General features: G+C 55.4%; 85 protein-coding genes, 2 tRNA genes and 19 pseudogenes (1 of these 106 running past the window's edge). 36 read left to right on the top strand and 70 right to left on the bottom strand.

All coding sequences use genetic code 11. From position 1 onward, the window contains the following. A pseudogene (gene mutS, locus GM30_RS23175) lies at positions 1-1,150 on the top strand (DNA mismatch repair protein MutS) (it extends 1,378 nt beyond the left edge of the window). Positions 1,151-1,218: 68 nt separating this feature from the next. Here the strand turns inward: mutS and rpoS are convergent. The 12 genes from rpoS to cysD all read right to left on the bottom strand — a co-directional run bounded on the left by rpoS (position 1,219) and on the right by cysD (position 10,921). Next, a complete protein-coding gene (gene rpoS / locus GM30_RS23170) occupies positions 1,219-2,211 on the bottom strand; it encodes an RNA polymerase sigma factor RpoS (RefSeq protein WP_038157575.1) in 993 nt (330 codons plus the stop codon). Positions 2,212-2,272: 61 nt separating this feature from the next. After that, positions 2,273-3,403: a murein hydrolase activator NlpD gene (gene nlpD / locus GM30_RS23165; RefSeq protein ID WP_049850507.1), complete on the bottom strand. Its 1,131-nt coding sequence runs from the start codon at positions 3,401-3,403 to the stop codon at positions 2,273-2,275. 125 nt (positions 3,404-3,528) lie between these two features. Continuing rightward, a complete protein-coding gene (locus tag GM30_RS23160) occupies positions 3,529-4,155 on the bottom strand; it encodes a protein-L-isoaspartate(D-aspartate) O-methyltransferase (protein WP_049850506.1) in 627 nt (208 codons plus the stop codon). After that, positions 4,149-4,910: a 5'/3'-nucleotidase SurE gene (surE, locus tag GM30_RS23155; protein ID WP_049850505.1), complete on the bottom strand. Its 762-nt coding sequence runs from the start codon at positions 4,908-4,910 to the stop codon at positions 4,149-4,151. Before surE ends, GM30_RS23160 begins: the two co-directional genes overlap by 7 nt. Continuing rightward, positions 4,891-5,922, bottom strand: a complete 1,032-nt coding sequence (truD, locus tag GM30_RS23150) for a tRNA pseudouridine(13) synthase TruD (protein ID WP_072094220.1) — start codon at positions 5,920-5,922, stop codon at positions 4,891-4,893. Before truD ends, surE begins: the two co-directional genes overlap by 20 nt. Positions 5,923-5,937: 15 nt before the next feature. Further along, complete coding sequence (gene ispF / locus GM30_RS23145) at positions 5,938-6,417, bottom strand: 2-C-methyl-D-erythritol 2,4-cyclodiphosphate synthase (protein ID WP_049850504.1); 480 nt, start codon at positions 6,415-6,417, stop codon at positions 5,938-5,940. Then, positions 6,417-7,127: a 2-C-methyl-D-erythritol 4-phosphate cytidylyltransferase gene (gene ispD / locus GM30_RS23140; RefSeq protein WP_049850503.1), complete on the bottom strand. Its 711-nt coding sequence runs from the start codon at positions 7,125-7,127 to the stop codon at positions 6,417-6,419. The genes ispF and ispD overlap by 1 nt, the downstream gene beginning before the upstream one ends. Before the next feature lie 19 nt (positions 7,128-7,146). After that, entirely contained in the window at positions 7,147-7,458 is a 312-nt protein-coding gene (ftsB, locus tag GM30_RS23135) for a cell division protein FtsB (protein ID WP_038157594.1), read from the bottom strand. 140 nt (positions 7,459-7,598) lie between these two features. Further along, complete coding sequence (locus GM30_RS23130) at positions 7,599-7,922, bottom strand: DUF3561 family protein (protein ID WP_049850502.1); 324 nt, start codon at positions 7,920-7,922, stop codon at positions 7,599-7,601. A 51-nt stretch (positions 7,923-7,973) separates the two neighbouring features. Next, entirely contained in the window at positions 7,974-8,576 is a 603-nt protein-coding gene (cysC, locus tag GM30_RS23125) for an adenylyl-sulfate kinase (RefSeq protein WP_049850501.1), read from the bottom strand. After that, a complete protein-coding gene (gene cysN / locus GM30_RS23120) occupies positions 8,576-10,003 on the bottom strand; it encodes a sulfate adenylyltransferase subunit CysN (protein ID WP_049850500.1) in 1,428 nt (475 codons plus the stop codon). Before cysN ends, cysC begins: the two co-directional genes overlap by 1 nt. 9 nt (positions 10,004-10,012) lie before the next feature. Continuing rightward, positions 10,013-10,921, bottom strand: a complete 909-nt coding sequence (cysD, locus tag GM30_RS23115; protein WP_049850499.1) for a sulfate adenylyltransferase subunit CysD — start codon at positions 10,919-10,921, stop codon at positions 10,013-10,015. Between the two features lie 245 nt (positions 10,922-11,166). Here cysD and GM30_RS23110 point away from each other — a divergent pair, with 245 nt between their 5' ends. Beyond that, entirely contained in the window at positions 11,167-12,201 is a 1,035-nt protein-coding gene (locus GM30_RS23110; RefSeq protein ID WP_049850498.1) for an aminopeptidase, read from the top strand. A gap of 35 nt (positions 12,202-12,236) precedes the next feature. Here GM30_RS23110 and cysH read toward each other — a convergent pair whose 3' ends face one another. Genes cysH through cysJ form a run of 3 tightly spaced genes read right to left on the bottom strand, consistent with a single transcriptional unit; the run spans position 12,237 to position 16,498 of the window. Next, positions 12,237-12,971, bottom strand: a complete 735-nt coding sequence (cysH, locus tag GM30_RS23105) for a phosphoadenosine phosphosulfate reductase (protein ID WP_049850497.1) — start codon at positions 12,969-12,971, stop codon at positions 12,237-12,239. A gap of 12 nt (positions 12,972-12,983) precedes the next feature. After that, positions 12,984-14,696, bottom strand: coding sequence for an assimilatory sulfite reductase (NADPH) hemoprotein subunit (cysI, locus tag GM30_RS23100; protein WP_049850496.1), 1,713 nt, complete (start codon positions 14,694-14,696; stop codon positions 12,984-12,986). Continuing rightward, entirely contained in the window at positions 14,696-16,498 is a 1,803-nt protein-coding gene (gene cysJ, locus GM30_RS23095) for an NADPH-dependent assimilatory sulfite reductase flavoprotein subunit (RefSeq protein ID WP_049850495.1), read from the bottom strand. Before cysJ ends, cysI begins: the two co-directional genes overlap by 1 nt. Positions 16,499-16,805: 307 nt before the next feature. On the opposite strand from cysJ, the gene queD reads away from it, so the two are divergent. Continuing rightward, entirely contained in the window at positions 16,806-17,168 is a 363-nt protein-coding gene (gene queD / locus GM30_RS23090; RefSeq protein WP_049850494.1) for a 6-carboxytetrahydropterin synthase QueD, read from the top strand. 43 nt (positions 17,169-17,211) lie between these two features. On the opposite strand, the pseudogene queE reads toward queD, so the two are convergent. After that, a pseudogene (queE, locus tag GM30_RS23085) lies at positions 17,212-17,836 on the bottom strand (7-carboxy-7-deazaguanine synthase QueE). 7 nt (positions 17,837-17,843) lie between these two features. Continuing rightward, positions 17,844-18,443: an N-acetylmannosamine-6-phosphate 2-epimerase gene (locus GM30_RS23080; RefSeq protein WP_080993489.1), complete on the bottom strand. Its 600-nt coding sequence runs from the start codon at positions 18,441-18,443 to the stop codon at positions 17,844-17,846. Between the two features lie 178 nt (positions 18,444-18,621). Between GM30_RS23080 and GM30_RS23075 the strand changes: the two genes are divergently transcribed. Beyond that, positions 18,622-19,446: a MurR/RpiR family transcriptional regulator gene (locus GM30_RS23075; protein WP_049850493.1), complete on the top strand. Its 825-nt coding sequence runs from the start codon at positions 18,622-18,624 to the stop codon at positions 19,444-19,446. A gap of 28 nt (positions 19,447-19,474) precedes the next feature. Here GM30_RS23075 and GM30_RS23070 read toward each other — a convergent pair whose 3' ends face one another. From GM30_RS23070 to rlmD, 8 genes and pseudogenes are all read right to left on the bottom strand, one after another. Further along, positions 19,475-19,831: a hypothetical protein gene (locus GM30_RS23070; RefSeq protein ID WP_155484039.1), complete on the bottom strand. Its 357-nt coding sequence runs from the start codon at positions 19,829-19,831 to the stop codon at positions 19,475-19,477. Next, complete coding sequence (locus GM30_RS23065; RefSeq protein ID WP_049850491.1) at positions 19,810-20,595, bottom strand: DUF4225 domain-containing protein; 786 nt, start codon at positions 20,593-20,595, stop codon at positions 19,810-19,812. Before GM30_RS23065 ends, GM30_RS23070 begins: the two co-directional genes overlap by 22 nt. A 205-nt stretch (positions 20,596-20,800) precedes the next feature. Next, the gene (gene eno, locus GM30_RS23060) at positions 20,801-22,099 is read right to left on the bottom strand and encodes a phosphopyruvate hydratase (protein WP_049850490.1); all 1,299 of its coding nucleotides are present in this window, start codon (positions 22,097-22,099) and stop codon (positions 20,801-20,803) included. Positions 22,100-22,180: 81 nt separating this feature from the next. Beyond that, positions 22,181-23,818: a glutamine hydrolyzing CTP synthase gene (gene pyrG / locus GM30_RS23055; RefSeq protein WP_049850489.1), complete on the bottom strand. Its 1,638-nt coding sequence runs from the start codon at positions 23,816-23,818 to the stop codon at positions 22,181-22,183. Positions 23,819-24,041: 223 nt separating this feature from the next. Beyond that, positions 24,042-24,845, bottom strand: coding sequence for a nucleoside triphosphate pyrophosphohydrolase (gene mazG, locus GM30_RS23050; RefSeq protein ID WP_049850488.1), 804 nt, complete (start codon positions 24,843-24,845; stop codon positions 24,042-24,044). A 391-nt stretch (positions 24,846-25,236) separates the two neighbouring features. After that, positions 25,237-25,482: a hypothetical protein gene (locus tag GM30_RS28115; RefSeq protein ID WP_420802286.1), complete on the bottom strand. Its 246-nt coding sequence runs from the start codon at positions 25,480-25,482 to the stop codon at positions 25,237-25,239. A gap of 597 nt (positions 25,483-26,079) precedes the next feature. Continuing rightward, positions 26,080-28,312, bottom strand: a pseudogene (gene relA, locus GM30_RS23040) (GTP diphosphokinase). A gap of 59 nt (positions 28,313-28,371) precedes the next feature. Continuing rightward, positions 28,372-29,670 carry a 23S rRNA (uracil(1939)-C(5))-methyltransferase RlmD gene (gene rlmD / locus GM30_RS23035; protein ID WP_049850486.1) on the bottom strand — a complete coding sequence of 433 codons (1,299 nt, stop codon included), beginning with the start codon at positions 29,668-29,670 and terminating at the stop codon, positions 28,372-28,374. Between the two features lie 57 nt (positions 29,671-29,727). Between rlmD and barA the strand changes: the two are divergent. Further along, positions 29,728-32,368, top strand: a pseudogene (gene barA / locus GM30_RS23030) (two-component sensor histidine kinase BarA). Between the two features lie 35 nt (positions 32,369-32,403). Here the strand turns inward: barA and GM30_RS23025 are convergent. The 8 genes and pseudogenes from GM30_RS23025 to syd all read right to left on the bottom strand — a co-directional run bounded on the left by GM30_RS23025 (position 32,404) and on the right by syd (position 40,548). Beyond that, a pseudogene (locus tag GM30_RS23025) lies at positions 32,404-33,386 on the bottom strand (glycerate kinase). A 61-nt stretch (positions 33,387-33,447) separates the two neighbouring features. Then, positions 33,448-34,789: pseudogene (gene gudD / locus GM30_RS23020) on the bottom strand (glucarate dehydratase). A gap of 16 nt (positions 34,790-34,805) precedes the next feature. Beyond that, positions 34,806-36,146, bottom strand: coding sequence for an enolase C-terminal domain-like protein (locus GM30_RS23015; RefSeq protein ID WP_049850485.1), 1,341 nt, complete (start codon positions 36,144-36,146; stop codon positions 34,806-34,808). Further along, entirely contained in the window at positions 36,146-37,501 is a 1,356-nt protein-coding gene (locus GM30_RS23010) for an MFS transporter (RefSeq protein WP_049850484.1), read from the bottom strand. The genes GM30_RS23015 and GM30_RS23010 overlap by 1 nt, the downstream gene beginning before the upstream one ends. Before the next feature lie 294 nt (positions 37,502-37,795). Next, the gene (locus GM30_RS23005) at positions 37,796-38,239 is read right to left on the bottom strand and encodes a flavodoxin (RefSeq protein ID WP_049850483.1); all 444 of its coding nucleotides are present in this window, start codon (positions 38,237-38,239) and stop codon (positions 37,796-37,798) included. A 2-nt stretch (positions 38,240-38,241) separates the two neighbouring features. Continuing rightward, positions 38,242-39,036, bottom strand: a complete 795-nt coding sequence (truC, locus tag GM30_RS23000) for a tRNA pseudouridine(65) synthase TruC (protein WP_049850482.1) — start codon at positions 39,034-39,036, stop codon at positions 38,242-38,244. Beyond that, positions 39,036-39,365, bottom strand: coding sequence for a YqcC family protein (locus tag GM30_RS22995; protein ID WP_049850481.1), 330 nt, complete (start codon positions 39,363-39,365; stop codon positions 39,036-39,038). Before GM30_RS22995 ends, truC begins: the two co-directional genes overlap by 1 nt. A 637-nt stretch (positions 39,366-40,002) precedes the next feature. Then, positions 40,003-40,548, bottom strand: coding sequence for a SecY-interacting protein (gene syd / locus GM30_RS22985; RefSeq protein WP_049850480.1), 546 nt, complete (start codon positions 40,546-40,548; stop codon positions 40,003-40,005). A 68-nt stretch (positions 40,549-40,616) separates the two neighbouring features. Here syd and queF point away from each other — a divergent pair, with 68 nt between their 5' ends. The 5 genes and pseudogenes from queF to GM30_RS22960 all read left to right on the top strand — a co-directional run. Further along, a complete protein-coding gene (gene queF / locus GM30_RS22980; protein WP_049850479.1) occupies positions 40,617-41,462 on the top strand; it encodes an NADPH-dependent 7-cyano-7-deazaguanine reductase QueF in 846 nt (281 codons plus the stop codon). A gap of 114 nt (positions 41,463-41,576) precedes the next feature. Continuing rightward, positions 41,577-42,941 carry a nucleotide 5'-monophosphate nucleosidase PpnN gene (gene ppnN / locus GM30_RS22975; protein WP_049850478.1) on the top strand — a complete coding sequence of 455 codons (1,365 nt, stop codon included), beginning with the start codon at positions 41,577-41,579 and terminating at the stop codon, positions 42,939-42,941. A gap of 442 nt (positions 42,942-43,383) precedes the next feature. Continuing rightward, complete coding sequence (locus tag GM30_RS22970; protein WP_049850477.1) at positions 43,384-44,673, top strand: HAAAP family serine/threonine permease; 1,290 nt, start codon at positions 43,384-43,386, stop codon at positions 44,671-44,673. Positions 44,674-44,728: 55 nt separating this feature from the next. Further along, entirely contained in the window at positions 44,729-46,069 is a 1,341-nt protein-coding gene (locus GM30_RS22965; protein ID WP_049850476.1) for an L-serine ammonia-lyase, read from the top strand. A gap of 147 nt (positions 46,070-46,216) precedes the next feature. Then, positions 46,217-46,614 (top strand): annotated as a pseudogene (locus GM30_RS22960) (5'-3' exonuclease H3TH domain-containing protein); the annotation flags it as partial. Positions 46,615-46,620: 6 nt separating this feature from the next. Here the strand turns inward: GM30_RS22960 and rlmM are convergent. The 4 genes and pseudogenes from rlmM to GM30_RS22940 form a co-directional block, all read right to left on the bottom strand. After that, positions 46,621-47,687 (bottom strand): annotated as a pseudogene (gene rlmM / locus GM30_RS22955) (23S rRNA (cytidine(2498)-2'-O)-methyltransferase RlmM). Further along, positions 47,680-48,075 (bottom strand): DUF423 domain-containing protein, encoded by a 396-nt coding sequence (locus GM30_RS22950; RefSeq protein WP_049850475.1) that lies wholly within the window; start codon positions 48,073-48,075, stop codon positions 47,680-47,682. The pseudogene rlmM and the gene GM30_RS22950 overlap by 8 nt, the downstream one beginning before the upstream one ends. A 73-nt stretch (positions 48,076-48,148) precedes the next feature. Then, positions 48,149-49,063, bottom strand: coding sequence for a glycine cleavage system transcriptional regulator GcvA (gene gcvA, locus GM30_RS22945; RefSeq protein ID WP_038157671.1), 915 nt, complete (start codon positions 49,061-49,063; stop codon positions 48,149-48,151). Between the two features lie 349 nt (positions 49,064-49,412). Further along, positions 49,413-49,640 carry a YgdI/YgdR family lipoprotein gene (locus GM30_RS22940; protein WP_049850474.1) on the bottom strand — a complete coding sequence of 76 codons (228 nt, stop codon included), beginning with the start codon at positions 49,638-49,640 and terminating at the stop codon, positions 49,413-49,415. Positions 49,641-49,833: 193 nt separating this feature from the next. Here GM30_RS22940 and csdA point away from each other — a divergent pair. Together csdA and csdE are read left to right on the top strand one after the other, a co-directional pair. Continuing rightward, a pseudogene (gene csdA / locus GM30_RS22935) lies at positions 49,834-51,017 on the top strand (cysteine desulfurase CsdA). Beyond that, the gene (csdE, locus tag GM30_RS22930; protein ID WP_049850473.1) at positions 51,017-51,466 is read left to right on the top strand and encodes a cysteine desulfurase sulfur acceptor subunit CsdE; all 450 of its coding nucleotides are present in this window, start codon (positions 51,017-51,019) and stop codon (positions 51,464-51,466) included. Before csdA ends, csdE begins: the two are co-directional and overlap by 1 nt. Here the strand turns inward: csdE and tcdA are convergent. Both tcdA and mltA read right to left on the bottom strand, forming a co-directional pair. Continuing rightward, positions 51,457-52,118: pseudogene (gene tcdA / locus GM30_RS22925) on the bottom strand (tRNA cyclic N6-threonylcarbamoyladenosine(37) synthase TcdA). The gene csdE and the pseudogene tcdA sit on opposite strands and share 10 nt — an antisense overlap. Positions 52,119-52,233: 115 nt before the next feature. Then, positions 52,234-53,306, bottom strand: a pseudogene (mltA, locus tag GM30_RS22920) (murein transglycosylase A). Between the two features lie 207 nt (positions 53,307-53,513). On the opposite strand from mltA, the gene GM30_RS22915 reads away from it, so the two are divergent. Both GM30_RS22915 and GM30_RS22910 read left to right on the top strand, forming a co-directional pair. Then, positions 53,514-53,590 (top strand) — tRNA-Met (locus tag GM30_RS22915). A gap of 68 nt (positions 53,591-53,658) precedes the next feature. Next, positions 53,659-53,735 (top strand) — tRNA-Met (locus GM30_RS22910). Positions 53,736-53,834: 99 nt separating this feature from the next. On the opposite strand, the gene amiC is transcribed toward GM30_RS22910, so the two are convergent. Continuing rightward, positions 53,835-55,055 (bottom strand): N-acetylmuramoyl-L-alanine amidase AmiC, encoded by a 1,221-nt coding sequence (gene amiC / locus GM30_RS22905; protein WP_049850472.1) that lies wholly within the window; start codon positions 55,053-55,055, stop codon positions 53,835-53,837. Positions 55,056-55,283: 228 nt separating this feature from the next. Between amiC and argA the strand changes: the two genes are divergently transcribed. Continuing rightward, positions 55,284-56,615: an amino-acid N-acetyltransferase gene (gene argA / locus GM30_RS22900; RefSeq protein ID WP_049850471.1), complete on the top strand. Its 1,332-nt coding sequence runs from the start codon at positions 55,284-55,286 to the stop codon at positions 56,613-56,615. Between the two features lie 24 nt (positions 56,616-56,639). Here argA and recD read toward each other — a convergent pair. The 12 genes and pseudogenes from recD to rppH all read right to left on the bottom strand — a co-directional run bounded on the left by recD (position 56,640) and on the right by rppH (position 74,574). Beyond that, positions 56,640-58,314, bottom strand: a pseudogene (gene recD / locus GM30_RS22895) (exodeoxyribonuclease V subunit alpha). After that, a pseudogene (gene recB / locus GM30_RS22890) lies at positions 58,311-61,712 on the bottom strand (exodeoxyribonuclease V subunit beta). Before recB ends, recD begins: the two co-directional pseudogenes overlap by 4 nt. Beyond that, positions 61,709-64,594, bottom strand: a complete 2,886-nt coding sequence (gene ptrA / locus GM30_RS22885; protein WP_049850470.1) for a pitrilysin — start codon at positions 64,592-64,594, stop codon at positions 61,709-61,711. Before ptrA ends, recB begins: the two are co-directional and overlap by 4 nt. A gap of 122 nt (positions 64,595-64,716) precedes the next feature. Beyond that, positions 64,717-68,004, bottom strand: coding sequence for an exodeoxyribonuclease V subunit gamma (gene recC / locus GM30_RS22880; protein ID WP_049850469.1), 3,288 nt, complete (start codon positions 68,002-68,004; stop codon positions 64,717-64,719). Positions 68,005-68,016: 12 nt separating this feature from the next. Then, positions 68,017-68,340: a prepilin-type N-terminal cleavage/methylation domain-containing protein gene (locus GM30_RS22875; protein WP_049850468.1), complete on the bottom strand. Its 324-nt coding sequence runs from the start codon at positions 68,338-68,340 to the stop codon at positions 68,017-68,019. Further along, complete coding sequence (locus GM30_RS22870) at positions 68,325-68,732, bottom strand: DUF2509 family protein (RefSeq protein ID WP_049850467.1); 408 nt, start codon at positions 68,730-68,732, stop codon at positions 68,325-68,327. Before GM30_RS22870 ends, GM30_RS22875 begins: the two co-directional genes overlap by 16 nt. Beyond that, a complete protein-coding gene (locus tag GM30_RS22865) occupies positions 68,729-69,292 on the bottom strand; it encodes a prepilin peptidase-dependent protein (RefSeq protein WP_049850466.1) in 564 nt (187 codons plus the stop codon). Before GM30_RS22865 ends, GM30_RS22870 begins: the two co-directional genes overlap by 4 nt. Then, a complete protein-coding gene (locus tag GM30_RS22860; RefSeq protein WP_049850465.1) occupies positions 69,283-69,753 on the bottom strand; it encodes a prepilin peptidase-dependent protein in 471 nt (156 codons plus the stop codon). Before GM30_RS22860 ends, GM30_RS22865 begins: the two co-directional genes overlap by 10 nt. Before the next feature lie 170 nt (positions 69,754-69,923). Next, entirely contained in the window at positions 69,924-70,718 is a 795-nt protein-coding gene (gene thyA / locus GM30_RS22855; protein WP_049850464.1) for a thymidylate synthase, read from the bottom strand. Between the two features lie 7 nt (positions 70,719-70,725). Then, on the bottom strand, positions 70,726-71,601 hold the full coding sequence (gene lgt / locus GM30_RS22850; protein ID WP_049850463.1) for a prolipoprotein diacylglyceryl transferase: 876 nt from the start codon (positions 71,599-71,601) through the stop codon (positions 70,726-70,728). A gap of 183 nt (positions 71,602-71,784) precedes the next feature. Beyond that, on the bottom strand, positions 71,785-74,031 hold the full coding sequence (ptsP, locus tag GM30_RS22845; protein WP_049850462.1) for a phosphoenolpyruvate--protein phosphotransferase: 2,247 nt from the start codon (positions 74,029-74,031) through the stop codon (positions 71,785-71,787). Between the two features lie 12 nt (positions 74,032-74,043). Continuing rightward, a complete protein-coding gene (gene rppH / locus GM30_RS22840; RefSeq protein WP_038157812.1) occupies positions 74,044-74,574 on the bottom strand; it encodes an RNA pyrophosphohydrolase in 531 nt (176 codons plus the stop codon). 441 nt (positions 74,575-75,015) lie between these two features. On the opposite strand from rppH, the gene GM30_RS28110 reads away from it, so the two are divergent. The 5 genes from GM30_RS28110 (at position 75,016) to GM30_RS22820 (ending at position 78,156) form a co-directional block, all read left to right on the top strand. Then, the gene (locus tag GM30_RS28110) at positions 75,016-75,201 is read left to right on the top strand and encodes a hypothetical protein (RefSeq protein WP_420802285.1); all 186 of its coding nucleotides are present in this window, start codon (positions 75,016-75,018) and stop codon (positions 75,199-75,201) included. 57 nt (positions 75,202-75,258) lie between these two features. Further along, entirely contained in the window at positions 75,259-75,948 is a 690-nt protein-coding gene (gene mutH / locus GM30_RS22835) for a DNA mismatch repair endonuclease MutH (protein ID WP_049850461.1), read from the top strand. Positions 75,949-76,007: 59 nt separating this feature from the next. Further along, positions 76,008-76,721, top strand: a complete 714-nt coding sequence (locus tag GM30_RS22830; RefSeq protein ID WP_049850460.1) for a TerC family protein — start codon at positions 76,008-76,010, stop codon at positions 76,719-76,721. A gap of 122 nt (positions 76,722-76,843) precedes the next feature. Continuing rightward, positions 76,844-77,062 (top strand): YgdI/YgdR family lipoprotein, encoded by a 219-nt coding sequence (locus GM30_RS22825; protein WP_049850459.1) that lies wholly within the window; start codon positions 76,844-76,846, stop codon positions 77,060-77,062. Between the two features lie 110 nt (positions 77,063-77,172). After that, the gene (locus GM30_RS22820; protein WP_049850458.1) at positions 77,173-78,156 is read left to right on the top strand and encodes an NADP(H)-dependent aldo-keto reductase; all 984 of its coding nucleotides are present in this window, start codon (positions 77,173-77,175) and stop codon (positions 78,154-78,156) included. A 38-nt stretch (positions 78,157-78,194) separates the two neighbouring features. Here GM30_RS22820 and lplT read toward each other — a convergent pair whose 3' ends face one another. Further along, a complete protein-coding gene (lplT, locus tag GM30_RS22815) occupies positions 78,195-79,388 on the bottom strand; it encodes a lysophospholipid transporter LplT (protein ID WP_049850457.1) in 1,194 nt (397 codons plus the stop codon). Further along, positions 79,381-81,483: pseudogene (locus GM30_RS22810) on the bottom strand (bifunctional acyl-ACP--phospholipid O-acyltransferase/long-chain-fatty-acid--ACP ligase). Before GM30_RS22810 ends, lplT begins: the two are co-directional and overlap by 8 nt. 423 nt (positions 81,484-81,906) lie before the next feature. Here GM30_RS22810 and galR point away from each other — a divergent pair. Beyond that, on the top strand, positions 81,907-82,899 hold the full coding sequence (gene galR, locus GM30_RS22805; protein WP_049850456.1) for an HTH-type transcriptional regulator GalR: 993 nt from the start codon (positions 81,907-81,909) through the stop codon (positions 82,897-82,899). Here the strand turns inward: galR and GM30_RS22800 are convergent. After that, positions 82,860-83,336 (bottom strand): GNAT family N-acetyltransferase, encoded by a 477-nt coding sequence (locus GM30_RS22800; protein ID WP_049850455.1) that lies wholly within the window; start codon positions 83,334-83,336, stop codon positions 82,860-82,862. The two genes, galR and GM30_RS22800, sit on opposite strands and share 40 nt — an antisense overlap. A 212-nt stretch (positions 83,337-83,548) precedes the next feature. On the opposite strand from GM30_RS22800, the gene GM30_RS22795 reads away from it, so the two are divergent. Continuing rightward, positions 83,549-84,568, top strand: a complete 1,020-nt coding sequence (locus tag GM30_RS22795; RefSeq protein ID WP_162213009.1) for a LacI family DNA-binding transcriptional regulator — start codon at positions 83,549-83,551, stop codon at positions 84,566-84,568. On the opposite strand, the pseudogene lysA reads toward GM30_RS22795, so the two are convergent. Beyond that, a pseudogene (gene lysA, locus GM30_RS22790) lies at positions 84,538-85,768 on the bottom strand (diaminopimelate decarboxylase). The gene GM30_RS22795 and the pseudogene lysA sit on opposite strands and share 31 nt — an antisense overlap. A 129-nt stretch (positions 85,769-85,897) precedes the next feature. On the opposite strand from lysA, the gene GM30_RS22785 reads away from it, so the two are divergent. Next, positions 85,898-86,833 (top strand): LysR family transcriptional regulator, encoded by a 936-nt coding sequence (locus GM30_RS22785; protein ID WP_049850453.1) that lies wholly within the window; start codon positions 85,898-85,900, stop codon positions 86,831-86,833. On the opposite strand, the gene GM30_RS22780 is transcribed toward GM30_RS22785, so the two are convergent. The 6 genes and pseudogenes from GM30_RS22780 to GM30_RS22755 all read right to left on the bottom strand — a co-directional run bounded on the left by GM30_RS22780 (position 86,820) and on the right by GM30_RS22755 (position 93,188). After that, the gene (locus GM30_RS22780) at positions 86,820-87,512 is read right to left on the bottom strand and encodes an aspartate/glutamate racemase (RefSeq protein WP_049850452.1); all 693 of its coding nucleotides are present in this window, start codon (positions 87,510-87,512) and stop codon (positions 86,820-86,822) included. The genes GM30_RS22785 and GM30_RS22780 overlap by 14 nt on opposite strands. A 165-nt stretch (positions 87,513-87,677) precedes the next feature. After that, the gene (gene wzz(fepE), locus GM30_RS22775; protein ID WP_049850451.1) at positions 87,678-88,796 is read right to left on the bottom strand and encodes an LPS O-antigen length regulator Wzz(fepE); all 1,119 of its coding nucleotides are present in this window, start codon (positions 88,794-88,796) and stop codon (positions 87,678-87,680) included. Positions 88,797-89,242: 446 nt separating this feature from the next. Further along, positions 89,243-90,004, bottom strand: coding sequence for a 2-dehydro-3-deoxy-D-gluconate 5-dehydrogenase KduD (kduD, locus tag GM30_RS22770; protein ID WP_049850450.1), 762 nt, complete (start codon positions 90,002-90,004; stop codon positions 89,243-89,245). Between the two features lie 59 nt (positions 90,005-90,063). Beyond that, on the bottom strand, positions 90,064-90,900 hold the full coding sequence (kduI, locus tag GM30_RS22765; RefSeq protein ID WP_049850449.1) for a 5-dehydro-4-deoxy-D-glucuronate isomerase: 837 nt from the start codon (positions 90,898-90,900) through the stop codon (positions 90,064-90,066). A 501-nt stretch (positions 90,901-91,401) separates the two neighbouring features. Beyond that, a pseudogene (locus GM30_RS22760) lies at positions 91,402-92,221 on the bottom strand (thiolase family protein); the annotation flags it as partial. 84 nt (positions 92,222-92,305) lie between these two features. Next, positions 92,306-93,188: pseudogene (locus tag GM30_RS22755) on the bottom strand (LysR family transcriptional regulator). Positions 93,189-93,295: 107 nt separating this feature from the next. Between GM30_RS22755 and GM30_RS22750 the strand changes: the two are divergent. The 3 genes and pseudogenes from GM30_RS22750 to GM30_RS22740 all read left to right on the top strand — a co-directional run. After that, positions 93,296-93,757 (top strand): multidrug/biocide efflux PACE transporter, encoded by a 462-nt coding sequence (locus tag GM30_RS22750; RefSeq protein WP_049850448.1) that lies wholly within the window; start codon positions 93,296-93,298, stop codon positions 93,755-93,757. A 143-nt stretch (positions 93,758-93,900) separates the two neighbouring features. Further along, positions 93,901-95,121, top strand: coding sequence for an amino acid permease (locus tag GM30_RS22745; RefSeq protein WP_049850447.1), 1,221 nt, complete (start codon positions 93,901-93,903; stop codon positions 95,119-95,121). A 73-nt stretch (positions 95,122-95,194) separates the two neighbouring features. Beyond that, positions 95,195-95,975, top strand: a pseudogene (locus tag GM30_RS22740) (oxidoreductase); the annotation flags it as partial. A gap of 78 nt (positions 95,976-96,053) precedes the next feature. Here the strand turns inward: GM30_RS22740 and GM30_RS22735 are convergent. Beyond that, positions 96,054-96,686, bottom strand: coding sequence for a helix-turn-helix transcriptional regulator (locus tag GM30_RS22735; RefSeq protein ID WP_049850446.1), 633 nt, complete (start codon positions 96,684-96,686; stop codon positions 96,054-96,056). Next, the gene (locus tag GM30_RS22730; protein ID WP_049850445.1) at positions 96,686-97,387 is read right to left on the bottom strand and encodes a flagellar brake protein; all 702 of its coding nucleotides are present in this window, start codon (positions 97,385-97,387) and stop codon (positions 96,686-96,688) included. The genes GM30_RS22735 and GM30_RS22730 overlap by 1 nt, the downstream gene beginning before the upstream one ends. Before the next feature lie 571 nt (positions 97,388-97,958). Between GM30_RS22730 and GM30_RS22725 the strand changes: the two genes are divergently transcribed. The 5 genes from GM30_RS22725 to GM30_RS22705 all read left to right on the top strand — a co-directional run bounded on the left by GM30_RS22725 (position 97,959) and on the right by GM30_RS22705 (position 103,593). Further along, complete coding sequence (locus tag GM30_RS22725) at positions 97,959-98,492, top strand: fimbrial protein (RefSeq protein ID WP_049850444.1); 534 nt, start codon at positions 97,959-97,961, stop codon at positions 98,490-98,492. Between the two features lie 57 nt (positions 98,493-98,549). Continuing rightward, the gene (locus tag GM30_RS22720; protein WP_049850443.1) at positions 98,550-99,200 is read left to right on the top strand and encodes a fimbrial biogenesis chaperone; all 651 of its coding nucleotides are present in this window, start codon (positions 98,550-98,552) and stop codon (positions 99,198-99,200) included. Between the two features lie 21 nt (positions 99,201-99,221). Then, complete coding sequence (locus GM30_RS22715) at positions 99,222-101,825, top strand: fimbria/pilus outer membrane usher protein (protein WP_049850515.1); 2,604 nt, start codon at positions 99,222-99,224, stop codon at positions 101,823-101,825. Between the two features lie 13 nt (positions 101,826-101,838). Further along, positions 101,839-102,840, top strand: a complete 1,002-nt coding sequence (locus GM30_RS22710; RefSeq protein ID WP_049850442.1) for a fimbrial protein — start codon at positions 101,839-101,841, stop codon at positions 102,838-102,840. A gap of 24 nt (positions 102,841-102,864) precedes the next feature. Next, complete coding sequence (locus GM30_RS22705; protein ID WP_049850441.1) at positions 102,865-103,593, top strand: EAL domain-containing protein; 729 nt, start codon at positions 102,865-102,867, stop codon at positions 103,591-103,593. Positions 103,594-103,664: 71 nt separating this feature from the next. Here GM30_RS22705 and GM30_RS27505 read toward each other — a convergent pair whose 3' ends face one another. From GM30_RS27505 to GM30_RS22670, 5 genes are all read right to left on the bottom strand, one after another. Beyond that, positions 103,665-104,480: a heparinase II/III domain-containing protein gene (locus GM30_RS27505; protein ID WP_238582697.1), complete on the bottom strand. Its 816-nt coding sequence runs from the start codon at positions 104,478-104,480 to the stop codon at positions 103,665-103,667. Positions 104,481-105,315: 835 nt separating this feature from the next. Continuing rightward, positions 105,316-106,512, bottom strand: coding sequence for an alginate lyase family protein (locus GM30_RS22685; RefSeq protein ID WP_049850437.1), 1,197 nt, complete (start codon positions 106,510-106,512; stop codon positions 105,316-105,318). A gap of 13 nt (positions 106,513-106,525) precedes the next feature. Further along, positions 106,526-107,101 (bottom strand): oligogalacturonate-specific porin KdgM family protein, encoded by a 576-nt coding sequence (locus tag GM30_RS22680; protein WP_080993487.1) that lies wholly within the window; start codon positions 107,099-107,101, stop codon positions 106,526-106,528. A 204-nt stretch (positions 107,102-107,305) separates the two neighbouring features. Continuing rightward, positions 107,306-108,166 carry an MFS transporter gene (locus GM30_RS22675; RefSeq protein ID WP_476691233.1) on the bottom strand — a complete coding sequence of 287 codons (861 nt, stop codon included), beginning with the start codon at positions 108,164-108,166 and terminating at the stop codon, positions 107,306-107,308. Positions 108,167-108,420: 254 nt separating this feature from the next. Continuing rightward, positions 108,421-108,741: a cupin domain-containing protein gene (locus GM30_RS22670; protein WP_049850435.1), complete on the bottom strand. Its 321-nt coding sequence runs from the start codon at positions 108,739-108,741 to the stop codon at positions 108,421-108,423. A gap of 473 nt (positions 108,742-109,214) precedes the next feature. Between GM30_RS22670 and GM30_RS22665 the strand changes: the two genes are divergently transcribed. The 5 genes from GM30_RS22665 (at position 109,215) to GM30_RS22645 (ending at position 113,833) form a co-directional block, all read left to right on the top strand. Then, positions 109,215-110,072, top strand: a complete 858-nt coding sequence (locus GM30_RS22665; RefSeq protein ID WP_049850434.1) for a thymidylate synthase — start codon at positions 109,215-109,217, stop codon at positions 110,070-110,072. After that, the gene (locus GM30_RS22660; RefSeq protein WP_049850433.1) at positions 110,062-110,619 is read left to right on the top strand and encodes a DUF84 family protein; all 558 of its coding nucleotides are present in this window, start codon (positions 110,062-110,064) and stop codon (positions 110,617-110,619) included. Before GM30_RS22665 ends, GM30_RS22660 begins: the two co-directional genes overlap by 11 nt. A 115-nt stretch (positions 110,620-110,734) precedes the next feature. Continuing rightward, positions 110,735-112,024, top strand: coding sequence for an amidohydrolase family protein (locus GM30_RS22655; protein ID WP_049850432.1), 1,290 nt, complete (start codon positions 110,735-110,737; stop codon positions 112,022-112,024). Beyond that, entirely contained in the window at positions 112,021-112,638 is a 618-nt protein-coding gene (gene purN / locus GM30_RS22650) for a phosphoribosylglycinamide formyltransferase (RefSeq protein WP_049850431.1), read from the top strand. Before GM30_RS22655 ends, purN begins: the two co-directional genes overlap by 4 nt. After that, positions 112,631-113,833 carry an MFS transporter gene (locus GM30_RS22645; protein ID WP_049850430.1) on the top strand — a complete coding sequence of 401 codons (1,203 nt, stop codon included), beginning with the start codon at positions 112,631-112,633 and terminating at the stop codon, positions 113,831-113,833. Before purN ends, GM30_RS22645 begins: the two co-directional genes overlap by 8 nt. A 75-nt stretch (positions 113,834-113,908) precedes the next feature. On the opposite strand, the pseudogene GM30_RS22640 reads toward GM30_RS22645, so the two are convergent. Beyond that, positions 113,909-115,251: pseudogene (locus GM30_RS22640) on the bottom strand (POT-type proton-dependent oligopeptide transporter). Positions 115,252-115,343 lie beyond the last annotated feature (92 nt).

The raw sequence follows: 115,343 nt of genomic DNA, 5'->3' as shown, positions 1-115,343 counted from the left end.
CGGCTATTACATTCAGATCAGCCGCGGGCAGAGCCACCTCGCGCCGATCCACTACGTGCGTCGCCAGACGCTGAAAAACGCCGAACGCTACATCATCCCGGAGCTGAAAGAGTACGAAGACAAAGTACTCACCTCGAAAGGCAAAGCGCTGGCGCTGGAAAAACAGCTGTATGACGAGCTGTTCGATCTGCTGTTGCCGCACCTCGCCGATTTGCAACTGAGTGCCTCTGCGCTGGCGGAACTGGACGTGCTGGTCAATCTGGCCGAACGCGCTTACACGCTCAATTACAGTTGCCCGGTGTTCAGCGACAAACCTGGCATTCGCATTGAAGAGGGGCGTCATCCTGTGGTCGAACAGGTGCTGAACGAACCGTTTATCGCTAACCCGCTGAACCTGTCGCCGCAACGGCGAATGCTGATCATCACCGGCCCGAACATGGGCGGTAAAAGTACCTATATGCGCCAGACAGCACTGATTGCTCTGCTGGCTTATATCGGCAGCTACGTCCCGGCGCAAAAAGTGGAAATCGGCCCCATCGATCGCATTTTCACCCGCGTTGGCGCCGCCGACGATCTGGCCAGCGGCCGCTCCACCTTTATGGTGGAAATGACCGAGACCGCCAACATTCTGCATAACGCCACCGAGTACAGTCTGGTATTGATGGACGAAATCGGTCGCGGCACGTCAACCTACGACGGATTATCGCTGGCCTGGGCCTGCGCGGAAAACCTGGCGAATCGCATCAAAGCGTTAACGCTGTTCGCAACCCACTATTTCGAACTGACGCAGCTACCGGAAAAAATGGAGGGTGTGGCGAATGTCCACCTCGACGCGCTGGAGCATGGCGACACTATCGCCTTCATGCACAGCGTGCAGGACGGCGCAGCCAGCAAGAGCTACGGTCTGGCCGTTGCCGCGCTGGCTGGGGTGCCGAAAGAGGTGATTAAACGTGCCCGTCAGAAGCTGCGCGAACTGGAAAGTATCACGCCAAACGCCGCCGCCACACAGGTTGACGGCACGCAGATGTCGCTGCTGTCCGTACCGGAAGAGACCTCACCGGCGGTTGAAGCGCTGGAGAATCTCGACCCGGATACGCTGACGCCGCGTCAGGCGCTGGAGTGGATTTACCGCCTGAAGAATCTGCTGTAACCGCTGTTACCGCAACACCAAAGAAAAAGGCCAGTCGCAATGACCGGCCTTTTTTGATGAAAACTCGCTTACTCGCGGAACAGCGCTTCGATGTTCAGCCCTTGCCCCTGCAGGATTTCACGCAGGCGACGCAAACCTTCGACCTGAATCTGGCGAACGCGCTCACGCGTCAGACCAATTTCACGACCCACATCTTCAAGCGTTGCGGCTTCATACCCCAGCAGACCGAAGCGACGCGCCAGTACCTCACGCTGTTTGGCGTTCAGTTCGAACAGCCATTTGACGATGCTTTGTTTCATGTCATCGTCCTGCGTGGTGTCTTCCGGACCGTTCTCTTTTTCATCGGCCAGGATATCCAGCAGCGCTTTTTCGGAATCACCACCCAGCGGGGTGTCGACCGAGGTGATGCGCTCGTTGAGACGCAGCATACGACTGACGTCATCAACCGGTTTATCTAGCTGCTCGGCAATCTCTTCCGCACTCGGTTCGTGATCCAGCTTATGGGACAACTCACGCGCGGTACGCAGATAAACGTTCAGCTCTTTAACGATGTGAATCGGTAAACGAATGGTACGGGTTTGATTCATGATAGCCCGTTCAATCGTCTGGCGGATCCACCAGGTTGCGTAGGTCGAGAAGCGGAACCCGCGCTCCGGGTCAAACTTCTCCACAGCACGAATCAGCCCCAGATTCCCCTCTTCAATCAGATCCAGCAAAGCCAGACCACGATTGCTGTAACGACGGGCAATCTTCACCACCAGACGCAGGTTACTTTCAATCATCCGACGGCGGGAAGCGACATCTCCGCGCAGTGCACGACGTGCAAAATAGACTTCTTCTTCGGCTGTTAACAGTGGAGAGTATCCAATCTCTCCAAGGTAAAGCTGAGTCGCGTCCAGTACACGCTGTGTGGCACCCTGCGATAACAGCTCTTCCTCAGCCAGGTCGTTATCACTGGGTTCCTCTTCATTTAAGGTTTTCTCGTCGAAAACCTCCATTCCGTTCTCATCAAATTCCGCGTCTTCATTTAAATCATGAACTTTCAGCGTATTCTGACTCATAAGGTGGCTCCTACCCGTGATCCCTTGACGGAACATGCAAGCAAAGCCATATTCCGTCGAATTATCGCTGCGGCAAATACTGCAGCGGGTTTACGGATTTCCCCTTGTAACGAATTTCAAAATGCAAGCGTGTTGAACTGGTTCCGGTGCTACCCATGGTAGCGATTTTCTGCCCCGCCTTAACTTCTTGTTGTTCCCGGACCAGCATTGTGTCGTTATGGGCGTAGGCGCTCAGGTAATCATCGTTATGTTTGATGATGATAAGATTACCGTAACCGCGCAGTGCGTTACCGGCATAGACAACGCGCCCATCTGCGGTCGCGGTGATAGCCTGTCCTTTACTGCCTGCGATATCGATACCTTTATTCCCGTTGTCTGAGAATTTCTCGATAATGTTGCCGTCAGTCGGCCAGCGCCATGAAGAAATCGGCGAACTGGTAGACATACTGCTTGCAGTTGGTTCGGTAGTGCTTGCAACTGGTGCCGTAACAGGCGCTGTGACCGGGGTCGCAGGCTTATTGTTAGGCAACATTTTGTTAGCACTTTGTTCACCTGAATCCTCAGAATACGTAATTGTCGGTTTAGAAGCAACCACCGCGCCGGAATTTTGTGCAGGTTTTGAGGTTAAGCCCTGAGAACCGCTACTGGCCTGTACACTTGCTTGCGCAACAGGATTGTTACCCGTGATGGGCTGTCCAGCTGCGTTTCCGATCTGTAACGTTTGCCCTACGTTCAAACCGTAAGGTGCAGAAATGTTGTTACGTTGTGCAAGATCGCGGAAATCGTTGCCGGTTATCCAGGCGATGTAAAACAGCGTATCACCGCGCTTGACGGTGTAGGTGCTGCCACCCGCATAGCTGCCTTTAGGAATATCGCCGTATTTACGGTTGTAAACGATGTGGCCATCCGCGGTAGTCTGTACCGGCTGTGACATCGGCTGCGTCTGCACCGGCTGTGTCTGTACGGGTTGTACCGACTGAATTTGCGGCTGTGACGGCTGCGGCGTTGAACTTCCCATCTTCGGCGGTGGAGTGATCAACATGCCGGAATTAGTGCCGGAAGCGCTGCTTGCGCCCACCGAGCTCACTGGGGCTGGTGCGTTATCAGAACTCGTGCAGCCTGCAAGCCAGACGGATACCAGCGATAGCGCCGCAATACGGCTTAAGGTAAATTTTGGGCTTCCCGCGCTCATTTATCCCCCAGGAATGTGTTAACTGCCAGTGATTTGATTACCGCGCAACGCGCTGGCTCAGGCACTGGAAACGTGCCTACCCTACGCCCGAACACGCGCCGAATGAACCAGGAAAACTCCTGTTATTACGCCAGTTCCCCTTTGACCAACGGCACAAAGCGGACGGCTTCCACGGTATCGATAATAAATTCGCTTCCCCGCCGACGAACCCGTTTTAACCACTGGTGTTCGTCGCCCACGGGCAAAACGAGGATCCCGCCTTCATCCAGCTGCGACATCAGCGCGGCCGGAATTTCTGGCGGTGCGGCCGTGACAATGATGGCATCAAACGGCGCACGCGCCTGCCACCCCTGCCAGCCATCGCCGTGGCGGGTAGAAACATTGTGTAAATCCAGTTGCTTGAGACGACGGCGCGCCTGCCATTGCAGGCCTTTTATACGTTCCACCGAACAAACATGATGAACTAAATGTGCCAGAATTGCCGTCTGATAGCCGGATCCGGTGCCGATCTCCAGCACCCGCGACGCTTCTGTGAGTTCAAGCAGCTCCGTCATTCGCGCGACCATATACGGCTGCGAAATGGTTTGCCCCTGACCTATTGGCAATGCGACGTTTTCCCACGCTTTGTGTTCAAACGCCTCATCAATGAATTTTTCACGCGGTACCTGAGCTATCGCTTCAAGCACGTGCTCATCCTGAATACCCTGAGTACGTAGTTGATCAAGAAGGCTTTGTACGCGTTTGCTTACCATTGCGCATCGACTCCCACGCGATCTAACCAGCCGGACACCACCTCATGCGCGTTATGTGCCGTTAAATCGACATGCAGCGGCGTGACCGATACATAGCCTTCGTCCACTGCGGCGAAATCGGTGTCTGGCCCCGCATCGTATTTTTCCCCCGGCGGGCCAATCCAGTACAGCGTATTGCCGCGCGGATCCTGCTGCGGAATAACTTTGTCCGCCGGGTGGCGGCTGCCGCAGCGCGTCACGCGGATCCCCTTTATTTGTTCGAGCGGGAGATCCGGGACGTTGATATTAAGAATGCGCCCGGTGCGCAGCGGCTCACGCGCCAGCGCGCGCAGGATCGAGCAGGTTACCGCGGCGGCGGTGTCATAATGCTGATGGCCATCCAGTGAAACCGCAAGCGCCGGATAACCGAGATGACGCCCTTCCATTGCCGCCGCGACGGTGCCGGAATAGATAACGTCGTCGCCGAGATTTGGCCCGGCGTTAATGCCCGACACCACCACGTCCGGTTGCGGACGCATCAGCGCGTTAACGCCAAGGTAGACGCAGTCCGTCGGCGTGCCCATTTGCACGGCAATATCGCCGTTCTCAAACGTAAACGTACGAAGTGAGGATTCCAGCGTCAGGGAATTTGACGCCCCGCTGCGGTTACGATCGGGAGCGACCACCTGCACCACGGCGAATTCCCGCAGGGCTTTCGCCAGCGTCTGAATGCCTGGAGCATGGATCCCGTCATCGTTACTCAGCAATATTCGCATAATCACCTGTTGTCTTGATCAGTTCCCTCACCACACTGGTGGCGAAACTGCCCGCAGGCAGCCAGAAACGTAGCTCAACGGTTACATCATCCCACCAGTTCCAGTTCAGCTGTTGCGGATAAAGGAGCACCGCGCGACGCGCCGCCTCGACGTTTTCCCGCACCAGTAGCGACTGCAACAGGGTTTCCTGCGCCAGCGTATTTTCTTCGAAGGCCAGTGCCGCGCGTTGGGTTCCCCAGTCGCCGCTGCCGGGCAAGGCGGCGGTGATCATCAGTTCCCGGTTATCGACACGCGCCTGCAATTCGGCGAGCTCGTCTTCAGTCGCCACAAACCAGCTGCCACGCCCCGCTAATTGTAGCGCATCGCCGTCAACAACTTGATTAAAGTCCGGTTTTTTTAATTTATCGCTGACAATCTGATTAAACAAGGCACTCCGCGCCGCAGAGAGCCAAAAACTGCGTTTGTTGCGATCGCGTACCGGTCCGCCATTTTCTGCCCAGCGCAGCGAGCCGTGCAGGTTGCTGCCGCCGATACCAAAGCGCTGCGCGCCAAAATAGTTCGGTACGCCGCGCGCTGCAATAGCCTGCAAACGGGCTTCAACGTCATCACGGTGCGAAACCTCACGCAGAATAAGCGTGAAATAATTTCCTTTCAGCGCGCCCGGTCGCAGCTTGCGCTTATGGCGGGCATATTCCAGCACTTTACAGCCTTCCAGCAAAAACTTGCTGAGATCCGGCATCTCTTTGCCGGGAACGCGCGCACAGAGCCATTGTTCGGTGACGGCGTGCTTATCCTTTTGCCCGGCAAAGCTCACTTCGCGGGCATGAATTTTAAGGAATTTCGCCAGCGCGTCGGCGACGAAACGGGTATTGCAGCCGTTTTTGAGGATCCGCACGAGGATATGCTCGCCTTCGCCGTCCGGCTCAAACCCCAAATCTTCCACCACCAGAAAATCTTCCGGACTGGCTTTCAGCACGCCCTGCCCCTGGGGTTGACCGTGCAGATAAGTCAGATCATCGAACGCGANTCATGGTTTCGCCTTGTGCAGCAACGCTACCGCTTCACAGGCAATCCCTTCGCCACGGCCGGTGAAACCCAGTTTTTCCGTGGTGGTCGCCTTCACATTGACGTCATCCATATGACAGCCGAGATCTTCGGCAATAAACACCCGCATTTGCGGAATGTGCGGCAGCATTTTTGGCGCCTGGGCGATGATGGTGACATCGACGTTGCCGAGCGTATAACCTTTGGCCTGAATGCGGCGCCAGGCTTCGCGCAGCAACGCACGGCTGTCAGCGCCTTTAAACGCCGGGTCGGTATCCGGGAAAAGCTTGCCGATATCACCCAGGGCCGCAGCACCCAGCAGCGCGTCGGTCAGTGCATGCAGCGCGACATCGCCATCAGAATGGGCCAGCAGCCCCTTTTCGTAAGGGATACGTACGCCGCCGATGATAATGGGGCCTTCGCCGCCAAAGGCATGCACGTCAAAACCGTGTCCAATTCGCATTACGCCTTCTCCTGGTTGTCAGATCGGGTAAGGTAAAATTCAGCCAGCGCCAGGTCTTCCGGCCGCGTGACTTTAATATTATCAGCGCGCCCCGCCACCAGCTCAGGGTGGAAGCCACAATATTCCAGCGCGGACGCTTCATCGGTAATGGTCGCACCGTCGTTAAGCGCGCGGGTCAGGCAATCCATCAACAATTCGCGGGGGAAAAACTGCGGAGTCAGCGCGTGCCAGAGATCGTTTCTGTCGACGGTATGGGCAATGGCGGTAGCACCAGGCTCGGCGCGCTTCATGGTGTCGCGCACCGGCGCGGCCAGAATGCCGCCCACGCGACTGGTGTTGCTGAGATTCAGCAGGCGTTCGAGATCGTCCTGATGCAGACAGGGACGCGCCGCATCGTGCACCAGCACCCATTCGGTGTCCGTAGCGGCTTTCAGCCCGGCAAGGACGGAATCGGCGCGTTCAGCACCGCCTTCGACCACGGTAATCTGGGGGTGTGAGGCCAGTGGTAATGCCGCGAAACGGTCATCACCCGCGCTGACGGCAATGATCACACGCCGGACGCGGGCATTCGCCAGCAGCGCGTCCACCGCGTGTTCGAGAATCGTTTTGTTACCGATTGAGAGATATTGTTTTGGGCATTCCGTTTGCATGCGGCGGCCAAATCCGGCTGCCGGGACCACGGCGCAAACGCCCGGAGTAGTTGCTGCCATGTTGTAATCCTGGGAGTGTCTATCGATTATTCTGCCCTGAAGCCTGATTGCGTTTTGACGCATCCGGAACCAGACGATAGAACGTTTCGCCCGGGCGGGTCATGCTAAGTTCGTTGCGTGCGCGTTCCTCGATCGCTTCCTGACCGCCATTGAGATCGTCAATTTCGGCGAAAAGCTGATCGTTTCGCGCTTTGAGTTTGGCGTTTGTTGCCTGCTGTGCCGCGACATCTTCGCTGACCCGGCTGTAGTCATGAATACCGTTCTTGCCGAACCACAACGAATACTGTAGCCAGACCAGCAAAGCCAGCAATAGCAGCGTTAGTTTACCCATCCTGCCCCCTGAAAAACGGCATCATCATCCCATAACTTGACCGGGTACTCCACCCCGGCGCGGACGATGCCGCGTCATCGCGGGAAATGTACCACATTTTCCCCGCAAATACGTACGTCTCGTTGCCGCTACGCCGCGGATCACCCCATCAACCACAGGAAGAGCAGGCCGAAAAGCGCCATCACCGTGAGCACGGTAACAGGAAGACTATAGAGCAGTTTGCTGTCGAGCAGTGAGTGCAGCGCCACACCGATTAAAACGGCGACAGGCAGTAGCGCCAGAAAGAAGGGCCAGGTGTAGAGCAGAAAAAACAGCGTATTGCTGCCGTAGATCAGAAACGGGATACCCAGCGCCAGCAGCCATGCGATGAAACCCACCACGGCGCCTTGTAACGACCATGTGGTTTCCTCACTATCAGCAAGCGATTTGGTGGAAGTGAGGCTCATGTTCTGGGTATCGCGCATATCAAATCCTGTAACCTGACTGGCCGGAAGATGCCTACTTCCGGCGCTGTCTTAGGATCTGATGATATCGTCCCGCCTGAGGAGATCTAATAATTGGTTAACCAAATTTGTTACCAATTGTTCGCCCTTAAGGTGAATCTCAGGCGCTTCGGGAGATTCGTACGCTGAATCAATACCGGTGAAATTGCGCAGTTCACCGGCACGGGCCTTTTTATACAGTCCTTTCGGATCCCGGGCTTCGCAAATCGCCAGCGGCGTGTCGACATGCACTTCATAGAAGCGCCCGTCGCCGATCAGATCGCGCGCCATCTGCCGTTCGGCACGATGCGGAGAGATAAACGCCGTCAATACCACCAGCCCGGCATCCACCATCAGTTTCGCCACTTCACCAACGCGACGAATGTTCTCTTTGCGGTCGGTATCGCTGAAGCCTAAATCGCGGCATAAGCCGTGACGTACGTTGTCACCATCCAGCAGATAGGTGCTGACGCCTAATTCATGCAGTGCCTCTTCCAGCGCCCCGGCCACCGTGGATTTGCCGGAGCCTGACAGTCCGGTAAACCACAGCACAACGCCACGGTGACCGTGACGTTGTTCGCGCTGCNNGGTCACCGGATGTGGATGCCAGACGACGTTATCGTCATGCTGCGCCATTAGCGGCCTCCCAGCAGATCGCGCGCGCCCCAGTGCGGGAAATGTTTACGCACCAGCGCGTTCAGCTCCAGCTCAAAGGCGCTGAATTCCGACGTCTGCGCCGTGGCTTCGGTGTGTGGCTGATTAACCATCCCTGCGCCCACGGTAACGTTCGACAGTCGGTCGATAAAAATCAGCCCACCGGTCACCGGGTTATCCTGATATTTGTCGAGCACCAGCGGCTCGTCGAAAGTCAGATCCACCAGCCCGATGCCGTTCAACGGAAGCGATTCCACTTCGTTGTGGGTCAGGTTGTTGATATCAACCTGATACTGAATCGCGTCGACGCGCGCCCGGGTTTTCTTGCCGGCAATTTTGATGTCGTAGCTCTGGCCCGGCAGCAGCGCCTGTTCGGCCATCCACACCACGTCCACACTGGCGTGCTGTACAGCAGGCAGCGATGCGCTCGCTTCCACCAGCAGATCGCCACGGCTGATGTCGATTTCATCTTTCAGCACCAGGGTAATCGCTTCGCCCGCCTGCGCCTGCGGCAGATCGCCGTCAAAGGTCACGATGCGCGCAACCGTCGATTCCACGCCAGACGGCAGCACTTTGACCCGCTGCCCGACGCTCACGGCGCCGGACGCCAGCGTCCCGGCATAACCGCGAAAATCGAGGTTCGGACGGTTCACATACTGCACCGGGAAACGCATCGGCTGGTTTTCCACCACGCGCTGGATCTCCACCGTTTCCAGCACTTCCAGCAGCGTCGGGCCGCTGTACCACGGCATGCTGGCACTCTGGCTGGCGACGTTATCGCCTTCCAGCGCCGACAGCGGCACAAAGCGGATATCCAGATTCCCCGGCAGTTCCCCGGCGAAGGTCAGATAAGCTTCACGGATCTCATTGAAGCGTTCTTCGCTGAAATCCACCAAATCCATTTTATTCACCGCCACCACCAGGTGTTTAATGCCCAGCAGCGTGGAGATAAAGCTGTGGCGACGGGTCTGGTCGAGCACGCCTTTTCGCGCGTCTATCAGCAGGATCGCCAGATCGCAGGTGGACGCGCCGGTCGCCATATTACGGGTGTACTGCTCATGGCCCGGGGTATCGGCGATGATAAATTTGCGTTTTTCGGTAGAGAAATAACGGTACGCCACGTCAATGGTAATGCCCTGTTCGCGCTCCGCCTGCAGGCCATCCACCAGCAGCGCCAGATCCAGTTTCTCGCCCTGAGTGCCGTGGCGTTTGCTGTCATTGTGCAGCGACGAGAGCTGATCTTCATAAATCTGTCGGGTATCGTGCAGCAGACGACCAATCAGCGTGCTTTTACCGTCGTCAACGCTGCCGCAGGTCAGAAAACGCAGCAGGCTCTTGTGCTGCTGGGAATGCAGGTAAGCTTCAACGCCGCCTTCATCAGCAATTTGTTGTGCAATGGTGGTATTCATGGCGGCTCCTTAGAAATAACCCTGGCGTTTCTTCAGCTCCATCGAGCCTGCCTGATCGCGATCGATAACGCGCCCCTGCCGTTCACTGGTCGTTGACACCAGCATCTCTTCGATGATTTCCGGCAGCGTCTGTGCCTCAGATTCCACCGCGCCGGTCAGCGGCCAGCAGCCCAGCGTGCGGAAACGCACCATGCGTTTTTTGATAACTTCGCCAGGCTGCAGATCGATACGGTTGTCGTCGATCATCATCAGCATGCCGTCACGCTCGAGCACCGGGCGCTCCGCCGCCAGATACAACGGAACAATGTCGATATTTTCCAGATAGATGTATTGCCAGATATCCAGCTCGGTCCAGTTGGAGAGCGGGAACACGCGGATGCTTTCGCCTTTGTTGATCTGGCCGTTGTAGTTGTGCCACAGCTCCGGACGCTGATTTTTCGGGTCCCAGCGGTGGAAGCGGTCACGGAAGGAGTAAATGCGCTCTTTCGCGCGCGATTTCTCTTCATCGCGACGCGCGCCGCCGAACGCAGCATCAAAGCCGTATTTGTTCAGTGCCTGCTTCAGCCCTTCAGTTTTCATAATATCGGTGTGTTTGGCGCTGCCGTGGACAAACGGGTTGATACCCATCGCCACCCCTTCCGGGTTGCGGTGTACCAGCAGCTCACAGCCGTACGCTTTAGCGGTCCGGTCACGGAACTCATACATTTCGCGGAATTTCCAGCCGGTATCGACATGCAGCAGCGGGAACGGCAGCGTCCCCGGATAAAACGCCTTACGCGCCAGGTGCAGCATGACGCTGGAGTCTTTACCGATGGAATAGAGCATCACCGGATTCGAAAATTCGGCGGCGACTTCACGGATAATATGGATGCTTTCCGCCTCCAGTTGCCGCAAATGAGTGAGTCGTTTTTGATCCATTACCGTTCCTTAAGCCTGTCTTTACGTACTTTGCGTATAGAGAGGGACTATAGGGTGCGGCTTAGATCAAATGAAATTACGAAATGGAATGACTAGTTCCTCAAAGGAATAACCCAACGGAAAAGCAAATATCAAAAAGTGCTTAACACGAGCCTTTTCGGGGATTTAAGCGCAAATGAAATTGTGTAACGCGGGTCACAGTTTCATACTAGTGCGTCGTTTTTTTGCATGTGTAAGGACACGTTATGTTTTCCGCGTTGCGCCGCCGTTTGATTCCGCTGACGCTCGGTGCATGTTTTTCCCTTCCGGCGCTCGGTGCCGCGTTGCCCACTGGTGATATCGCGAACTCACAGGCACGCCATATCGCGACCTATTTCCCGGGGCGTATGACAGGAACTCCCGCCGAAATGCTGTCAGCGGATTATCTGCGCCAGCAGTTCGCGCAGATGGGCTACCAGAGCGACATCCGCACCTTTAACAGCCGCTATATCTATACCGCCAAAGATAACCGCCGGAACTGGCATAACGTGACCGGCAGTACGGTGATCGCCGCACATGACGGCAAATCCCGACAGCAGATTATCGTGATGGCGCACCTGGACACCTACGCGCCACACAGCGACGCAGACAGCGAAAATAACCTCGGCGGCCTGACGCTGCAGGGCATCGATGATAACGCGCTGGGTCTTGGCGTGATGCTGGAACTGGCAGAAAGGCTGAAAAATACCACCACGCAGTACGGCATTCGTTTTATCGCCACCAGCGGTGAAGAGGAAGGCAGGCTCGGCGCTGAAAACCTGCTCAAACGGATGAGCGCCGAAGAGCGGAAAAATACGCTGCTGGTGATAAACCTTGATAACCTCGTGGTCGGCGACAAACTCTATTTCAACAGCGGCAAACAAACCCCTGCCTCGGTGCGCAAATTAACCCGTGATCGGGCGCTGGCGATCGCCCGCCGCCACGGCATTAGCGCCACGATGAACCCCGGCCTGAATCCGGACTATCCAAAAGGAACGGGTTGCTGCAACGACGCAGAAGTGTTTGATAACGCCGGGATTCCGGTACTCTCCGTCGAGGCGACCAACTGGACGTTAGGCAAGAAAGATGGTTACCAGCAACGGGCGAAATCCCGCACCTTCCCGAACGGCGTGAGCTGGCATGATGTGCGTCTGGATAATCAGCAGTACATTGATAAGGCACTGCCGGGACGCATTGAACACCGCAGCCGCGACGTAATGCGGGTGCTGCTGCCGCTGATGAAAGAGCTGGCGAAAGCGTAAGTCATCCCACTCCTGGCCGGGAGTGGGATAAACCATTACCCTTCGTGTAGCCCGCACTCGCGCTTCAGGCCAAAGAAGCGCGTCTCTTCTTCCGCCATGCCCGGTTCCCATTTACGAGTGGTGTGAGTATCGCCTACTGACAAATAGCCCTGATCCCACAATGGATGGTATTTCAGGCCGTGCTTTTGCAGGTACTGGTACACCGTGCGGTTATCCCAGTCGATAATTGGCAATACTTTGAACACGCCGCGCTGAATGGCAAGCACCGGCAACGTCGCCCGGCTGCCGGACTGTTCGCGGCGCAGACCGGCAAACCAGGTTTGCGCGTTCAGTTCGCGCAGCGCCCGGTTCATCGGCTCGACTTTGTTAATGTCGTTGTACTTCTCAATCCCTTCAACGCCCTGCTCCCACAGTTTGCCGTAGCGCGCTTCCTGCCAGGCCGGGCTGGTTTCGGCGCGGTAAACCTTCAGATTCAGGCTGAGCTTGTCCGTCAGCTCATCAATGAACTGATAGGTTTCCGGGAACAGATAACCGGTATCGGTCAGGATCACCGGGATATCCGGGCGGATCTGATTCACCAGATGCAAGCTGACCGCCGCCTGAATACCAAAGCTTGAGGAGAGAACATAGTCGCCAGGCAGATTTTCCAGCGCCCAAGCGACGCGCTCTTCCGCGCTCAGTTTTTCCAGTTGCCCGTTAGTTTCCGCCAGCGCCAGTACGCGCTCGACTTTCGGTAATTCATTCAGCGCGTTTAGATCGAGAATCGCCATAGTTACCTCTCGTTATTCCCAGAAATCCCGGGCGGGGTCGAGCACCGGGCGAATGATGCCCGCACGCACCGTGAAGTCACCGAAGCCTTCCTCTGCTTCGCGCTCCTTCGCCCAGCGCCCTACCAGTTCGTCGATGTTGTCGAGAATTTCTGACTCGGTGATGTTTTCCCGGTACATGCGGGGAATACGCGTTCCCTCACGGTTACCACCAAGATGCAGGTTGTAGCGACCCGGCGCTTTACCCACCAGCCCAATCTCCGCCAGCATCGCGCGGCCGCAGCCATTCGGGCAGCCGGTCACGCGCAGGACGATATGATCCTCGCCGACGCCGTGCTTGCCCATGATCGCTTCTACCTTATCCACAAACGACGGCAGGAAGCGTTCAGCTTCGGCCATTGCCAGCGGACAGGTCGGGAACGACACGCAGGCCATTGAATTTTCGCGCTGCGGTGTGACCGCCGCCATCAGCCCATGCTCACGCGCCAGCTTTTCAATTTTCGCTTTCTGACTTTCCGGCACGCCCGCCACGATCAGGTTCTGGTTGGCGGTCAGGCGGAAATCGCCTTTATGGATCTTCGCGATCTCCAGCAGACCGGTTTTCAGCGGACGCCCCGGGTAATCCAGAATACGGCCGTTTTCGATAAACAGCGTCAGATGCCATTTGTCATCGATGCCTTTAACCCAGCCGATGCGATCACCGCGTCCGGTAAATTCATACGGACGGATCGGTTCAAATTTGATCCCCGCGCGACGCTCCACTTCCGCTTTGAAGGTCTCTACGCCAACGCGTTCCAGGGTATATTTGGTTTTCGCGTTTTTACGGTCGGTACGGTTACCCCAGTCGCGCTGAGTGGTGACCACAGCTTCCACCACCGCCAGCGTATGCTCCAGCGGCAGATAGCCAAACTCGCTCGCGGTGCGGGCGTAGGTTTTCTTGTTACCGTGCTCAATGGACAGACCGCCCCCCACCAGCAGGTTAAAGCCCACCAGTTTGCCGTTTTCGGCAATTGCCACGAAGTTCATGTCGTTGGCGTGCAGGTCGATATCATTCTGCGGCGGGATCACCACCGTGGTTTTGAATTTACGCGGCAAATAGGTTTTGCCGAGGATCGGCTCCTCGTCGGTGGTCGCGACTTTTTCCTGATCAAGCCAGATCTCTGCATAGGCACGGGTGCGCGGCAGCAGGTGCTCAGAGATTTTCTTCGCCCACTCATACGCTTGTGCATGCAACTGCGACTCAACCGGGTTAGAGGTGCAGAGCACGTTACGGTTCATGTCGTTGGCGGTCGCCAGCGCGTCCAGCCCCACTTCGTGCAGCATCTGATGGGCCGGCTTGATGTTTTTCTTCAGCAGGCCGTGATACTGAAACGTCTGACGGTTGGTCAGGCGGATGCTGCCATAAATCGTATTCTCGCCGGCAAACTTGTCGATCGCCTTCCACTGTTTGGTGGTGATTACCCCGCCCGGCAGACGGCAGCGCAGCATCATCGCAATGCGCGGCTCCAGTTTTTGCTCGGCGCGTTCAGCACGAATATCGCGATCGTCCTGCTGGTACATGCCGTGAAAGCGGATCAGCAAAAAGTTGTCGCCGTTAAACCCGCCAGTCAGACCGTCATTTAAATCTTCCGCAATCGTCCCACGCAGATAGTTGCTCTCGGCTTTCATGCGCTCGGCGTCGGCCAGTTTGCCTTCGACCACTAAAGGGCCCGGGTGTTTTTCGCTCATTAGTAGACATCTCGCTGATAACGGCGCTCTACGCGCAGCTCACTTAAATATTCATCCGCCGCTTCGGCATCCATCGCGCCAAAGTCGGCAATCACGTCCAGTAAAGCCTGTTCGACATCTTTCGCCATGCGATTGGCGTCGCCACAGACGTAAATGTGGGCACCGTCGTTGATCCAGCGCCACAGCTCTGCGCCCTGTTCGCGCAGTTTGTCTTGTACGTAGATTTTTTCTTTCTGGTCTCTCGACCAGGCAAGATCGATACGGCTCAGTACGCCTTCTTTGACGTAGCGCTGCCATTCCACCTGATAGAGGAAATCATCAACAAAGTGCGGGTTGCCAAAGAACAACCAGTTTTTGCCTTCCGCGCCATCGGCGGCACGCTGCTGCATAAAGGCGCGGAACGGCGCGATGCCGGTGCCGGGGCCAATCATGATCACCGGCGTCTGCGGGTTCGTCGGCAGACGGAAGTTATCGTTATGCTCAATGAACACACGCACCTCGCCTTCTTCTTCCACGCGATCGGCAAGGAAGCTGGAAGCGCCGCCGCTGCGGGCGCGACCTTCGACGTCGTAACGCACAACACCGACAGTAATATGTACTTCGCTGTCCACTTCCGCTTGCGCAGAGGCAATGGAGTAAAGGCGCGGCGTCAGCGGACGCAACAGGCCGATCAGCGCGTCGGCATCCAGCTGTGCAGGGGAGAAACGCACCATATCAACAATCGGCGTGGTGGCGGCGTAATGCTGGAGCTGGGCTTTATCACCCACCAGCGGCAACAGGGTTTCGCTGCGGGTCAGCGTCGCGTAGTTTTCGACGATGTTGCCGGTGTTGACCGTCAGCTCAAAATGCCACTGCAGGGCGTCGGCCAGCGGCAGCGTTTTACCGTCAACCATCACCGGCTCATCGCCTTTCAGCCACAGCAGTTCGACCAGCTCTTTGACCAGCGCCGGATCGTTTTGGTACCAGACACCCAGCGCGTCGCCAGGCTGGTAGCGCAGGCCAGAGTCGCCGAGATCAATTTCGATATGGCGGACATCTTTTTCCGAATCGCGGCTGGTGATTTTCTGATTGACCGACAGCGTCGCGGTCAGCGGCGCTTCTTTGGTGTACGGGCTGGTGTGGACTTCATTGAATACGCCACTGGCTGTAACGGCAGTCTGCGCCGCAGGAACAGCAGGCGCACGGGCTTTCAGCACGTCCACCACCCGCGCGCGCCACTGGGCGGCGGCGGTCTGGTATTCCACATCAGAATCCACGCGGTCGAGCAGACGCTCGCCGCCGAGTTCCGCCAGTTTGCTGTCGAAATCTTTACCTGACTGGCAGAAAAATTCATAAGACGTATCGCCGAGGCCAAAGACCGCAAAGGCGGTGTCGTTCAGCTTCGGTGCTTTTTTCGAGAACAGGAACTTATGCAGCGCGACGGCCTCTTCCGGCGGCTCGCCCTCTCCCTGCGTTGAGGTCACCACCACGAGCAGTTTTTCAGCGGCGATTTGCTTGAATTTATAATCCCCGGCGTTCACCAGGTTAACGTTCAGTTTTTCCGCCAGCAGGTCATCACGAAGTTGCTCGGCCACACGGCGCGCGTTGCCGGTCTGCGAAGCGGAAATCAACGTGATGGCCGGTGTTTCTGCCGCAACGGGTGTGGTCGCAACGGCGCCAGGTTGCTGATTCAGCATTCCCCAGAAATAGCCAGAAACCCAGGCCAACTGGGTCGGAGAAAAATCGGTGGTTGCCGCCTGCAGGCGGGCCAGCTGTTCCGGATTCAGCGGAAGCAGGCTGGAAGGTGGGGCCTGTGTCGTCATGCGTTGTTATGTTCCAGTATTAAAGCTGTCATTTTGCGGAAAAACCCAAACTGAAGGTAAGGTTAACGGCGAGGATAATAACAATTAAAGAAGGGATGGAAATAATAAATAACCAAATCGACTAACCTGTTTTACTCATACCTGTTAACAGGAAAATCGATTAATTAACCATTTGAATCTTATAGCAAAAAATATCTCATCCGCATTGTCATTAACGCGTCACGGGGAATGGCTGTTTTAGTTAATGAGAAAAAAGGTACATTCCGGTATGATTTTCCGGTTTTTTCGTCTTATTTGAGAGTTCACCATGTCCACCACGTTGTTTAAAGATTTCACCTTCGAAGCCGCTCACCACCTGCCGCACGTGCCGGAAGGTCATAAGTGCGGGCGCCTTCACGGTCACTCCTTCATGGTTCGTCTGGAGATAACCGGTGACGTCGATCCGCATACCGGCTGGATTATGGATTTTGCCGATCTGAAAGCGGCGTTTAAACCGACTTACGATCGTCTCGACCACTACTATCTGAACGAGATCCCTGGCCTGGAAAACCCGACCAGTGAAGTGCTGGCAAAATGGATTTGGGATCAGATTAAGCCTGTTGTCCCGCTGCTGAGCGCCGTGATGGTAAAAGAAACCTGTACAGCGGGCTGCGTCTATCGCGGCGAGTAAAGCGTGCTGCCGGGCAGTATTTTCGCCCGGCATTATCACTGTATCAGGCAATATTCAAATACTTGTGTGTCTGCATCGACAGGCGCCAGTTTCGCGCAATGCAGGTTTCAATGCACAGACGCGTCGCGTCGTCTTTCTGGCTGATCGGCTGCAGCGCTATCACTCGCTGCTTATCGTCGGTCAGCGTTTCCAGCAGTTCGTCCAGCGCTTCGATGTCGCGCACGCGGCCCACCGGGTGTTTGATCTCATCTGCCCGCTGCAGCGCCTGCGTCAGCACACCATAACCGCCGCGCATATTCACTTTCGGCGATACCGTCACCCAGGTGGCGTGCGAACAGCGCACTTCATGCGTGCCGCTGGTTTCGATCTGGCAGCTAAANCGGTTCCCCGCCGGTAATGACGACATGGCGCGCCGTCCAGCCCTGTCGACCGATGATCGCCAGTAAATCCTCAGCGCTCGCCGCCCCCCATTTATCGCTCTCTTTGGTTTTCGCCAGGATGCTGAACAGCGACACTTCCCGATCGGCGAGCTTATCCCAGGTATGTTTGGTGTCACACCACGCACACCCGACCGGGCATCCCTGTAAGCGAATAAAAATAGCGGGAACGCCGGTAAAATAACCCTCGCCTTGCAGGGTCTGGAACATCTCATTAATCGGGTACTGCATAGTCATCTCAGTCAAAGGGGTAAACGATAAGTATCGCAGATCCCGCCCGGAGGATCATGCGCCATCGGTGCTTTGCGCGTGAATAGNNCAGCAGACGGCAATCCTCTTCCGGCAGTCGGTGCCCCGCCGTTGCGGGCGTGTAGCCGAAGAGTGTTGTGCCCACACAGTCAAAACCGAGCGCCTGCGCGGTTTTCGCTTCGGCGACGCCAGAGACATCCGCCATCAGCACGACTGAGGGATAACGGGCGCGGATTTGTTCAACCAGCTCACTCAGCGTCAGCCCGCCTGGGCGCATTCTGTCTGTTGCATCAAGGGCGATAATCTCCGGCGCGACATGCATTAGCTCATCCACTTCACGCAGCGTGGGCGTGATATACACCTCGCTGTCCGGGTAATCGCGCTTGATGATGCCAATCACCGGCAACGCGACCTGCTGTTTTATTGCCTCGATATCCACCACGCTGTTGGCGCGGATCCCGGACGCGCCGCCCTGCGCCGCCGCGACAGCCATTCGCGACATGATAAACGCGCTATGCAGCGGTTCATCTTCCAGCGCCTGGCACGACACCACCAGCTTACCTTTCAGTTCGTTCAATATTGTTTGCATCTGCGTCGCCTTCCTCTTTTTCGGTTTCACCCATCCGCTTTATTTGAAAATATTTATCATAAATAAGTCATAAGATGAAAATTATCACCAAAAAGGAAGATACCGATCATACTTTTTCAAAATGGCTGGTATTCTGTCTCCTGCTTTCGCGATTGCTATCACTCATAAAGGATCCTGCATGTCAGAAAAACAAAACCTGCTGCTCCGGCTGCGGCAGAATGTCTCCGGGTACAGCCCCACGCAGCAAAAACTGGGGGAGTTTGTTCTGCGCGATCCTGCTAATGTGCTTTATATGACCATCACCGAACTGGCGAGAGAGAGTGGTACCAGCGAAGCCAGCGTGACGCGGCTATGCCGTGCGCTGGGCTGCAAAGGTTACAATGAATTTAAAATGGCGCTGGCGCTGGACACGCAAAATACGTCTCCGATTCAGCCGGTGGCAGATGAGATTGACCATATTGTGAATGAATCGGTGCAGGCGCTACAGGACACGGCAAAACTACTGGACCGCACGTTACTCACTTCGGCAGTGGAAGCGCTGCATCAGGCACGATCGGTGCAAATTTACGGTGTCGCGGCCAGCGCGATCCTGGGGGAATATCTGCACTATAAGCTGTTGCGGCTCGGGAAACCGGCGCAACTGTTCAGCGACATGCACCGCGCGGCGATGAACGCCGCTACGCTGTCGCAGGAGGATCTGGTGGTGGCGATTTCCAGCTCCGGTTCTACTCGTGACCTGCTCCACGTCGTCAAACAGGCGCGCAAACGCGGTGTGAGCGTGCTGACGCTCAGCAATACCCCAAGCAGCCCGCTGGCTTCCCTCAGCGATATCCTGCTGGTGGCGGCGAAACCTGAAGGCCCGCTCAGCGCCGGGGCGCTCAATGCAAAAGTCGGCGTGATGCTGCTGATAGAGCTGCTGACCACGATGCTGGTCGCGCGCGACCCACTGTACGCCGAGACGAACCAGCAGACAGCGAGTGCGACACTGCCATTGTTGTTATAAATTTTTAGCAGCCCTGCCTTTCTGAGCCTTACATTCCTTTGAGCCTCAGGAAGGTAGTTATTTTCTTGAGATAATCTTTATGAAAGCGGCAGACGATTTCCATCATAATCATTAGCAAGCCAAAAATAAAAATGGCAGTCAATGCAGATTGCACTTCATGTACCGCCAGAAAACCGATAAAACTCCCCAATATAATAGCCATAATCATATCCAACTTGAGAATACGTCCCTCGGTAAGAAAATAAGTTTTCTGTATACTCCAGCGTTGCTCTCTGGCAATTTGCACAAGAGCCCGAGCTTCTTTTTCTGTCATCTCTAACGCTATAAGCCTGTCTATTAACCTTCGATCATCCATAGTGAATGTTACTCTTTCAGTTCTGACCATGAAGTCTCATTGCTATTAAGGAGACGATAAATTGAAAAACCGCTGGAAGCATTTCCCACAGCCTCAGCACCAAGACCCGCTGCGCCCATACTTCGCCAGCTTCGGAAAAAATCGTCCCGAATGCTATGAAATAACCTCCATGCATCAGGACGAGGGATGAGACTGCTCATAGATCCAAGTGAGAGGCCAATATCGACAGACGAAAAAGCAATGTCGCCCCATTTATCCTCACCACCAAGGAATTTTGCAATGCTGCGGTAAGCCTGACGTACCGGTATAAACCGGGGATCTTCATGATAAAGAAGGTAGTAACCATTCTCCCATGTGTTTTCTGCACCATTGACCATCAAAGGCACTCCGTACTTCTGACATGCCGCCTTAAGGCTGGAAAAGCAGGTGCCCATCCCACCGATAAACTGTAGGCTACCGCTAATAAACCCGATATTTTTGAGAGCAATAGTTGTGCCCGAGTGCCGCTCTCTTTCTCTCTCAGCAATAACGAAAAGCTTGATGCCTCCCATTTGCAAACTGGTATGTTGAGCTCTTAATAAATGGAACTGCTCATGTAGAGCGTCTAACGCCTGACCAAACGTTATTCCCCCCCTGATATAACTTTCGATATACGCATCTGCGACTATATTCTCTTCGTACATGAATGCTGAACAAATAATGGGATCGTTAATATACTGGAATCCAATATCAAAGATAAGACTTCTTATTTTTTCCTTTTCGGAATTCAAATTCATTAGACTATAACTGTCCATAATATTTCATTTCCTTTCCATTTATATAATGAATACTTATTGCCTTGAACCACGACATATCCAAAAAAAAACAATGATTACAAAAATACAATATTACGAAAGCAAAAAAGTGAGGAGAATTAAAAGTTCGTAACGTCTATTTATGTTGATTCCGGACACAAAAAAACCCGCCGAAGCGGGTTTTTTATCAGAACGAAGAGCAGGATTATGCCTGGCCTTTGATCTCTTTACGACCGTTGTACGGTGCTTTTTCGCCCAGCGCTTCTTCGATACGAATCAGCTGGTTGTATTTAGCAACGCGATCAGAACGGCTCATGGAACCGGTTTTGATCTGGCCTGCTGCAGTACCTACCGCCAGGTCAGCGATGGTTGCATCTTCAGTTTCGCCAGAACGGTGAGAGATAACGGCAGTGTAGCCAGCATCTTTCGCCATCTTGATAGCCGCCAGCGTTTCGGTCAGAGAACCGATCTGGTTGAATTTAATCAGGATGGAGTTAGCGATACCTTTTTCGATACCTTCTTTCAGGATCTTGGTGTTGGTTACGAACAGGTCATCACCAACCAGCTGGATTTTGTTGCCCAGCACTTTGGTCTGGTAAGCAAAACCGTCCCAGTCAGACTCGTCCAGACCATCTTCGATGGAGACGATCGGGTACTGTTTGGTCAGTTCTTCCAGGAAGTGAGTGAATTCTTCAGAGGTGAACGCTTTGTTGCCTTCGCCAGCCAGAACGTATTTGCCGTCTTTGTAGAATTCAGACGCTGCGCAGTCCATCGCCAGAGTGATGTCTTTGCCCAGTTCATAGCCTGCTGCTTTAACCGCTTCAGCGATAACAGCCAGCGCTTCGGCGTTGGAACCCAGGTTCGGCGCGTAGCCGCCTTCGTCACCCACTGCGGTGTTCATGCCTTTGGATTTCAGTACTTTTGCCAGGTGATGGAACACTTCAGAACCCATACGTACGGCTTCTTTCAGGGTTTTCGCGCCAACCGGCTGAATCATGAATTCCTGGATATCAACGTTGTTGTCTGCGTGCTCGCCACCGTTGATGATGTTCATCATCGGAACCGGCATGGAGTATTTGCCCGCGGTGCCGTTCAGTTCAGCGATGTGCTCATACAGCGGCTGGCCTTTAGAAGCCGCAGCAGCTTTGGCGTTAGCCAGAGAGACCGCCAGGATGGCGTTCGCACCGAAGTTAGATTTGTTTTCAGTACCGTCCAGGTCGATCATGATCTTGTCGATACCAGCCTGGTCTTTAGCATCTTTGCCCAGAACTGCCTGAGCGATCGGGCCGTTAACCGCAGCAACCGCTTTGGTTACGCCTTTACCCAGGAAGCGGGATTTGTCGCCATCGCGCAGTTCCAGCGCTTCGCGGGAACCGGTAGAAGCCCCTGACGGCGCTGCTGCCATACCGACGAAACCACCTTCCAGGTGTACTTCGGCTTCAACAGTCGGGTTACCACGGGAGTCGATGATTTCACGACCGATGACTTTAACGATTTTGGACATTAGGTTTTCCTCAGTACAAGTTAAACTAAAACTCCAGACAAACAATGCACCCCGTAGGGTGCACTGCTGTTCTAACTTTTCTTACTTCTCCTGACGCTTCTGGTACTCGCCAGCGGCTTTCACAAAGCCGGCAAATAGCGGGTGCCCGTCACGCGGCGTGGAAGTAAACTCCGGGTGGAACTGACAAGCCACGAACCACGGGTGGTTCGGCACTTCGATGATCTCGACCAACTGATCATCCCCGGAACGGCCCGCAACGCGCAGGCCCGCAGCTTCGATTTGTTTCAGCAGCATATTGTTAACTTCGTAACGATGACGATGGCGTTCGGTAATAACCGGCGTACCGTACAGCTTGCGAACCAGGCTGTCATCAACCAGTTGGCAAGCCTGCGCGCCAAGGCGCATCGTGCCGCCGAGATCGCTTTTCTCAGTACGTACTTCAACGTTACCGTCTTCGTCACGCCACTCGGTAATGAGCGCCACAACCGGGTACTTACAGTCTGGCACAAATTCCGTTGAGTTGGCGTTTTCCATACCTGCTACGTTGCGCGCAAACTCCATCAGCGCAACCTGCATACCCAGGCAAATGCCCAGATACGGAATGTTGTTTTCACGCGCATAGCGTGCGGTAGCCACTTTGCCTTCGACACCGCGGTAGCCAAAGCCACCCGGGATGAGAATCGCATCCAGACCTTTCAGGATATCGACACCACGGGTTTCTACATCCTGCGAATCGATAAGCTTAATATTGACGGTCAGACGGTTCTTCAGGCCACCGTGTTTCAGCGCTTCAATCACCGATTTATAGGCGTCCGGCAGTTCAATGTATTTGCCGACCATACCGATAGTGACTTCGCCTGCCGGATTAGCTTCTTCATAGATAACCTGTTCCCATTCGGCCAGGTTTGCTTCCGGGCAGCTCAAGCTGAATCGTTTACAAATATAATCGTCCAGACCCTGTGATTTCAACAGGCCCGGGATTTTATAAATAGAATCGACGTCTTTCAGAGAAATAACGGCTTTTTCAGGAACGTTGCAGAACAAAGCAATCTTGGCGCGTTCGTTAGCAGGAACGGCGCGGTCAGAACGGCAAATCAGAATATCAGGCTGAATACCGATGGAGAGCAGCTCTTTTACAGAGTGTTGCGTCGGTTTGGTTTTGACTTCACCCGCAGCGGCCATGTACGGCACCAGCGTCAGATGCATATACAGCGTGTGCTCGCGGCCCACTTCAACCGCCATCTGCCGAATCGCTTCAAGGAACGGCAATGATTCGATGTCGCCGACCGTACCGCCGATCTCCACCAGCACCACGTCGTGGCCTTCGCCACCGGCCAGGATGCGCTCTTTAATGGCATTAGTGATGTGCGGAATGACCTGAACGGTCGCGCCCAGATAGTCGCCACGGCGCTCTTTGCGCAGAACGTCTGAGTAGATACGACCCGTGGTAAAGTTGTTGCGGCGCGTCATTTTAGTACGGATGAAACGCTCGTAGTGACCCAGGTCCAGATCGGTTTCAGCGCCGTCTTCAGTAACGAACACTTCCCCGTGCTGGATTGGGCTCATGGTACCCGGATCGACGTTGATGTACGGATCGAGTTTCATGATGGTCACGTTGAGGCCACGGGCTTCGAGAATGGCTGCGAGGGAGGCTGCGGCAATGCCTTTACCCAGAGAGGAAACGACCCCGCCGGTCACAAAAATATAGTTCGTTGTCATGCTGAACCTGAGAAGTTAGGGTGAAACGATGGAATAACCAGGACGGGAAAGTAGTATACCCGAACATGGCAGGCGCCACAAACTTTCATTCTCCCTCCTTTTCCTCAGCTTCACATGACATGGGGAGGGAGAAAATAGCCGCTTTTGGCGAAATGTTTTTGACGCAAATCAAGCGCTTGTCATTTTAAAAATCACACAAATTGTGCTTGATAGCGAAAACTCGTTAGAGATCAGATTCCTGTCGTTTTACCTGCTGCCAGACGGCTTCCATGGTTTCAAGATCAACCCCGGTCATTTCCAGGCCGCGCTCAGCAACAATCCTTTCCACTTCGCGGAAACGACGCTCGAATTTCAGGTTCGCTTTCTGCAGCGCCGCTTCGGCTTTCACGCCAAGATGGCGGGAAAGATTCACGGTCGCAAACAGCAGATCGCCCACTTCTTCTTCCAGTTTTGCTTCATCAATGACGGCCTGCTGCGCTTCGTGCATCACTTCGTCAATTTCTTCATGCACTTTTTCCAGCACCGGGCCAAGCGTGGTCCAGTCAAAACCGACGGCTGAACAGCGGCGCTGAATTTTATGCGCGCGCATCAGCGCAGGCAGGCTGTGGGGAATGTCGTCGAGCGCGGAATGCTGAGCTTTTTCGGCACGCTCCTCGCTTTTGATCTGCTCCCAACGCGCCAGCACTTCCGTGCTGTTACCCGCAGTGGCGTCACCGAAAATATGCGGGTGGCGGCGCTCCAGCTTGTCGCTGATAGCAGCACAAATGTCATTGAAATCAAAGCGCCCTTCTTCCTGGGCCATCTGCGCGTAAAACACCACCTGAAACAGCAGGTCACCCAGTTCACCGCGCAGATCGTCAAAATCTTCCCGGTTAATCGCATCCAGCACTTCGTAAGTTTCTTCCAGCGTGTACGGCGCAATGGTGGTAAACGTCTGCTCTCTGTCCCACGGACAACCGCTTTCCGGGTCGCGCAGGCGCTGCATAATGCCGAGCAGGCGGTCTATATTTTTACCCTGGGAGGTCATTTGCAATATCTCCTGACAATGTATAACTACATGGGGAAGAGTCTGCTAACCCTCGGACTCATAAGCGCCAGACTAATGAACTTTGCAGAACGACGAATATAAGCACTCCATATTGTACGGAAATATAGCGAGCTAACCCCATAGATCTTATAAATTCTATACCATACCAATGGTAACCCGTCACATCATAAAAAACCACAGTGATTTGCATTACCGACAACATAACAATCAATAAAATGAATAAAAAGCTGAAAACATTGTTATTAAGAATAACAACACAGCGACGAATCTGATATAAACTCAAAAGAATTAAAAGAGAGATCCCAAAAAAGCACAAAACTGGAAACAAGGTATTTAGTGGAAACAAGAGGGGTTCAATCATATGGCGACCTTATTCGTCGGTCTGAATAACAGGCAATACGGACATAACCGTTGTGACATCACTTACTACTTCAAGTAATAACGCTGGCTTACTCATTTCCTGTATACCGCGAACGTAATCGGTTTGATGTAATTTGATGCCAAAGAGACTCCATGATTTTTCTCTGGGTGTGGGTATATGCCTGGCGAGTCCGTACCCGGAAAAAATGAGATCGGCTACCCCATAGGCTGCATCCGCATAGGGGGCTAATCCCATTTTATTAAAAGAATATTGATATGCCTCTCTTAACGGGCCTGACGCCTCTTCATAAGCCACCANCAAAGAAAACCGACAATTTTTGTAAATAATGTCTGAAGTTCTTTTTTCTTTTTATGCTTGTATGTACTCTCAGCAAGATATCTGGTATACACTTTGTTATTAACAACCATTGCTTTTTGATAACGCAAGACTTGAGCCTTATATTTCAGAACGCTAACTCCGCCAGTCCATGAGAAACAGTTGCGCTCAACATCTTCTTCAATAGAACGAATAACCTCTCTTACCTTCATCATTATATTTATTCGCTCAAATAAAAACGGATCACTTCCCCACAATTCCATCGATGCACGTAAATACTCTTTTTTCGCCTGCTCAAAATTTTCTTTCTTAACGTCCCACATCACGAACCACCTATTCACAGGAATAATAATTACGCAACATGCATTTCATTTAGCGATAATAAAAAGACCCGCCAAATGTATATATTGGTTTGTTATACACTTCGCGAAAGAAATTTCAAATATTCTTATTCTGCAACGAAAAATAAAAGGGAGACTCTGGTAATAATTTACCAGAGTTTCCTTTTTCTGATTATCAGCCGCCGTGCAAACGACGGGCGTCGATAACGTCTGACACCTGATTCAGCTTACCGAGCACGCGGCCCAGCACCTGCAGGTTGTAGATTTCGATGGTCATGTCGATGGTCGCCAGTTGCTGTTTGGTATCGCTGCGGCTGGCAACGCCCAGCACGTTGACCTTCTCATTGGCGAGAATGGTGGTGATGTCGCGCAACAGGCCGCTGCGGTCGTTCGCCACGACCCGCACCACCAGCGAATACCCGGCAGAGTAGCTCTCGCCCCACACCGCGTCGACGATGCGCTCCGGCGCATGGGATTGCAATTCCACTAACTGATCGCAGTCCGCACGGTGTACGGAAATGCCACGTCCCTGAGTGATAAAGCCGACAATCTCATCGCCGGGGATCGGCTGGCAGCAGCGGGCAATATGATGCATCAGATTGCCGACGCCCTCGACCACCACGCGGCCGTTGTCTTTACTGCGGGTCGGTGGCGTGTAGGTTTTCTGCTGCAACTGCTTCAGCGCCGCGGCATCCTGCTCCGCCGCGCTCGGTTTGTTGAACTGCGACTGCAGGAAATTGACCATCTGGTTAAGACGAATATCGCCGCCGCCGATGGCCGCCAGCAGCTCATCCACCTCGTTGAAGTTGTAGCGCGGCAGCAGATGCTTTTCCGCTTCTTTCAGACTGATGCCGAGGCGCTCCAGCTCTTCGTCAAGAATCTGACGACCGGCGAGAATGTTTTTGTCGCGGTCCTGCTTGCGGAACCAGGCATGAATTTTCGAACGCCCGCGGCTGGTGGTGACGTAGCCCAGATTCGGGTTCAGCCAGTCGCGACTCGGGTTCGGCTGTTTCTGGGTGATGATTTCGATCTGATCGCCCATCTGCAACTGATAGGTGAACGGCACGANNCCCCCCGCCAATTTTCGCGCCGATACAGCGATGGCCCACATCGCTGTGGATGTGGTAGGCGAAATCCAGCGGCGTGGAGCCTGCCGGGAGATCCACCACGTCGCCTTTTGGCGTAAAGACGTAAACCCGATCGTCAAAGACCTGGCTACGGACTTCGTCCAGCAGTTCGCCAGAGTCGGCCATCTCTTCCTGCCAGGCAATCAGCTTACGCAGCCACGCAATGCGATCCTCATGGCCCGTCCGCGCGCCCGCCGCTGCGCCCTCTTTGTACTTCCAGTGCGCCGCCACGCCCAGTTCGGCGTCTTCGTGCATCTGTTTGGTACGGATCTGAATTTCGACGGTTTTACCGCCAGGGCCAAGCACCACGGTATGGATAGACTGATAGCCGTTCGGCTTCGGGTTGGCGACGTAATCGTCGAATTCATCAGGCAGGTGGCGGAAGTGAGTATGCACTATCCCCAGGGCCGCGTAGCAGTCCTGCAGACGTTCCGCGACGATACGCACCGCGCGCACGTCAAACAGCTCGTCGAACGCGAGGTGCTTTTTCTGCATTTTGCGCCAGATACTGTAGATGTGCTTCGGCCGCCCGTAGACCTCGGCTTTCACTCCTTCTTCTTTGATCGAAGAGCGCAGCTGGCCGACGAAATCGTCAATGTAGTGTTCCCGGTCGATACGGCGTTCGTGCAGCAGTTTGGCAATGCGTTTGTATTCCGCCGGGTGGAGATAGCGGAAGCAGTAATCTTCCAGCTCCCATTTTAACTGACCGATGCCGAGGCGGTTCGCCAGCGGCGCATATATATTGGTACATTCTTTCGCCGCCAGCACGCGTTCGTCTTCTGGCGCGTCCTTCACTTCCCGCAGATGCGCGATACGCTCGGCGATCTTAATCACCACGCAGCGGAAATCATCGACCATTGCCAGCAGCATCCGGCGTACGTTGTCGACCTGCTCCGAAGAAACTGCATCGGTGTGGGTAGCTTTTAACTGGCGAATCGCGGCCATATCGCGGACGCCGTGGATCAGATCGACCACCGATTTACCGACACTCTCGGTCAACACTTCTTCGCTGACTACGCCGCTGTCGACCAGTGGGAAGAGCAGCGCCGCACGCAGGGTATCGATATCCATACTTAGCGTGGAGAGGATTTCCGCCATCTCAACGCCGCGCCACAGCAGCAGATCCGCATCCGTATGCCCATCGGTGTGTTCACGACAATATGTCCATGTCTCGGCTAAGCGCTCACATGACTGCTGGCTGGTAATACCCAGACTTGCAATCCACTTCTGTGGATCAAATTCCCCAGCTTTATTTAAATGCGCACTTCTTACCGCAACCATTGTCCTCTCCTTTTGGGACCCGGCCTGTCGAACTCGACAAGCCGTAAACTGTCTGTCAGTTATTCGCGCACAAACAGCACCATGGATTCCAGGTGCCCGGTGTGCGGGAACATATCGAGCATTGCCAGGCGCTGGATTTGATAGCCGGCCTGCAACAGTGCGTCGCTATCCCGCGCCAGCGTCGCAGGATTACATGAAACATAGACCACGCGCGTCGGCGCAAGTTTGATAATGTGCGTCATCACGCCTGGAGCCCCGGCGCGCGCCGGGTCGAGTAGCACTTTATCGAAGCCATGCTTCGCCCACGCCTGGCGAGTGACATCTTCCTCCAGATTTTCATGAAAGAAGGTCACATTGTGTAAATGATTAAATGCGGCGTTTTCACGCCCTTTTTCCACCAGCGCGGGAACGCCTTCCACACCGACGACCTCAGCGGCACACTGCGCCAGGGGCAACGTAAAATTGCCCATTCCGCAGAACAGGTCAAGCACGCGATCGTCCGGCTGAGCGTCCAGCCAGCTCAGCGCCGTCGCCACCATTTTCTGGTTTACGCCATCGTTCACCTGAATAAAATCGCGCGGGCTGAACGTTAAGCGTAGACCGTTTGAGGTGTACCAGGGCGCGTCGCCGCTGACGTGCTCGAGTATCTCGCTTTGCGGCGCCAGATAAAGCGCAACATTATGCGTATGCGAAAAGCATTCCAGTTTTTCTTTATCTGTCGCCGGTAGCACTGCGGTATGACGCAGCACCATCAGCGGGCTGTTGTCGGCCAGCACCAGCTCGACGTGCCCCAACTGGCGCGCAGATTTCAGGCTGCTCAGGCAATCGTGCAACGCCGGGAGCAATGCCTCAAGACGGGGCGCCAGAACAGGGCATTGCCGGATATCCACGATATCACTGGCGTTCGCCTTGCGAAAACCCATCTGTAATTGTTGGGTCTTCGGTTGATAATTCAAGCTCAGGCGCGCACGACGGCGATAACCCCAGGGTGTGTCGGCGATCACGTCGTCCACCTCATGCTTCATCATCCGCTGTAGCGCCGCGCGTTTGCTGCGCTGCTGCAGGGCGACGGAGGCATGCTGCTGCTGACAGCCGCCGCAGACGCCAAAGTAGGGGCAGCGCGGGGTTTCACGTTCCGGGCTATCATTGAGTCGACGTTTAACCTGACCGCGGGCATACTGTTTCTTATCCTCGGTGAGCGTGATATCCGCGCTCTCCTGCGGCAGTAAACCGTTCACAAACAGCGCTTTTCCGTGATGTCGGGCGACGCCCTGACCAAAGGGATCAAGGTCGTTGACTGTCACGGTTATGATCTCACGCGTCGTCACGCGTCGTTTTGCAGAGTAGAATTGCGCCATTGTAGAGATTTGTCTCACACGAACATATTGACTCTCATTCTCCCATAACGGAACTCCATGACCAACTACAGCCTGCGTGCTCGCATGATGATTCTGATCCTGGCGCCGACCGTACTGATTGGCCTGCTGCTCAGTATTTTCTTTGTCGTGCACCGCTATAACGATCTACAGCGTCAGCTGGAAGACGCCGGAGCCAGTATTATTGAGCCGCTCGCGGTCTCCAGCGAATACGGCATGAATCTGCAAAACCGCGAATCGATTGGTCAGCTCATCAGCGTTCTGCATCGCCGCCATTCGGACATTATCCGCGCTATTTCGGTCTACGATGAGCAGAACCGGCTGTTTGTCACCTCAAACTACCAACTCGATCCCAGCGAACTCAGGCTCCCGAAAGGCGCGCCGCTGCCCCGTAGCCTTAGCGTCTCACGGCACGGCGATATTATGATCCTGCGAACACCGATCGTTTCGGAAAGTTATTCGCCGGATGAATCCCCCGGTTCAGAAGCTAAGCCGCCGATGAATATGCTCGGCTATGTGGCGCTGGAGCTGGATCTCAAATCGGTGCGCCTGCAGCAGTACAAAGAGATTTTCATCTCCAGTGTGATGATGCTGTTCTGCATTGGCATTGCGCTGATCTTCGGCTGGCGGTTGATGCGCGACGTCACCGGCCCGATTCGCAACATGGTGAATACCGTTGACCGTATCCGCCGTGGGCAACTAGACAGCCGTGTGGAAGGCTTTATGCTCGGCGAACTGGATATGCTAAAAAACGGCATTAACTCGATGGCAATGTCGCTCGCTGCCTACCACGAAGAGATGCAGCATAACGTCGATCAGGCCACGTCTGACCTGCGTGAAACGCTGGAACAGATGGAGATCCAGAACGTGGAGCTGGATCTGGCGAAAAAGCGCGCGCAGGAAGCGGCGCGTATTAAATCCGAATTCCTGGCGAATATGTCGCACGAGTTGCGAACGCCGCTCAACGGCGTGATCGGCTTTACCCGTCTGACGCTGAAAACTGATCTGACCACCACCCAGCGCGACCACCTGAACACCATTGAACGGTCGGCCAACAATCTGCTGACCATCATCAACGACGTGCTGGATTTCTCGAAGCTGGAGGCCGGCAAACTGCTGCTCGAAAGCATTCCGTTCCCGCTGCGCAGCACGCTGGATGAAGTCGTCACGCTGCTGGCGCACTCTGCACATGACAAAAACCTCGAACTGACGCTGAATATCAAAAGCGATGTTCCGGATAACGTCATCGGCGATCCGCTGCGTCTGCAGCAGGTGATCACCAACCTGGTCGGCAACGCCATTAAGTTTACCGAGAGCGGCAACATCGATGTGCTGGTGGAGAAACGCGCCATCAGCAATACCAAAGTGCAGATTGAAGTGCAGATCCGCGATACCGGCATCGGCATTCCGGAACGCGATCAGTCGCGTCTGTTCCAGGCGTTTCGGCAGGCGGACGCCAGCATTTCGCGTCGCCACGGCGGTACCGGGCTGGGGCTGGTCATCACGCAAAAACTGGTGAAAGAGATGGGCGGGGACATCTCTTTCCACAGCCAGCCGAATCGCGGTTCGACCTTCTGGTTCCATATCAATCTTGATCTCAACCCGAACGTCATTTCCGACAATCTGGTGATGGACAGCCTGGCGGGCAAGCGCCTTGCCTATGTGGAAGCTAACGCGGCGGCGGCGCAGTGCACGCTGGATCTGCTGGCGGCCACGCCGCTGGATGTGGTCTACAGTCCGACCTTCTCCGCCCTGCCGCAGGATCATTACGACATTCTGCTGGTGGCGATCCCGGTGTCGATGCGCGATCTGAACCTGCATATGGATAAGCTGGAACAGGCCTGTGCGATGACCGATTATCTGTTGCTGGCGCTGCCGTGCCATATCCAGATCAACGCGGAAGCGCTCAAACGCAACGGTGCGGCGGCCTGTCTGCTGAAACCGCTGACCGCCACACGCCTGCTGCCGGCGTTAACCGAATACTGCCNATCAAGTGCAGCATGTGGTGCTGTGTGAGAGCGGTCAGCAGGCAATTGATCGCGCCAAACAGCGGCAGCTTGATCTGATTCTGATGGATATTCAGATGCCCGAAATGGACGGCATTCGCGCCTGCGAGCTGATCCGCCAGTTGCCACACCAGCAGTTGACCCCGGTAATTGCCGTCACCGCGCACGCTATGGCGGGGCAAAAAGAGAAGCTGCTCAGCGCAGGGATGAACGATTATCTGGCGAAACCCATCGAAGAGAGCAAACTGCGAACGCTGTTATTGCGCTATAAGCCCGGGCTGGCGACGCCGATAGTCGCCACGCCGCCGGATCTGCCGGAACCCCCCGTTAACCTTAACGTCACCCTCGACTGGCAGCTGGCGCTGCGTCAGGCGGCGGGGAAAACCGATCTGGCGCGTGAAATGCTGCAGATGCTGATCGCTTTCCTGCCGGAGATCCGCAACAAGGTGGAAGAACAGCTGGTGGGCGAAAACCCGGAAGGGCTGGTGGATGCGATCCACAAGCTGCACGGCAGTTGCGGCTACAGCGGTGTGCCGCGCCTGAAAAATCTCTGTCATCTGATTGAAGGCCAGTTGCGTAGCGGAACGTCGGCGGAAGAACTCGAACCCGAGTTTCTCGAACTGCTGGATGAGATGGATAACGTGACCCGCGAAGCGCGGAAAATGATTGGTTAAACGTCATCGGCCTGGTCGTCGCCGGGCCGATGATATTAACGCTGCATGGCCCCGATTTTCAGCACCGCGGCGATGTTTCTCGCCGCCATCCGCACATTGTCGCCTGCCCCTGCCAGCGCCTCTTCCAGTGTACAAACAGAGTAGATGATGCTGAATACCGCATCGATGCCATGCTGATGCACCACACCCACGTCGGCCGTCAGGCTGCCAGCAATACCAATAACCGGCACGTTGTACCGCTTCGCGATTCTGGCTACGCCCACCGGCACTTTGCCATGAATCGTCTGGCTGTCGATACGCCCTTCGCCGGTAATCACCAGATCCGCGTCAGCCACCTGCGTATCAAGCTTCAGCGCATCGGTCACGATCTCAATCCCCTGACGTAAGCGCGCACCGCAAAACGCGTACAGCGCCGCGCCCATGCCACCCGCCGCACCGCCGCCTTCCAGCGTCAGCACGTCAATATCCAGATCGCGGGCAATGATTCGGGCATAGCGCTCCAGTGCCCGATCCAGTTGCGCAATCATCGCCTCCGTCGCCCCTTTTTGCGGACCGAACACGGCGGTAGCCCCTTTCGGGCCGGTGAGAGGGTTGGTGACATCGCAGGCGACATCAATCTGACAGGTGCTCAGACGCGGGTCGAGCTGGCGGATATCGATACGATCGAGCTGTTCCAGCGCGCCGCCGCCAGGCGCAATTTGCTGGCCCCCGGTGGTCAGCAACTGTGCGCCCAGCGCCTGCATCATGCCGGCACCGCCGTCGTTGGTGGCGCTGCCGCCAATACCAATGATTATCTGTTTCACGCCCGCATCCAGCGCATGGCGGATTAATTCGNGCCCCGCCGCCCCTGCGTCGCGGCAATCATCACCTCCACCGTACCTTCCCCGCCATCCGCCATCGGCAGTTTGACATATTCCGCTTCCGGATAAATCTCCCTGAACCCCTGTTCAATCGCCGTGGCGACCTCCAGCGCGCTCAGGCTCTCCTTGTATGAATCCGGTGCGATTACTATCTTCATAGGCTGTCCTTACGGGTCTGTACGGCGTACTGCCGCCCCGCCCGGGGCGGCGATCACTCTGTTAACGCACCATGCACGGGCGTTTGTTATCAAACTTCCAGTTCGGGATCAGATACTGCATTCCCATGGCGTCATCGCGCGCGCCGAGGCCGTGTTTCTTGTACAACTCGTTCGCCTGCATGACGCGATCCATATCCAGCTCAACGCCCAGTCCTGGGGTGGTCGGCACCTGCACCATGCCGCCTTTGATTTCCAACCGGCTGCTTCGTCAGACGCTGGTTGCCTTCCTGCCAGATCCAGTGGGTGTCAATGGCGGTAATTTGTCCCGGTGCTGCCGCGGCAACGTGGGTAAACATCGCCAGCGAAACGTCAAAGTGGTTGTTGGAATGCGAGCCCCACGTCAGGCCAAAATCATGGCACATCTGCGCAACGCGAACCGAACCCTGCATGGTCCAGAAATGCGGGTCAGCCAGCGGAATATCAACCGATTGCAATGACAAAGTATGGCCCATCTGACGCCAGTCGGTGGCGATCATGTTGGTTGCGGTTGGCAGCCCCGTCGCACGACGGAATTCCGCCATCACTTCGCGACCTGAAAAGCCCTGCTCGGCGCCACACGGATCTTCGGCATACGCCAGCACACCTTTAAGCTGTTTACCGATTTTGATCGCGTCGTCCAGCAGCCAGGCACCGTTCGGATCGAGCGTCACGCGCGCCTGCGGGAACCGTTTCGCCAGCGCGGTAATCGCTTCCGCTTCTTCTTCACCGGCCAGCACGCCGCCTTTCAGTTTGAAATCGTTGAAGCCGTATTTTTCATACGCCGCTTCTGCCAGACGCACTACCGCCTGCGGGGTCATTGCTTCGTCATGGCGCAAGCGATACCAGTCGCAGGCGTCATCCGGCTGGCTCTGGTACGCCAGCGGCGTTTGTTTGCGGTTACCGACAAAGAACAGGTACCCGAGCATTTCTACTTCGCTGCGCTGCTGACCGTCGCCCAACAGCGAGGCCACGTTGACGCCCAGATGCTGGCCGAGCAGATCGAGCAACGCCGCTTCGATACCGGTCACCACATGAATAGTGGTCCGTAAATCAAAGGTTTGCAATCCACGTCCGCCCGCATCGCGATCGGCGAAAGTATTGCGCACCGTCGACAGGACATTTTTATACTCGCCCAGCGTTTTGCCCACCACCAGCGGTGCCGCGTCTTCCAGCGTCTGGCGGATCTTCTCACCGCCAGGAATTTCACCGACACCGGTATGACCCGAATTATCTTTAATAATTACAATATTGCGGGTGAAGAACGGGGCATGCGCGCCGCTCAGGTTCATCAGCATACTGTCAAAACCGGCAACCGGGATCACCTGCATGGCGGTCACAACGGGGGTGGAATGTGTCGTTGTCATGAGTCAGTCCTTTAAATTAGTTACGACCAAAAACCGGGCGTTTACGATCAAATGTCCAGCCGGGGATCAGATACTGCATCGGGCCTGCGTCATTGCGCGCGCCGCCCGGCAGTCGTTTGTAGGCTTCATGCGCCTTATGCACCTGATCCCAGTCCAGTTCGATGCCAAGTCCTGGCGCATCGGGAACGGCAATTTTGCCGTCTTTAATTTGCAGCGGATTTTTCGTCAGGCGCGCATCCCCTTCCTGCCAGATCCAATGCGTATCAATAGCGGTTGGCGTGCCCGGTGCCGCCGCGCCGACGTGGGTGAACATCGCCAGCGAAATGTCGAAATGGTTATTGGAGTGGCAGCCCCAGGTGAGGCCCCAGTCGTCACACAGCTGAGCAACGCGCACCGCACCCGACAGCGTCCAGAAATGCGGATCGGCCAGCGGAATATCGACGGAATTGAGCATCACCGCATGGCCCATTTCGCGCCAGTTGGTGGCGATCATGTTGGTCGCCACCGGCAGCCCCGTCGCGCGGCGGAATTCGGCCATCACTTCGCGACCCGAGAAACCCTGCTCGGCGCCACACGGATCTTCGGCATAGGTCAGCACATCCTGCAGCCCTTTGCACAACGTAATGGCTTCATCGAGCAGCCAGGCGCCGTTCGGATCGACGGTGATCCGCGCGTTCGGGAAGCGTTTTTTCAGCGCCCGCACGGCGTCGATTTCCTGCTCGCCCGGCAACACGCCGCCTTTCAGTTTGAAATCTTTAAAACCGTAGCGATCCTGCGCCGCTTCCGCGAGACGCACTACCGCGTCGCTGCTCAGCGCTTCCTGATGCCGCAGGCGATACCACTCGTGGGCACCCGGCGTGGCATCGAGATAAGGCAGATCGGTTTTGGTGCGATCGCCGATGTAAAAGAGATAACCGAGGACCGTCACCGCATCACGCTGTTTGCCCGGGCCGAGCAGTTCGCACACCGGCACGTTCAGCGCTTTGCCGAGCAGATCCAGCAGCGCGGCTTCCAGGGCGGCTACTGCGTTAACGCGTAGTTCAAACGTCCACGCGCCTTTGCCGAAGGTGTCAAAATCCGCCGCCTGGTTGCCCTTATGTACACGCTGAACCACGCGGTTGAGGCGTGCTATCTCCTGACCGACCACCATCGGGATGGCATCGACCAGCGTCTGATAGATCACCTCGCCGCCCGGCGCTTCTCCCACGCCGGTATTCCCGGCATTATCGCTTAGCACCACGATATTGCGCGTAAAATACGCGTTATGCGCCCCGCCGATATTCAGCAGCATGCTGTCGTGACCGGCGACGGGGATCACTTTCATCTCAGTAATTACGGGGCTGGATTGTGTGCTCATCATTCTCGTCCTGTCACAGGTTTCAGTTCGATACGCTTGATATCGCCGACCACCACCAGGTAGCTCAGTACTGCCACCAGAGCATGGATGCCGACATAAATCAGCGCGCCGTTAAAGGAGCCGGAAACCCCGACAATGTAACCAATCGCAATCGGCGTCACGATGCCGGAAATGTTGCCGAACATGTTGAACAGGCCGCCGGAAAGACCGCTGATCTCTTTCGGTGCCGTATCGGCCATCACCGCCCAGCCCAGCGCCCCGATGCCTTTCCCGAAGAATGCCATCGCCATAAAGCCGATGATCATCCATTCCGTATCAACGTAGTTACAGAACACCATGGTCATGGAGAGCAGCATGCCAAGCACGATTGGCGTTTTACGGGCGATATTAAGCGAGCCTGTGCGCCGCATCAGCCAGTCGGAAATAATGCCGCCAAGCACGCCGCCGATAAACCCGCAGACCGCCGGAATCGACGCCACGACGCCCGCTTTCAGAATCGACATGCCGCGCGCCTGCACCAGATACACCGGGAACCAGGTGATAAAGAAATAGGTCAGCGCGTTAATGCAATACTGGCCGATATAGACGCCGATCATCATGCGCGAGCTAATCAGCTGTTTGATTTGCCCCCATTTTTCGCTCATCGGCACGTGCGGTTTCGCGTTTTTCTGATCCATGTTGATCAGCGCGCCGCCCTGGGCAATGTACTCCAGCTCTTTTTTGTTGACGCCGGGATGCTGGTTCGGCTCATAGATCACTTTTAGCCAGATAAAGCTGATGATGATCCCCAGTCCGCCCATAAAGAAGAACACGTGCGACCAGCCTACTTCGTGCGTCAGCCAGCCCATGATCGGAGCGAAAATAACGGTCGCAAAATATTGCGCCGAGTTAAAAATCGCCACTGCCGTGCCCCTCTCCTGCGCCGGGAACCAGGCCGCGACGATGCGACTGTTGCCGGGGAAAGAAGGTGATTCGGCCAGGCCGACAAGGAAGCGCAGAGTAAACAGCGCCACAATAATGCCAAAGCCGCTGAACACATCGACGAAACCCTGTAACAGGGTAAAGAGCGACCAGATAAAGATTGACCAGAAATAGACCCGTTTCGAGCCGAAGCGGTCAAGCAGCCAGCCACCGGGGATTTGACCGATGACGTAAGCCCAGGAAAACGCGGAGAAAACATAACCCATGCCAACCGGATCAAGACCAATCTCTTTGGCCATCTCCGAACCGGCAATTGACAGCGTGGCGCGGTCACCGTAGTTGAAAGAGGTGACGATAAACAGCATCACCACTATCCAGTAGCGGGCGTTAGTGCGCTTTTCGACGGCACTCGCCTCGTGACTTAATGAACTCATTGTTGTACTCCTGAATCATAGCTTTGCTTTGAGCTACATCCATTCTGAACAGCACAACCGGTAGGGTAATCAGAATGACGTTTTATGTTTTTATTGCAGCGCCGCGCAATGGCAGGCCGCTTTATGAACTGGCAAAAGGAAGTATAAAAACAGGGCGTCAGGGGCTCACCGTGCAATAACACAGCATTAACAAGTTTGACTCAGGCGTTTTGTGGCTTATGCCCAACCGCGTGGGGGCTGGTTCACGGAAATCGGGGAAATGTGAAATGGGCCCTTCCGCAGAAGGGCGAAGGATTATTTGAGCAGCGTGGCCCAGTGCTCCACCCAGGGGCTGGAGACGGTTTCGGGTTCAGGATCTTCACTGGCGTCGATCGTTAACATCTCGCCGATACGCTGCGCGTCCTGCTCCTGCAGGCGCTCGTCGAACTTTTTACCGCCACCGCAGAAGTTGGCGTAGGTGCTGTCGCCTAGCGCAATGATGCCGTAGCGCATGTGCGGCTGGTACATGTCTTTCATCCCTTCAAACAGCGGGACGATACTGTCTGGCAGGTCGCCCTGTCCGGTGGTCGAGGTGACGACCAGCACATATTTGCCGGTATACGACTCCCAGTCTTTGATTTCGGGATCTTCAAATACAGTCGCTTTATGCCCTGCCGCGGCGAGGATGGTTTCGGCCTCTTCGGCGACCAGCAACGCGTTTCCATACATGGTGCCGACAAAAATACCCACTTCTGCCATGTTCAACTCCCTGCTGTTGTCTCGAATCTCCCATCCTGACCGCTGCCGCCCGCAAACTCAACCCTTTCGTTTATCGGGAGAAGTCCGCGCCAGCCGAAGTGCGTCAGCGCCTGCATCCAGACGTCGTCGAGCCCGGCATGTAACGTTAATGGTTCGCCGGTAAACGGGTGCGTCAGGGAAAGGGAACTGGCGTGCAGCATCAGACGGTGGCAGCCAAAATGCCCGGCGGCGCTGCGATTCTGGCGTAAATCGCCGTGTTTGCTGTCGCCAATGATCGGATGGCGGAGATGTTTGAGGTGGCGGCGCAACTGGTGTTTGCGGCCGGTTTTCGGCTCCAGCTCCACCAGCCCGTAGCGCGTCGACGGGTAGCGACCCGTGGCGACGGGCATTTCCACCGTCGCCAGCCCGCGGTAATGCGTGACGGCAGGCTGCGGGCCTTTGTCGTCACGGGCAAATTTATCGGCGATTTTATCCAGCTCTTCGACCAGCGGATAATCCAGCACATCTTCCCCGCTCAGCCAGCCGCGCACGATGGCGTGGTAGCGTTTCTGGATCTGGTGCTGCTCAAACTGCTGCGCCAGCAGGCGGCCCGCTTCGCTGGACAGGCCCATCAGCAATACGCCGGAGGTTGGGCGGTCGAGACGGTGAGCGGTAAAAACGTGCTGACCTATTTGATCACGCACGGTTTGCATCACCACCACTTTCTCATCGCGATCGAGCCAGCTCCGGTGCACCAGCCAGCCGGACGGTTTATTCACTGCCACCAGCCACGGGTCCTGATAAATGATTTCCAGCATCAGACGTTGTCGTCCGCAAACAGCGCGTCAAGCGCCTGCAGCTCAGGCAGCACGCGCTCGCGCAGCGGATGGCTGGCGTCGAGGGCCACGTCATAATAGGGCGCGATAGCAAAGCTCTGCGGCAACGGCTGACCATTGTCGAGCAACTGGTGCATACGTGGGATCAGCACCCACTGCAGCCACTCCAGCGGCGCCAGGGTGTCCATGCAGAATGGCTGATCGCTGTTGAACGCGCTGGCGTCCGGCGCCGCATCCTGCCAGTGCTGATGCAGGCGCATCACGGTTTCAATGGCGCGCAGCTGCGCACGGACGTTGTCGTGAAGAGTCATGAGAACCTCGGTGCAAAAAAACGGTGACGCAGGATACCACCGGTGGCGGAAAAACAAAAAAAAGGGAGCACTGTCGAAACAGTGCTCCCGGTTCGTTTCGCAGCAATCCGGCTACTCAACGTGCTCCCTGCTCATCCTTGACAACTTTTCCTGAGGTCTCCTGACCTGTGTTCATCCATAAACGTGTGCATCCTGCTTCACACCACCCCGATGTGAATATGCTAATCCTTAAGCATTCCTTGATCTTCCTGATCCACCGAACATCCCGACCGGCTCTCGTTCTCCCTCCTGGAGGTGTCCTTTAACGCGTTCCTGGCGTTATCCTTTCGCTTCATCCTGAAGCCTTTCCCTGCAGCACCATCCTGGTGTGTTCCCCGAAACGTCATCATCCTGATGTTCGTTCCTTCTGTGTGACTTCCTGTCGACGAACATAGGATCGCCTATTCCGCTTCGTCTTACAACCCCGGTGTAAGACAAATCCATAAGCCTGTTTTCATATGAAAGCGGAAAGAAATGATAACAACTATTTGATATCTATAGAAACGTATAAATTTTTTACGCCAGTCTCTCACCTGTCTCAAGGCGATCTCTCACAGCGCGTGTAAGAGATGTCTCACAAGTCCTGTGGTATTCTGGATTACAAACGCGGGTCGAGTTGATTGAGGAAACTCGCAAGAGAGGGAGAAAGTACCGTACGCGTGGGCGTCCCGAGGGTTTCTTTGACGACTTCGCCGGTCAGATTACAGACCGACAAAACGTCCAGTTCGCTGTCCAGCGTCGCGATAAATAACGTCGGCGACAGCTTCAGGCGTTTCTGCGTGACCAGGTGGCCAATCAGGTTTTCCTGAACGCGCCGGAAGTCATCCGGGCTCCAGGTTTGCAGCAATAGCAGGGATTCACCCATAAACGTTGCTGACATATCACCCGCATATTGGGTGGTGTAGTACGTATGAAGCGGCTGTTGTATCACAATGTCCAGCGCGCGTTCAACCGCGTTTACATTCGGCGTGAGATCAAACGGTTGCGGCTGCCAGAAGACCGCCTCACCGGCGGTGGAAACCGTGCAGGGAGACGGCACGCTGTAGAGATCTTCACTGCGCGGCCATGAGTCATATTCGCGCTGCCATGCCTCGCAATAGCGTTGGGTAAACGCCTGAAGCGCTTCTGCGGTCTGGTTATCCACCGATTTCTCTCTTCTCGTCAGCCAGTATACAATTGCGCCATAGTGTACCTGCTTTATAACGGTGAAACATGTCTTCTTATGAAAATCATCAGGCGCTGGCTGGCCTGACGCTCGGTAAAACCACCGACTACCGCGACACCTACGACGCTTCGCTGTTGCAGGGCGTTCCGCGCAGTCTGAATCGCGATCCGCTGGGCCTGCACGCCGACAACCTGCCCTTCCACGGCGCGGATATCTGGACGCTGTACGAGCTGTCCTGGCTCAATGCGAAAGGGCTGCCGCAGGTGGCGGTGGGTCACGTTGAGCTGGATGACACCACAGCGAATCTGGTGGAGTCGAAAAGCTTTAAGCTCTATCTCAACAGCTTTAACCAGACGCGATTCGCCGACTGGGACGCCGTGCGTTCGACGCTTGAGCGCGACCTCAGCGCCTGCGCGCAGGGCAAGGTTACCGTGGCGCTGTACCGTCTGGATGAAGTGGAAGGGCAGCCCGTCGCCCATTTTCACGGTACCTGCATTGACAGTCAGGATATCGAGATTGATAACTACCAGTTCAGCGCCGATTATCTGCAGGATGCCGCCAGCGGCCACATTGTCGAAGAGACGCTGGTCAGCCATTTGCTGAAATCCAACTGTCTTATTACGCATCAGCCGGACTGGGGCTCGGTGCAAATCCAGTATCGCGGCGCGAAGATCGACCGCGAAAAACTGCTGCGTTATCTGGTGTCGTTCCGCCATCACAACGAATTTCACGAGCAGTGCGTGGAGCGCATCTTTAACGACATCCTGCGTTTCTGCCAGCCGGAAACGCTCAGTGTGTATGCCCGTTACACCCGCCGTGGTGGTCTGGATATTAACCCCTGGCGTTCAAACACCGACTTTTCCCCCGCCTCCGGGCGACTGGCTCGTCAATAAGAAATATTTACGCAAAATGCGCGGACATTTCCGCGCATTACCTTGTGAAAACAGAACCGACGAGGCTATTGTAATTCATAGGGAAAGCTGATTATCGTCCCGTAAGGAGTTTACTTGATTACACACATTAGCCCACTGGGCTCTATGGATATGTTATCGCAGCTGGAAGTTGACATGCTTAAACGCACGGCCAGCAGCGACCTGTATCAACTGTTTCGTAACTGTTCCCTGGCGGTGCTTAACTCCGGCAGTCTGACTGACAGCAGCCAGGAGCTGCTTTCTCGCTTTGAGAGCTTTGACATCAACGTGCTGCGCCGCGAGCGTGGCGTTAAGCTTGAGCTGATCAACCCGCCGGAAGAGGCGTTTGTCGACGGGCGAATTATTCGTTCTCTGCAGGCTAACCTGTTTGCCGTGCTGCGAGACATACTGTTCGTTTATGGGCAAATCCATAACACCGTTCGCTTTCCGAATCTGGATCTGGTCAGTTCGACCCACATCACCAACCTGGTGTTTTCGATTCTGCGTAACGCCCGTGCGCTGCACGTTGGCGAAGCGCCGAGCATGGTGGTGTGCTGGGGCGGTCACTCCATCAACGAAACCGAATACCTGTATGCCCGTCGCGTCGGCACGCAACTCGGCCTGCGTGAGTTGAATATCTGCACCGGTTGCGGTCCTGGCGCGATGGAAGCGCCGATGAAAGGCGCCGCGGTAGGTCATGCGCAGCAGCGCTACAAAGAGGGGCGTTTTATCGGCATGACCGAGCCGTCCATCATCGCCGCTGAGCCGCCAAACCCGCTGGTGAACGAACTGATCATCATGCCGGACATTGAAAAACGTCTGGAGGCGTTTGTCCGTCTCGCCCACGGCATCATCATCTTCCCGGGCGGCGTGGGAACGGCAGAAGAACTGCTCTACCTGCTCGGCATTCTGATGAACCCGGCGAACAAAGATCAGGTGCTGCCGTTGATCCTGACCGGGCCGAAAGAGAGCGCCGACTACTTCCGCGTGCTGGATGAGTTCATCGTCCATACGCTGGGGGAAAACGCGCGTCGCCATTACCGCATCATCATCGACGACGCCGCCGAAGTGGCCCGTCAGATGAAAAAAGCGATGCCGCTGGTGAAAGAAAACCGCCGCGACACCGGCGATGCCTACAGCTTTAACTGGTCAATTCGCATTGCGCCGGATCTGCAACTGCCGTTCGAACCGACCCATGAGAACATGGCGAACCTGAAGCTCTACCCGGATCAACCCGTTGAGGTGCTGGCGGCGGATCTGCGTCGCGCCTTCTCCGGTATCGTCGCCGGAAACGTAAAAGAGGTGGGCATTCGCGCCATCGAACAGTACGGCCCGTATAAGATCCACGGCGACAGCGACATGATGCGTCGGATGGACGATCTGCTGCAGGGCTTTGTCGCCCAGCACCGCATGAAACTCCCGGGCTCGGCGTACATCCCCTGCTACGAAATCAGTGCATAACTCCCCGGGCGGCCTCAGCGCCGCCCATTTCTTTTTCTTACCTAAACTTTCCAGATCCCACCTTTCCATAGCAAGTTAAGCTGTGTTAATCGCCTAAAATTCTGATAAGTCATCAGAAACCGCCATTTTCACCATTTTTTGCAGATGAAAACGCGGTATTAAGCCCCTGTGCTTTTCCCGTATATCCTGTCGGTGTTAGCCTTTGCGCCAATAAAATTCTGGCATGATAAAAAAGACAGAGTGATGGACTAAAAACTGTCATATCGATAGCGGATTATTGCAATTGCGATCGCGATCACTGATACATCGATAACTTAAATGTATCTTTCCGGCCGCCAAAGATTGACGGGAAAAAATCATAAAAAAAACGTCATCGAACGAATTTCGAACCAGTCATTTTTATTTTTTAATTATATTTTGTTGATTCTTCCAGGAGATACAGATGGAAAGCACTCAAACCAGCACTATTGCTTCGATTGAGAAAAGAAGCACATGGCGTAAAACGGACACCATGTGGATGCTGGGCCTTTACGGCACTGCTATCGGCGCAGGCGTATTGTTCCTGCCGATTAACGCCGGCGTCGGCGGTATGATCCCGCTGATTATCATGGCGATCCTCGCCTTCCCAATGACCTTCTTTGCACACCGCGGCATGACCCGCTTCGTGCTGTCCGGTAAAAACCCGGGCGAAGATATTACCGAAGTGGTTGAAGAGCACTTTGGTATCGGCGCAGGTAAGATCATTACCCTGCTCTACTTCTTCGCGATTTACCCGATTCTGCTGGTTTACAGCGTGGCAATCACCAACACCGTCGACAGCTTCATCACCCACCAGTTGGGCATGACGACGCCGCCGCGTGCGATTCTGTCGCTGATCCTGATCGTCGGGATGATGACCATCGTTCGCTTCGGTGAGCAGATGATTGTTAAAGCGATGAGCATACTGGTATTCCCGTTTGTGGCAGCGCTGATGCTGCTGGCTCTGTACCTGATCCCACAGTGGAGCGGTGCAGCACTGGAAACCCTGTCCCTGAGCAGCGCAGCGTCTACCGGCAACGGCCTGTGGATGACCCTATGGCTGGCGATCCCGGTAATGGTGTTCTCCTTCAACCACTCACCGATCATCTCCTCTTTCGCTGTCGCGAAACGTGAAGAATACGGTGACGGTGCCGAGAAAAAATGCTCCAGCATTCTGGCGCGTGCGCACATCATGATGGTGATTACGGTTATGTTCTTCGTCTTCAGCTGCGTACTGAGCCTGTCTCCGGCAGACCTGGCGGCGGCGAAAGATCAGAACATTTCGATTCTCTCTTACCTGGCGAACCACTTTAACGCCCCGCTGATTGCCTGGATGGCACCGATTATCGCGATGATCGCGATTACCAAATCCTTCCTCGGCCACTATCTGGGTGCGCGTGAAGGCTTCAACGGTATGGTGATTAAGTCACTGCGCAGCAAAGGCAAAACCATTGAAATCAGCCGTCTGAACAAAATCACCGCGCTGTTCATGCTGTTGACCACCTGGGCAGTTGCCACCCTGAACCCGAGTATTCTGGGGATGATTGAAACCCTGGGCGGTCCGGTTATCGCAATGATTCTGTTCCTGATGCCGATGTACGCGATTCAGAAAGTTCCGGCGATGCGTAAATACAGCGGTCATATCAGCAACGTGTTCGTTGTCATTATGGGCCTCATCGCCATCTCCGCGATTTTCTACTCCCTGTTCAGCTAATCTATTCCCCGCGCCACCTTCGGGTGGCGCACATCATTTCAGCCATGGATGCATCATGATCAGCGTTTTCGATATTTTCAAAATCGGCATTGGTCCTTCCAGTTCCCATACTGTCGGGCCAATGAAAGCGGGCAAACAATTCACCGACGACCTGATTGCGCGTGGGATCCTCACTGATATTACCCGCGTGGTTGTCGATGTGTACGGTTCGCTCTCTCTGACCGGGAAAGGTCACCACACCGATATCGCCATTATTATGGGCCTGGCAGGAAACCTGCCGGACACTGTCGATATCGATTCCATCCCTGGTTTTATTCAGGATGTGAATACTCACGGCCGTCTGCTGCTGGCGAACGGTGAGCACGAAGTCGAATTTCCTGTCGACCAGTGCATGAATTTCCATGCCGATAACCTCTCTTTGCACGAGAACGGCATGCGCATCACCGCCCTGAGCGGCAGCACCGTGATGCACAGCAAAACCTATTACTCTATCGGCGGCGGTTTTATCGTTGACGAAGAACATTTCGGCCAGACCGACAGCGCGCCGGTACAGGTGCCTTATCCGTACAAATCTGCGGCGGACCTACAGCGTCACTGCCAGGAGTCCGGGCTGTCGCTTTCCGGCCTGATGATGAAAAACGAGCTGGCGCTGCACAGCAAGGAAGAACTTGAGCAGCACTTCGCGAACGTCTGGGACGTCATGCACAGCGGCATCGAGCGCGGCATCACCACCGAAGGCGTGCTTCCGGGCAAATTGCGCGTTCCGCGCCGTGCGGCGGCGCTGCGTCGTATGCTGGTGAGCCAGGACAAAACCACCAGCGATCCGATGGCGGTGGTTGACTGGATCAACATGTTCGCGCTGGCAGTGAACGAAGAAAACGCCGCCGGTGGCCGTGTGGTGACCGCACCGACCAATGGCGCCTGCGGGATCGTCCCGGCGGTGCTGGCGTATTATGACAAATTCATCCGTGAAGTGAATGCGAACTCGCTGGCACGCTACATGCTGGTGGCCAGCGCGATTGGCTCGCTCTATAAGATGAACGCCTCTATCTCGGGCGCGGAAGTGGNCTCGATGGCGGCAGCCGGTCTGGCAGAGTTGCTGGGCGGGAGTCCGACGCAGGTGTGCATTGCGGCGGAAATCGGCATGGAGCATAATCTCGGTCTGACCTGCGACCCGGTAGCCGGACAGGTTCAGGTGCCGTGTATCGAGCGTAACGCGATTGCGGCAGTGAAAGCCGTTAATGCCGCGCGTATGGCGCTGCGTCGCACCAGCGAACCGCGCGTCTGCCTCGACAAGGTTATCGAAACCATGTACGAGACCGGCAAAGACATGAACGCCAAGTACCGCGAAACCTCACGCGGCGGCCTGGCGATGAAGATTGTCACCTGCGATTAATCGTCCCTCAGATGCCTCGTTTTGCGAGGCATCTTCCCGAATCTCTTTCTGCAAATAGCCTCATTTTCCTCACGATGTTACCCTTAGCGCTCTTGCTCAAGGAGGATTTCCGTGGCTGTTCATTTGCTTATCGTCGACGCGCTTAANAACGAAGCGGACGATCTGGCGGCAACGCTGGCGGTCAAAGTGGCGCAGGCCGGCCATCAGGCCACCATCGTGTCGACCGATAAAGGCTATTGCCAGTTGCTTTCCCCGACGATTCGCATCCGCGATTATTTCCAGAAACGCTGGCTAGACGCACCATTCATTGCCAGCGAGTTTGGCGTCACGCCGCAGCAGTTGTTGGGCCGAAGAGCGCCACGCAGCTGTTAACCACCTTTCCGACGCTGGAAGCGCTGTACGACAATCTTGAAGCGGTGCCGGAGAAGTGGCGGAAAAAGCTGGAATTACATAAAGAGATGGCGTTTACCTGTCGGCAGGTCGCCCGGCTGCAAACCAACTTACAGCTGGACGGAAACCTGCAACAACTGCGGATAACGCCGTAGCGCGCGTTATCGCTCGTCGCGACGACCACCCACGGCGGCCCACAGACGACGGACATGCACGGTCACTTCTTCGCGATCGTGATACAGCTGACGTGCCTGAATCTGCGCGTTGATCCCGTGCTCATCCAGTTGTTCCTGAATGTACGCCACGGCAGCTTGAGGTTGAAAATGGTTTCGCGACACCAGCCGTTGACCAGCCATTGAGCCATCAGCGCGGCGACTTTCGCCGGTTTTTCCACCATATCGCAGACCATCCACGAGATGTTGTTGCGGTTCGGGCGGTAGCGGAAACCATCTTCACGCAGCCAGGTGACCTGCCCGGTATCCATCAGGCTCTGCGCCATCGGACCGTTATCGACCGAGTAAACCCACATGTTGCGTTTTACCAGTTGATAGGTCCAGCCGCCCGGGCACGCGCCGAGATCGACCGCGTACATGCCGTTCGCCAGACGCTCATCCCACTCATCCGCCGGAATAAACACGTGCAGCGCCTCTTCCAGCTTCAGGGTGGAGCGGCTCGGCGCATCGGACGGAAACTTCAGGCGCGGAATGCCCATATAGAACGGGGAATTGTTGTTCGGATACGAATACCCGACGTAGCAGCAGCCCGGCGCGATGAAAAAGACATGCACTACCGGGCGCTTCGGCGTTTCGTAATGAGTGAGAATTTTAGCCTCACGCAGCGCCGCACGCAGCGGCACGGTGAACTTGCGGCAAAATTTCATCAGCTCTTTGCTTTCGTTGGTGTCGGCGACTTCGACGCGCAGGTCGCCGCCTTTTTCCACCACGCCCTGCAACATACCGACGATCGGCGTGATGCGATCTTCCGGGGGAAGATTCTGCAGCAGCTCACCCGCCACCAACATCTGGCGGGCAAAAATCAGCGTGCTGTAGGGAAGCTCACGGGCCAGCTTGTCCGCGTCTTCCGTCTGATAACACTCAAAAACGACATAACCCGCGTTATCTTTTACGCGGGCAAAACCATACACCTCAAGACGCGCGGCCTTGTCGGTAATTTCTGCAGCACACTCTTTCTCAAAGCCCGGGCGGCAATAGAGAACAACCTTATTCATGAACGACGCCCTTACGCTTCAGACGAATTGCACCAATTAACATTAATACCCACCCTGCGAGGAAGCTGACGCCTCCCACTGGCGTGACGAACGCCCACAGACGAAGGTGTGAGAGGGCGAGGCAGTACAAACTGCCGCTGAACAGCACGGTTCCCAGCGCCAGAAACACGCTACTCCAGTAAAACCAGATGCTGATGCGGCGCTGCATGGCGACCGCGAGCCCAAAAATCGCCAGCGTGTGGAAAGCCTGATACTCAAGGCCGGTCTGGATCCAGCCCATTTCCACCACACCCAAAGATTTACTTAAAACGTGTGCGCCAAAAGCACCTAACGCAACAAAAATAAAACCGCTGATGGCGGCAAAAATCAGCATAAAACGACTCGTCATGTTCTTACCCTAAACTGAATGACACACTTCTTCCTTCAGGCCGCCCCCCATTGCAGCCTGAACGATCGCGTGCTTATTGTTCATAACGAAAGCGGAATTTCTCTTGTTCGCTTGCAGCTTTCGCCAGGATCCATTGCCGGAAGGCGGCTATTTTACCCAGTTCTGCCTGACTGTCATGGCAAACCAGATAAAAAGCGTTTTTACTGACCAGCACATCATTAAACGGGCAGACCAGACGGCCTGCTTCGATTTCGGACTGCGCCATCACATTGTTGGCGAGCGCGATACCCTGTCCGTGGATTGCCGCCTGCAGCACCATGGCGCTGTGGCTGAAAATAGGTCCCTGTTGAACGTTAAGATTGAGGCCCAGCTGGCGCGTATACGTCTGCCAGTCACGGCGCGAGGCGTCGTGTAATAGCGTATGTTGCGCCAGATCGGCAGGTGTTTTCAATGGCTTCTCGCCAGTGAGCAGCAGCGGCGAGCAGACCGGAATCAGATATTCGGCATACAGTTTTTCAACGCGCAGCCCCGGCCAGTTGCCGCGGCCATAGAAAATCGCCACGTCGACGTCGTCTGCGAGCTTGTCTTCCTGACGGTCCACCGCCTGGATCCTGACGTCGATTCCCGGATAAGCTGAGTTAAAGCTGGAGAGTCGTGGCACCATCCACTGAATGGCGAAACTGGGCAGTAAACTGACCGTCAGCGCCCCTTTCGCACTCCGCGCCTGCAGTTTACGCGTCGCCTCGGTTAATTGCGAAAAGATCTCTTTGATGTCCTGGAAATAGCTTTGACCTTCTTCGGTCAGCAGAAGAGAACGATTGCGGCGACGGAATAGCTTAAGCCCCAGAAAATCCTCCAGGGACTTGATTTGATGACTTACTGCGGCCTGCGTCACAAAAAGCTCATCGGCGGCGCGAGTGAAGCTTAAATGGCGTGCGGCTGCATCAAAAACACGTAATGCATTCAGTGGTGGTAATCGCTTTGACATGGTTATCAGGCTTAGATGTTAAGGCATTTTAACAAACAGGAAACAACGTTTAACCTATTAGTTTTTTTTATCTGAGCCATTATAATTTGTCCGTTGAGGAACTACCAGTAAATACCTATAGTGGCGGCACTTCCTGAGCCGGAACGAAGAGCTTTTTTCGGAATGCGTGTTCTGATGGGCTTTTGGCTTACGGTTGTGATGTTGTGTTGTTGTGTTTGCAATTGGTCTGCGATTCAGACCACGGTAGGAAAGCTACCCTTTTCACTTCCTGTACATTTACCCTGTCTGTCCATAGTGATTAATGTAGCACCGCAAGCTGCGGTGCTTTTTTTTGTCGCTCATTCAACCGTTACTTCTCGAGCGCGACCATCTCTTTCACGTCACTACGGTTGATCTGCTGTTTGTTGCCGTTAGCGTCTTTATACGAAATCATGCCCGTCTCATCATCGGTTTTCGGTTTACCGTCAGAGACGATGGCCCGACCATCCGTCGTGTGCATTACATAGTTCGGACCGGAGCAGGCGCTCAGGGCAAAAGTCAGCATACAGGCAGAGATTATGGCGGCTGTCTTTTTCATGTTCTTCTCCTTCTGGCTATTTATGCTATAGAAATCGACTTTCCTGACAGGCTAAAACATTTGCCTAACACTCTATAGCATAACGTACTATTTTAACCCTGCCAGAATTAACGGACTATTCCGAGGGACATTCGCTCCCCTTGCCCTCACCCGCAATTTGCGCGACGATCTATTGATCGTAATGAGGAATTCCATGAACGCATTTAATCCCGCACAGTTTCGCGCCCGGTTTCCCGCGCTGAGCGATGCTGGCGTCTATCTCGACAGCGCCGCGACCGCGCTGAAACCACAGGCCGTTATTGACGCTACCACGCAGTTTTACAGCCTGAGCGCAGGCAACGTGCATCGTAGCCAGTTCGCCGAAGCGCAGCGCCTGACCGCACGCTATGAAGCGGCACGCGATCGCGTCGCCGAATGGCTTAACGCGCCGGACAGCAAAAACATCGTCTGGACACGCGGCACCACCGAAGCGATCAATATGGTGGCGCAAAGCTATGCGCGACCGCGCCTGAAGCCCGGCGATGAAATCATTGTCAGCGAGGCCGAACACCACGCTAATTTCGTGCCGTGGCTGATGGTAGCGGAGCAGACCGACACCCGCATCGTTAAGCTGCCGCTGGGCAGCGATCGCCTGCCGGACGTGGCCCGCTTACCTGAACTCATCACCCCGCGCAGCCGTATTCTGGCGCTGGGACAGATGTCGAACGTCACCGGCGGTTGCCCGGACCTCGCGCAGGCCATTCACCACGCGCATGCTGCAGGCATGGTGGTAATGGTCGACGGTGCGCAGGGCGCGGTGCATTTCCCGGCAGATGTGCAGCAACTGGATATCGATTTTTACGCTTTCTCCGGCCACAAGCTGTACGGCCCGACCGGGATCGGCGTGCTGTACGGCAAAAGCGAACTGCTGGAAAATATGTCGCCGTGGCTCGGGGGCGGCAAAATGATCACCGAAGTGACGTTTGACGGTTTCAAAACCCAGGCGCTGCCCTACCGGCTGGAAGCTGGCACGCCAAACGTCGCCGGGGTGATTGGCCTCAGCGCNTGGATCTGGCGCAGGCCGAAAGCTGGAGCCGCGGGCTGGCGACGCTCGCCGAAGCCGAACTGGCGAAACGCCCCGGTTTTCGCTCGTTCCGCTGTCAGGACTCCAGTCTGCTGGCGTTTGATTTTAAAGGCGTTCATCACAGCGATATGGTCACGCTGCTCGCTGAATACGGTATCGCGCTACGCGCCGGACAGCACTGTGCGCAGCCGCTGCTGGCGGCGCTTGGCGTCAGCGGCACGCTGCGCGCCTCATTCGCGCCCTATAATACACAGGATGATGTCCATGCGCTGGTCGCCGCTGTCGATCGCGCCCTTAAGTTACTGGTGGATTAATGACAAACCCGCTCTATGCCGGACACCCGTTCGGCACAACCGTCACGGCAGAATCGTTGCGTCAGCTTTTTACGCCGTTGCAGGCGTGGGAAGACAAGTATCGCCAGCTGATTTTGCTCGGCAAGCAGCTACCCGTCCTTTCTGAGGAGCTGAAAGCGCAGGCGAAGGAGATCGCCGGTTGCGAAAACCGCGTCTGGCTGGGCACGGTGGGAACGACTGACGGAAAACTGCATTTCTTTGGCGACAGCGAAGGGAGAATTGTGCGCGGTTTGCTGGCGGTATTGCTGACGGCAGTTGAAGGTAAAAGCGCGGCGGAATTGCTGGCGCAGGATCCGCTCACGCTATTTGACGAACTGGGGCTTCGCGCTCAGCTCAGCGCCTCACGCAGTCAGGGGCTGTCGGCACTGGGCGAGGCCGTGAACGACGCCGCCCGAAAGAATCAAGCCTGACGCGCCGCCTTCGCCATCATTTTTTTGAGGGCATGGGAGACCGCGACAAAACCAAAGGTGGCGGTCACCATCGTTGCCGCGCCAAAGCCCGAGGCGCAGTCCATCCGTTTCGGTCCTTCTGCGGTGCTCTTCATGGCGCATACGCTGCCGTCGGCCTGCGGGTAGACCAGCGCTTCCGTTGAAAACACACAGTCCACGCCCAGTTTGCCTTTACTGTTTTTCACCACGCCATACTCGCTTTTCAGCCGTTCGCGCAATTTGGCCGCCAGCGGATCCTGGATCGTTTTCGCCAGATCGGCGACCTGGANCCCCGCCCCGCCGCCCCCGCCGGTGGTCACCAGCGGCACTTTGTAGCGGCGGCAGTACGCAATCAGCGCCGCTTTGGGTCGCACGCTGTCGATAGCGTCGATCACGTAGCTGTACCCGGCGCTCATGTATTGCGCCACGTTGTCGGGGGTGACGAAATCGTCGATGACGTTAACCCGGCACTCCGGGTTGATCTGGCGAATNCCCCGACGTTGCCGCCGAGCGCGTGGATCTGGCGGTTGGTGTTGGTCACGCACACGTCGTCCATATCAATAAGCGTGATCGCCCCGATGCCGGTACGCGCCAGCGCTTCCGCCGCCCACGACCCGACTCCGCCAATGCCCACCACGCAGACATGCGCATCGGCAAACCCTTGCAGCGCATTTTCACCGTACAACCGTGCCGTGCCGCCAAAACGCTGGCGCCACGCATCGCTGATTACCACAGACATAAGACCTCAATTAACCGCTAAAGACGTTACCAGCGCCCGGTGCAGTTTTCAGCACCCAGACGCGGCCATAGTGATTGTACCACCCTGCGCGGTGCCCGGCATCCGGACCGATGCCNTGATTCCCCCGCCGACATCCAGCGCCACCATCAGGCGCAGCTCGTACTGGCCGTTGAATTTGCCGTTGTTGTCGAGCAGCGGCACTTCCGCCAGCAACGTGGTGCCTGCCGGAATAATACTGCGGTCAGACGCCACCGACGCGCGGCCAATCAGCGGTACCGCGCTGGCACCTTTCACCGGCGCGAACGACTGCGGTTTAAAAAAGACGAAGGATGGATTCTGCTCCAGCAGTTCACGCACTTCCGCTTCGCTGTGCGTTTCGCCCCACTGGCGGATGGCCTGCATCGACATATCTTCTTTCTTCACTTCGCCGCGGTCGATAAGCACTTTGCCAATGCTGCGATAGGACCAGCCGTTTTTCCCGGCATAGCTGAAGAAGTTAAGCGGCGAGCCATCACCGAAATCGATATAGCCGCTGCCCTGCACATCCATAATAAAGTTGTCCATCAGCGAGTTGCTGTATGCAAGGATGTAACTGTCGCTGAGCGCACCGGCGTAGATCTCGGCGCGGGACGGCAGGCGACCGCGCTTCGGCGGCATGCGGTAGATAGGGTAACGAAACTCCCCTTGCGGCGTGTGGCGCGCCTGCACCACCGGCGTGTAGTAGCCGGTAAACTGCACGTTGCCGTAGTTATCCGCGCCCTGCATCTGCCAGGCGTCAATGCCATACTGGCGCAGCGTGCGGGTATCGCCGCCAGCACGGAGCCATTGCTGCACGGCGTTAAAAACATTGCTTTGACTGCCATAGAGACGAGGCGAGGCGTCGCGGACCTGATTCACCTGCTCGGCAAAATCACCGGCGTTGATCGGCGCACCAATGGCATCAGGCTGGTTAACCAGTGAGAAAGGCTGGGTGAATTTGCCGTCACTGTACTGCTGACCACGGTCGGTCGGTTTAGAACTACAGGCTGCCAGTAGTGTCAGCAGCGTGCCCGTTACCAGATATTTTGCCCAACGTCCTTTCATGATGTCTCATCTTTTACTTAAGCCGAATCCGTGATGAAGATAACAAACCGGCAGGGGTATTGAAATGCGCTGGCATCAGCAAAACGGAATTCCGCGCACAAAACAGACAATCTGACAGGTTTTTGTCCAGTTACCTGCAAACTTAACGGTTTAGTTAAAAAAAAGGTTGCAACAGAAAGTCAGCAGAGTATAGTGCGCATCCACGGACGCGGGGTGGAGCAGCCTGGTAGCTCGTCGGGCTCATAACCCGAAGGTCGTCGGTTCAAATCCGGCCCCCGCAACCAATTAAAATGTGAAGAAAAATTTATACGACGTGTTCGACGTAGTTCGACATGCGAAGTATAAAGACGGACGCGGGGTGGAGCAGCCTGGTAGCTCGTCGGGCTCATAACCCGAAGGTCGTCGGTTCAAATCCGGCCCCCGCAACCAACATTTTAATCGTGATGCTCCAGACACAATGAACACCCTGACGGGTGTTTTTTTGTTTCTGCGTCCGGCAAAAAAAGCGCCTTTCGGCGCCATCTCTTGCTACCCGCGTCTTGCCAGCGTTGCGCCATCGGCGAAGTAGGCTTTAATCCCCGCCAGAATCGACTCTGCCACCTGCTGCTGGAAAGTCGCGGTTTTCAGTTTGCGCTCTTCTTCGATGTTACTGATGAACGCCGTCTCCACCAGGATCGACGGGATGTCCGGCGCTTTCAGCACCGCAAAGCCCGCCTGCTCCACCTGGTTTTTGTGCAGATCATTGATCTTGCCGAGTTTCTGCAGTACCGCCTTACCAAATTTCAGGCTATCGGAGATGGTCAGGGACTGCACCATGTCAAACATCGTATGATCGACATAACGGTCGCCACTCTTGCTCACGCCACCAATGAGATCCGAGGCGTTCTGGGTTTCTGCCAGATATTTCGCCNNCACCGAGGAGCCGCTCGGCTGGCGGCTGGTGAACGCATCCGCATGAATAGAGACAAACAGGTCAGCGCGCTGCTTCTGCGCCTTCGCCACGCGCACCTTTAACGGAATAAAAATATCCTCGTTGCGCGTCATGAAGACCTTCATGTTGCCCTCTTTCTCAATGAGCGCCCGAAGGCGACGGGCAATTTGCAGCACCACATCTTTTTCGCGGGTGCGGTATTTCCCCACCGCGCCGGAATCTTCACCGCCGTGACCGGGGTCGAGCATAATGACAATCGGGCGATCGCGCCCCGCTTTACCCGGCTGCGGGCCACTCTGCGCGGGGGGCACCCCTTTTTCCAGATCGCCCTTGTTGTAATCTTCGAGCAACGCCAGCAGCGGATCCTGAATGTCCTGCGCATTGGCCGGATAGAGATCCATCACCAGACGTTCTTTAAAGCCCGCCACCGGCGCCAGCGCAAACAGCTGCGGTTTGACGTTCTGCTTAAGCTCAAAGACCATGCGTACCGTTTGCGGATCAAACTGCCCCACGCGCGCGGATTTAATATACGGATCGTCAGCCCGGATCTGCGCCCCCATGCCTTTCAGCACCGAGTTCAGATTGACCCCTTCTACATCCACCACCACGCGCTCAGGGTTGCTCAGCGCAAACTGGCGGTATTTCAGCACCTGTGAGGATTCCACCGTCACACGCGTATAGGTGGACGACGGCCACACGCGAACCGCCACGATCTGGCTGACAGCAGCCAGGCCAATTTGACTCACGCTTAATAACCACATGGCGCCAGCCCCCTTTAATAAACGGCGGCGGCTTAATGCTGACTGACTTCCCGACATGCTTCTCCCGAGCAAAGAAAACGAATTTAAAGGATAAAACGTCCAGTTTGACCGAAAACTTTAACCAAACGTGTATAAGCTGTCATCCAGAAAAGGGTAAACATTCTTATGTTTTACGCGGTCTCCACAAGATATTTCTTAAACCGGGGAAAATTTTAGGCTTGCGCGAAAAACGAAAACAGAATAAAAATACACAAATTACGAATAATCATGCATTGAGGGTTTGCCGTGGTGAAGGAGCGTAGAACCGAACTGGTTGAGGGATTCCGCCATTCTGTCCCCTATATTAATGCCCATCGGGGAAAAACGTTTGTCATCATGCTGGGCGGAGAAGCCATCGAGCATGAGAATTTTTCCAGTATTGTCAATGATATCGGTCTGCTGCACAGTCTGGGGATCCGGCTGGTGGTGGTGTATGGCGCGCGTCCGCAGATTGACGCCAACCTGATCACCCACAATCACGAGCCGATGTATCACAAACATATTCGCGTAACGGATGCAAAAACCCTGGAGCTTGTTAAGCAGGCCGCCGGCACGTTGCAGCTCGATATCACCGCGCGTCTGTCGATGAGCCTCAACAACACCCCGTTGCAGGGGGCGCATATCAACGTGGTGAGCGGGAATTTTATCATCGCGCAGCCGCTGGGCGTAGATGACGGCATTGATTACTGCCACAGCGGACGCATTCGCCGCATTGATGAAGAAGCCATTCATCGTCAGCTCGACAACAGCGCCATCGTGCTGATGGGGCCAGTGGCGGTCTCGGTCACCGGTGAAAGCTTTAACCTGACCTCGGAAGAGATTGCCACCCAGTTGGCCATCAAGCTGAAAGCAGAGAAGATGATCGGTTTCTGCTCTTCACAAGGGGTTTACGGTGAGGATGGTGAAATCCTGCCGGAACTGTTTCCTAACGAAGCCCAGGCGCGTCTCGAGGCGCTGGAAGCCGACGGCGACTACCATTCCGGCACCGTACGTTTCCTGCGCGGGGCGGTAAAAGCCTGCCGCAGCGGCGTGCGGCGCAGCCACCTGATCAGCTATCAGGAAGACGGCGCGCTGTTACAAGAACTGTTCTCCCGTGACGGTATCGGCACGCAAATTGTCATGGAGAGCGCCGAGCAAATNNGTCGCGCGACCATTAACGACATTGGCGGCATTCTTGAGCTGATTCGCCCGCTGGAGCAGCAGGGCATTCTGGTGCGCCGTTCGCGTGAACAGCTGGAAATGGAAATCGATAAATTCACCATTATTCAGCGCGATAACACCACCATTGCCTGTGCGGCGCTCTATCCTTTTCCGGAAGAAAAGATCGGTGAAATGGCCTGCGTGGCGGTGCATCCGGACTACCGCAGCTCATCGCGTGGCGAAGTATTGCTTAACCGCATTGCCAGCCAGGCGAAACAGATGGGGCTCAGCAAACTGTTTGTGCTGACCACGCGCAGCATTCACTGGTTCCAGGAGCGCGGCTTTACCCCTGTCGACATTGAACTACTGCCGGAAAGCAAAAAAGAAATGTACAACTATCAGCGCCGTTCCAAAGTGCTGATGGCCGATTTACGCTGATATGTGCTCCGCCGGGTAGCGTGACTACCCGGCAAAAAACTCCGCCAGACCACTGCGCCGCTCGGTGCGCGCCACAATCGCCTGCGCCAGCAGGGTTTCATCGGCATACAGTGAAAGACGCTGACGGGCGCGGGTGATCGCCGTGTAGACCAGCTCGCGGGTCAGCAACGGCGTGGGCTGCGCGGGCAGGATCAGCGCGGCGTGATCAAACTCCGATCCCTGGGATTTATGCACCGTCATCGCCCAGGCGGTGTCGTGTTCCGGCAGGCGGCTCGGCTGGAACGATTTCACCGTGCCGTCCGGCATCATAAACCAGACGCGCAGCCCCTGGCCGCGATCGAGCGCTACGCCGATATCACCGTTGAATAATCCCAGCGCACTGTCGTTGCGCGAAATCATCACCGGCCGTCCTTCATACCAGCGCGAATGCTTCAGCAGCGTGATCCGACGCTGGCGCGCCAGCACCCGCTCAAGCTGTTCGTTCAGCCCGCTGACGCCGTACGGCCCTTCACGCAGCGCGGACAGCAGCTGAAACTCACCAAAAGCAGCAAGGATAGCTTCCGGGCTGTCGTTGTCCCGTAGACATTGCAGATAACGCGCGTACCCGGTCTGCGCATCGCTGAGCATCGTTTCATATTCGTTGCTGGCGCGCANNGGTTCCCTCCCCTGCCGGGATGTCCGCCCCGGTCAGCCTGCTGAGTTCCGCCGCACGCTCAGCCGTATACCCGGCGTTGACCCACGCGCAGATATCGCCCAGCACCGCGCCCGCTTCCACGGACGCCAGTTGATCGCGATCGCCGAGGAAAATTACCCGCCCGTGCGGCGGCAGCGCGTCAATCAGGCGCGACATCATCGGCAGGTCGATCATCGAGGCTTCATCGACCACCAGCACGTCCAGATGCAGCGGGTTATCGGCGTGATAGCGCATGCGCTGACTGCCCGGCTGCGCACCCAGCAGGCGATGCAGCGTGCTGGCGTCAGTGGGAAACAGCGCTTTTTGTCCATCGCTTAACGGCAGTTTACGTAGCGCGCTGCCGAGGGATTCTGTCAACCGCGCCGCCGCTTTGCCGGTCGGTGCCGCCAGCCGGATCCGGCAACGTTCACCTTCCGACATCTGGATCAGCGCCGCCAGCAGTTTCGCCACGGTGGTGGTTTTGCCGGTTCCCGGACCGCCAGAAATCACCGAAATGCGCCGAGTCAGCGCCACCGCCGCCGCCACTTTTTGCCAGTCGACGCCGTCGCTTTGTTCGAACAGCCCCGCCAGCGTGTCACGCAAACGCGTTTCATCGACCGGGATCGGCTGATTATGTTCGCTGAAGAAACGGGCCACCGTCAGCTCGTTGCGCCACATGCGGTTGAGGTACAAGCGATCGCCGCACAGAATCAGCGGCGTGGGGGCGTCGCCCTGGCTGACCGCAGGCGTGCCCAGCAACAGGTTTTGCCACTGCTGCGGATGACCGGCTTTCGCAAACAGCTGCGCCCATATCTCACGAACCGCGCCGGTCATTTTTTCATCCAGGCACAGGCGCGACAACGGCAGGCAGACGTGCCCTTCCCCGGCGTCACGGCTCAGGATCGCCGCCGCCAGCGCCAGCGCCGGATTCTCCTCCGGCAAGGTCAGCATCATGGCAAACTGAACGTCCAGATGGCGTAATTGCTTGTGCTCCACCGCGCTCAGCAGCAGGTCAGTCATGTTCATTCGGCCACCTCCGGCATCGTACCGGCAAACAGATTATCCATACCTTCAACCAGTGCCCGTTCCGGACGGGTGGTGAAAATCCCCTGCCCGGGTTCGCGCCTGTCGACGCCGCGCAGGAACAGGTAAATCACGCCGCCGAAGTGACGATCGTAATCGTAATCCGCGATGCGGTGGCGCAGATAGCGGTGCAGCGCGAGGCAATAAAGTTGATACTGCAAATCATAGCGGTGCGACTGCATAGCCTGCGCCATTGCCTGTTGCGTGTAAGCGTCGCCACTCTCACCCAGCCAGTTTGATTTATAATCGAGCAGGTAGTACCGCCCGTCATGACGGAAAACCAGGTCGATAAAGCCTTTCAGCATGCCGCGCACCTGGCGAAAATCCAGCGGCGGGCAGCCTGCGGAGAGCGGGTCATAACGGCGGATCAACGCGTCCAGCGCCTGCGGTTCGAGCATCCGCTCAATCGGCAGATAAAACTCCAGCTCAACCTGTTTCTGCCTGGCGCTCAGTTCGCAAAGCGCAATGCCCGCCCCCGGTAGTGGCGTCTGCAGCACCGTTTCCAGCCAGCCGGTAAGCACCGGCACCCAGGATTCATCATAGCCGCCTGACAACAGCTGTTCTCTCATCCAGTCCGGAGAAATGGGCTGGGTAAAGTCGATATCTTCAAACAGGCTGTGCAGGAACGTCCCCGGCGACGCGCCGCGCGGAAACTGATGCGGCGTGGGCCCCCCGCCAGTCGTCGCTGATACGGCGCGAAATCTCGCGCGCCGAGAGCGTCGTCAACGCGGTTTCAGGCGCCTGCCAGCGTGAATTATCCAGCGCGTCAGGTCGCATCAGTGCGATATGCTCGCAGCACAGCGCGCGCAGGCTGGCTTCCAGCCCGGCGGCATCCATCGCCTCACCTTTCTGCACCAGCCGCCCCAGCGCGCTGTGATGAAAATCCGTGTCGATCGCTTTGTCGCTACGACGGCTGGTCAGCGGCGCGATACCGAGGCTGCAGTGCCAGATAGCGCGGGTTAAGGCGACGTNTAAACTCTCCCCCCAGCCGTTCGGCCTCTGCCAGTTCGAGACTCTCTTCGCCCTCGCGCAAATCGAGCACCGCGTCGAAGGAGGTCCGGTCGTGGTAAAACGCCTGATCCTGCTTGCGGAAGCGGGCGATAAACGGCAGCCAGACCAGCGGATATTCCAGCCCTTTGGATTTGTGNNTTTCCCAGCCGCATCTGCTGGCTGGCGGCGTTGGTATCCGGTTCGGCGATGTGCTGCGCAAGCCAGCGCACCAGCGCATGTTCACTTTCCAGCTGTGACGCGGCTTCCTGCAACAGTTCGCTGATGTGCAGAATGTCCGTTAAGCGGCGCTCACCACCTGGCGTTGCCAGCAGGTTTTCCGCCATATGCCGCGCGTTCATCAGCGCGCGCAGCATCGGCATGACGCCGCGCTGCTGCCATAACGCACGGTACGCAGCAAACTCATCCACCAGCGCATCCCAGGCGAGCTCGTCCTGATTCAACTGATCGATGTCCTGCGCGTTCAGGCCAAATAACGCGGTCGCCAGCGCGCTTCGCAACAGGCTTTCGCGCTCCGGCGCCATGACGGCCTGCAATACCCAGAGCATCTCCTGTGCTTCAGGAGTTTCAAACACGCTGTCGCGATTCGACAGATAGACTGAGGGAATACTGAGCAGATTGAGCGCGTCGCGGATCAACGCGGCTTCCTGCCGGTTACGCACCAGCACGGTAATATCCGACGCCTTCACCGGCTCTGCGCTCCCCCCTCGCCACAACAGCGCGTTGCCCTGCTGCCCTGCCGTCAGCCAGTCGCGGATTTGCGTGGCGCAGAGCTGCGCCATAAACGCCTGATAATCGCCTGCGCCCACGCCATTTCCCGGCATCAGCCACAGGTTCATCGCTGGTTGATTTTCTCCGCCGATTTCAAAGCGGAGGGAGCGGTTTTTCTCTGCCGCGTGCACCGCCAGAAACGGGATCTCGCGAAACATAAAGGGGTTGTCCATCTGGCTGAACAGACGGTTCACGCTCTCCACCATGCCCGGTGCCGAACGCCAGTTGGTGTCCAGCGTGTAGTGCGCGGTAACGTCGCTGCGCGCTTTCATGTAGGTAAAAATATCCGCGCCACGAAACGCGTAAATGGCCTGTTTGGGGTCGCCAATCAGCAGCAGCGCGGTGCCCGGCTGCTGACGCCAGATGCGACGAAAAATGCGGTACTGCTGCGGGTCGGTATCCTGAAATTCATCGATCATCGCCACCGGGAAACGCTGGCGAATGGCGGCGGCCAGCGCATCGCCGCTTTCGCTGCGCAACGCGTCGTCCAGACGGCTCAGCATATCGTCAAAGCCCAGTTCACCGCGGCGGCGCTTTTCACGGGCGACGGCGTCTCGGATCTCGACCATCGCCTGCGTGATCACCAGATCGTTTAGCGTCAGCGGTTGCGACAGCAGCGTTTCTATGGTGTCAAATACGGGATGCGCAGGCACGTCGCCATCCGGCTTCGTGCGCTCACGCAGGAACGACTGCGCAAACTTCTCCAGCGCGTCCGGTAAGGCGTAGCTGACGGTCTCTTCCGCTGCCCAGGCATTCACCCTTTCAATATATTTCGCCTGGTTGCCGCGGTTGAATTTTTGCCGGTTGATCCCTGACTGCTCAATAACATCGGGGATGTCAGCAACGGCGGTCTGCCACTGCGCCTTGACCTCATTGATTTGTGTCAGGATGCGCTGATGCCGGGACTCGAGCGTTTCGTCACTGGCCGGCGGGGATTTAATCTGCGGCGCTTCGCCCTGCAGATAGCGATCGATAGACTTCAACAGTTCGTGCGGGCCTTTCCACGACGCGTGGATCACCCCGGCAATCTCCCGCGAGAGCGGGTAGCAATGGCGACGCCAGAAATCGGCACAGGCCTGATAACGCAGCCGGGACTCATCTTCAATCAGTTGCTGTTCGAACAGCATGCCCGACTCAAAAGCATTCAGACTCAGCATGCGCTGGCAGAAACCATGAATGGTGAAAACGGCGGCTTCGTCCATCTGGCGCTCTGCCAGCATCAGCACATCAGCGGCGTGCTGTTTGTCGTCAATCTCTTCCAGCAGTTGTGCGTAAAGCGGATTCTCAGAACGCCCGCGCAGGCAGGCGATACGCAAATCATGGATATTGCTGCGGATACGGCCGCGCAGCTCTTCGGTCGCGGCCTCCGTAAAGGTAACCACCAGCAGCTCTTCGACGTTGACCGGGCGGGGAAAGGCGTTTTCCGCTCCCAGCCCGAGCAACAGCCGCAGATAGAGCGCGGCGATAGTAAAGGTTTTTCCGGTGCCCGCAGAGGCTTCAATCAGGCGCTCGCCGGTAAGCGGCAAGCGCAGGGGATCAAGGGACTCAGCGGTGTCGGTCATTCGTTCGCTCTCATCAGAGGTAAGGTTTGCTGCAATGTGCTGACGTTTTCCCAGACCTTCCAGCCCTGCGGGTGAACATAATCCACTTTCCCGTTCTGGCTGCCGGAGACCTGAGATAATATCGCCATGCCCTGCGGCTCAACCACCGTCTGATGGAAGAAATCGGCAATTTTTTGCGGCGTCAGCAGTTTAATCTGAGCCACTACTTTATCACGTGAATCGAAACGCATATTACCGCGATCGAAATCTTTGCTGAGCTGTGAGGCCTCATCGCTCAGCGTTTGCGGCGCCTGTGTCATCTGGGCAATCACCGCCTGCTGGATCTGCGCAAACTCTTCCGGCTTCATTGCCCGCAGTTTTGCCTCCGCTGTCGGGAAGAACGCTTTATAACGCTCCCACAGATACGCCGGTTGCTTGTCGTTGCTCTGCAGCAGGAAGCCCATTCCCCACTGGCGCCCGACATTCATCGGGAACGCAAAGACCGCATAGCCGAGCTGTTCTTCCGTACGCAACTGATTGTAGAACCACGGCTGAATAATTTGCCCCAACAGCGACGCTGCTGCAGAACTGCTGTACTCGTCCATGTTCGGCGGCGCAAAGACGGCCGCCAGCGCGGAATCCGTACTGCTGCCCGCTTTTTCAAAAATAACGGACTGCTTTTTATCGACCACGACATCCTGATTTCGGCACCATTCGTTACCGTTGGCGCCAAGCTCGGCCTGCACCGCGTTCGCCAGCGTCTTCGACTGCTCTGCGGACAGATTGCCCACCACCATAAACTCTGGCCGCCCGTTGGCTTTCAGCGTGTCACGATAGCGCATCACGTCGTCGAGCGTGATGGAAGGCAGCAGTTCACGGCGTTCTTCACGCGGGAAATAAGGTACCTGCGACAGCATCTGAACCGGCATGATGGCCTGATCGTAGGCTTTGCCCTTTTCGGCGGAATCCATCATCTGTACATACCAGGATTTGGCCTGATCCAGCTGTTCCTGCGTCGGCGTGTAGCTGAAATATTCTTTCAACAGCGCCTGGAAAAGCTGTGGCAGGCGCTGAGTATAGCCGTTGGCGTTGAGCATCAGGCCATTGTTGGCACCGGTAGAGAAACTGATCCCGCCGACCGCCGCCTGGTTCGCCAGCTGATCGAGGGCAATCCCCGCGAGATAGTCGTTCAGCGCGAAAATCACCTGGTTGCGGGCGTTGTCCATCGCTTTTGGGTTGCGCAGGATCATCGTGATATCGGCTTTCGGCTCATCAGCGAAATAGCGGCTCGGCATGTACACCACGCGCAGCGAGGGCTGATTTTCGATAAGCTGCGGGCGATCGTATTTTTCCGCCGGTCTGTTCAGCGTGAAATCATCCGGGATGTAGGGGTTAAGCTCGGGCAGACTCAGCGCAAGCTGTTTGCTTTTTGTCTGCCAGATAGCAAATTGCTCAGCGCTGATTTTGTCGACCTGATACGGTGCATTGACGAAATAGGCGGTTTTGTTGTGCGGCTCTTTCGGGCTGATATACCAGACACGGGCGTTTTGCGGCGTCATCATCGCCAGACGCGCTTTCACGGCGTCAGCATCATACTGGTCGGCGATATTCACGGCATCAAGCGTATGTTCCACCGGCACGCGGATCATGGTGTCCGCCAGCCATTCGACGTAATCCATATCGCGGTTGATGGACGGGTAGCGGAAATCGAGATTCAGCACGTGCGCCAGTTCGTCGAAATAGCGTTTATCAACGCCCTTCTCGCGCAGCAGATTGAGATAGCTAAAAATTGCCGCCACCACGTCGTTACGGTGCGCGAGACCTTTGTCGGTCAGCGTGGCGGAGATCGCCAGCACACCGCTGTTGCCGTTCACCACCGGGTCGGAGTCCGCACGAATGCCTTCGACTAAGCCTTGCTTTTGCAGCCAGTCAGAGAGGGTTCCCGGGCTGCGGTTGCCAATCAGGTAGGACACCAGTTCGTCGGTCTTGCTGCGAAACTGCGCGGTATTGTTATCAATACGGAACTCAACGCGCAGCACTTTGCGGGGCAGCGCGGGAACGTAGTGGATGATGATCCCTTTCTGGGCATCGGTGACCACCGGCACGTTGATCTCCGGCCGTTCAATATTCTTGTTCGGTACGCGGCCGTAGGTGTCTACCGCCAGTTGCGTCAGTTCCGGCAACGGTTTGTTGCTGTAAATCACCGCTTTCATCAGGTTTGCGGAGTAGAACTTGTCGCGGAAGGCGAGCAGCGCGTCATGCACCGGACTGCCGGGCTTGTCGCTCAGCGTTTCGAGGTTGCCGCCGGAAAAACGCGCGCCGGGGTGTGCCGGGTTGATGGTTTCTGCGCTCACCTGCGCCATGCGCATCCCGTCCCGGGTACGCGCCATCGTCAGCTCGGAATTCACCGCGTTGCGTTCACGTTCAGCGTATTTTTTATCCAGAATGGGTGCGGCGATAGCGTCTGCCAGACGATCGACCGCCCCTGCCAGCGCGTCGTTTTCGACTTCCAGATAAAACGCGGTGCGGTAAGGCGCGGTACTGGCGTTATGGCTGCCGCCGTGCATTTTGAGGAATTCGGCGAGGCTATCCGGCTGCGGGTATTTTTTTGAACCCATCAGCGTCATATGTTCCAGATAGTGCGCGAGCCCCGGGTGCGCTTCGGGATCTTCCAGCGATCCCACCGGCACCACCAGCGCCGACAGCGATTTCACCGCCTGCTTATCAGAAACCAGCAGCACAACCATGCCGTTATCAAGCTTCACGGCCTGATACTGGCGGGTGTCTTTATCACTTTTGCGGATGGTTTCCTGTACCGGTTGCCATCCTGTGTCTGCCTGACTGATGGGCGCCCAGAGGGCAAAAAACAGAATAAAAACGCTAAACCAGGTGTTGCGGGGCATTCACGGACCTCATCATTAACATTTGTGCCATCAATCGCGGCATCTTTTCTGTACCACATCAGTCCGTGACAAGTTGCGCATGATAGAAGAAACCTTTCAGTTGCGCAATTTTTATACAGCACTTACGACTGATTAAATCGAAAAACCGGCAGCAGGTAGCGCGTCGTCTGCTCAAGTATGGCGTCGTAGTTTTCCGGCTCCAGGGTGCGCCAGAGCCGTTGATACCAGACGTCAGCCCCTTCGCCGCTCACCACCATGTTGCCTTCATACGCCTGTAAGAACCTACTGCGCGCCTTTTGTTGCGTCTCTTCGTCCTGCAAAATCGTGTCGTTTTCAGCGTCGTAGCAGGCGTTAAGCCAGGCGCCGCCGCTTTCAGGCATAAACAGCAGGGGCGAGCACATTCCCTGACGGTATCCTGCCACTAATTCTGCCAGATACCCCATGGCCTGTTCTGCGGGCAATGCAGCAAAACGCCACTCGCCCTCTTTACGCACGAACAGACGACTTTCACCCGTTCCTCCACTGGCACAGTAGACAAGATGCTCCAGCCAAAGTTGCATACCTTGTGAAACGCTAATCAAAGACGGACGCCAGCGCAACAGCCCATCCGGCTGAACCTGCGGTAACCACCCCGTTATGTTGACACCATCACATTGCAGATCGATTTCCATACTCTGGCTGGGCTGACGACAGGCAATCACCCGCTCCGCCAGCGTCTGCATCTCCTGATGCTGGGTATCCCAGGCGATTTCACCGAACGCGCCATACGGCAGTTCGCCGGCGGCACGGTAACGGCGGTACATGCTGTCGGGATCCTGTTGCTCGATCAGCACGTTCAGCAACTGCTGATTGAGCTGGTAGCGGGTGAGCCCTTCGAGGGTGAACGGCTCTGCATCAGGGATTTCGCTCTCTTCGGCGCGGAAATTTACCCGCAGACGCATCTGAAAGAAGGCGCGTACCGGGTGCTGCCAGAAGCGCTGTAGCTGCTCGAACGGTATCGACTCAATGTCCTGCGCTGCCAGCGGCTGGATAAACGCCGAATGCGCCTCCCCTTGCTGACTCGCTGCTGCCAGCCATTCCCGCGCATAACTCTGTTGTTCGTCGTGCTGATAGTTTTCCGGATCGAAGGGCATCCGCGTATGCAGACGGGTGATGTGCGCCTTCACCCGCTGCTCGCTCTCGTCGCAGTTGAGCTGTTCGTCACCTTTCAGGTAATGGCTTTGCCCGATGTAGTCCGTCAGTTCCTGCACCAACACCGAGGGATAGCGCTCGCTGTTATCCTGCACCGAACGGCCGATATAGCTGATATAGAGTTTCTGTTCTGCAGACATGAGCGCTTCAAGGAACAAATAACGGTCGTCGTCACGACGGCTGCGATCGCCGCGCAGCGGCTTCTGACTCATCAAATCAAAGCCGAGTGGCGGTAATGTGCGCGGGTAAACGCCGTCGTTCATCCCCAGCAGGCAAACCACTTTGAAGGGAATGGAACGCATCGGCATCAGCGTACAGATGTTAACCGGACCGGCAAGGAAACGCTGGCTGATGCGCTGCTGATCCAGACGCTGTGCAAGCTCATCACGCAGCAGTGACAACGGCACATTTTCGCCATACTGCGCCAGCACGCCTTCTGAAATGATGGCCTGCCACTGTTGCTCGATAAGCGTTATCGCCGCTTCGGTGTCGGCATCCGGCAGGAAAAAGTCATTGAGCATTTCACGGCAAACCGGCAGCCACTCTTCCAGCGGTCGCTCCTGTGCCAGCCCGCGCCGCCAGAGATTTAGCTGCATCAACAGCGACGCCAGATGTCCCACCAGCTCGGCAATCAGCCCGCTGGATTCATCATAAGGCAGGACATCGCGCCACTCCCCTTCACGACTCTCCATGGCGTAGCCGAGCAGCATACGCGTAAGACCAAAATGCCAGGTGTGCTGGCCAGTGGCCGGAAGCTCAAGTTCGCGGACATTGTCATCGTCGATGCCCCAACGCACGCCGGATTCGTTCACCCACTGGCGCAGGTAACGCAGCCCCTCTTCGTTGATATTGAAACGCGCCGCCAGCACGGGAACATCCAGCAGCGCGAGGACATCTTCGCTGACAAAGCGGCTGTCCGGTAACGAGAGCAGCGTGATGAAAGCCTGCAACGCCGGGTGCGACTGGCGGGCACGGCGGTCAGAAATGGCATACGGCAGATAACGGTCGCCGGTGGCGCTGCCGAACACCGCCTGAATAAACGGGCTGTAGCTGTCGATGTCTGCCACCATCACGATGATATCGCGCGGCGTCAGCGTCGGATCCTCTTCCAGCATCGCCAGCAGGCGATCGTGCAACACTTCCACTTCGCGCTGCGGGCTATGGCAGACCTGAATCGTCAGGCTGCGATCGTCAGGATCCAGTTCCCGCTTGTGCGCACTGGTGGAAAACTCTTCTTCGGTTCGCCCGGCAATTTGCGCGTTATGCAGTTCAAGCACGTCCGACTGCAGGTTATGCAGCAGGTTATCCGGGGGAATATCGACAAACGCGTCGAGTTCTTCGTAGCGTTCCAGGCCGGCAAGCAAATATAAGTAGTCACGCCCGAGCTTGCCCCACGAGGCCAGTAGCGGGTTACCGACATCCTGCTCACCCTCGGCGTTGAACAGACCGGGCGCCTGATCCGGATCGCGAAACAGCGGTAACTCACGCGATTCACGGTGATGACGGCGCTGACGCGCCATCAGTCGCGCCAGAAACGCCGGATCTTTAATATCGCCCCAGTAATAGCGGCAGGGGTTGGTGAATAGCACATAAATATCGACATGCTTGCCCAGCGACTGTAACGCCTGTAAATAAACGGGCGGCAATGCCGAAATGCCACAGATAAACACCCGNNGCTGCCCCAGTTCCGCGGTGTAATTCACCAGCGCTTTCCACAGCGGCGCCTGCCACTGCTGCGCATCGCCCAGACCGTCAATGCGTTTATCCGCTTCCCACTGTGTTAACCAGTCAGGTCGGTAAACCAGATACTGGTCGTAGAGATCGGCAACGCGCGAGGCCAGCTGAAACAGCTTACGTTTGTCTGCGTCATCAGAGAGGTAGTGGCGCAACGGTGCGAAATCGTCCTGCTCCACCATGCCGGGCAGCAGCGTCATCAGCTTCCAGCTCATGCTTTGCTTATTGAACGCGCTCTCTTTGGGAATGTCCGGCAGAACGCGAACAAACATATCCCAGATAAAACTGGCAGGCAGAGGAAAGTCGATATTCGCGGCGATACCAAACCGTTTTGCCAGCGTCATTTGCAGCCACTGCGCCATGCCGGTACTTTGCACCAGCACCATTTCAGGCTCAAACGGGTCATCGAGGCGATCCTGCTCGACGATAAACTCCATCAGCGCTTCCAGGATATCGAGGCGGTTGGAATGGTACACCCTTAGCATATTCGCTCCTGATTACTGACTGACCGGACAATGTAAGCGCGTCATCTGACCCTGCCTGCCCATTGGACTCGTGATGGTAACCGAGATGCTGACACATCTTTGTGTGGTTGTCTGCAACCGGTTCACTTTCCAGCCTTCCGGCATCTCGCCGGGTACCCACTGCGTTTGCTGCCAGGCATTCCGCCACACTTGCCGGTACTGCGCAAGTTGGGTAAATCCGCTGGCAAGACCGCGCTGGTAGCCCGCTAATGCACTGACGACGGTGATCATCAGCGCCATCGACAGGATCACCTCCGGCAGGCTGAACCCCCGCTGACGCTTCAGGGCATCTGGCATAGCGCACGCTCCTTTAGCGGGCAGAAATCACTCCACCCGTGTGGCGAGAAGTGAACCGCTGAGGGTTCAAGCGTCGCGGCTTGCCAGTACGTGAAATCGCCACTGCGGGCGATCAAGAGCCCCGTGTGGTCATCGGCAAACTGCAAACAGACCGTGGCGGAGTACGCAGGCAACGACCGACACTGCGTTTGTGGCGTAACATCCCACGTCTGCATTCTTCCCCACTGTAGTGCCGATTGCGCGCGGGCGCTGTCCCGCAGCGCTACCTGCTCAAGACTGACCTGAGAAAGCGTTGTCTGATGCTGGCGATTTAGCCCCTGTAACAGCAGGCTTCCCAGTACCAGCGTCAACAACACCAGCGCAAGCGATGACATCCCGCGTTCGCGATTCACAGGTTAAACCCCGTCACGCTGTACTGCGCGGAAACCGAGGTCTTCAGATCCGACATTAACGACGCCACCATCGTCACCGTCAGTTGTGGCGCAAACCCGGCATGCGCCGTGTGGGTCACCTCAAAACGACTGACCTGCAACACGCCGGGGTCGGTCATTTTCTCCCACCCTTTTCCCGCGCAGGTAGTCGCGCCTCGCAGCGTCTCAAGTGCACCGTTATTCAGGCGAAATCCGGTACTGTCGGCGTCGGTTACAGGCGAGGCATCCCAGACGCCGTTACTGTTGGCATCCCAGCGAACGATCAGACATTCACCGTTTCTCTCAAGCTGTAACGGCTCGCCCTGACAATTGCCGTTACAGTATCCGGCGCGTTGCAGATGTTTTGCCACCACGTAAACCCGTTGCCAGATCTCCTCTTCAAGCGCCTGATGCCGGGTTTGCTGGAGAACCGCCCGTTGCAGCGCCGGTAAAAACCGGGACGTGGCGAGCAACAATACGCTGCCAATGGCCATCGCGATCAACACTTCCATCAATGAAAATCCCTGCGATTTTACTGACATGCTGCGTCTCCTGTCCGCTGGCACAAGCGAATTCTGCCCCACGCCGACACCGTAACCACCCATTCTCCCGCAGGATTTTCCAGCGCGATATGCCCGCCCCAGGCGGTGCTGCGCAAGCCATAAAAACCGAGCGCCGGGGTTATCTCTTTGAGCGTGATATCCGGCCAGGCAGGTAACAGGATGAAAGGATCGTTCGCTGTGCATTGTTCGCTACTCTGCGCGCTGCTGACCAGACACCAGTGCGCATGGTCACGCAGCACGCTGAGCTTATGATCCTGGTTATGCCAGTTCGCGTCGTTGCGCAGGAAAATGAGATAGTCCCGCACCTGCGAGGCGGTCTGCCACAGGCGTTGCTGCTGTTGCCAGGTCTGCCAGCCGTACAGCCCGGCGGCGCTCAGAATCAAAATCAGCGTGATGGCGACCAGCGTTTCAATGAGGGTATAGCCCTGTTCTCGTTTCATGGCGGGAGTATGTGAAGCTTGCGAGGACAAGGCGAACGGCGAATGTCGATTTTACGAGGCGTTATCAGGGATTTCGTGGAGGTTGCACGGCGTTGCAGGAAAAGCGGAAGCTGGTTTCAGCGAATAAAAAAAACCGGCACACACAGGTACCGGTTTCCTGGGGTTCGGGGTTAAATAGCGACAGGCGCCTTGATGCCCGGATGCGGATCGTAACCTTCGATGTCGAAATCGTCGAAGCGATAATCGAAGATGGATTCCGGCTTACGTTTGATGACCAGCTTCGGCAGCGCGCGCGGCTCACGGCTCAGTTGCAGGTGCGTTTGCTCCATGTGGTTGCTGTAGAGGTGCGTGTCGCCACCGGTCCAGACGAAATCGCCTACCTCGAGGTCGCACTGCTGCGCCATCATATGTACCAACAACGCGTAGCTGGCGATGTTAAACGGCAGACCGAGGAAGACGTCGCAGGAGCGCTGGTACAGCTGACAGGAGAGCTTGCCATCCGCAACATAGAACTGGAAAAACGCGTGGCACGGCGCCAGCGCCATTTTGTCCAGCTCACCGACGTTCCAGGCGGAGACGATAATGCGACGGGAGTCCGGGTCGTTTTTCAACTGGTTCATGACCGTGGTGATCTGGTCGATATGGCGACCGTCCGGCGTCGGCCAGGCGCGCCACTGTTTGCCATACACCGGCCCTAAATTGCCCTGCTCGTCGGCCCACTCGTCCCAGATCGAGACGTTGTTTTCATGCAGGTAGGCAACATTGGTGTCACCCTGCAGGAACCACAGCAGCTCATGAATGATTGAGCGCAGGTGGCAACGCTTGGTGGTCACCAACGGAAAGCCTTCCTGCAGGTTAAAACGCATCTGGTGACCAAAAATGGAAAGTGTACCGGTGCCGGTACGGTCATTCTTTGGGGTGCCTTCGTCAAGCACCTTCTGCATTAGTTCGAGATACTGTTTCATGCTTCCCTCAGGAGACGTGTTGCTGTGGGCGATGACGGTACGCCCAGACCATCATGATGATACCCGCGAGCACCATCGGGATCGAGAGAATCTGCCCCATACTGATGTACTGCACCCATTCGCCGGTGAACTGCGCGTCTGGCTGGCGGAAGAATTCGACGATGATGCGGAACGCGCCATAGCCAATCAAAAACAGGCCGGAGACGGCACCGGTCGGGCGCGGTTTGCGGATAAACAGGTTGAGGATGATAAACAGCACAACCCCTTCCAGCGCCAGTTCATACAGCTGGGAAGCGTGGCGCGGCAGCACACCGTAAGTGTCGAAGGTCGATTGCCATTCCGGGTGTGGCGGCAGCAACGCGATATCTTCCGCACGGGAGCCCGGGAACAGCATGGAGAAACGGAAGTTCGGATCAACACGACCCCACAGCTCGCCGTTAATGAAGTTGCCGAGACGGCCGCAGCCCAGGCCGAACGGGATCAGCGGAGCAATGAAATCAGAGACCTGGAAGAAAGTGCGTTTGGTGCGACGGGCGAAAATAATCATCACCACGATAACGCCGATCAAGCCGCCGTGGAACGACATACCGCCGTCCCAGACGCGGAACAGATAGAGCGGGTCAGCAAGGAATAGCGGGAAATTATAGAAAAAGACGTAGCCGAGACGCCCGCCGAGGAAAACCCCCAGGAAACCGGCGTAAAGCAGGTTTTCGACTTCGTTTTTCGTCCAGCCGCTGCCGGGGCGATTGGCCCGGCGCGTCGCCAGCCACATCGCGAAGACGAAGCCGACCAGGTACATCAACCCATACCAGTGCAGGGAGACCGGTCCAATGGAAAAAATCACCGGATCAAATTCCGGGAAATGCAGATAGCCACTATTCATCTGTCACCACAAGTGCTTGTTATTCCGCCGAAAGTGGGTAGCGGTAGATGCGCGCAACCGCACGTGTCGGCTGCTCCAAAGGTGCGAATAATAGCACAGGGCAATGCCGGGCGATGCGGCTAAGATGTAAAAGATATGTATAGTCATGCCCTCTCCCGTAAAGGAAAGGGCATAACATAACGGCTAGCGACCGCCGCGGATCAGACCGCCAAGACCACGGCGCTCCATGAATGCCGCCACCTGATGGCGCACTTCGGCGGTTTGCAGCGCTTCCAGACCGCGCCGGGCAAGAACCTGCGCCTCTTCCAGCTCAATATGCCGCAGCAGATATTTCACGCGGGCAACGGAACGGCCATTCATCGACAGGTGCCGGAAACCCATGCCGACGAGGATCGTCACACACATGGGATCCCCCGCCATTTCACCGCAGAGGCGTAAATCAATGCCGTACTGTTCGGCGTCGCGCGCAATGATGGCTAACGCCCGCAGCACCGCCGGGTGCAGGCTGTCATAGATGTTCGCCACGCGGGTATTGTTGCGATCGACCGCCAGAATGTACTGCGTTAAATCGTTGGTGCCGACGGAGATAAAATCCACGCGGCTCGCCAGGTTCGGCAGCATAAACACCATCGACGGCACTTCCAGCATCACGCCAACGCGCGGTTTCGGGATCGAATAGCCGATCATCTCTTCCACTTCACGCCCGGCGCGATCAATCAAACGCCGCGCTTCGTCCACCTCTTCAATGCTGGTGATCATCGGCAAAAGAATGCTGAGGTTGCCGGTTGCCGCGTTAGCACGCAGCATGGCGCGTACCTGCACCAGGAAAATCTCCGGTTGGTCGAGCGTTACGCGGATCCCGCGCCAGCCGAGGCACGGGTTTTCTTCGCTGATCGGCATGTAAGGCAGCGTTTTGTCTGCGCCAATATCCAGCGTACGCAGCGTGACGGGCTTGTCGTTGAACATCTGTAACATGCCCTGATACTGCGCCACCTGCTCCTCTTCGGAGGGGAAACCGCTTTGCAACATAAACGGAATTTCCGTGCGGTACAGGCCGATACCGTCGATACGGCTGCCAAGTTTCTGTTCATGTTCCGGGCTGAGGCCGGCGTTGAGCATCACCTTAATATGCTCACCGCTTTTCAGCTCTGCCGGGCGATCGACATCGTCTTCGGCGATCCGGCTGAGTTCATTCTCTTCGGTGATGAGTCGCTGATATTCCTGCTGCAACACCTGTTCCGGATCGACCAGCAGTTCACCGCGATAGCCATCCACAATCAGCATTCGGCCATGCAGCACCGACGGCTGGATATCTGCTCCCATGACCGTGGGAATGCCGAGCGCGCGCACCATAATGGCGGCATGGGAGTTGGCGGCGCCATCACGAACCACCACCCCGGCTAAACGATCCTGTGGTACTTCGGCAAGCGTGGTGGCTGACAGTTCATCCGCCACCAGCACAAAGCGCTCGGGCCAGGCATTCGGCCCCTGGATGGAATCGTCGAGATGGAAAAGGATCCGCTGACCGAGCGTGCGAAGATCCCCCGCGCGCTCTTTCAGATACCCGTCGCTCAGCGCGGCAAACTGCTCGGCGAATTTTTCGATGATCGTTTTAACGGCCCATTCAGCCACCGATCCGTTATCGACTTCCGCAAACAGTTCACGGCGCAGACGTGCATCGGACAACAGGTGAGAATAGAGGTCGAAGATAGCGGCCGTTTCTTTTTGTGCCCCCGCCGCATAGCGTTTGCTGTAGCGGCGAAACTCATTCGCCGCCTCTTCCAGCGCACCGGTCAGCCTTTCGCGCTCAAGGGCCGTGTCGAGTGTCGACGCCTGATAAACCTGCTCCATCAGCGGCAGGGTTGCGTCCATCCAGCCAGACGCAATCGCCACACCGGGCGCGGCCGGTAAGGCGCGGATGCGCGTCTGACGATACTGACCAAACAGCGCGGTTAACTGGGATTGCGACAGAATGGCCGCCATCTGGGTGGCGAGCGTGACCAGGAACGACTCTTCGCTTTCATCGTACTGACGCAGCTCGCGCTGCTGGACAACCAGCACGCCGAGCAGCTGTCGCCGCTGGATAATCGGCACGCCGAGAAACGCGCGGAAGCGCTCTTCTTTTACCGAGGGAATATATTTAAAGCTGGGGTGCTTGTGGGCATCAGCAAGGTTGATGGGCTCAGCCAGCCGCCCGACCAGCCCGACAATACCTTCATCAAATGCCAGCGTGATAGTGCGCCCGCGCGGTTTTTTTAACCCGCGGGTCGCCATTAAGTAGTAACAGCGCCGGTCGTGGTCGGCCAGATAGACCGAGCACACTTCAGTTTCCATTGCATGACAGATATCCGTCACCAGAATATCCAGCGCCTCATTCAGGCGTGGAGCGCTGGCAACCTTCTCAACGATCTCTCGCAACCGGGTGAGCATAATCTGCGTCGCTTAACCTCTTTTACGTCGATAAGCAGGCGCATTTTGCGGCTTCGGCGTACTTTCCGACAGCGACATTACAACGCTTGCGAATTCCTTCATCACCCGGCGGTATACGTCGCGTTTAAACGAAACCACCTGACGTACAGGATACCAGTAACTCACCCAGCGCCAGCCGTCGAATTCCGGCGTACTGCTGGTTTGCATATTGACGTCCGCGTCACTGCTGATCAACTGCAAGAGAAACCACTTCTGTTTCTGGCCGATACATACCGGCTTTGTGTCCCAACGCACCAAACGTTTAGGTAATTTGTAACGCAACCAGTTGCGTGTCGAAGCGAGAATGCGCACATCTTTACGGCTCAACCCTACTTCTTCAAACAGTTCCCGGTACATCGCCTGTTCAGCGGACTCCCCCGGGTTGATTCCCCCTTGCGGGAATTGCCAGGAGTGCTGACCAAAACGCCTGGCCCACATAACCTGGCCCTGGCGATTGCAGATTACAATACCCACGTTTGGGCGGTAGCCATCGTCATCAATCACCGGACTACCTCAAAATAAGCTTCAATGTGAATGATTGTTTCATACTACCTGGAAACGGTAAACCACTCTGTTACCGCATCCGCACCGGATAACAATTGAATAACTCACAGTAAATGTCAGAGTTATGAACAACACACCCCTCAACTACGGCATTTTATTCACTTTTTCTGTGGATAGAGTTGTGAAGAAGTACGGAATTAACCCGGGAAAACCCGGAATCATCTGAATAACTCCTTATGCGCCATGCATAATAAAATTATTATATTCATAAAGTTAAATGAACAAAATCGCGATTTGCACAGCATAACGTGACGTTCATCACATCAGCGATCCTTTCATTGATGAAAGATCGAACAGCGTCGTTTTTATCCACAGATTGTGCCAACAAGTTAGGCATATTTTATCCAGAAATTCGATTTTCGTCGCACGTCAAGGCTGTAAATCGAAACAGTAGTGGGGGTTATTCGCAGTTATCCCATTTTTCTGTGGATAACTGGGTGTAAGATCCTGTTCATTGTCAGTGACCAGTTTAGGAAAACTTCTTCTCCGGATTCGCCCGGCAGAGCAAAAACCGGAAAAAAACCGATAAAAATCATTGCATTGGTCTGTTTATCCAAAAACAGGTAAACTCTGCCCACCGCGGCAAAAACTGTCGTCTATTTTTTCGCCAAAAAGGTTTCCGCTATGTCTGAGCTTCTCCCACTCGTTACGCCACCGCAATCTGAAGCGCAGTTGCTCGCCCAGGCGCAGCAACTGGCAGGCTTAACGTTGGGCGAGCTGGCCACCCGCGCAGGCCTACCGACGCCGCTGAATTTGAAGCGGGATAAGGGCTGGATCGGCGTCCTGCTGGAGCGCTGGCTCGGCGCGAGCGCGGGCAGTAAGCCTGAACAGGATTTTGCCGCCCTCGGCGTGGAGCTGAAAACCATTCCTGTCGACAGCCGTGGCCGCCCGCTGGAGACCACCTTCGTCTGCGTCGCTCCGCTCACCGGCAACAGCGGCGTGAGCTGGGAAACCAGTCATGTCCGGCATAAGCTCAACCGCGTGTTGTGGGTGCCGGTCGAAGGCGAGCGGGAGATTCCGCTGGCTGAACGACGCGTCGGCGCGCCGCTACTGTGGAGTCCGAGTGAAGAAGAAGAGAGGCAGTTGCGCATGGACTGGGAAGAGCTGATGGATTTGATTGTCCTCGGCCAGGTGGAGCGCATTACCGCCCGTCACGGCGAAGTGCTGCAATTGCGCCCGAAGGCGGCGAACAGCAAAGCGCTTACCGAAGCCATCGGCGCGCACGGCGAATTGATCCTCACGCTGCCGCGCGGTTTTTACCTTAAGAAAAATTTCACTGCGGCACTCCTCGCCCGTCATTTCCTGTTGGGTTAGAGGCAGGCCGAAAAATGACGTGTATAATGACGTTTTTCGTTTTTGGCAGGACTTAATAGATGTTGTTTGCATGGATAACCGATCCCAACGCCTGGCTGGCGCTGGGTACGCTGACGCTACTGGAAATCGTACTTGGGATCGATAACATTATTTTTCTCTCTCTGGTGGTAGCGAAACTACCTACCGCACAACGGAACCACGCACGTCGACTGGGTTTAATGGCGGCGATGATCATGCGCCTCGCGCTGCTGGCCTCCATTGCATGGGTGGCGAAACTGACCAACCCGCTGTTTACCGTCTTCAGTCAGGAAATCTCCGCACGCGATCTCATTCTGCTGCTCGGCGGGCTGTTTCTTATCTGGAAAGCCAGTAAAGAGATCCACGAATCGATTGAAGGCGAGGAAGAAGGTCTTAAGACCAATGTGCACTCCTTCCTCGGCGCCATCGTGCAGATCATGTTACTGGATATTATCTTCAGCCTGGATTCAGTGATCACGGCGATAGGCCTGTCCGATCACCTGTTTATCATGATGGCCGCAGTGGTGATTGCTGTTGGGGTCATGATGTTTGCGGCGCGCCCGATCGGCGAGTTTGTCGACCGTCACCCCTCCGTCAAAATGCTGGCACTCTCTTTCCTGATCCTGGTGGGCTTCACGCTGATTCTGGAAAGCTTCGACGTGCATGTACCGAAAGGCTACATCTATTTCGCGATGTTCTTTTCTATTGCCGTGGAAAGCCTCAACCTGATGCGGAATAAGAAAAACCCACTTTAAGCAGCATTTTTGCCCCCGAAATGGGGGCTTACACCCATTTTTAAGATTTTACCGCTTTTTACTGTCCGTTAATCAGGTTATTACTACACTGATATGGGTGCAGTCATATTAAGGGGATAACGATGAAAAAATGGGCAGTATTAATTTCTGCGGTAGGGATTGCCTTTGCCGTTTCAGGCTGCAGCAGCGATTACGTAATGGCGACCAAAGACGGTCGAATGATCCTGACGGACGGAAAACCGGAAGTGGATGACGACACGGGCCTGATCAGCTATGAAGATCAGCAGGGCAACACGATGCAAATTAACCGCGACGACGTCTCCCAAATTATTAAGCGCTAAAAGAAAAGAGGTCAGCCCCGCTGGCCTTTTTTGATCTTTTTACTTCCACTTTTTCTCCCCCTCTGCCATGTTTATATACCCTAAATAATTCGAGTTACAGGAAAGCGGCTATGCATTATCACCGTATCCCCCACAGCTCCCTGGAAGTCAGCACACTGGGGCTGGGCACTATGACGTTTGGTGAACAAAACAGCGAAGCCGACGCCCACGCACAGCTCGATTATGCCGTCAGCCAGGGCATTAACCTGATTGATGTTGCAGAGATTTATCNGGCAAAACACGGCAGCCGTGAAAAACTGGTACTGGCGTCGAAAGTCGCTGGCCCGACACGCAATAACGACAGCGCCGTTCGCCCGAACCAGGCGCTGGATCGGAAAAACATTCGCGACGCGCTGCACGACAGCCTGAAGCGTCTGCAAACCGATTATCTTGATCTCTACCAGCTCCACTGGCCGCAGCGGCCAACCAACTGTTTCGGCAAACTCGGCTATGAATGGACCGAGACGCAGCCGGTGATCACCCTGCTGGAGACGCTGGAAGCGCTCACTGAATTCCAGCGCGCCGGGAAAATCCGCTACATTGGCGTCTCCAACGAAACGCCATTTGGCGTGATGCGCTATCTGCATCTGGCCGACAAGCACGATCTGCCGCGCATCGTCACCATTCAGAACCCCTACAGCCTGCTGAACCGCAGCTTTGAAGTCGGTCTGGCGGAAGTGACGCAGTACGAAGGCGTTGAATTGCTGGCGTACTCAAGTCTGGCGTTTGGTACGCTGACCGGTAAATATCTGAACGGAGCAAAACCCGCCGGCGCGCGCAACACGCTGTTCAGCCGCTTCACCCGCTACAGTGGCGAACAGGCGCAGAAAGCGGTGGCGGCCTATGTCGATATCGCGAAGCGCCATCAGTTGGATCCGGCGCAGATGGCGCTGGCGTTTGTGCGTCGTCAGCCGTTTGTCGCCAGCACCCTGCTGGGCGCCACGACCCTGGAACAGCTGAAGACCAACGTTGAAAGCCTGCATGTTGAGTTAAGCAACGAGGTGCTGGCGGAAATTGAAGCGGTGCATCAGGTGTATACCTATCCGGCACCGTAAGCTATGTTTACCCGGCCTGCGGGCCGGGTAATGTTTGATTAGCGACGACGACCCCAAATCCACAGCGCGACTATCGCCAGCGCAAACAGCACGCCAAAACCGATGCCGACACCGACGACCGGGATCCCCGCTTTTACCGCCAGCGAGTACAGACCCAGCATCAGCAACATCGCGCCGTTTTCACCGAGATTCTGCACCGCAATCGCGTTGCCTGCGCCGACGGTCTGCTTGCCGCGCTCCTGCAACAGCGCATTCAGCGGCACCACAAAGAAACCGCCGAATACGCCGATCAGCAACAGCAGGGCATAAGCAGGTAACAACGCCTGTTGTAGCGCGAAAATCGCCACCACCACGCCGATCAGGATCCCGGCAGGCATGCAGCGGGAGACGGTATCAAGCGTCACCAGTTTCGCCGCTGCCCCGGCTCCTGCCACAATCCCCACCGCCACCATCGCGTTCAGATACGTTGGCGTGGCGTTATCGACGATACCCAGCGCCACGGGCACCCACAGCACCAGCAAAAAGCGAAGCGTGACGCCAGCGCCCCAGAACATGCTGGTACCGACGAGAGAAAAACGGGTTTCGCGATTACGCCACAGGGAGGCGGTTGCGGAAAAGAAGCTCGCGGTCATTGCGCTAAACCGCCACGACTGCCCCGGACGCGCCGCTGGCAGACGAGTGATAAACAGGTTTGCCACCACCGCGCCCGCGTAAACCACGGCACAGATGCCCAGCGATGCCAGCACGTGCCAGTCCGCCAGAATACCGCCGGTGACGGAGCCGAGCAGGATTGCGGCGATAGTCGACGACTCCATCAGACCGTTGGCTTTGACCAGCTTATCGCCAGTGGTCAGCTCGCCCAGAATGCCGTATTTCGCCGGTGAGTAGGCCGCCGCCCCGACGCCCACCAGCGTGTAGCCGATAAACGGATTTACGCCGAAGCAGATACTGGCCGCACCGACCAGTTTCAGGCCGTTGGCAAACATCATCACCCGGCCTTTGGCGAAGCTGTCCGCCACCTGGCCAACAAAGGGCGCAAACAGAATGTAAGCGCCCACAAACACCATTTGCAGCACCGGCTGGCTCCAGTCCGGGTAGAACTGCGCTTTCATTAATGCGAGCGTGGCAAACAGCAGTGCATTGTCACCAAATGCCGAAAGAAACTGCGCGCAAATAACGGCCATCATCCCTTTCGACCACAGCGAGGTGTTAGTGTGCACTGACTCACTCATCGTGTTGTTCCGCCTTATCGACCTGGGTTTTAAGGGTGACAAAATCCGGCTTGCCGCTGCCCAGCACCGGCAACTGCTTCATAAAACGAATATCGCGAGGCACCGCCAGTTCCGGGACGCCATGCGCCCGGGCATACTGCTGGAGCTTGTCGCGGCTCAGTTCATTATCGGTGGTAAACAGCACCAGCGCCTCGCCTTTGCTGGCATCGGTTTTGATCACCGTGGCGTGCATTTTGTCAGGCGAGACCGCCAGCGCCATCTGCTCAACCACCTCAAGGGACACCATCTCCCCGGCGATTTTAGCAAAGCGCTTCGCCCTCCCCTGGATCTGCACGAACCCTTGTTCATCAAAGGTGACGATATCACCGGTGTCATACCAGCCGGTTTCCAGCTCACCGTGCTGATTTTCCGCCGTTGGCGCTTCCAGTACGCCCGGATTTTCGACCCGCAGGTAGCCGTTCATGATGTTCGGCCCTTTCAGTTGCAGGCGACCGCCCTCTTCAATCCCCGGTACCGCCAGCAGCCGCGCGTCCATTCCAGGCAAAATGCGACCCACGGTATGCGGTTTCGCCGCCATCGGCACGTTGATGGAGACCACCGGCGCACACTCGGTCACGCCGTAGCCTTCAAGCACCCGCAAGCCAAACTTGTCCTGCCACAGCTGGCGCGTGCTCTCCTGCAGCTTTTCTGCCCCGGCCACCACGTAACGGATGCGGAAGAAATCATACGGATTGGCGAAACGCGCGTAGTTGCCAAGGAAGGTTGAAGTGCCAAACATCACGGTGCAGTTGCGGTCGTAGACCAGTTCCGGCACCACGCGGTAGTGCAACGGGCTCGGATAAAGGAACACTTCAGCGCCAGTCAGTAACGGGGTAAACAGCCCAACGGTGAGGCCGAACGAGTGGAACAGCGGCAGCGCCGACATAAAGCGGTCTTTCGCCGTAAAGTCGGCGATCGCTTTAATCTGCTCGACGTTCGCCAGTATGCTTTTATGGCTGNNTGTTTCACCTGCGCCAGCCGCGGCATCAGCAGCCGCGAGAAGATCCACAGCTTGTCCGCCGTGGTGACATCGCCTTTTAGATCTTCCAGGAACACCCAGCGCACCTGAGTCAGTTGCTCCGTCAGCGGCCACAGTTTGCCTTTATCAAGGAACATGCGTGAGGTAAAAATGGTTTTGATTTCCGCGGCGGTAATCGCGCTGGTTAGCCCTTTGACGCCGGCGGTGTAGTTCATCATTGCGGGAATACGTTTGCGCGCCACTGCGCCAAAAATCACCGCTGCGCTGATGCCCGCGTTAGGCAGCATCAGGCCAATCTTTTCCCCCGGCGCGCTGTACTTTTCAAGAATACGACCGACAAACAGCGTTTTGGTCAGCAGCTTGCGGTAGGTGTCGGGCTGGAAATTGATATCTTCGACGCAGTTTTTGCGCGCGCCGAAACGGGACTGTGCCGACAACAGCGCCTCATACAGCGTTTCGCGCGGGCGCACCGGGGCCCCCCGCCATGCGGGCTTCCATCATGATCTGATGCAGCATCTCACCGGCGATTCTGCGGCGGTCGCGGGCGCGTGGCGCGTCGGGCATCGGAATGCGGGTCGGCGGCAGAAGATGCAGATGAATGCGCGGGAACAGGCGCTGCTTCACCAGCCCTTTCAGACGACTAAAATGGGTTAACTCGGCACCTTCGATGCGCACCGGTACGATGGTCGCATTGGATTTTGCCGCCACGAACGCTGCGCCGTCGTAGATTTTCATCAGCGAGCCGGTGACGGAAATACGCCCTTCCGGGAAGATCACCACCGGGCGGCCCTGCTCGATCAGCCGCACCAGGTGCTTAATGGTCATCGGTTTTGTCGGATCGAGGGGAACAAAGTCGATAAGCGGTTTCAGCCAGCGCATAAACCACTTTTCGCTGATCGAGGTATAGACGGCAAACACCGGACGAATGGGGAGAAACAACGCCAGCAAAATGCCATCAATAAACGAGACATGGTTAGGCGTGATCAAGACTTTGTACTGGTAGAGCGCGTCTGTATTTCCGGTCATCCTGACGCGAAAGAGCACCCGACACAGCAGGCGGAAAAATCCAAAAAGCATATCAACTCCATTTGCCTGACGAAGATTTCAGTGCAGGTTACACGAGAAGGCCGTGGAAATGCAGCGTGTAAGCGGATTTTTGGGCAAAAAAAACCTGCGCGTCTGCGCAGGTCGGTGCAAGAAAAGAGTACGAAACGTGTACTGAAGAATCTCACCAATCAATACCTCTGGGACGATCAGAGTAGCAACCCGCCTGGTGATACCTCCAGAGAACATTCGCAACAGCCCTTCGCAAAGTGTAACTAAAGGTTTGAATTCACTTTTCTCCGTTTCAATTACTGCAGGCGAACCGTGTAACGATTACACCGATAAGAGCGCTGCGAGGTCACATTTGTACAATGGTGAGCGCCCTTTCCCTTGAACACCGCCCCTTTTTCCGTAACACTGTAACGGTGTAAACGTTTTCCCATAAGAAGGCATACTATGGCGACAATAAAGGACGTAGCCAGGCTCGCAGGTGTTTCTGTCGCCACCGTTTCCCGCGTCATCAACCACTCCCCAAAAGCCAGCGACAGCTCGCGCCAGGCCGTGATGTCGGCGATGGAAGAGCTCAGCTATCACCCGAACGCCAACGCCCGCGCGCTGGCCCAGCAGTCGACCGAAACGGTGGGGCTGGTCGTCGGGGATGTCTCCGACCCGTTCTTTGGCGCGATGGTCAAAGCCGTTGAGCAGGTGGCTTACCATACCGGCAACTTTCTGCTGATCGGCAACGGCTATCACAATGAGCAAAAAGAGCGTCAGGCCATTGAGCAGCTCATTCGCCACCGCTGCGCCGCGCTGGTGGTGCATGCCAAAATGATCCCTGATGACGAACTGGCCGGGCTGATGAAACAGATGCCCGGTATGGTACTGATCAACCGCATTGTGCCGGGTTTTGAAAAGCGCTGCGTCGCGCTCGACGACCGTTACGGCGCCCATCTGGCAACTCGTCACCTGATCCAACAAGGGCATACCCGCATCGGCTACATTTGCTCCAACCACCCGATTTCCGATGCGGAAGATCGTCTNGGGGGGGGGCTGCCGTGCCAGGACCGGCTGGTGACCTTCGGCGAACCGGACGAAAGCGGTGGCGAGCAGGCGATGATGGAGCTGTTGGGGCGCGGCAGAAACTTTACTGCCATTGCCTGCTACAACGACTCGATGGCAGCAGGCGCGATGGGCGTGCTGAACGATAACGGCATCGAGGTGCCCGGTGATATTTCGCTGATTGGTTTTGATGATGTGCTGGTATCGCGCTACGTGCGTCCGCGCTTAACCACTGTGCGTTATCCGATTGTCACCATGGCGACACAGGCCGCCGAACTGGCGCTGGCGCTGGCTGAAAAACGCCCGCTGCCGGAGGTGACTCATCTGTTCAATCCAACGCTGGTGCGCCGTCACTCGGTACTGGCGCCCGCCGACAGCGAAAGATCGTAACGATAAAGATGCACCGCGGTGGCCGGGTAATCCAGGCCATCGCCGATGTAGTGCCAGCCGAAGCGTTCGTAAAAATCCCGACAGGCTGAATAGAGGTAAAGCTGCGCGTAGCCTTGCTCACGCGCGTAGTCGATAACGTGCCGCTGCAGTTTCCCTGCCAGCCCCGCACCGCGCGCGGTTTCTGATACATACAGCGCCGCCATCCACGGCCACAAATCCTGACGACTGATTAAATCGCAGCGCCATAGCCCCACGGTGCCGAGTAGCGTATCGCCCTGGGTGGCGATAAACGTCAGCGGCAGCGCGTCCGGCGTCTGGCTGTGGTCAATCACGCTGGCGAAAAATTCCCTCGGCAGCGGATCGCCAAAGGCCTGCCAGAGCCAGTCAGTGACCTGGTCAGCATGTTGCGGCGCGTCATACAGCGGCTGGATTTTCACGTCGTCTCCCGGGGAAATGCAGGGTTGAAAGCGCTCAGTGTAGCAAATTTTCCGAAACCCTCATCGCGTCGTTTAACGACCCATCGCCGTGATTTCACAGCAAAAAGCGTGATCTTAGTCGTTTTTTAACACTTGAGGAATGGCTTATACGCCTGACAGCCTGTGATAAACTACCCATCATTTCGTGGAATCAGGGATCTACAATGGCAACAATGCTGGATGTCTCACTGCGCGCTGGCGTGTCGAAAGCGACCGTATCCCGCGTACTGAACGGCACAGGTCAGGTTAAAGAGAGCACCCGTCAGCAGGTGTTTAAAGCGATGGAAGAGCTGGGTTATCGCCCCAACTTCCTGGCGCGATCTCTGGCTAACCAGACCAGCAACAGCATTGGTCTGGTGGTCTCCACCTTCGATGGTTTCTATTTCGGTCGTCTGCTGCAACAGGCATCACGGCAGACGGAGTCCCACGGCAAACAGCTGATTGTCACTGACGGCCACGATACTCCGGAACGTGAAGAGCAGGCGGTGCAGATGCTCGCCGACCGGCAGTGCGACGCCATTATTCTCTACACCCGTTACATGAGCGAAAAAGCGATCATGGCGCTGGTGGACTCGATCCCCATGCCGCTGGTGGTGATCAACCGCGATGTGGCGCAGGCCCGCGATCGCTGCGTGTTCTTCGAACAGCAGGATGCCGCGTTCCAGGCCGTGGAATATCTCATCTCGCAGGGTCACCGCGACATCGCCTGCATCACCGTGCCGATTCATACCCCAACCGGGAAAGCGCGTCTCGAAGGCTACCGCAACGCCCTGAAAAAGCATGGTATTCCGTGGGATCCGGCAAGAGTGAAATATGGTGATTCCAGCATGACGCGCGGTTATGAACTGTGCCGTGAACTGCTGGAAGACAACACCCGCTTCAGCGCCCTCTTCGCCTGCAACGACGACATGGCGCTGGGGGCATCCAAAGCACTGCATCAGGCGGGGCTGCGCATTCCACAGGATATTTCCCTGTTTGGTTTCGACGACGCGCCCAGCGCGAAATGGCTGGAGCCGGGGCTGTCGACGGTCTATTTGCCCATCGACAACATGATTGTGACGGCCATTGAGCAGGCGATAAAACTGGCGAACGATCAGCCGATCGAAACGATCCCGCCGTTCACCGGTACGCTGGTGCTGCGGGATTCCGTCACCGTCGGGCCTTACAGCAGCTCCAGCGCGATCAATTCCTGAATGGTCTGACGGCGGCGGATCAGCCGCGCTTTTCCACCGTCAAACAGCACTTCCGGCAGCAGCGGGCGGCTGTTGTAGTTGGACGACATCGACGCACCATACGCGCCCGTATCATGCAGCACCAGATAATCCCCCGGAACGACCGCAGGCAGCGGGCGGGTGTCCACTTTACCGCCTTCCTGTTGGGTAAAGACGTCTCCCGATTCGCACAGCGGGCCAGCCACTACGGTATCGATCAACGGCGCCTGGCTCAGATCGCGACCGTCCGCCGGGAGCGCCGAAATATGGTGATAGCTGCCGTACATCGCCGGGCGCATCAGATCGTTAAAGCCCGCGTCGATCAGCACAAAGTGGCGACGTCCCATCGCTTTCACGCTGCGCACCTGCGCCACCAGCACACCGGCTTCCGCCACCAGGTAACGACCCGGCTCAATCTCCAGCTTCACCGGATGACCGAGATGCTGCGCAATTTTCTGCCGTGCGGCGTTCCACAGGCCAAAATAATGCTGCGTATCGATGGTTTCCTCATTTTCATGATACGGAATCGACAGGCCGCCGCCCGCGGAGATCGCCTCAAGATCCTGACCGAAGGCGATCACCTGCTCCACCATCGCGCCGCAGACCTGCTCAAGATGACCGTAATCCACGCCGGAACCGATGTGCATGTGANCCCGCCAGTGCTAACGGCAGATCGCTGTGCCAGATCCCGTGCTTGCTGTTTTCGCCGCCGGTATTGGTTTTCTGGCTATGACCGTGCCCAAAGCCCGGGTTGATGCGCAGCCAGACGCGATGCCCCGGTGACGCCGCGCCCAGTTGCTCGAGCATATCCACCGAACCGGCATTCACCGGAATGCCCAGTTCCGCCACCCGCGCCTGGGTTTCGTTGTCCAGCACGTCGGCGGTAAACACGATGTCATCCGGGCGGGTTAGCGGATCAAACCCGGCCACCAGCGCACGTTCGATTTCACCCAGCGACACCGAATCCACCCTCACGCCCTGCTCACGCATCAATTGCAGAATATGCACGTTAGAGCAGGCCTTCTGCGCAAAACGCACCACGTCAAACTGGCTGAGCTGGGCTACCTGCTGACGAATAATCTGCGCGTCATAGACCCAGACCGGGCAGCCAAATTCCGCAGGCAAGCGCAGCAGATTGTCGGCGTTGAGGCTGGTATCGGTGTTGTACAGCGAGCGTGGCATGGTGGTCTCCGGGGTTCAATCAATCATCAATTCACCCGATTACGCCATAAAAAGAAGGGAATAAAAAATATCGTTTTATCGCCAGTCTATGCAAAAATGATATGGACTACGTTCCCACAGGAGTTTTCCATGGCGGCGGTAAACCTGCGTCATATCGAAATCTTTCACGCGGTGATGACCGCGGGCAATCTTACCGAGGCGGCGCGCCTGCTGAATACCTCGCAGCCCACCGTCAGCCGCGAGCTGGCGCGTTTCGAAAAGGTACTGGAGCTGACGCTGTTTGAGCGGTCGCGGGGTCGTCTGCATCCGACGGTGCAGGGGCTACGGTTGTTCGAGGAGGTTCAGCGGTCGTGGTACGGCCTTGACCGGATCATCAGCGCCGCCGAGGGTCTGCGCGAGTTTCGCCAGGGCGAGCTCTCCGTGGTCTGCCTGCCGGTCTTTTCGCAGTCGTTTTTACCCGCTCTGCTGCAGCCGTTTCTGGCGCGTTACCCGGAAGTGAGCCTGCAGATTGTGCCGCAGGAGTCGCCGCTGCTGGAGGAGTGGCTTTCCGCCCAGCGCCACGATCTGGGCTTAACGGAGACCTTACAGACCCCTGCCGGAACAGAACGCACGCCGCTGCTGACGCTCAACGAGGTCTGCGTACTGCCGCATAATCATCCGCTGGCAGCCAAAACGACGCTGACGCCCGCCGATTTTCATGGTGAAAACTACATCAGCCTGTCGCGCACCGACAGCTATCGCCAGTTGCTGGACACGCTGTTTGCGGAGCATCAGGTGAAACGGCGAATGGTGGTGGAAACGCACAGCGCAGCCTCGGTGTGTTCGCTGGTACGCGCGGGTGCCGGGATCTCAGTGGTCAACCCGATGACCGCGCTCGACTATGCCGCCAGCGGCGTGGTGGTACGACGCTTCAGCGTGGCGGTGCCGTTTACTGTGAGCCTGATTCGCCCGCTCCACCGCCCCGCCTCGGCGCTGGTCGAGGCCTTTTCACAGCATTTACCGGCTCACCTGTCGCTCATCACCCGGCCGCTGGAGGCGGTGCTGAATCGCGCTACGACAGCATAAATTCGACGGCGTCTGCGGCATGGATCGCCGCTGTATCAAAGACCGGCACCGGGCTCTGTTCCACCGGGACCAGCAGGCCGATTTCGGTACAACCGAAAATCACCCCTTCCGCACCCTCTTGCGCCAGCCGCTCAATGACGTGCAGATAAATTTCGCGCGACGGCTGCGTGAAGCTGCCGAGGCACAGCTCGTCAAAGATGATGCGGTTGATCTGCTCGCGTTCACTGGCATCGGGGATCAGCGTTTCCAGACCGAATTCCGATTCCAGTCGTCCACGGTAGAAATCCTGCTCCATGGTGTAACGGGTACCAAGCAGCGCCACGCGCTTCATGCCCTGTTTTTCAATGGCCCGTCCGGTGGCTCCGGCGATGTGCAAAAAAGGAACGCTGCAGCGGGATTCAATGGCATTAGCGACTTTGTGCATCGTATTGGTACAGAGCACAATCCCCTCCGCGCCCGCCTTTTCCAGCCCCTGCGCGGCATCGGCCAGCATCTCTCCGGCTTTATCCCACTGATTGCCCGACTGGCAGGCTTCTATCTCATGAAAATCGACGCTGTGCAGGATGATTTTCGCCGAATGCAGCCCGCCGAGCTGCTGCTTAATGCCTTCGTTAATCAGCCGATAATAGGGAATGGTGGATTCCCAACTCATTCCGCCCAGTAATCCAATCGTTTTCATCCGCAAACCTCGCTGTGTTGTGAGGTTCAGTGAAGCAAAATGAGGGGAGGATTGCCAGTGAATAAAGTCGCCTGATAGCGGCTGGGCTTTGGTTCTGGGCTTTAGAGAACATGAGAGTCCGGAGAAGGGAACCCTTCTCCGGACTCTCATATGTTCACAATAACATCACACCACTTTCAGTGCCGGTTCCCGCGTTCGCATGGCCTGGCGGAGCAGGATCCCGCCGCAGGCCACCATTCCGCCGAGCAGGGCGGCGAGCAGCACGACGAGTGATTTGCCGGGGCCATCTTTTTTCACTGGCAGTGAGGCGGCTAACTGGTATTTGAACACCGGGAAGGTCACATCTTCGATGTTCAGTTTTTCGAGCTGCCCCAGCAGATATTCGCGATTCCGCAGATTCCCGTTCAGCTCTGCAACGTCAGCAATGGATTTTTCGATTTCCAGCTTGCGGGCAATGCCGTCCGCGCCGAGCGCGACAGAGAAATCGGGGTCGTCTTTTACCGCCTGACCGTTGCTGTACACGGGTTTCGAAATGCCCGCTGCTTTCGCCACTTCCAGCGAATAGTTCAAGCGCTTAATTTTGGCTTCGTGGAGATTGTTGAGTTTTGCCCGCTCGAGATCGAGCGTTTCTTTTTCGGTTTTGGTTTTCAGCGACAGCGAATTGCGTACGCCGTCCATTGTCTGCTCAACCACCTGTTTCGCGACAAACTGGATATAGCCATCAAGGATGCTTTGCGCTTCATGCGGATTAGGTGCGGTAAAACTCAGCGTCCATGAACTGTAGGGCTGCGGATCGCCTTTTTTATTGCTGCTGTCATCGACCGCTTTCATCTTCTCTGAGATTGCCACAATCGCCCGGTGCAGCTCCATCGGGTCAACCTGGGTATCGTTGAACTGCTCCATAATCATCGGTGTGGACTTGATGTACTCTTCCAGCAGCAGTTGTGAACGGAATTTTTTGATAAACAGGCTGAACGCCTCGCCACGGTCAAGACGGGTATTCACATCCAGCACCTGCAGGTTAACCAGCGTCTGGCGCAGCGTATTCCACTGGGTGGATTCCGCCGGGGTGATCACGGCATTACTGGTCCATTTTTGCGGTAACAGGAAAGCGATGAGAAGCCCGGCGAAGGCGAACCCCAGAATACAGGCCAGAATGTGCCGCTTCGCACACCATAGAGTATCAATGAGGGCGAGAAGATCGATCTCCCCGGTGCGCGGAGACGCGGGCGGATAATGCGCAAACTCCGGCACGCTGCTTGATTTGATTTCCAGTGAAGACATAGCAGATGAAAACTCTGATTAATTCCCTTAAGTGATCGATAATATCTCACAGTGGGAATAATCTGAATCGCTTTTTTTAATTCAAATTACATTGCTACAAGAAATGGTAGTTATTAATGGCATGGTGTTTGATGTCGCAGAAAATGGAGGTGATTTTTGTTATGGGAAACAACACATCTTATCAAAGGCTTTATAATCAATATATTATACATTAGACGCTCTTTGTGCTGTTTTTATCGCCATACCGCAATGCACCGCATCATGCCGGTCATAATGCAAAATCCCTATTCACAAAAATAATAAATACGTCCATTTCACGATATTACTATTGCCGAAAATGTAGCATTTCATACTTATTCAACGGGCGCAAAATACGATCTTTTTCGTACGAAAAAGGACAAAAAAAACCCTCGCTGCAGGCGAGGGTTGATGTTTCTGGCGTGAAATTAACGCGCCAGCCAGCCGCCATCCACAGCGATGGTATAGCCGTTGATGTAGTCAGAGGCCGGAGAGGCTAAAAAGACAATCGGCCCTTTCAGATCGCTCGGCAGGCCCCAACGCCCGGCCGGGATACGGTCGAGGATTTCCGCGCTACGCTGCTCGTCCGCACGCAGTTGCTGCGTGTTGTTGGTCGCCATATAGCCCGGCGCAATGGCGTTAACGTTGATGCCGTGTTTCGCCCACTCGTTCGCCAGCAGACGGGTCACGCCCATTACGGCGCTCTTCGAAGCGGTGTACGACGGAACACGGATGCCGCCCTGGAAGGAGAGCATGGAGGCGATATTGATGATTTTGCCGCCTTTGCCTTGCGCGATGAACTGCTTCGCCACCGCCTGCGACATAAAGAACACCGTTTTGATGTTCAGGTTCATTACGTCGTCCCAGTCTTTTTCGCTGAAATCGATAGCGTCTGTGCGACGGATCAGACCGGCGTTATTCACCAGAATATCGACATGGCCGAATTCCGCAACCGCACGCTCCAGCAGTTCAGGGATACGATCGATCGCACGCAGATCGGCGGTCAGGCTCAGGAAGCGACGCCCCAGCGCGGTCACGCGCTCAATGGTTTCGCTCGGCTCAACCAGGTTAATCCCGACAATGTCACAGCCCGCTTCCGCCAGACCCAACGCCATCCCCTGACCCAGACCCGTATCACAACCGGTCACGATAGCCACTTTTCCCTGCAGGGAGAAGTCATTCAAAATCATGGTATTCCTCACTCTTACTGCGCCTGCATTGCTCAGGCATGATTAAAACGTGCCTGCGACTAGCGCAGATCTTTTACCGCGACGTGGTCCATATCATCAAAGACCTGGTTTTCGCCTACCATCCCCCAGATGAAGGTGTAAGCGCGCGTCCCCACGCCAGAATGAATTGACCAGCTAGGGGAAATTACCGCCTGCTCGTTGTGCATGACGATGTGACGCGTCTCCTGCGGCTGCCCCATCATGTGGAACACACAAGCGTCGTCGTCCATGTTGAAGTACAGGTACACTTCCATACGGCGTTCGTGGGTATGGCAGGGCATGGTATTCCACAGGTTGCCCGGCTCAAGCTGCGTTAAGCCCATGCTGAGCTGGCAGGTTTCCAGCACGTCCGGCACGAAATATTTGTTGATGGTGCGACGGTTACTGGTGAGATTATCGCCGAGCGTGACGGGCGCCACGTCAGCCGGGGTCACTTTTTTGGTGGGATAAGTCATGTGCGCCGGGGCGCAGTTGTAATAAAACTTCGCCGGTTTGGTCTGGTCAACACTGGCGAAAACCACTTCTTTCGCCCCCTTGCCGACGTACAGCGCATCGCGGTGGCCGATTTCGTAGCACTTACCGTCAACGGTAATGGTGCCCGGGCCGCCGATGTTAATCACGCCCAGCTCACGGCGCTCAAGGAAATAACTGACGCCGAGCTGTTTACCGACTTCGCCGCCAACAGAAACGGTTTTGCTGACCGGCATGATGCCACCGACGATGATGCGGTCGATATGGCTGTAAACCATGGTGTATTCATCCGCGACAAATACTTTCTCAACTAAAAACTCATCGCGCAGGCCTTGAGTATCAAGCGTTTTCGCATGCGCGCTATGGATGCTTTGTCTGACGTCCACGTTCACCTCCGGGAAAATGTGTTGTGATCGGGAAGCGGAGTAAAACAGAGTTCCGCTTTGGATATGTCGCCATCCTACCCCTCCTGAAATGGGTTTTCAATTATAAATAAAACAACGTTTCAATTTTCACGAAGGAGATTGTCAGAAATGCTGCATCGATCACGCCACTACACAGCGGCACGAAAGCAACATCAGGAAATACAAGGGATTAGCGAACTTAGAAAAACAGCAGCGCTAACGGAAAAGGACGTTTGAAAACAAAGATCTGCTGCAGAGGGTGATGAATTAATGAGAGATTGTCAGGAATTTGCGCCGGGCATCACACAAAATGAAACGGCGTTTTGATAAGTTCCAGGCTGATTCCGCTGGGGACAGGCATCTGCATAGCGGAAATATCATTGAGTAAGTGTTTCTGTAACTGGCCTTGCCCTCCCTGCGGAGGGCTTTTTTATTTCAGACGCTTATGCGCGCTCCACCGCCAGGGCCACGCCCTGTCCANNCGTTGCCCCGCCGTTCGTCCCATTCGAGCATTCTGCCGACGGAGATCGCCTGCGCGGCAAAGGCTTCGTTGGCTTCGATCAGATCGACATCGTTGAGTTGCCAGCCTGCACGCTCGAGACAACGGCGGGTGGCGTGGACGGGAGCGATTCCCATTAGCGCCGGATCGACGCCGACGCTGGCAAACGCGCGGATCCGTGCCAGCACCGGCAGATTAAGTTCCTGCGCTTTGCTTTCGCTCATCATCAGCACGGCGGCCGCGCCGTCATTAATAGACGAGGCGTTGCCTGCGNNCGGAATCGATCGCCAGCCGCGCTTTTTGCTGCGAACTGAGCGCCCAGGCGTCCTGCAGTTCGCGGCTGATGCCGTATTCGCGCGCCAGGTTTTCCGCGGTGACACCCATATGGTAATCGTTGAACGCATCCCACAGGCCGTCGTGCACCAGGCTGTCGATAAGCTGGCTGTTACCCAGTCGCGCCCCGGTGCGGCTGTCGGTGAGTACATGCGGCGCACGGCTCATGTTCTCCTGACCCCCCGCGATGACGACATCCGCTTCGCCGCACTGAATNNCCCGGAGCCGCAGACGTCGTTGATGGTGATAGCGGATACCGTATTCGGCAGCCCGCCTTTGATGGCAGACTGTCGCGCAGGATTCTGCCCGGTACCGGCCGTCAGGACCTGACCCAGAATCACTTCATCAACGGCCGTGGGGGCGATACCTGTACGCTCCACCAGCGCTTTCACTACCACGCTACCCAGTTCCACGGCNNGAAAACCAGCCGATGGGCGTACGCAGCGCACCGACGATAACGACATCTTTCATCTCTACCTCAGCGCAAAAAACCTCCATCATAGTAGATGATTGTTATCAACTATTTTCGCAATTGTTTAAAAAAAGTGAGATTAATCACACGTCGTCGTTTAGTTCGTCACCGATGCTTGCGGCAGTTGCNNACCAACTGCCCGCGGCCCCCAGCGGCGACTTTTTATTCCACACCAGATCCACCGATACCGCCCGTGGCCAGCCGGTAATATTCAGCGTGACCAGTTTTTTGGTGGTGTTGAATTCCGCCACCAGCGCACAGGGTAGTGCGCACCAGCCAAAGNTGCTCCGCCATGCTCAGCAGCATCAGATAGTTGGGCGCGGACCACACCGGGCCGCGCGCGGGCTGCGGGTTATCTTCGAGATAGGTGTTGAGGCGCAGCTCACGCCAGGTGTGCAGCGCATCCCATTCGATCTGTTTTTTACCTGCCAGCGGGTGCGACGGCGCGACGTAGATCGCCATGCGCGACTGTACCGGCACCCGCGACATGCCGATGTCGGTAGGGTACTGACCGCGCGCCTCGATAAGCCCGATGTGCGCCCGCCCCTTTTGCAGCAGATCGATAACGTCCGCGTCCTCACCGACCAGGCATTCAAATTCAGTATGCGGAAAACGCTGGTCAAACTGCGACAGCAGTTCGGCCAGCACCGCCGGGTGCAGCGTATCCGAGAGCACAAACGTGAGCCGCACTTCGGTTTCCCCTGACAGCGACACCGCCACTTCGTCGAGCCGGTCGCTGGCGGTAAGGATCGCCTGCACGTAGCTCAGCACCCGTCGTCCCTGTTCGGTGAGTACCGGCTGACGGGACGCGCGGTCAAAGAGGGTAACGCCCAGATCCGCCTCCAGATTGGCGATGGCGGTACTGATGGTCGACTGGCTTTTTCGCAGCCGACGGGCCGCGGCGGAAAACGATCCGCATGAGACGGTTTCCACAAAGGCGGTAAGAGCTTCCGGTGAGTAGCGCATGATGTATCGCTTTTATCGATGGTATCTATCTTTCATTTATCACATTTATCAATAAAATTCACTCCCGGTACCGTACAATTCATTTTGAAATAATGAGGTTTAACACTATGCAACATAATGCTCTGCACCGCAGAACGTTACTGGAGCGAATCTTCCACGCCGTTTGCTTTGAAGGGATTGCGACGGCGATCCTGGCCCCTACTGCCGCCTGGCTGATGCAGCGTTCAGTGGTGGAGATGGGCGGGGTGAGTATTCTTCTCGCCACCCTCGCGATGGTCTGGAACATTATCTACAACGCGGTTTTTGACAAACTGTGGCCGGTGAGCCGCGTCGTGCGTACCGCGAAAGTCCGTGCGCTGCATGCGCTGGGCTTCGAATGCGGCTTTATTATCATCGGCGTGAGCGTGGTAGCGCTGGTGCTTGGCGTCTCGCTGATTCAGGCGTTCATGCTGGAGATGGGTTTCTTCCTGTTCTTCCTGCCCTACACCATGTTGTACAACTGGGCCTATGACACGCTGCGCCTGCGGGTCGTGAAACGTCGCCAGACGCGCGTATCCATTCAAAATTAAGGGATTAGCGGGTCGGCAGCGTGTGTTGCCGACTCGCTTCACCGCCTGTGCGTAATTTAAACAAAACTATCCGCCCCGTATAAGCCTCAATTATGGTAAATTGCACTCCGTTTTTTAAGTTTGATGGTTGATACGTTCAAATAATGTCTAAGATTTGGTCTAAAGAAGAGACGCTATGGAGTTTTGCCCTCTATGGCACCGCGGTGGGTGCGGGAACGCTTTTCCTGCCCATCCAGCTCGGTTCCGCCGGGAGCCTTGTCCTGCTGATCACCGCCCTTGTCGCCTGGCCGCTGACCTACTGGCCGCACCGTGCGCTGTGTCAGTTTATCCTCGCCTCAAACACGCCCGTTAATGTCGGCATCACCGGTGCGGTCACGCACTATTACGGCAAAAAGATCGGCAGCCTGATTACTGCGCTCTACTTCATCGCCTTTTTCGTGGTGGTGCTGATCTACGCAGTGGCGATTACCAATTCACTTACGGAACAGCTGGCCAAACATCAGCCGGTGACCACTGCCGTGCGGGTGATGGTCAGTGCTGGCGTGGTGCTGGTGCTGAATCTGATCTTCCTGATGGGCCGCCACATCACACTGAAAGTGATGGGATTTCTGGTGTTCCCGCTGATTGCTTACTTTCTGTTTCTGTCGCTCTGGCTGACCGGCAGCTGGCAGCCGGAACTGCTGGCGGGGCAGATGGAATTCAGTGCGCACACGCTGCATCAGGTCTGGATCTCCATTCCCGTGATGGTTTTTGCTTTTAGCCATACGCCCATTATTTCCACTTTCGCCATCGACCGGCGGGAAAAATATGGCGATCTGGCCATGGGTAAATGCAAAAAAATCATGAAGGTGGCGTATCTCATCATCTGCCTGAGTGTGCTGTTTTTCGTGGTGAGCTGCCTGCTGTCGATTCCGGTGAACTACATCGAATCGGCAAAAAATGAAGGCGTGACCATTCTGTCCGCGCTGTCGATGATGCCCGATTCCCCCGGCTGGCTGGCGCTGTCAGGGATTATCGTCGCCGTGGTCGCCATGTCGAAATCGTTCCTCGGCACCTATTTCGGCGTGATTGAAGGCGCCAGTGAAATCGTCAAAACGTCGCTGAATCAGGTGGGCGTGCACAAAAGCCGGGCGTTTAACCGCGCGGTCTCCATCCTGCTGGTCTCGGGGATCACCTTCGTGGTGTGCTGCATCAATCCGAACGCCATTTCGATGATTTACGCCATCAGCGGGCCGCTTATCGCCATGATCCTATTTATCATGCCGACGCTTTCCACCTACCTGATCCCATCGCTAAAACCTTATCGCTCGATCGGCAGCCTGANNCGCCGGGCCGCCACGCACACCTTCGGTTACACTCCTTGATATCCCTTTCTGCCGTCAGAGAGTTACACTGACTACCAGCCGTCTGTCGGTTCATATCCTGAGAGGAGTTACCATGTCGAGCGTGAAAAAATCTGGTACGTACGTATTGGGCGATCGTGAGGTGTATCGCCTGGGTTATGGCGCGATGCAACTGGCAGGTCCGGGTGTTTTTGGCCCGCCGAAAGATCCCGAAACGGCGGTGAAAGTATTACAGGCGGCGGTGGACGCCGGGGTTAATCATATCGACACCTCCGATTTTTATGGTCCACATGTTACCAACCAACTGATTCACAAGGCGCTGCATCCCTACCCGGCGTCGCTGTGCATCGTCACCAAAGTCAGCGCCCTGGACCCCCGCCATGTCACCCGCCGAACTGACACAGGCGGTGGAAGACAACCTGCGCAATCTGGGTCTTGAGGCGCTGGACGTAGTGAATCTGCGCAGTATGCTGGATGTTCACGGCCCGGCAGAGGGGCCGCTGGAAGAGCCGCTTGATACGCTGATTACGCTCAAGAAACGCGGGCTGATTCGCCATATCGGGCTCAGCAACGTGACGGCAAAACAGGTGGCGGATGCGCAGAAAATGACGCCCATCGCCTGCGTGCAGAACTTCTACAACGTGGCGAATCGTCAGGACGACGCGCTGATCGATACCCTTGCCGCGCAGAATATTCCGTACGTGCCGTTCTTCCCGCTCGGTGGCTTTACGCCGTTGCAGTCCGGGGATCTGAATCAGGTGGCGGAGAAACTCGAGGCGACGCCGATGCAGGTGGCGCTGGCGTGGCTGTTGCAGCGTTCACCCAACATTCTGTTGATTCCGGGAACCTCGTCGCTGGGGCATCTGCAGGAAAACCTCGCTGCCGCCGATCTCCTGCTACCAGACTGGGCGTTATCGGCACTGGACAACATCAAACCGTAACCCGCAGGGCGCTCAACAGGCGAGCGCCCGAAACCCGTTCAGATTTTTATAGAGTTGCGCGCTGTTACGAAAACCAAGCTTACGGACAGCGCTCATCTTATGTCCCTGCGCGGTTTTGTAATTGATCGCCAGCAGTTGCGACACCCGGCGAATATCCGCCCCCTGCAGCAACAACCGCAATATGCTTTTTTCCATTTGCGTCAGGCGCCCGCGCTCTATCGTCGCGGTATCGCCGTGCGGCCGGTTTTGATTCACCACCAGCTGCAACAGCGTTTCGTGCAGTTGCACCACGCAGACGTTATCCACGACAGTCAGAAAATGATCCAGCAACAGCAATTCTGGCACCAGTGTTTCATGCTGGCGCTTGAGCAGCAGCGCAACCTGTTTTTGGGCAAACCCGCCAGCATGATTATTCAGCCAGAGGATCTTATCGGTGGGGGTGTAATCGTTGCCCAGCAGATTAATAAACAAAGGTGCCTGTGGGTAAACCCGCAAGGCAAATGGCAGGTCAGCCATCGAACGAACAAAAACCGGTTCAAGGCCAGCGTCGGCAATGGCGAACTGGAGTCCGGCACCCGTAAAGTGACGATAATATGTTTCATCAATTTCAATTCTGACTACGGCGGGATCCGCAGCGCCAGCCATTACAACCGGCGCAAACGTTTCTCTTCAAGGAGTAATTTGACGATGACATTGTCCAGCTTGCGCAGCGTATTCTCATTCATACGCTTAAACTGGCACGAGAGATGAATATAAAATCGCTCACTCTCATCGTCGGCTATTTCTTTAATACGTTTTACATTAATCACGTGCAGGTCGGACACTATCGTCCCGATATCGCCAAAATCAAATGCGGCATTGCGTAATGTGCTGCCGCACAATGAGGCGACGCGCTCGTCATCTTCCACAATAAGCGCGCAACCGCCGTGGGAAATATCCTTAATATTGTAGCGGTATTTACGACCGTCATTAAATTTCCCACTACAGAAAAACTGATGCTTATTGGCCAGAAACAGGCGCAAATGTTTTCGCCGCTGGGTGACATTCATCTCATCCGGAAAGGCGATGTATAAGCAATTGACGCCATTACTGGTTATCGGTTTCGCTTTGCCGGTTTTGAAATCATATTTGGCGTTATAATCCTGAATGGCAAAACTCAGTGCGCGCCCCTCTTTGAACAGCTCTTCGCTCCAGGGGATTAAGAATCCTGATGAGTCTAACCGCAGAATACGCGTGGCGATGGTCCGCGCCTTCGCCCGGACATCAACGCGACTGCCCTTTTTCACGGCTTCGCGCAATATCGCAATGATTTCAAACAGACCCTGCTTCACCCAGGCGTCATCCATTTTGTCATTATCCTTATGATACAAGTATCAAACGCTACCCGTCTGTTTGTTTCATGGCGGCAAAAAAAGAGGCAATTGAAATTGCTAAACAATAAAGGAATTAATTTCCGCTGCGGAAATATAAACATCGGCTAACGACATATTCCGTTGGCAACAATATGACGTCAGTAATGAGGTAACGGCGGCATAGTAACAGAAAATAGCGACCGCCTTGATTGCTTGTGCCTATCAATCCTGGAACTACGATTGATATCAATCGATTAACTTCAGTTACCTTGTTTATTCATCTCCGCCCGCTGCGAAATAAACCTGAAAATAAATGTCCGGAATGTGCATAAAGTAAATAACCTGTTTCAGACCAGGCACAAATCAATAACAGCATCCATCACATCGAACTATTAATTTTTGAAAATCCAATCGTCAAAACAATCAATCTAAGAAAATTCTTAATGTAAATTTCTCCCGCCCAATCAGTCCAGCCGGACTTTTTTGATCGAGCATTCGCATTAATAACAAGCCCGCATTATTTGCCCGCTAATAGTTATTTTCTAAACCAGTACATGGAGTCAAAATGAATAAGATTTTGCTGCCCGCTGCTGCGCTGATCCTGTCAGCAACAGCGATGAACGCCTATGCAGCCAATGGTAAGGTTGAATTCACCGGTGAAATCGTGAAATCCACCTGTAACGTGGTGTCTGGCGATCAGGATAAACACGTTTTCATCGGTAAATACCCGACCACCGCCTTTGCCAACGTGGGCGACGTGACGGCGTCTAAAGCATTTACCATCAGCCTGGAGAAATGCGAACAGGGCGATTACTCCCTGCGTTTTGACGGCCAGACCGTGGCAGGCAACCCGAACCTGCTGTCTGTTGATCAGGCGAAAGGCGTGGGTATTGAGATCCTCGACAACAACGAGAAAATCATCCCGATCAACCAGCCTGCTGACAACGATTCTCCGTGGGTCACTATCACCCCGTCCGCGCAGGACGCCACTGACGGTACCGCGATATTTAACCTCAAAGCGCGCTACAAATCTTTCGACAAAGTGGTCGAAGCGGGCACCGCCAACGCGAACGCCAACTTCACCATCGAATACAAATAATTCACGGAACGGTTATTCGGACCAGGGATGGTCTGCGCCTTTAAGCGGATTGAGTCAATGAAAAAGCAACTGGCATCACTCTTATTTCTTGTGTCTTTACAGGCCTCGGCCGGTATTCAGGTCGACGAAACCCGGGTGATTTACAACGGCAATGAAAAATCGGCCGCCCTGTCTATTCACAATGACACGGATGAAACCTGGATGGTGCAAACCTGGCTTGATACCGGCGACGCCAGTAAAACGCCGAATAATTTACCGATGCAGGTTGTTCCCCCGATTCTGAAGCTCGCCGGAAATAAAGACGCGATCCTGCGCTTTATTTATTCCGGCAGCGGCTTGCCGACCGACCGCGAAAGCGTTTACTGGATTAACGTTCAGGAAATTCCCCCATCGGCAAAACAAGAAAACGTGCTGCAAATTGCCGTCAGAACTCGCGTCAAATTGTTTTATCGCCCGACCGCGATGAATACCACGCTGCTGAAAGAGGCGCAGGCGCTGCGCTGGCACAAACAGGGAAATACCCTGCGCGTGATCAACAACGGCCCACTGCACGTGACGTTTGGCGTAGTGACGCTGAAAGGCAGCGGCAATAAAACCTGGAAAGTGGATGCGGATATGGTCAAACCGAAAGACACGCTGACAANGTCGTTCACCTTTATCAACGATTACGGCGGCCATACCGACGTTAAAGACGCACGCATTCAATAATTCAGCTTAGGGATGAACTCAATGGCTCGCGCTCAAAAAATGGCGACGTCACCACGACGTCTGGCTTCTCGCATCCGTTGTACGCTGTATGTTTCAGCGATGCCATTGTTGGTGACGCCCTTTTCTTACGCTGAAGAACAGTTCAATACCTCGTTTATTCACGGTGAAGATAACGTGGCGCTGGTGAAAGATCTGGCCAGTGGCGATGATATTTTACCAGGTCGTTATCCGTTCGATATCTATATCAACAAAAAACGCGTCGACCATCGTGAAATTGAATTTAAAAAGCTGCAGCCAAATACACCGGGGACCTTTTGCCTGAGCACGGACGATTATCGTGAATACGGCGTTCTGGTGCCAGAAACCGCAGGCAGCAACGCCTGCTACGACATCGTAAAAAGTATTCCGGGCAGTACGCTGAGCTGGAACGCCGGGCTACAGGAGCTGGATATCTCCGTTCCGCAAACCCACATGGAGCCGCGTCCGCAGGGTGCCATTTCGCCGCGCATGTATGACGACGGCATCAACGCCGCCTACGTCAACTACACCTTCAGCGGCGATCACAGCCGTTATACCGACGGCGGCAGTATCCGTCAGGGTGATTACACGTTTCTGTCGCTGAACAACGGTGCAAACCTTGGCGCGTGGCGTTTTCGCAACAACTCGACGCTCTCCAGACAACCGGGGCAGAAAGAGGAATGGCATTCTGTCTCCAGTTGGGCGGAAACTGACATTGCGCCGTGGCGCAGCCGTCTGCAGATTGGTCAGAGTAATACCAGCAACGACGTTTTTGACAGCATCCAGTTCCGCGGCGTACAGATCGCCAGCATTCCTGAAATGCTGCCGGACAGCCTGCGCGGCTATGCGCCGGTCGTACGCGGCGTGGCGAACACCAACGCCCGCGTCGAAGTGCGCCAGAACGGCTACACGGTATACAGCACCATGGTGCCGCCCGGCCCGTTTGCGCTGACCGATATTTATCCGAGCACGCTGAGCGGCGATCTGGCGGTGACGGTGATTGAAGCCGACGGCGCGCGCCACAGCTTTTCCGTGCCCTACTCTTCCGTACCGAACATGTTGCGTGAAGGGATCCGGGAGTATCAGTTCACCGCCGGGAAATACCACGACGGCAGCAGCCGCTATCAGCCGAAATTCGTTCAGGGTACCTTTTCCCACGGCATGGGTTATGACCTGACGCCATACGGCGGTCTGCTGTTTGCTGAACATTACCGTTCCGGCGTGCTGGGCGTCGGGACCGACCTCGGCGTGCTGGGCGCGGCGTCGGTGGATGCCGCCTGGTCAGACACCGATCTGGCGTCTGGCGACAGCAAGCGCGGCGCGAGCTTCCGCTTCCTCTACTCCAAAGCGCTGAACACGCTGGGAACCGAGTTCCAGCTCGCCGGTTACCGCTATTCCACTTCCGGCTATTACGATTTTTCGGACGCCATTGCCGAGCGCGCGAGCTGGGCCAACGGCTTCTACCGCACCCAGTATTACGATCAGGATAACAACCCGAACGGCCTGCCGGACTGGGCGACGCAACAGCGCAAGTATTACGACACCCAGCGCTATAACAACAAACGCCAGCGCATTCAGGTGTCGGTAAACCAGCACATCGCCGGCGCATCGCTGTACGCCATCCTCAGCCGTCAGAACTACTGGGGCACCTCGGCCTACGACCGCACCGTGCAGACTGGATTCAGCACTACATGGAACCGCGTCAGCTACAGCGTGTTTTACCAGAACAGTCGCAGCAACTACGGCTACAGCGACAACAGCGTGAACCTCAATCTGTCAATTCCGTTCAGCGTCTTCGACCACAACCGCGACATGACCGCCAGCTTCAACGCCACCCACAGCAAGCAGAGCGGCGATGGCTACAGCACCGGCCTCAGCGGCACGCTGCTCGACGACAACCGCATGAACTATTTCGTGCAGACGGGGCATACCCGGCATGGCGGCGACACCAGTCTGGCGAACCTTGGCTATCAGGGCAGCGCGGGCAATATCGACGTTGGCCACAGCTACAACTCGCGCTATCAGCAGACGTCGCTGAACGTGGCGGGCGGCGTGGTGATGCACTCCGGCGGCGTGACGCTGTCGCAGCCGTTGCAGAACACTTTCGTGTTAGTTGAAGCAAAAGGCGCGCAGGGCGTGCGTCTGGAGAACCAGCCGGGCGCGGCCATCGACTGCTTTGGTTATGCGGTGCAAACCTCGGCGATGCCGTACCGTCACAACCGCGTCGCACTGCGCACCTCGGACATCGGCAACGGTCTTGACATTCCGCTGGCGGCGAAGGACATCGTGCCGACCCAGCGCGCCATCGGCAAAGTGGTGTTTGACACGCACCTCGGCCAGAGCCTGCTCATTCACAGCACGCTGGATGACGGCGAGACACCCGCGATTGGCGCGACCATTTTCAACGCTCAGGGCAGCAGCATCGGTATCGTCGGCACTCAGGGGAAAGCCTATGTGTCCGGTGTCGAAAGCGGCGAGAAACTGCGGATGAAATGGGGCGATAACCCAGACCAGTCCTGCATGATGACCGTACCGCAACTGCCGCCCATTGATACTGATAAGCCTGGTGGATATCAGGAAGTCACCCTGACCTGCAGCACAAAATAAAGGAACATTGACCATGTGCGTAACGCAAAAAATCACCCGGGCCGGGTTAGTCCTGTTCACCCTGCTCGCCGCCGCGCTGCCGCTGAAAAGCTTCGCGCTCTCCTGTAAAGAAGCGGGAACCAACAGCGTAAAGCAGGTCATTACGCTGGACAAACCGATTGTCGTCTCCACCTCCAGCCTGACGGCAGGCACGCTGTTGTGGCGCTCGCAAACCTTTTCCTCCACCTTTAAGTGCGAAGATACCGACGGCTACCCAAGAGGCGAAGATGCCTATCTGTACTGGGACCCGACCACGCTGATGCAGTCGATCCACAAATCGCTGGAAGTGGGCGTGACCTATCACAGCGTGGACTATAAACCGTCGCCGTCGGCGAAAACGCTGGTCGGCCCCGGCACGACCTGCCGCCCTGATGGTCGTGGCGGCTGTACGGTATATATCAAAGCCACCGGCCAGCAGCCGCCGCAGAACGGGCAGATTACTGATAATTCGCAGTACGCGCTGTTCCAGGTGGATGGTGTTGGCGGACTCAACAACCGTCCAAACAGCAACTTCCGTGCGTATATCGCCGGGCTGGGGAATATTCACTTTATCTCCTGCAATCCACAGATCACCGTGGTCGCGAATAACGGCACCCTGGTGAATTTCGGCAAGATCCCGGCGCGTAATGCGGTGACGGGGAAAATCGAAAAACAGGTGCCGTTCTCGGTGCAGGCGAACCTGACCGGCGCGGGGCAGGATTGTCAGGGACAGACGCTGATAGCGAGCTTCAGCACCACCTACCCAACGCAGGACACCACCACCATTCTGCCGACCACCAACAGCGGTTTCGGGATTTTGATTTCGCCCGCCGATAACCCTACCGGTTGGATCCCGCTGAAAACGCCGGTGCCGCTGGGCTACGTCAACGGCAGCGTGATCAGTACGAATTTTCTTGCCAGCCTGAAATGGCTGAGCACGACGCCGAAGGAAGGAACGTTCAACGCCTCCGCCAATATCGACGTGACGTTCAAATAACCGGGAGTGCGGCAGGAAAACACCATGATGATCAGTAAACCCACCGGGATGCGCTACGTTTTTCAGCCGATGTTTAATCGTGAGGGAAAACTAATCGCCGTGGAGTGCCTTTCGCGGCTCGATCCCCTGAAGCACAGCGGTTTTGCGCAGGTCGAGCAGTTTTTCCGCGCGGCCTCCCCCCACCTGCGGCAGGACATTTTGCTGGAGCAGATCGCGCTGGTGCGCCGTCATCAGACGTGGTTTCACCGCAATGACGTGATGGTGACGCTGAACATCGATGAACAAACGCTGATGGCGCTGGATAACGAGTTTGTCGCCGAATGCGTGAACGAGTTGGGCTGCCTGCATTTTGAGATCAATGAGTTTTCCGGCACGCTGATCAAACACAGCCCGGTCACCCGGGCAATCAGCGAAAAATACTCCTTCTGGCTGGATGATTTCGGTGCCGGTTACGCCGGATTCAGCGCGCTGGCGGTGCAGCCGTTCCGCTTTATCAAAACCGACAAATGCCTGCTGTGGAGCCTGTTCGAGAAAAAGAACGGTCAGGAGCTGATGTCCTCCCTGCTGCGCTTTTTTAGCGCCAATCAGCATCTGGTCATTGTCGAGGGCGTCGAAACGCCCGCCCATCGACAATGGCTGGAAGAGATGCCCTGGTTTGCCCTGCAGGGGTTGCTGTGGCGGGAGTGCAGCATTGAAACGTTAATGGCGCGCACGCCCACCCCGCCACCACTCAAAAGGGTGGCTGAGCAGTAACCCCCTCCAGCGCGCAGGAAAACCCCGAGCGCGCTTCTTCCACACGCAACGTGCCGTTTTCCCACCCCACATCAATCTGCCAGCCGGGTTTCGCGGATCGCATGGACATGCGGAAAACACAGTTCTCCCGTACTGTTGCCGGACGGTGCCGCATTGAGATGCCACACAGAATCCACCTGCTGTTGATGCGGGTTATCCACCTCATGCACGTCAATCAGCCAACGGTCAGTCACCACCACATGACGGCGAAAACGGACATCCTGATACGCCGCTTCGTCCCATTCGACACGGGTTTTGCTGTCCGGCATGTGAATGGGCTGCCGCCAGTTCACCTCTGCCACCAGCCGGGTTTCGGTGTTGTTCTCTGACCAGCTCACCACCTGCGGATTTGACGGCGGCTGATTCTGCCCGTTCACGCAGAGCGTGCTGTGGGAAAAGGTGTTTTTGTAGTAGCCGTAATGCAACGGCGCGCCGTAGCCGGTGGTGCCAAGATCGGGCAGCAACGGTTTACCGTCACGATAGACGATCAGATCCAGACTGGCGTAATGATCGTGCTCGCCGCCGTAGGGCAGATGATTAATGCACACCGCATCGCCCGGCGTAGCGCGCACGATCGTCAGGCCGAGTTCCGGCGCATGCAAATGGCCCACCGGCGGCTGCAGGTGCTGTTCCGGCAGCGCCACGCCGTAAAACAACGCGTCGATGTTATCCCGCGGTCGCGTACTGTACAGCCACGACAGCAGTTCTCCGTACGCCGGTTCGCGGTACACCTGCCAGGCAAACTCATAGATATCCGGGTGACCAGGCCGCTCCTGTCCTTTCACGCAATCGTTGATGGCAGGAAAGGTCATATCGGGCAACAGCAACTGCAACGGAACGCTCAGCATCCGGCGATACCACGGTTTTTCCAACAGGCTGTAGCCGCTTCCCTGTGCCACTTTTTCGAAGGCGAAGAACGCTTCCAGCGCGTANGCCCTCGAACCACAGCCCGCCCGCCGACAGGCCGTGCTCCAGTTGATACTGCAATCCATATTTGCTGTTGACCGCAAAATCGAGATAACGCGTGTCGTCCAGCACCGCGCCGATAATGCCGATAGTGGCGCCGATCTTCACCTCATGGTTGTGGATCTGATTGCAGCGGTGCGCCATTAAAAATTCCGCGCCGCAGCGCAGCAGCCGTTCGGCGATATAGTGCGCCTGCGTACGGGTCAGCTGCGCACGGATGATATCAAACCCACGGGCAAAATCGGCGTGGCAGTTGGCCTCGCACAGCGTCTGCGCGTTGGCCTTCCCCGGCCCGTTGTAGGGAATGCCACCGTGTTCTTCGTAGTCAGGGTAATACTGCGCATAGCGCATCAGGATCCCCACCACTTTTTCCAGCCAGCGNCCCCCAGCCACAGCACCGCCAGTTCGTAGCAGGCTCTGGCGTTAAGGCCGTTCAGCCAGCGCCACCAGGCACCATCATACGGCTCGCCTGAAAACGTCGCGCCGTCGAGGGGGCAGCGATGCCGCCCCGGTGAATGGCGATCCCAGACCAGCCGGACGCTGTGATCCGGGCAGAAAAAGTAGTGATTCCAGGTGGCGCAGCCGGTTTCCGGCACCAGAATATCGTTATCAATCACGTCCCGGTTGCGGGCCATCAGCGCGTTAACGATCTCTGGCGTTACGTGCTGGCGTGCCGTCTGGATCTGCGCGTCGGTAAACTGTTTCATCCCTGCTCCACTATTTCACCAGTACCGATCCGGGGATCAGCAGATTGATATCCTGCGGGTTGTCGTCCGCCAGCAGACGCGCGCTGCGCGTAAACGCCGCCTCTTTGTACGCCCGCGCCGCCGCCAGCATCGGCCCCGTGGCTTCAGACGGCGTAAAGCGCAGTTCTTCATACCGCCACGCCTGCGGTGATTTCCCGGTCTGGTCGCTGATAAACGCGAAGGCTTTTTTCATCGAGCGCCCGTCGAGTTCAAAGCCCCAGACGTCAGCGTTGAGCTTTTCACCGTAGCGCCCCATTCGCGCATAGGCTGCCAGCGCGAAATTGCTGTAGTGGAACGAGCGGGTACGTTCCAGTTCCGAGGTGATTTCGCCCTGGCTGTTCACCTGCGAAGCCAGATGGCGCAGTTTAAAGATATCGATCTGCTCCGCTGCCGCGGCCTTATCGTCGGTGAACAGGGAAAACGCCGTCACCTGCGCGTCATACCACGCGCCGTGATTGTTGTACCAGTTCGCCTCTTCAAACCCGTTGCGGCTGGTTTTCAGCCAGGCGGTGTAGTCCGCATACCATTTTTGGTACCCTGCCAGTTCGTCAGAGGGAATGATGCCCTGTGTGGCGAGCAGCGCGATGCTGTCCGCCACGTCGATCAGCACGCGGGTATCGATAATGCCGATACCGCGCCCGTCGACGATCCCCGGGATCGCCTGCGCGTATTTCAGGTGCGGGTTCATACGGGTGCTGTCGTCGATGAACCACGCGCGCAGCATCTGCTGCGCTTTCTGCGCATATTTCGCCTCGCCGCTGTAGTACCAGGCAAGCGTCAGCGCACGCACATCATCGGAAAACTGCACCATCCGTTTGCTGTCGGTGGCGCGGGTTTTCGCATCCGGGTTGATTTGCCCGTCTTTGCGGATGTACGGCAGGCCGTCTTTGCTGTCAGGGTTCGGCCACCAGTATGGGCCGAAGCTGAAATAGTCGTGCTTATCGCCGGACGCCGGGGTCAGCGTTTTGTCCGTTACCGCCCAGCGCGGGTGCGCCAGTGCAGCATCGGCCTGTTTTTGCAGCGCCTGCCAGGCCGCTGTATAGCGACCATCATGTTGCGCGATCTGCGTTTTGATCGTCTGCATTTGCTGGCAGTCCCAGGTCAGGCAGTCGGTGGCGAACGCGCTGCTGGAAAGCACCAGCGCCAGCCAGGCCAGTTTGCATTTCATCTTTTGCCGTCCCTTAAATGTTGATGGAGATACCGACGCGATAGCGGTTTTCGGTCAGCCCTTTGCGCCCCTGATAACTGCCCTGCTGGCCCATGTAATCCCACTCGATATAAGGCTGCCAGACTTTGCTCAGCTTATATTTAATGACCAGATCGTTTTCCCAGGCCGACTGTTGCTTATTGTTGTAATTAAAGTCGTTCACGTAGCGATAAAAGACCGGGTTGGTCTGGATATACCATTTGTCGTTTTGCCAGCCGAAATAAAGATCCACTCGCCCGGCGCTGGCTTTATCCCGATTGCCCGACAGATCGGTAGAATCGTACTGGTTCCAGTCATAACGAAAGCGGATGCCGCTCCAGGTGGCGGGCGTCATGTTCCAGACAAATTTCACGTACGGGCGGATCTGCGCCCCTTCGCTTCCCCAGTGGTACACCATGCCGGGCTGCATGGCGACGGTGTCCGTGAGCTTATATTTGTAATTCCCTTCGATTTCGTTGTAATCGGTGGAGGACTGGTCAAAACCATCGACGCCCTGCTTATTATCGGTTTCCATACTGAGCCAGAAACCGTTATTCCACGCCTGGCTCATTTTGAAGCGCGATTCATATTTNNAAGAACCAGCCACAGGAACAACGCGCCGATTAAATCGAAGATCCCTAAGCCGACGAAAAAGACGTTGTAGCCCACCACGGCGACCATCGCGCCAAGGAACAGGCCGAACAGGAAGTTGCCCATGCCGCCGGTAAACGCGGCAAAGCCGGTGGCAGTTGCCACTTCGTGTTTTGAGAACAGATCAGACGACATGCTGATGACGGTGATCGACAGGCACTGGTGNNTTGACCAGCATCCGGGACATAACCCCGGCGCACATGCAGCCAAGATCCGCCGTCAGGAACGGCAGCCACGCGAACATGGCGATCTCCTGCAGATTCATATGACGCACGGTCACCAGGTACAGCGGCATCCAGTAGTGCAGGGTTCCCCATGCCGGGTCAGCCATAAAGCGCGGCAGTGAAATCGCCCACAGCTTTTTGTCTTTGATGATCGAACGCAGCGAGGCTTTCTCTTTCACTACTTCGATCTGGTCGGCGAGTACAGCGTCGTATTCCGAGGCGATCAGCGCCGGGTGCTTTTCCGGCGGGCGATAGCAAACCAGCCACAGCACGCACCAGATAAGCCCCACGCCGCCGGTCACCACGAACGACATTTCCCAGTTGTAATTAACGATGGCCCACACCACCAACGGCGGTGCCAGCATTGCGCCCAGCGAGGTGCCGAGACTGTAAACGCCGCAGGCCAGCCCACGCTCTTTCGCAGGGAACCATTCGGCGGTCACTTTCATCCCTGCCGGGTTAAATGCCGCTTCAGTGATCCCCAGGCCACCACGCAGCCAGGCGATGGGTAGCCAGGTGCTGCACAGGCCGGTCAACATATTGAAAATGGACCACAGCGCCGCCAGAAGGGCAAAGCTCAGCCGCAGGCCATAGCGGTCAATCACAAACCCACAGAGAATGCCACCGATGGCGTAGGTAAAGGGAAAGACGGAGACGATCCACGAATACTGCTCGCTGGATAACCCCAGCGTTTTCATCATTTCGGGCGCCGCCACGCCGAGGGTACTTCTTGCCAGGTAGTTAGTGACGGTACCGAGCATGACAAGTACAATAATGTACCACCGTAAGTTTTTTATCTTCATAACACCCCTTATCCGTAATATTATTAACAGATCACATAAAATAACGTTTGAATAAAAATGAAATAACGTTTTAATTTATGCTAGAGGATCTCAAGAAGATCATTCAGTGATCATTCTCACAATTAAAAACGATCGCGCCCGCCAGTAAAAACAAGTAATTATCGCGGGCGTTTTTATTAAAAATAAAAAATACATTCACCACGAATATTTAATTACAGGAAATCTTCGCGCAATGGCGTGAAGGTATCCAGTAACACCCCCGCCGTCAGGCACACATAGTCGTGAAGGATGACAGGCCGCTTGTAGAGCGTGTCTCCTGCTGCCAGCTTCCGCGTCTCATCACCAATAGTAAATACGAATTCGCCAGACAGAATATAGGTTAATTGCTCATGCGGACGGCTGTGCATTGCGCCCATTGCACCGGTATCAAAATGCACCTCAACGGCCATTAATTGGCCGGCGTGCGCCAGTATTCTCCGGCTTACGCCATTTCCTAAAACTTCCAGTTTTGTTTCATTTTGTAATTTATAAATTATGCCAAATCGTAAAATGAAACGTTATTTCACATTACACATTAAGACGGAGAAAATAAAAAATGGCGGAGAAAAAAGCAGAGGGAGGCGCACGAAATGCAATTTTTCGCTACCCGTCGGGGGAGGACGATTTCACCAGCCCTGTCGGAAAGATGATCATACTGATGATTTAACTGATGCTATCAACTTAACGGCTTACAAGTTCAATTCATGCTGTCAGAGTATTTATACGGTTGCGAAATAATAGACGTATCACGATATAATATTTTATATATTTACAATACATTATATTTCTCACTGGCAGACAATGATAACTATTCATATTCTATTAATATATTTGCTTCCCTTATCATAAAAATAAATTTATTCTCCCGGGATATATATCAACGCAAGCCTAAAAAAGTAATTGGAATTTTTTTAACTGGAGATACACTGGTGATGTAAAAGGTTTTTTAATCAGCAAAGGACGCTTTATGACTAATGATATTTTAGCTTCTGGAAATAAATTTCTAACAATTGCAGCTGACTCTGTCGATGAACTCGTAAGAAAAGGTATTCATTACATACTCTCTGAAGGCGAGTCAATTTCCTCACGTGCGGGGGATGCTCAGCAGGCTTACGGTGTTAACTATTTATTAAGGCAACCTCTGAACAGACTCCACACAGCACGAAAAGGAGCAATAAAGTATCTATCCAGAGAATTTTTGGCTTACTTTCAGGGCAGTTTGAAAGCTGAGAATGGACTAGCAAAGGCCTCAAAATTCTGGATGAGCCTGACAGATGAAAATGGTAACGTAAATTCCAACTACGGCTACTATATTTTCTATGAGCATGTAGAGGAATATGGTAACCAATATAATTGGGTCAAGCACGTCCTGATCACTAACAAAGATACCCGCAGAGCCATAATTAATATAAACCAAAACTACCATAAATCTGATACGAAAGATTTTCCATGTACGATTGGTATACAATTTTATATCAAAAATAAATCCTTGCATTGTGAAACTACATCACGAAGCACTGATGTTATTACTGGACTACCTTACGACATGGGCTTTTTTTCCTTCATTCATGAACTCTTATGGAAGGACCTATGCCAAAGCGGGATGCCCGATCTTGAGTTAGGCTCCACAGTTATGAAGACTACGTTTACGCAAATATATAACAAAACTCTATCAAAAGCTTATGCTGTAATTGAAAATAAATTATCGGAAGACTACCTTGAGAAAATGCCTTTAATTGTATCCGCGAAGGATACAATATCCGATATTATGTCAGGCAAGCAAGAAACTGCAGTTATTAAATGGATTCATTCCCATGCAGAATAAACACTATGTTATAGCATTGTGCTCTGAAAATAGAGCTAAAGTAGAAGCAACAAAAGAAATATGCAGCCTCGCATTTCACAACTTCACGCTGGGAGGGTACGCCGTCCCCTCCGATGTAAGCGAAACTCCTGACTCAGATGAGGAAGCCCTATTGGGATGTCACCGACGCATAGAAAATCTTGAAAATACTCACAGCAGTGAAGCAGATTATCTCATCGCTTTAGAGGGCCTTACGGAAAAAAATTCATTCGGGACATTTCTTTATGGTTGGGCAGTTCTGAAAAATGTAGCTACCGGTAAATTTTACTATGGATGTAGCGGGAAAATAATGTTACCAAAAGATATTGCAAGCGAACTCTCACGCAATATGAAACTTTCTGATTTAGTACTGAAAAAATATGCTTCAATTACTACCCAGGATTTAGAAAGGAACGGGACTAACGGAATACTAACTGACGGGATGTATACCCGTCCTGACGAGTTCAGTACTGCACTGCGATGTGCGTTTGGTTCTATGATCGCAGAACAAAATACAATAAAATTTTAGCCACCAGGAATTCAGTAAGCGATAAAGACCGATCAAGTGCTCGCCAATGACTATCAATAATACTTTATTGGTTCGACTTTTCATTTGCTTTATCTGCTAAAAAAAGGAGCTATCTATGAAACAGAAGACACTGTTCAAAGGGATTAAATATTTAGATTCCGACTCAATGCGGCTAACCCCTGGTGATATCTGCATCGAAAATGGAGTCATTACCGAAACAGGCAATAACTTAGACGTGGGAACTGGAGCAAAAATAGTTGATTCCTCCAGTCTGATTGCACTTCCGGGTCTCGTCAATGCACATTTACATCCCAGTAAAGAAATCCATGGAAGTATTCTGGACGCATCGCCAATAGATATCGTTCTTGATTCCGTGCATAAGAATAATGCTCTTGAAACACCAGAGGGGCAATTCATTGCCGCACTGAAAGCATTGACTACAGGAGTAAAAAAGGGAGTGACATCTTTCGGGTTGTTTACAAGTCGAATAGAAAATGATGTTAAGGCGGCGAGGCTAACAGGATGCCGATGTGTCGTTAATTTTTGCCAAAGTAACATGTGGGTTGGTAAAGGACAGAGCCCTCAACGCAATTCTGTTGCTACAGCCTGTGACAATTACTACTCTTCACTCGTTTTCGGTCAAGATGCGCTAATATCAATTACACCAGCGACGGCATCAGAACTTGCAGCAGATGATCATCTGCTTTTAGCGTTGCATGAGATTGCATGCCAGTTCAGTTCCCGACTTACTCTTCATGCACATGAAGGTAAAACACAGGTTGATCTCCATACAGATCGATACGGGAAAAGTGGAATTCAGAGATTAGCAGCATTAAAAATACTTGATAAAAATACAACGCTTATCCATTGCAGCCATCTTTCCGACGAGGATATCAGACTGCTTAGAGAAAACCAGCCGCAGATCATACATTGCCCCATCAGCAACAGTTTTGTTGGTGCAGGAACGCTCCCTATTAGCACGTTTATTAATGACGTCAATATTGGTCTTGGGACCGATGCGGCAATGGTTAACCCTGGGAATAATCTTGCTTTTGATGCATTATTTGCCTTATATCACCATGGTGATTCTGATTTCAATAATAAAATAACAGCTTCCAGATTGCTTTATTTGCTTACTGAAGGAGGGGCTAAAACCCTTGGGCTTGAAAATGTAGGTAAGATTGAAGCAGGTTACAAAGCCGATCTTATTTTTTTTGAAAAAGAAAAAATTGACGTCGATTATATAAACACGCCTGTCTCGTTATTGAAGCTTTTAAATAACGAATACCCTTCATATGTACTTATTGATGGCAAGGAAATCATCACCGATGGACAATTTGTATTGGCTGCTATCAAAGAAAATGATGCTGAGTATAAGTCATTAAGACAAAAGGTTACACTATGAAAAGAATAGCGTTTTTATTTTCAGGCAGAGGCAGCCTGATTAAATCAGTAATTGCTGCGTTACAAGATTGCCAAATTGAAGCGGAGTTAAGCCTTATTATTACCAACAATAGTGATTTTGATGTCGACTCCAACTCACTCTTTATTGGAAAGAAAGTTGATGTGATAAATCACCAAAACTTCGGATCACGATATGAGTTTGATGAACACATTGCAAAAATATTACGTTCCAACCAGATAGATTTGATTATATTGGGTGGCTTTAGACGAATTTTCACAAAAAAATTTGCGAATGAGTTTGGCTGTATAACTATGAATACACATCCCTCACTGCTTCCTGCATTACCGGGGGATAAAGCTCAGCAAAAAGCGCTGGATATCGGTTTGCGCATTACGGGAGCCACTCTCCATTTCATTAACGAGGAGGTTGACGCTGGCCCTATTATAGATCAGGAACCTGTCAGAATTTGCAATGGAATGACTGAAGTCGATCTCCGTCAAGCTATCATTGAAGTTGAGCAGAAGATGATTTATCGTGCTATTCTGGCATTCCTGGAGGGAAAAATAAAAATATCAGAAAACAGAGTTATATATAAGGATTATATGAATGTATAAAATTCAAAATAATTTAATTGCCGCAAGCCTGGTTGCAAGTATTCTTTTCCTTGCCATTATTAGTCTTGGATTATCATTAGCAATCCTTCCACTGTATATCAATAAAATTGCTGATTATTCTCCCTTCTATGTCGGCCTGGCTATCGCGGCGGAATCTGTAGCCACTCTGCTTTCCAGAGCATTTGCAGGCCGCTTTTCCGATAACCATGGCCCGCGAAAAGGAATGACGTTGGGCCTGTCTCTGACCGTGTCGGCAGGGTTAATGTGCTGGCTGACATTTACGCTTTTACCACCTTCCTACGCGGCCTACAGCGTGATTTTACTTTCTCGAGTATTAATGGGGATCGGTGAAAGTCTGATTTTTACATGCAGCGGCACCTGGCCCATTGGACTGGTCGGAAAAGCTCATGCCGGAAAGATCATGTCATGGGTGGGTATTGCAATGTTCCTTGGCCTTGCTATCGGAAACTTCTGCGGAACATGGTCCTACGCCCATTCTGGACTGAACGTAGCCGCTCTGATAATGACGATATTGCCTCTTATGGGTTTCATTGTTGTTATGCTGGTAAAACCGGTGTCAGTCTCTCCGCTGAAAAACCACGTAAGCCTTGCTTATGCCGTAAAAAGAGTCTGGAAAGCTGGCTCAGGTTTTTCGCTCGCCAATATAGGATATGCCTCCATTACCGGCTTCCTGGTCCTGTATTTTATGCAACGCAATTGGGGTGAACAGGCTGCGGTTGCTATTTCTCTTTTTGGTGTTGGTTATGTTTTGTCAAGGTTAACACTGGGGTGGAAAGCTGACAGTTCAGGGCTGAAAATGACCCTTTTCTCTCTGTGTGTTGAAGCCTTGGGGTTGCTTTTAATCAGCCTGGCGTTTACCCCTTGGGTGGCCATGTTAGGATCTTTTCTGACAGGCTTCGGGCTATCTATGGTCTATCCATTACTGGCCTTGCCAGCAATCAAAAGCATGCCTGATGAGAATCTCGGCCTTGCTTTAAGCACTTATGAATCCTGTTTTGATATTGGAATTCTTATTTCTGGGCTGATCGGCGGCATCATTGTCTCTACCTTTGGTTATCCAGCTATTTTTATATTTGCTTTTTTCTGCTGCCTGCTAGCCCTCTATTCGAGCGTGCTGGCGTATCGCCAGTTGGATTCGGCGTCTACCACGATAATTGTTGGCGAAAATCAGTGAGTTTTTTTCCTTCCCACCAGTAAAAATAGCCATTTTTCGCTGCCCGCCGGGGGAGGACGGGCAGCGAAACGCAGGTTAATCGTGACGGGATTCCTGCATCCGTGGGGTTGAAGAGGTAAACAGCAGACGCGCGCAGATCACCAGCGCCACAATCAGCGCCACGCAGACCAGCGTCCATTCGCCCATTTGCGAGAAAAAGTGGCCGTAGGCGGCAATAGCGGAATCACTAATTTGCGATTCGGTGGTCCGCTGCGCCACCACGCCCGCCAGCCAGTTGGCGACCGCGCCGGTCGCCAGCATGTAGATCCCGGTCAGCACGCCGGTCACGCCCGGCATATTGAGACGGGTGATCTGCGCCATGGCGACAGGATCAATAAACAGCTCGGCAAAACCCATCAGCGCCAGCCCGGCGATCATCATGCCCATTGACGCCTGGCCGTGCAGCTCACCCTGCCGCGCATTCAGCGCCAGCAGCATAAAGCCCGCGCCCATCAGCGTCAGACCGGCGGCGAATTTCAGCCACACGCGCAGTACCGAGCGCACGCTGCCTTCCGGGCGGATCAGCCATGCCAGCACCACGCCTGCCACCATCACCGCAATGGCGTTCACCGACTGGAACAACGCGGTTGGCACTTCAACGTTGAACCAGTGACGATTCACAAAGCGGTCGATAAACAGGCTGATTGAACTACCGCCCTGCTGCGCCAGCACCCAGAACAGCGTGCCCGCCACCATCAACAATACGATCTGCCACAGCGCGCGGCGGTGCTCCGGCGATGTGATCATGATCCGCGCCACCATCTGCGCGGCAAAAACGCAGACCAGCGCCAGCAGATAACCCGACCAGTCGTTTTCCAGCAGCAGCGTGAAAAACAGCGGCGCCACGCACAGCATCGCCACCAGCCAGCCCCAGGCAGGCAGCACAAAGGTGACGCGTTGCAGCGCGGCTTTGTCTACGCCGCGGGTGTCGCGGAAGTGACGATGGCCGCTCAGGAAAATCATCAGGCCAATGAACATGCCGATGCCCGCCAGCGCGAAGCCGACGTGCCAGCCGTACCACTGCGCCGCCAGTCCGCAGGCGACAGGCGCGACAATCGAGCCGACGTTGCCTGCCGCATAGAGCAGCGAGAAGCCGCCGTCGCGACGGTGATCGTCACGATCGTACAGCTCGCCAAGCAGACAGCTGATGTTCGATTTAAACAGAGCGGGCGGTCGGCAATCCAGCCGCCGAGAATGGGGGTTACGTAGACCAGTGAAGCGTAAGCGCTGAACAGGCTGATGGCGTGACTGTCGTCGAAACCAAGCTGGTGGGTGAGATAGAGGATAAGTAAGGCACGCATGCCGTAGAAGCTGAAGTATTCCCAGATTTGAATCGCCACGATGTAGTAGATCGCGCGCGGTTGTGAGGGTGTTTTCATGTCATCTCCTTGCGCCAGCAAAAAAGGGAAGTGGCAAGCCACTTCCCTCCGTCACATCAATTACTTGGTGTTTTCTTTCAGCACTTTAACGG

This window comes from Trabulsiella odontotermitis (assembly GCF_001188485.1).
Taxonomy (GTDB): Bacteria; Pseudomonadota; Gammaproteobacteria; order Enterobacterales; family Enterobacteriaceae; genus Trabulsiella; species Trabulsiella odontotermitis_A.
This window is presented reverse-complemented; position numbering and strand designations above follow the sequence as displayed.

Excerpts from the sequence above, each read along its gene's own strand:
- GM30_RS23005 (WP_049850483.1), bottom strand. The coding sequence starts at position 38,239 with ATGGCAGAAGTGGGTATTTTTGTCGGCACCATGTATGGAAACGCGTTG.
- GM30_RS22865 (WP_049850466.1), bottom strand. The coding sequence starts at position 69,292 with ATGTCAGTAAAATCGCAGGGATTTTCATTGATGGAAGTGTTGATCGCG.
- GM30_RS23130 (WP_049850502.1), bottom strand. The coding sequence starts at position 7,922 with ATGCGCGATACCCAGAACATGAGCCTCACTTCCACCAAATCGCTTGCT.
- GM30_RS23070 (WP_155484039.1), bottom strand. The coding sequence starts at position 19,831 with ATGGTCAGAACTGAAAGAGTAACATTCACTATGGATGATCGAAGGTTA.
- rlmD (WP_049850486.1), bottom strand. The coding sequence starts at position 29,670 with ATGGCGCAATTCTACTCTGCAAAACGACGCGTGACGACGCGTGAGATC.
- thyA (WP_049850464.1), bottom strand. The coding sequence starts at position 70,718 with ATGAAACAGTATCTCGAACTAATGCAGAAGGTGCTTGACGAAGGCACC.
- GM30_RS22780 (WP_049850452.1), bottom strand. The coding sequence starts at position 87,512 with ATGAAAACGATTGGATTACTGGGCGGAATGAGTTGGGAATCCACCATT.
- lplT (WP_049850457.1), bottom strand. The coding sequence starts at position 79,388 with ATGAGTGAGTCAGTGCACACTAACACCTCGCTGTGGTCGAAAGGGATG.
- GM30_RS23010 (WP_049850484.1), bottom strand. The coding sequence starts at position 37,501 with ATGAGTTCATTAAGTCACGAGGCGAGTGCCGTCGAAAAGCGCACTAAC.
- truC (WP_049850482.1), bottom strand. The coding sequence starts at position 39,036 with ATGCTGGAAATCATTTATCAGGACCCGTGGCTGGTGGCAGTGAATAAA.
- GM30_RS22655 (WP_049850432.1), top strand. The coding sequence starts at position 110,735 with ATGAAACAGAAGACACTGTTCAAAGGGATTAAATATTTAGATTCCGAC.
- GM30_RS22785 (WP_049850453.1), top strand. The coding sequence starts at position 85,898 with ATGGCGGCGGTAAACCTGCGTCATATCGAAATCTTTCACGCGGTGATG.
- GM30_RS22875 (WP_049850468.1), bottom strand. The coding sequence starts at position 68,340 with ATGCCAGATGCCCTGAAGCGTCAGCGGGGGTTCAGCCTGCCGGAGGTG.
- mazG (WP_049850488.1), bottom strand. The coding sequence starts at position 24,845 with ATGACCTCCCAGGGTAAAAATATAGACCGCCTGCTCGGCATTATGCAG.
- GM30_RS23110 (WP_049850498.1), top strand. The coding sequence starts at position 11,167 with ATGTTTTCCGCGTTGCGCCGCCGTTTGATTCCGCTGACGCTCGGTGCA.
- ptsP (WP_049850462.1), bottom strand. The coding sequence starts at position 74,031 with ATGCTCACCCGGTTGCGAGAGATCGTTGAGAAGGTTGCCAGCGCTCCA.
- nlpD (WP_049850507.1), bottom strand. The coding sequence starts at position 3,403 with ATGAGCGCGGGAAGCCCAAAATTTACCTTAAGCCGTATTGCGGCGCTA.
- surE (WP_049850505.1), bottom strand. The coding sequence starts at position 4,910 with ATGCGAATATTGCTGAGTAACGATGACGGGATCCATGCTCCAGGCATT.
- kduD (WP_049850450.1), bottom strand. The coding sequence starts at position 90,004 with ATGATTTTGAATGACTTCTCCCTGCAGGGAAAAGTGGCTATCGTGACC.
- GM30_RS22970 (WP_049850477.1), top strand. The coding sequence starts at position 43,384 with ATGGAAAGCACTCAAACCAGCACTATTGCTTCGATTGAGAAAAGAAGC.
- ptrA (WP_049850470.1), bottom strand. The coding sequence starts at position 64,594 with ATGCCCCGCAACACCTGGTTTAGCGTTTTTATTCTGTTTTTTGCCCTC.
- queD (WP_049850494.1), top strand. The coding sequence starts at position 16,806 with ATGTCCACCACGTTGTTTAAAGATTTCACCTTCGAAGCCGCTCACCAC.
- GM30_RS22665 (WP_049850434.1), top strand. The coding sequence starts at position 109,215 with ATGACTAATGATATTTTAGCTTCTGGAAATAAATTTCTAACAATTGCA.
- GM30_RS22795 (WP_162213009.1), top strand. The coding sequence starts at position 83,549 with ATGCTGGATGTCTCACTGCGCGCTGGCGTGTCGAAAGCGACCGTATCC.
- GM30_RS22660 (WP_049850433.1), top strand. The coding sequence starts at position 110,062 with ATGCAGAATAAACACTATGTTATAGCATTGTGCTCTGAAAATAGAGCT.
- cysJ (WP_049850495.1), bottom strand. The coding sequence starts at position 16,498 with ATGACGACACAGGCCCCACCTTCCAGCCTGCTTCCGCTGAATCCGGAA.
- GM30_RS22735 (WP_049850446.1), bottom strand. The coding sequence starts at position 96,686 with ATGGCTGGCGCTGCGGATCCCGCCGTAGTCAGAATTGAAATTGATGAA.
- rpoS (WP_038157575.1), bottom strand. The coding sequence starts at position 2,211 with ATGAGTCAGAATACGCTGAAAGTTCATGATTTAAATGAAGACGCGGAA.
- GM30_RS22715 (WP_049850515.1), top strand. The coding sequence starts at position 99,222 with ATGGCTCGCGCTCAAAAAATGGCGACGTCACCACGACGTCTGGCTTCT.
- GM30_RS22860 (WP_049850465.1), bottom strand. The coding sequence starts at position 69,753 with ATGAAACGAGAACAGGGCTATACCCTCATTGAAACGCTGGTCGCCATC.
- gcvA (WP_038157671.1), bottom strand. The coding sequence starts at position 49,063 with ATGTCAAAGCGATTACCACCACTGAATGCATTACGTGTTTTTGATGCA.
- GM30_RS22750 (WP_049850448.1), top strand. The coding sequence starts at position 93,296 with ATGCAACATAATGCTCTGCACCGCAGAACGTTACTGGAGCGAATCTTC.
- GM30_RS22645 (WP_049850430.1), top strand. The coding sequence starts at position 112,631 with ATGTATAAAATTCAAAATAATTTAATTGCCGCAAGCCTGGTTGCAAGT.
- mutH (WP_049850461.1), top strand. The coding sequence starts at position 75,259 with ATGTCTGAGCTTCTCCCACTCGTTACGCCACCGCAATCTGAAGCGCAG.
- ispF (WP_049850504.1), bottom strand. The coding sequence starts at position 6,417 with ATGCGAATTGGACACGGTTTTGACGTGCATGCCTTTGGCGGCGAAGGC.
- cysH (WP_049850497.1), bottom strand. The coding sequence starts at position 12,971 with ATGGCGATTCTCGATCTAAACGCGCTGAATGAATTACCGAAAGTCGAG.
- GM30_RS23160 (WP_049850506.1), bottom strand. The coding sequence starts at position 4,155 with ATGGTAAGCAAACGCGTACAAAGCCTTCTTGATCAACTACGTACTCAG.
- GM30_RS22680 (WP_080993487.1), bottom strand. The coding sequence starts at position 107,101 with ATGAGCCAGGCGTGGAATAACGGTTTCTGGCTCAGTATGGAAACCGAT.
- GM30_RS22710 (WP_049850442.1), top strand. The coding sequence starts at position 101,839 with ATGTGCGTAACGCAAAAAATCACCCGGGCCGGGTTAGTCCTGTTCACC.
- GM30_RS22705 (WP_049850441.1), top strand. The coding sequence starts at position 102,865 with ATGATGATCAGTAAACCCACCGGGATGCGCTACGTTTTTCAGCCGATG.
- GM30_RS23015 (WP_049850485.1), bottom strand. The coding sequence starts at position 36,146 with ATGAGCACACAATCCAGCCCCGTAATTACTGAGATGAAAGTGATCCCC.
- GM30_RS22830 (WP_049850460.1), top strand. The coding sequence starts at position 76,008 with ATGTTGTTTGCATGGATAACCGATCCCAACGCCTGGCTGGCGCTGGGT.
- GM30_RS22995 (WP_049850481.1), bottom strand. The coding sequence starts at position 39,365 with ATGACTCTTCACGACAACGTCCGTGCGCAGCTGCGCGCCATTGAAACC.
- GM30_RS22825 (WP_049850459.1), top strand. The coding sequence starts at position 76,844 with ATGAAAAAATGGGCAGTATTAATTTCTGCGGTAGGGATTGCCTTTGCC.
- cysI (WP_049850496.1), bottom strand. The coding sequence starts at position 14,696 with ATGAGCGAAAAACACCCGGGCCCTTTAGTGGTCGAAGGCAAACTGGCC.
- GM30_RS28115 (WP_420802286.1), bottom strand. The coding sequence starts at position 25,482 with ATGGGATTAGCCCCCTATGCGGATGCAGCCTATGGGGTAGCCGATCTC.
- GM30_RS22940 (WP_049850474.1), bottom strand. The coding sequence starts at position 49,640 with ATGAAAAAGACAGCCGCCATAATCTCTGCCTGTATGCTGACTTTTGCC.
- ftsB (WP_038157594.1), bottom strand. The coding sequence starts at position 7,458 with ATGGGTAAACTAACGCTGCTATTGCTGGCTTTGCTGGTCTGGCTACAG.
- cysD (WP_049850499.1), bottom strand. The coding sequence starts at position 10,921 with ATGGATCAAAAACGACTCACTCATTTGCGGCAACTGGAGGCGGAAAGC.
- pyrG (WP_049850489.1), bottom strand. The coding sequence starts at position 23,818 with ATGACAACGAACTATATTTTTGTGACCGGCGGGGTCGTTTCCTCTCTG.
- GM30_RS22725 (WP_049850444.1), top strand. The coding sequence starts at position 97,959 with ATGAATAAGATTTTGCTGCCCGCTGCTGCGCTGATCCTGTCAGCAACA.
- queF (WP_049850479.1), top strand. The coding sequence starts at position 40,617 with ATGTCTTCTTATGAAAATCATCAGGCGCTGGCTGGCCTGACGCTCGGT.
- GM30_RS27505 (WP_238582697.1), bottom strand. The coding sequence starts at position 104,480 with ATGCTGAGCGTTCCGTTGCAGTTGCTGTTGCCCGATATGACCTTTCCT.
- cysN (WP_049850500.1), bottom strand. The coding sequence starts at position 10,003 with ATGAATACCACCATTGCACAACAAATTGCTGATGAAGGCGGCGTTGAA.
- GM30_RS22685 (WP_049850437.1), bottom strand. The coding sequence starts at position 106,512 with ATGAAATGCAAACTGGCCTGGCTGGCGCTGGTGCTTTCCAGCAGCGCG.
- csdE (WP_049850473.1), top strand. The coding sequence starts at position 51,017 with ATGACAAACCCGCTCTATGCCGGACACCCGTTCGGCACAACCGTCACG.
- ispD (WP_049850503.1), bottom strand. The coding sequence starts at position 7,127 with ATGGCAGCAACTACTCCGGGCGTTTGCGCCGTGGTCCCGGCAGCCGGA.
- lgt (WP_049850463.1), bottom strand. The coding sequence starts at position 71,601 with ATGAATAGTGGCTATCTGCATTTCCCGGAATTTGATCCGGTGATTTTT.
- GM30_RS23075 (WP_049850493.1), top strand. The coding sequence starts at position 18,622 with ATGTCAGAAAAACAAAACCTGCTGCTCCGGCTGCGGCAGAATGTCTCC.
- purN (WP_049850431.1), top strand. The coding sequence starts at position 112,021 with ATGAAAAGAATAGCGTTTTTATTTTCAGGCAGAGGCAGCCTGATTAAA.
- eno (WP_049850490.1), bottom strand. The coding sequence starts at position 22,099 with ATGTCCAAAATCGTTAAAGTCATCGGTCGTGAAATCATCGACTCCCGT.
- GM30_RS22950 (WP_049850475.1), bottom strand. The coding sequence starts at position 48,075 with ATGACGAGTCGTTTTATGCTGATTTTTGCCGCCATCAGCGGTTTTATT.
- GM30_RS23065 (WP_049850491.1), bottom strand. The coding sequence starts at position 20,595 with ATGGACAGTTATAGTCTAATGAATTTGAATTCCGAAAAGGAAAAAATA.
- GM30_RS22730 (WP_049850445.1), bottom strand. The coding sequence starts at position 97,387 with ATGGATGACGCCTGGGTGAAGCAGGGTCTGTTTGAAATCATTGCGATA.